Origin of the sequence: Rossellomorea vietnamensis NBRC 101237, assembly GCF_001591825.1 — a bacterium.
GTDB lineage: Bacteria > Bacillota > Bacilli > Bacillales > Bacillaceae_B > Rossellomorea > Rossellomorea vietnamensis.
Map to the genome: position 1 here is coordinate 1 of NZ_BCVQ01000002.1, position 115,343 is coordinate 115,343.

Below are 115,343 nucleotides of genomic sequence, written 5' to 3' on the forward strand. Positions count from 1 at the left end.
GCTTCTTCCCATCGTATTCAGAAGCACAATATTTAAAAAAGCATTTAAAAACAAAAATGTTATTTTACTAGTTTAAGATTCCCCCATTTTGACCACACTGTTTACCAAGGGGGAGAGGACATGAAAACAAAACACACAGTACTATTGTATATCTTGATTCTATCATTAGGAACGATTCTAAGTTTATATATACCGAAGCAGGAAATGGCGGCACAGGAAACGATGGTGATTCCGGATGAGGCGATTCGCCTGCGGATCCTCGCCAATAGCGATCTGGATGGGGATCAGAACGTAAAGAGACTTGTCCGGGATGAAGTCAACAAAGAGATTACGAACTGGGTATCGAATCTGACTTCACAGGATGAGGCGAAAGCAGTCATCAAGGAAGGCTTGCCGCAGCTTCAGAAAATTGCGGAGGACGTCGTCGCCGCAGAAGGAATGGATCAATCAGTGAAAGTGGAGTTTGGGAAAGTCGACTTTCCTACGAAACTATATGGTCAGTACCTTTATCCGGCTGGTGAGTACGAAGCGGTATTGATCACACTTGGTAAAGGGGAAGGAGCGAACTGGTGGTGCGTCCTTTATCCGCCACTATGCTTTCTGGATTTCTCTACTGGAAATGCCGTAAGAAGCACAGGCTTTGAAACGAAAGTGGAGGCTAGCGGGAATGAAGTGACGGAAGTAGCTCCCGAAGATGCAACTCAGGTGAGTGAAGATGACTCGGAAGATGACATGATTGCCTATAAGCAAGTCGAAGTGGAAGCAGTAGAAGCCGGTGTAATCGATGAAGCTGTAAAAGAGGAAGTAAAGGCACCGGCTAATAAAGAAGAGGAAGCTTCCGTAGAAAAAGAAGAACCGGTCTTTGTGGAAGATTCCGAAGAGGAAGAAGTAGAGGTTCGCTTCTTCGTGGTAGATTTATTCAAAGGGTTATTCAATTAAGAAAGCTGCATCCCGTGTGGATGGAGCTTTTTTCTTGGCAAAAAATCTATCTTTCTAGCATTCCTTGTTCTAATCTCTTCCCTCCTTCATACATTGATACTAGAGGATGATAGAAAAGGGAGGATGAAAGGATGTTGAAAGTGATCCGCCAGGCAACGAATGAGGACATTCATGAAGTCGTGGCCTTCTTGACGAAAGCAGGATTGAGCACGGAAGGCATTAAACATAGCATTGATTGTTTTTTAGTAGTGGAGGATGAGGAAAACCGCTTGATCGGGACACTTGGAATCGAGGTGCAGGGGAAGATCGGCCTTCTTCGATCACTTGTAGTCACTTCTTCATTTGAAAGTGAAGAGTTATTTGCTCTCTTTCAGGAGATTTTAAAGCTTGCGAAAGAAAAGGATCTGAAGCGTCTCTATTTGATTTCCAATCGGAAAGCATCCCTCGCGTTCTTTGACCTGCTGGGTTTTCAACAAGAAGCTGATCCTGTTGTGGATGAGCTGGAGAACTTCATTCATGCGAAAAAGTTATCCACTGTGGATAACTGTATCACCATGAAATTGGATTTATAGATTTTTCGACAAGGATTTTATCGGGAAATTCAGGACTGGACCATTCTTATAAAAATGGTTCAGTTTTTTTCGTTTGCAATTCGACAAAATGCGAGAAAGCGGTAACTATTTCTTTTTTCAGAATTATTCACACCATCCACAGGTTTATCCACAATTTTCAACAAGTTATACGCAGTTTGTGGATAATACTTGAGAATTCAAGGTGTTTCTTTTATACTTTCAAAAGTATAGGAACTTGTAAATTCAGTATTTGTAGATAAAAATCAATCAGATATAGCTTAGTAACATAAAGGTGGATGACATAGATGATGAAACATTGGATTGTGGAAAGTGATGTGGATAAAAACAAAAGTTATCCACAAATTGTGGATGCGGCGAAGGTTCTTCAACAGGATGAGGTAGTGGCGTTCCCGACAGAGACAGTTTATGGACTGGGGGCGAATGCCACATCGGATACTGCGGTGGAAAAAATCTTCAAAGCGAAGGGCAGGCCGTCGGATAATCCACTGATTGTCCACATATCAAATAAAGAGCAGTTAGAGGGTTTGGTCGAAGAGATCCCGGTTGATGCGTCGAAACTCATAGACGCGTATTGGCCAGGGCCCCTGACGATCATTTTTAAAAATAAGGAAAACGTCTTTTCCGAAAGGGTGACGGCTGGACTCGATACTGTAGGGATCCGGATGCCGGACCATCCCGTGGCGCTATCCATTATCGAGGCAACGGGACTGCCGATTGCCGCTCCGAGTGCGAATCGTTCGGGTAAACCGAGTCCGACAACGGCTCAGCATGTGATCGATGACCTGGATGGCCGGATCGCCGGAGTGGTGGACGGCGGCGAAACGGGAGTCGGTGTCGAGTCGACGGTCGTGGATTGTACGGGGGAATTCCCGGTCATTTTACGGCCAGGCGGTATTACGAAAGAGCAGCTGGAAGAAGTCGTCGGGAAAGTGGAAGTAGATCCTTCCTTGAAAGAAGGGAAGGGTGCCCCGAAATCGCCAGGGATGAAATACACCCACTACGCCCCGGATGCCCCTGTTTATCTTGTGGACGGAACGAAGGAAGATGTGCAGCGATTGGTCGATGAGAAAAAGGAAGAAGGGCTCAAGGTTGGGGTCCTGACGACGGAGGAACGAATGGATTGGTATCAGGCGGATCTCATCCTGTCAGCCGGACGCCGGGACGATCTGAAAACAGTCGCCCAGCATCTCTACGACACCCTGCGTGCTTTTAATAGAAGTAATGTGGATATTATTTTTGCCGAGATGTTTCCGGAAGAAGGAGTCGGGCTTGCGATCATGAACCGTCTTCAAAAAGCTGCCGGTTACCGGGTGATAAAAGGATGATTATCTCCCCCTATGATCTTTCATAGGGGTTTTTGTTTTGTATTCTAAATCCCTTTGGACGTGCATAAGTTGTTTTGTAGGCATGTCCGGAGGGGGAAAAAACAAAATGACAACAATTATCGGCGAACTGATGACCTTGATGTTAATGGCATTTGCTCTTGGGATGGATGCCTTTTCGATCGGGATAGGGATGGGTATGTTCCAGCTGAGATTAAAGCAGGTCTTTTATATAGGGTTGGTTGTCGGGGTCTTTCATGTGTGGATGCCGCTCCTCGGGATGATGACGGGGAAGTTTTTATCGGAAACGTTCGGGTCCTTTGCGGCTTACGCAGGGGGTGTCCTGCTCATCGTCCTTGGAATCCAGATGTTCATGTCGAGCTTCAAGGAGGAGGACACGACTCTCATATCGCCGGTGGGCTTTGGATTGATCCTCTTTGCGTTGAGTGTAAGTCTGGACAGTTTTTCTGTCGGATTGACCCTCGGGATCTTCGGTGCAAGGACAGCCGTCGCCCTCTTCTGTTTCGGGATCGCCGCTACCGTGTTGACGTGGGCGGGGTTATTGATCGGCCGTAAATTCCAGGGGGTGCTTGGAACGTACAGCGAGGCACTTGGGGGAAGTATCCTGTTTGCGTTTGGTGTGAAGCTACTGTTGCCGATTTGAATTGGCTGGTGAAGGTCCGTCCCTCGGGGTGGGCTTTTTTGTTTGGTTACGGGGCTGAGCCGCGCCTTTCTTTTTGTATTCTTTGTGAATGGACTATTGGGAGATTGGAAAATATTTTATAATAGGTGGTAAGGAGGATGACGTGATGAATATTTTGTTTGTTTGTACAGGGAATACTTGCCGGAGTCCTATGGCGGAGGCGGTTTTGAAGCATAAGGGAAAAGATAAGTTCGACGTGAAATCTGCCGGTGTTTTTGCCATGGACGGAAATGATGCGTCATATCAGACTAAAGAAGTGCTGAAAGAGAACGATATAATACATAGACATCAATCGAGTTCGCTCTCAAAAGAGAACCTGGATTGGGCTTCCTATATTTTCACGATGACATCGAATCATAAGCGGGCGATTGTGGATCAGTATCCACATGTGGCGGACAAGGTTTTTACATTGAAGGAGTTTGTCCTTGAAGACCCATCTGACGTGGATGTATCGGATCCGTATGGAGGAAGCGTAGACATCTATAGACATACATACAGGGAATTGAATTCATTGATCGAGGAGTTAATGAAAAAGCTTGGCTAGAGACAGGGAGAGAGAAAGATGGGGAAAGTGAAGAGCTACAAGTCGGGTCTTAGAAAGAAATTGGTCTTCTTTATCACGCTTCTGGCGTTGGTGACGTATACCACAAGTGCCTTTTTTATTTATGTAATCAAACCTGCTTTTGCGCCGGATATGAATGAGCTGTGGTTCACGATCATGACCCTTGGCATGGGTGTATTCTGGTCGGCGGTTCTGGCCTTTTTTGCAGCGGGCTTCATCGTCAAACCGCTGCAGCGCTTGGAACAGGTTGCATTGAAAGCTGCTGAAGGGGACATCGCAATCGAAGTAGATGTACCGAAATCCGATGACGAAATCCGTTCACTGGCACTGGCGTTCAACCGCATGCTGCATAATTTACGTGACATGGTCTCAAGCATCGATGACAATTTTAACAAAACCAATACGAATGTCATCGAACTTTCCAAAGCATCGGAAATCGCTTCTACACAGGCATATTCGATTTCCAAAACGATCAGCGAAATTTCAGCGGGTGCCGAAAGCTCGGCGACGGCGATTCAAACGACGGCTGAATCCGTGGAGGATGTCATCCGGATCGCCCGGGAAGTACAGGATCATTCGAAATCATCCGAGCATATGTCGAAAAACATGGTGACGGAGCTTCAGGGAAGTAAAGAAGTGATCCATTCCCTCGTCGAAGGCATCAGCCGGCTGGCAAAAGGGAATGAAGATTCGTTGGACGCCGTGCGCCGACTTGAAGACAATGCGAAAAAAGTGGAGCAGATCATCCAATTGGTCGGGGACATCGCGAACCAGACCAATCTTCTTGCCTTGAATGCTTCCATAGAAGCGGCGCGTGCCGGGGAGCATGGGAAAGGATTCGCAGTGGTCGCAGAGGAAGTCCGGAAACTGGCCGATGAAAGCGGAAAAGCGGTTCAAGGCATTTCGGAACTGATCAAAAATATCCAGACGGAAGTCGGGAACGTTGTTGGACAAATCACGACCCAGGTCGATTCTGCCAACACAGAAGCTCAAAAAGGAACGCAGACGAATGAAATGATTGAAACCATGACGACAACCATTCATGAAGTGGCAGACGCCGTCCAGAACATCTCGGTCCTCGTCGATCAGCAGATGGACAGCATCCAGCTCACTTCCCAGCAATCCCAGGAAGTAGCCGCCATCGCAGAAGAAACATCAGCGGGGGCCATGGAAGTATCGGCTTCCACGAAAGAGCAAGCGGTCGTCATGAATGACGTCGAGAAGCTGGCCCTCAACCTGAAAGAACAGGCAGAAGCACTGAAAAGCACGATTACACGTTTTCATTTGTGAAAAATGAGCGGGTGTGAGGGACGGACCTCACACCCGTTTTTTCATGCTGAAAAGCTTTATATAATGAAGAGGATGTGGCAAAATAAACGTATCAAAGGTTATGGGGAGTGGGAGAAGATGAAAATTGCGATTGCGTCGGATCACGGCGGAGTAAATATTAGAGAAGAAATCAAGTCATTAATGGAAGAAATGGGTCTTGAATATGAGGATTTCGGCTGTGAGTGTGGCACATCCGTCGACTATCCTGACTACGCAGTTCCCGTTGCGGAAAAAGTGGCAAGCGGTGAATTCGACCGCGGGATTCTGATCTGCGGGACGGGAATCGGCATGAGCATCTCTGCCAATAAAGTAAAGGGGATCCGCTGCGCCCTTGTACATGATGTGTTCAGTGCAAAAGCGACCCGCGAACATAATGACAGCAATATGCTGGCCATGGGTGAGCGCGTCATCGGTCCGGGGCTGGCACGTGAAATCGCCAAAACGTGGCTTGGAACCGAATTCGAAGGCGGCCGCCATGCAAATAGAGTCGGAAAGATCACGGCATACGAAGACAAACAATAAGGAGTGGGTTTCATGGAAATCGCTCAATTGAAAGATGAACTGCAAACGATACTGCGTGATTTCAGCAGTCAGGTTCCGCTAAAAAAAGGACAAGTCTTTGTCGTCGGCTGCTCCACCTCTGAAGTGATGGGGGAGCGGATCGGAACGTCGGGAACCATTGAAGTCGCGGAAATGATTTATGACGAGCTGAAGGGATGGGCGGATTCTACAGGGGTTTCCCTGGCATTTCAATGCTGCGAGCATTTAAATCGTGCCCTTGTCCTTGAAAGGGAAGTAGCGGAAAAGAGGGGACTAGATGAAGTCACCGTCGTCCCTGTGCGAAAAGCAGGAGGAGCCATGGCCACGAAAGCCTATCATTCCTTCGACGACCCGGTTATGGTCGAGCACATCAAAGCCGACGCCGGCATCGACATCGGGGACACCTTCATCGGCATGCACCTGAAACACGTTGCCGTCCCGATCCGGGTATCACAAAAAAGCCTCGGCGAAGCCCACGTCACCCTCGCAAAAACCAGACCAAAACTCATCGGCGGAACCAGGGCCGCTTACGAATAACAGCATGGGAGAAGGTTCGTTCCTCTTGTTTGAGGGACGGACCTTTATTTTGGATTGATTTTTAAACGGGGTGTCAAACCCGAACGACTAATGGGGACAAGGGGAGAGATGATACTCTTGTCAGTGAATCTGAGTGTGGGCGCATGTAAGTTAATGGAGCAGGCGGATTCTTTGGGAGTTGCAAATTCAGTCATAACGCTATTTAAAGGTGATCGGTATGCGGTAGGAATTTGTTTGTGAACAGTGTCACATGAGGTCCGTCCCTCGAAAGGGTCTCTAAACACGAACGTTACGTTTTGACTATAGGTTTTTATTTCGCCTTTTGGTGAATCGTGTTAGAATGGGATTGAATGAATCAACGGGGCGCCGCAAGTTGGGCCTATGAATTAAAGGGGGATATGTATGAGTAAGATTGCCAAGCAAGATCCGGAAATTTATGCAGCGATTCAAGATGAATTAGAGCGTCAACGAACAAAGATCGAGTTAATTGCATCTGAAAACTTTGTCAGTGAAGCCGTTATGGAAGCACAAGGCTCCGTTCTGACAAATAAGTATGCAGAGGGGTACCCAGGTCGTCGCTATTATGGTGGCTGTGAGCATGTGGACGTAGCCGAAAATCTGGCCCGCGACCGTGCGAAAGAACTTTTTGGAGCGGAACACGTCAACGTTCAGCCTCACTCAGGAGCACAAGCCAATATGGCAGTCTACTTCACCATCCTTGAACAGGGCGACACGGTTCTTGGAATGAACTTATCTCATGGGGGACATCTGACTCACGGAAGTGCGGTCAACTTCAGCGGTATTCAATATAATTTCGTAGAGTATGGTGTGGATGAAGAAAAGCACCTGATCAATTATGAAGATGTTAGACAAAAAGCGTTAGAGCATAAGCCTAAGCTGATCGTAGCGGGAGCAAGTGCGTATCCAAGAGCGATCGATTTCGCGAAATTCCGTGAAATCGCTGACGAAGTGGGAGCTTACCTGATGGTGGATATGGCTCACATCGCCGGACTGGTAGCGGCTGGTCTTCACCAGAACCCGGTTCCGTATGCAGATTTCGTGACGACAACGACTCACAAAACATTGCGCGGACCACGCGGCGGTATGATCCTTTGTAAAGAAGAGTTTGCGAAGAAGATAGACAAGTCTATTTTCCCTGGCATCCAGGGCGGACCGCTTATGCACGTCATCTCTGCTAAAGCCGTGGCTTTCGGTGAAGCACTGCAGGATTCTTTTAAAGAATATGCACAGAACATCATCGACAATGCGAAGCGCTTAGGCGAAGGTCTGGTGAAGGAAGGAATCGATCTAGTGTCAGGCGGTTCTGACAATCACCTATTACTGATCGACACTCGTTCACTTGGGTTGACTGGTAAAGTCGCGGAGAAGGTTCTTGATGAAATCGGAATTACCGTCAACAAAAACACGATTCCATTCGATCCGGAAAGCCCATTCGTTACAAGCGGTGTCCGTATCGGTACGGCAGCTGTGACGTCCAGAGGATTCGGTTTAGATGATATGGACGAAATTGCTTCCATCATGGCGTTGACTCTTAAGAATCATGAAGATGAAGCGAAATTGGAAGAAGCACGCAAGCGTGTGTTGGATTTAACAAGCAAGTTTGAATTATATCCTGAGAGATAATAGATGTTGGCCTCTTCATTAGGGATGGATGTTCCTGGTGGGGAGGTTTTTTGATGGGTATAGAAATGGATTATTCCATAATTTGTTAAAATACGCAAATACATAGTGAAATGACGCAATTAACGAAAAAACGACGCAATAAAGATAAAAATGACGCAATCATAAGGGAAAACGACGCAATTACCTCAGTCCCAAGCCTCCTGGTCCCCACTCACCAAGTCAAAATAAGCAAAAATCTCTTCCCGGGAATCAATTCCAACCCGAATCTTCTCAATTCTAACGATTCCATTACACTTCCCATCTCATGTTGCTCTTAAATTGTCTTTTATGTACAATAGTCTGAGGTGTAAATGAAGTGGACAAACCATTTTTACATAAAACTGAATTAAAAGGAGAGAGTCGTATGGGCAAAGTATATGTATTTGATCATCCGTTGATCCAACACAAATTGACGTTTATCCGTGATAAAGAAACAGGAACAAAGGAATTCCGTGAGCTTGTTGACGAAGTTGCCACACTGATGGCATTTGAAATCACACGTGATCTGCCACTGGAGGATATCGACGTTGAAACGCCGGTAAGCAATGCGAAAGCGAAAACCCTTGCTGGGAAAAAATTAGGGATCGTTCCTATCTTGCGTGCCGGTCTTGGAATGGTCGATGGAATCCTTAAATTGATCCCGGCTGCAAAAGTGGGACATGTCGGGTTATACCGTGACCCTGAGACTCTTAAGCCGATCGAATATTACGTGAAGCTTCCAAGTGATGTGGAAGAGCGTGACTTCATCCTGGTTGACCCGATGCTTGCAACAGGCGGATCTGCTGTTGAAGCGATCAACTCATTGAAAAAGCGCGGTGCTGTAAGCATCAAGTTCATGTGCCTGGTTGCTTGTCCTGAAGGCGTCGACGCTATCAAGGAAGCACACCCTGATGTAGATATCTTCATCGCCGCTCTTGATGAAAAGCTGAATGAAAAAGGCTACATCGTTCCTGGACTTGGGGACGCGGGAGATCGTTTGTACGGAACGAAATAAGAAAGGCAGGGCGAAAAAATGACAAATCCAATCAAGGTAATGACGATTTTTGGAACAAGGCCGGAAGCCATCAAGATGGCTCCTCTTGTCCTGGAATTAAAAAAATATCCGGAAAGCTTTGAAACGATTGTGACAGTAACAGCTCAGCACCGTGAAATGCTGGATCAGGTGTTGAATATTTTTGATATCACGCCTGATTATGACCTGAACATCATGAAAGATCGTCAAACACTCATCGATGTAACAACACGCGGACTGGAAGGTCTCGATAAAATCATGAAAGAAGCAAAGCCGGATATTGTTCTGGTACATGGTGATACAACAACAACATTCGTTGCAAGTCTTGCCGCTTTCTATAATCAGATCTCTGTGGGCCATGTCGAAGCCGGCCTTAGAACATGGAATAAATATTCACCGTTCCCTGAGGAAATGAACCGTCAGCTGACAGGTGTCATGGCTGATCTTCATTTTGCTCCAACGGAAAAATCATACCAGAATCTTTTGAATGAAAATAAGAAAGAAGAGGGAATTTTTATTACGGGGAACACAGCGATTGATGCGTTAAAAACGACCGTAAAAGATGAGTATCATCATGAGGTTCTCGAGAAGGTTGGAGATGACCGTTTAGTTCTGTTGACGGCTCATCGCCGTGAAAATCTTGGTCAACCGATGCGCAACATGTTCCGTGCCATCAAGCGCTTAGTGGAAGAGCACGATGATATCCAGGTTGTCTATCCGGTCCACTTGAATCCGGCCGTTCGTGAAGTGGCGGATGAAGTACTTGGAGACGACAAGCGGATTCATCTGATCGAGCCACTTGATGTGATCGATTTCCATAACTTCGCCTCCCGTGCCCATCTGATTCTGACAGATTCAGGCGGTGTTCAGGAAGAAGCACCTTCGTTAGGCGTGCCGGTCCTTGTCCTTCGTGACACAACCGAGCGTCCTGAAGGGATTGAAGCCGGAACATTGAAGCTTGCAGGGAATGAAGAAGAAAACATCTACAAGCTTGCAAAAGAATTACTGACAGATCCGGAAGCACACGGGAAAATGTCTAAAGCGACAAACCCATACGGAGACGGACAGGCATCCTACCGAATTACCCAAGCGATCCGCTATCATTTCGGCCACCTGGATGAACGTCCCAAATCCTTCGACCCAAACGAATAAAATAATGAAAAGGTCCGTCCCTCTTAGAATTCACTGAGGGACGGACCTCTCTTTATAAACAGAATCATTTTGAAACCAAATGGAAGTATTTACATTAAATTCAAGGGTTACTCAGCAAGGGAATCTTCTATATAATGGAGGGGCATGTGAAGTGGGGGAACTATAAATTTATTAATATATTTCTAAGTTGTGCGTGAGGGGTGGGCAGTCGGATAGGCTTTTCGACATGTCCAGCTCCGGCGGGTAAGTCCCTCGAGGTCATAAGCTAAAATGACCAAAAAGGCAAAGAACGCCTTTCTGGTCGACTCGTCTTATGCTTGTCGCCCCAGAACGAGCCCCCTACGCTTTTCGCGATGTCCAGCTCCGGCGGCTAGTCCCTCGAGGTCATAAGCTAAATGGACAAAAAAAGCAAAGAACGCCTTTCCAGTCCATTCATCTTATGCTTGTCGGGCCTGACCAACCCGCCTCCGCTTTTCTAATTGTGTTGAAAATGTGAACAATCTGGGAACACGTGGATAGGTTGTGAACTTTTTAACTTGAACGCATTGACATAGATTAAGCCCTATTGTATGCTTACAAAGGATGTAAAATGATAAGGTTTTCACAATGCGTAAACCCTTATGCAATCGGTTTTACATCATGTCTGAAATGCTTGCCTCATGTTCAAATTCCGTTTGAATGGGAGAGGTTGAAATGGGTCAAAAAAACGAAAGCCCATATAAAGCGATGGCGATTTATTCTGCCATTTTAGCACAGCTTGTCGGGTCTATCTTAGTCGGGATTTTCCTGGGGAGATGGATTGATCAGCAGGCTGATTCAGCACCACTCTTTTTAATCATCGGATTGCTCCTCGGCCTTGCCGCAGGGATTTATGCGATGCTTCGAACAGTACGACATTTCTTCTTAGGAGAATAATAAGATATGCCGGAACTCCATCAAATGTTTAATAGACAGCGGAAATACATAATTTATGTGCTTTCTATTTACGTCCTGGGCTGGGGATTCACCACCCACAAATCAGTATTCTTAGGGTTAATTTTAGGGACATTACTAAGTCTTTATATGCACTGGGGCATGACCAAGCGGGTCTCGAAGTTCGGGGACGCAGTGGTAGCCGGGAAAAAAGTGAGATCACTAGGAACCACTTCCCGTATGGCCGCAGCCGCCCTTGGAGTCATCATTGCCACACGATTTCCAGAAACATTTCATCTCCTAAGTCTTATTATTGGATTAATGACGACCTATATTGTCATTATGATAGATTATTTTTTCAGCAGCTTCAAAACTAATAAATAGCGGGGAAGAGAGGTGAAGTATTTTGAATCATGGAGCACCTACAGCCCATTTCCTGGGTTTGACTTTTAACCTTGCGAACGTTTTGATGATCACGGTCGCAACGGCCATAGTGTTTATTATTGCCCTCTTATCTACACGTCGCTTAGCCCTGAAACCGACCGGAATGCAGAATTTTTTCGAGTGGGTGATGGACTTCGTCAAGGGGATCATTAAGAGCAACATGGACTGGAAGACGGGTGGCCGTTTTCATATCTTAGGTCTCACGATTATCATGTATATTTTTGTGTCGAATATGCTGGGTCTGCCATTCTCTGTCGTATATGACGGCGAATTATGGTGGAAATCACCTACAGCCGATCCTGCCATCACGATGACCCTGGCGGTTATGGTCGTGGTACTATCCCATTTCTACGGAATCAGATTGAAGGGGTTTGGCGAATATGGGAAAGACTTTTTCAAACCTATGTGGTGGTTATTCCCGCTAAAAATCATTGAAGAGTTTGCAAATACTCTTACATTGGGTCTTCGACTTTACGGTAACATCTATGCCGGTGAAATCCTGCTTGCACTACTTGCGGGTCTTGCCGTTAACGGTGGTATCGGCGGAACGATCGGAGCAATCGCACCAATGCTTGCTTGGCAAGGATTCTCGGTGTTTGTCGGATCGATCCAGGCGTTCATTTTCTGTATGTTAACAATGGTTTATATGGCTCACAAAGTAAGCCACGACCATTAATATATACCTGTTCATTACGGTGGACAAACATATATGTAAAAAATATTTTTCTTATACATTAAAGGAGGAACTTTAGAATGAGTCTTATCGCAGCAGCAATTGCAGTTGGTTTAGCAGCACTAGGAGCAGGTATTGGTAACGGTCTTATCGTAGGTCGTACAGTAGAAGGAATCGCACGTCAACCGGAATTACGTGGTACTTTACAAACAACAATGTTCATCGGTATCGCACTAGTTGAGGCACTTCCTATCATCGGCGTAGTTATCGCTTTCATCGCACTAGGAAGCTAATAAAACGGACAGGTTGAATGGCGAAGTTCGTCTTGACGATAATCTTCGCCATTCCTATGTACTAGAGAATAGATTCTTTGCAAGAACGGTTCATTTATAAAAAATACGATCCAATCGATTCTTGAAGGGAGTGAATCGAGTATGTTAACTAACGCATTCGTTATAGGTGAGGCAGCAGGTCACGGCGGCCTTAACACGGGGGATATCGTCTTTCAGCTGATCATGTTCCTGGTTCTTATGGCGCTACTTAAGAAATTCGCCTGGGGTCCACTAATGGGAATCATGCAGCAGCGTGAAGACCACATCGCCGGTGAGATCACGGCAGCCGAAAAGAGCCGCACTGAGGCAAACAATATTTTAGAAGAGCAAAAGAAACTTCTGAAAGAAGCCCGTCTTGAAGCTCAAACGATGATTGAAAACTCTAAGAAACAAGGTTCTGAACAACGTGAAGAGATTATCGCAACTGCTCGTCAAGAGGCAGAGAGATTGAAAGAATCTGCAAAACGCGAAATCGAAACGCAAAAAGAACAAGCTGTTGCAGCACTACAGAAACAGGTTGCATCTTTATCAGTACTTATTGCTTCTAAGGTCATTGAGAAAGAACTTTCTGCCGATGATCAACAGAAGTTAATTAACGATTATATTCAAGAGGTAGGGGAAGAGCGATGAGCTACTCTACAGTTGCAAAACGCTATGCGTTAGCTCTTTTCGAGATTGCCCAGGATCATAATCAGCTTGAAGGAATCGAAGAAGAGCTGCGTACAGTGAGAGCGGTTTTCCTTGAGAACACCGAATTAACGGTTCTTTTTGAAAATCCTAAGCTTACGTTAGATAAGAAGAAGTCATTGATTCAGGAAGCATTTTCCACAGCTTCCCCGTATGTTCTGAACACATTGATGCTGATGACGGACCGTCACCGTACGGGCGAGATCACAAGCATGGTTGAGGCATTCATTGAATTGACAAACGAAGCACGCGGGATTGCAGATGCAACAGTGTACTCTGTACGTCCTTTGACAGAAGATGAGCAAACAGCATTGTCGTCTTCTTTTGCTAAAAAAGTCGGAAAACAATCATTAAGAATTACCAATGTGACAGACGAAAATTTACTGGGCGGCATCAAGGTCCAAATCGGGACCCGCATCTATGATGGTAGCCTGCAAGGTAAGTTGACTCGTCTTGAGCGTGAACTAATTCGTTAACTTTCGTATAAATGAGGGGTGAAATTCATGAGCATCAAGGCGGAAGAAATCAGCGCGCTGATAAAAAAGCAAATTGAAAACTATCAGTCTGAGATGAAAGTAAGCGACGTAGGTACAGTTATCCAAATCGGTGACGGTATCGCTCGTGCTCATGGCCTCGACAATGTCATGGCTGGAGAGCTTGTTGAATTTTCTAACGGTGTCATGGGTATGGCACAGAACTTAGAAGAAAACAACGTTGGTATCATCATTCTCGGACCATATACTGACATTCGTGAAGGCGATGAGGTTCGTCGTACTGGACGTATCATGGAAGTACCAGTAGGACAAGAACTAGTTGGTCGTGTAGTAAACTCACTTGGACAACCAGTTGATGGATTGGGTCCAATCGCAACAACGAAAACACGTCCGATTGAAAGTGGAGCACCTGGTGTTATGGATCGTAAATCCGTACACGAGCCGCTTCAAACGGGTATCAAAGCGATCGATGCGTTAGTTCCAATCGGTCGTGGACAACGTGAATTGATCATCGGTGACCGTCAAACAGGTAAAACATCTGTTGCCATCGATGCGATCCTTAACCAAAAAGACCAGGACATGGTATGTATCTACGTTGCCATCGGTCAAAAAGAATCAACTGTACGTAACGCGGTAGAAACATTGCGTAAGCACGGTGCCCTTGATTACACAATCGTTGTAACGGCATCAGCTGCTTCACCGGCTCCGATGCTATTCTTAGCACCATACGCTGGTATCACAATGGCGGAAGAATTCATGCACAGTGGCAAGCACGTTCTTGTTGTGTATGATGATCTTTCCAAGCAGGCTTCTGCTTACCGTGAGCTTTCCCTATTACTACGTCGTCCTCCAGGCCGTGAAGCATTCCCTGGTGACGTATTCTACTTGCACTCTCGTTTACTTGAGCGTGCGGCGAAATTGAGTGATGCTAAAGGTGGCGGTTCCATCACAGCATTACCATTCGTTGAAACACAAGCAGGAGATATCTCCGCTTATATCCCGACAAACGTTATCTCCATCACGGACGGACAGATTTTCTTACAATCTGACCTATTCTTCTCCGGTGTACGTCCGGCGATCAATGCGGGTCTTTCCGTATCACGTGTTGGTGGATCTGCACAAATCAAAGCAATGAAGAAGGTTTCCGGTACGCTTCGTCTTGACTTAGCCGCTTACCGTGAGCTTGAAGCATTCGCTCAGTTCGGATCAGATCTTGATAAAGCGACTCAGGCGAAACTGAATCGTGGAGCCCGTACTGTAGAAGTACTGAAGCAGGATCTTAACAAACCACTTAAAGTTGAAAAACAAGTCATGATCTTCTATGCACTGATTAAAGGTCATTTAGACGATATTCCAGTTGTAGATATCCGTCGTTTCGAGTCTGAACTTCTAAGCTGGTTAGATCACAACCATACTGAACTGTTAGACCATATTCGTACGACGAAAGGTCTTCCTGAAGATGATGCAATGAAAACCGCGATCAACGAATTCAAGAAGACATTCATCAAGTCTGAATAAGGGTTGCCGTCTGACGGCAATGACCATAGTGGAGTAGGGCTAAAACAGCCCCGCTCCCTATGTCTGACAATATGTAAAGGGTGGTGAGAACCAGTGGCATCGTTACGCGATATACAAACTCGTATTACTTCTACCAAAAAGACAAGTCAAATCACCAAAGCAATGGAAATGGTATCGGCTTCTAAATTGAATCGTGCGGAGACGAATGCTAAGTCATTCGTGCCTTACATGAATAAAATTCAAGAAGTGGTGACATCCGTTGCAGCGGGCAGTCAAGGTGTGAGGAATCCGATGCTAGTCTCCCGCCCCGTTAAAAGAACCGGGTATCTGGTCATTACATCAGACCGTGGTTTGGCGGGGGCATATAACAGCAGTGTAATCCGTGCTGTTAGCAATCGAATTAAAGAAAGTCACAGTTCGAATGATGAATTTGCCATTATTGCTCTGGGCCGTGTCGGTGCTGATTTCTTCCGTAAAAAAGGCTTTAATGTCCTTGAGTCGGTAACGGGTCTTCCGGATCAACCGAATTTCGCAGACATTAAAGATATCGCAAACAAAGCGGTGGGTATGTTCTCTGCCGAGGCATACGATGAACTGTATATGTTCTACAACCACTATGTAAGTGCGATCCAACAGGATGTTACGGAGAAAAAAGTGTTACCGTTAACGGATCTGACTCCTTCAGGAAAGCTTGCTTCATATGAATTCGAGCCTTCTGCAGAGGAAATCCTTGAGGTATTGCTTCCTCAATACGCTGAAAGCCTGATTTTCGGGGCTCTCCTTGACGGTAAAGCAAGTGAGCACGCCGCCCGTATGACAGCGATGAGAAATGCAACCGATAATGCAAAAGAAATCATCAGTGACCTTACACTATCATTTAACCGTGCGCGTCAAGCAGCGATCACTCAGGAAATCACGGAGATCGTCGGCGGGGCTGCGGCACTCGAATAGAACTCTGACGGTTTTTTAGGACCGTTTATACTTTATAAAGTTTTTGTCAAAAGCTAGTTAGGAGGGAAAGAGATGAACAAAGGACACGTTCTTCAAGTAATGGGTCCAGTTGTTGATGTCAAGTTCGCCAGCGGCCAACTTCCTGATATCTACAACTCTTTAAAGGTCCAAATTGCAGATAGAGCTGAACTTACATTAGAGGTTGCCCTTCACCTAGGTGATGATTCTGTACGTACGATCGCAATGGCATCTACGGATGGTTTACAACGTGGAGCCGAAGTACTCGATACAGGAGCACCAATCTCTGTACCAGTAGGGGATGTAACGTTAGGTCGTGTATTCAACGTTCTGGGTGAATCAATCGATTTAGACGAGCCTCTAGCAGCAGGTATCCGTCGTGATCCGATTCACAGACAGGCACCTACATTCGATCAACTTTCTACAGAAGTTGAGATTCTTGAAACAGGTATCAAAGTAGTAGACTTACTTGCTCCATACATCAAGGGTGGTAAGATCGGTCTATTCGGTGGTGCCGGTGTTGGTAAAACCGTATTAATCCAGGAGCTTATCAATAACATCGCTCAAGAGCACGGTGGTATCTCTGTATTCGCCGGTGTTGGAGAGCGTACGCGTGAAGGAAATGACCTTTACCACGAGATGAGCGATTCTGGGGTTATCAAGAAAACAGCGATGGTATTCGGACAAATGAACGAACCGCCTGGTGCACGTATGCGTGTTGCTTTGACGGGTCTGACAATGGCAGAATACTTCCGTGATGAGCAAGGTCAAGACGTACTTCTGTTCATCGATAACATCTTCCGTTTCACGCAAGCAGGTTCAGAGGTTTCGGCACTACTTGGCCGTATGCCATCTGCCGTTGGTTACCAGCCGACACTTGCGACTGAAATGGGTCAACTGCAAGAGCGTATCACGTCAACAAACGTAGGTTCTGTAACATCGATCCAAGCGATCTATGTACCTGCCGATGACTACACGGATCCGGCTCCTGCAACTACTTTCGCTCACCTTGATGCAACAACGAACCTTGAGCGTAAGCTTTCTGAAATGGGTATCTACCCTGCGGTAGATCCATTGGCATCGACTTCCCGTGCTCTTTCTCCAGAGATCGTTGGAGAAGAACACTACAATGTTGCACGTAACGTTCAACAAACGTTACAGCGCTATAAAGAACTTCAAGATATCATCGCGATCCTTGGTATGGATGAGCTTTCTGATGATGATAAGCTGACAGTACAACGCGCACGCCGCGTACAGTTCTTCTTATCTCAAAACTTCCACGTTGCAGAACAGTTCACAGGCCAAAAAGGTTCTTACGTAGAAGTAAAGGACACAGTTAAAGGCTTCGTTGATATTCTTGCAGGTAAATACGACCACATTCCAGAAGATGCATTCCGTCTTGTAGGTCCGATCGAGGACGTACTGGCTGCAGCTAAAGAAATGGGCGTAGAGGTATAATTAGGGACCAGGAGGGAAGAAAATGAAGACATTAAAAGTCAATATTGTCACTCCCGATGGCCCAGTGTACGATTCAGAAGTGGAAATGGTGAGCACGAAAGCTCAAAGCGGTGAGCTTGGAATCTTACCTGGACACATTCCGATGGTTGCTCCACTACAAATCGGTGCGGTTCGCCTGAAAAAAGGTGGCAACACTGAGCTTGTAGCTGTCAGTGGCGGATTCTTAGAAGTACGTCCTGAACAGGTGACAATTCTAGCACAGTCTGCTGAAACAGCAGAAGCTATCGATGTACAACGCGCGAAAGAAGCAAAAGGCCGTGCTGAAGACCGGATGCAGGCACAACAGGACGACGTAGACTTCCGTCGTGCCGAACTCGCTCTGAAGCGTGCCATGAACAGAATTAACGTTTCCGAACGTAATTTCTAATAAAGAAGAAACCACCTTTCTCATCGAAAGGTGGTTTTTTTTATGGTAAATGAACGGTCTGGATATGCTGCATATTCAAGTAGGTCGATTCTCCCTTTGCCGTGATCAATTCCATGATATTATCCGACACTTTCTCGATCTTGCCGATCATTTCTTCCTGGACTCCCAGGTTTAGTACGACGAGGTGCCCGCTCAATTTTTCAAGTTGAACCTCGAAGCTTCTGGCAAGTGTGATGGAGTTAGACGGGTTGACAGGCAGATTTTCCTTACTCAAGCGGTAGGGAGAAAGATTGGTGGAATAGGGAATCAGCCATTTTAAATGCTGCAGGGAGATGTACATTGTTTTGTAAACGGGGGAATAGAAGGCAAAGTAATTGTTCATGATCCCAGTTATATAGCCATGTATCGACTGATTGCCCGTTGTGTAGATTTCAAGGAAGACCCCCTTGGCCGTTGTCAGGATCTTTCGCAGGGATAATTGATCTTCCTGTTCGAGTTGTGGACTTACAGACGGTTCATCGATCCCGATGGAGTCTTTCGATACAACCGCCATATTTTTTATATGAGAAGTGGAAATATAGATATAATCGTCGCCGTTATAGACAATCATGACCTCGCTGCCCACCTCGATCAAATATCCATTAATGGTTTTTTTGCCGGTCAGTTCAATCATGACCGCTTCACCGGTAAAGGCAGAATAAACATTCTTCATAAGCATTGATACTCCTTCCTAGTTTAAAATAACCACTCTATCCAAAGGTACAAACTGTATAATCCGACTAAAAGGCTGATAGGAACGATGAATATGGTCACCCTCAAATAGCGGCTCCAGGAAATTTTGATTCCATGGGTCTTTAAGATGAACATCCAGATCAATGTGGCGAGTGTACCCACTGGTGTTAACAATGCGCCAATGTCACTACCGAGCACATTGGCCAGATAAGCAATCTGTAAAATGTGGGGGTCCAGTCCCATTTCCGTAATGGATAATGTGCCAATCATCACCGCCGGCAGATTGTTAAACAGATTGGAGATCACGGTAAGGAAGATCCCCATCATGATACTGGCATTGAAAGGCTGTCCGACAATATGATCCCTGAATTGATCAACGATGAAGTCGCTTAACCCGACATTTTTCATTCCATACACAAGCACGTACATATTAAAGGCGAATAACAGAACATGCCACGGCGTCCTTCGGATAATATCCACGACACCCATCCTTGTCCGGGTGTACCTGAGGAAGATCAGGATGACGGCCCCGACCATACCGATGATTTCAAGTGGGATGCCAAAAGGGGTCAGGGCGAAAAAAGCGGCCCGTGTGAGGACGACAATCAACAAACAATACTTGATCAGGGTAAAATCGATTTCTTTCTTCTCCTCATTCGTGGAAAGCGGGTGGGAGTAAGAGTAAGCTTGGGCATCTTTTTTCCAATTGATTGAGACATCCAGGATTTTTTTCGGGATTGATTTACGGAAGTAGAGGTAGAGAAGATAGGCAATGACGAGGATGGCGATCATGGATGGCACGAACATCATCTGAACGTAGTCCTGCAAGGTGAGACCGACAATTTTCAGTGCTATAAGATTGGAAATATTACTGACGGCAATCGGTGCACTGGCTGCAGTGGCAATGAGGGCACCTGATAGCAGGTAAGGGATTTTCTGATGGTTCTTGAGCTTCAATAGGGAAGTCATATGGATGATGATCGGAGTGGTGATGAGGATACTCCCATCGTTATTGAAGAACATGGTCATCATAAAACATAATAACATCACATAGATATACAGCCTGAGCCCCGAACCCCTCGACCTGTTGACGATATTCACGGCGACGACCCGGAAGAAACCGATACTTTCAAGGACGATGGACATCATGATCGTCGATAAGATCGTAAGAGCCGCCCCGCTCACAATATCGACGATGGTAAACACATCGCTGAAGGGGACGATCCCGATAAGCAGGACGATAGCCGCCCCGATGGACGTGGGGATGGTTTCGTTGATCCCGAACGGTCTCCATAACATGACAATGATGGTAAGGGAAAAAATGGTCGTCATAATCCAAAACATATTATCGGGCATGTGATTTCGCCTCTTTTATAATAGAAGAAGGCGAAGCATCTAAATGCTCAAATAGTGGATGTTTGTCCACCTTCGAAATAGCGGGTTTAATAAATAGCAGATGAAAGATACTTCCTAAAAGTACAAAATAGATGATCAAAAACATGATCATTCCTCCTTTCAAATCGCAATCCTTTATGAATCATCCCAGCATCTTCTTAAACTGCAACCTGTCAATCATGGAGGATGCTGAGATTTTTCATGCATATCATAAGCCTGTTCATTCGTTATGACCAACTTTTATTCAGGATTCTGCCGTCTTTACTTGGAGGTTGATTGTTTGGAGGAAGAGGATTTTGCCCCTTCAAGTTCATCGTAATAGAAAGCAGGCTGTTGTTTTTTCTTTGTGTTTTTAGTAGAGGATTTAGTGGAAGATTGGTTTTTAGAACTTTGCTGGGATGATTTCTGGTTTGAGCTGCTCTTGTTGGACGATTCCTGATTCTTTGAAGAGTCCTGTTTTTGTGAGGAATTATCTTTACTGGATGAGCTGCTGCTGGAAGATTTTTCTTGATTTTCCGAAGTGGTTTTCTTCGTCCCATCATAAATGTTCAGCACCGAAGCATGCTTCAGGTACACCCGGTCTTTCCCCTGTGTCAACACGATATGATCTTCTTCCACGGCTGAAAGGATCCCTGAGTAGGAAGCTTTGCCGGATCCATTGATCGTCACCCAGCTGAGTAAGCTCTGGGACAGTACATCGGACATTTTTTCACCCTTCAGGTGATCATCCGTGACAGGCAGCGCTTCTACATCCTTGGAGTTCTTCGTTACTGCCTGGATTTGTGAAATTGGATAATACAATGTTTCGTTTTCACTGGAGTAGACAGTCAGATAATCCGTACTGACCTCCGCCAATTGACCTGACAGCTTTGTTCCGTCATTTAGAACAATATTGATCTGGTAACCTGTTAACCCTTTTAATGAATCGTTGAAATTACTCATTCAATTATTCTCCTTTCCTTCTAGAGAAAATTACTTCTCTTCTTCCGTTTTCTCTGCTTTTTTGGCCTTCACGCCGTAGCTGATGCTTTTCACATGGAATGCAGCCAGGCGGACAACCTCTTCATTCAATACAAGCGTTACGAACTCATCATTCGAATTCTCAAGAATCCCCTCAAGCTTCTCGGGGCCACCGCGGTTGATGCTCACCCATTGATATTTCAAGCTTGTGAGTAAAGCCCCAAACGTGTCTTCCTTCATAAACTCCATACCTTCTTCAGACAGCTCCTCCACATTAAACGGCAAACCGGATTTAATGTTCTGGGAGATGCTCTTAACATGGGATGTATTGTAGTAAATCACACCATCTTTCTCTGTTAAAAGGGCAAAATGATCGTCCCCTCCATATAGAAGCTTTCCGGTACGTGACTCAGGGCCGCCGCGATTCACCTTGACAATCTTCCCGACTAGCGAAGACATTAATTCTTTATTCATACCTGTTCCCTCCAGTTGTATATAAACATTTTCACTTTATGTATATGTGTCATGCCGTGACGACGTACTATTACAGACGCCCTTTTTGGTGGACTAGTTGCCGTTGGAGGCAAAATGGGCGGGGGATTGAGGTGAGGCGGAAGCATAATTGTAATTATGAGAAAGTGGTTGATTGATTTCCGCTGCAGGTGCTCGCTTTCCGCGGGGCGTGAGTTGAGCCTCCTCAGGCTTCGCCTTCCGGGGTCTCAACTTTCCCGCATTTCCCGCAGGAGTCGAGCACCTTCCGCTTCAATCAACTACTAAGCATGATTTGTAATTGGTCCAATCCCTGTCCTTTTTAACTGTCAATATATAAAGAGCGATTGACTACCATCGCCATCCATCATTCAACGATTGACAGACCTGGCTGAGAAACTGCCCCCATAAATCCATTATAAAAACAAATCTTCGAAAAATAGGCTCTGATTTAGGTGGGACAACCCAAACGCGAGGCGGTTCCTGAACGTAGAATGTAGGAAAGGACAAAAGGAGGATGGAAAAATGAGTTCAAAAAAAGGACAAGGAAAAGGAAAAGGTCAGCAGCAGTGCCAAAGCTATGGAGAATATCAGTGGATGATCGGTGATATGGGACAGCCCGAAGCCAAAGGCGGCAAAGATAAGCAAAAGGGCCAGGGAAAACAGGCAAAATGCGGCTGCCAGGGATACTACTACGAATGCATGCAACAAGGCCAAACAGGCAAAAAGAAAAAGAAATAAAACCTCCAGCCAAACACCTCTGCGGCACACATTACAACCTTATGAGATACGCCCTCTAATAAACAAAACCACCCATTACAATCCTCTGTAATGGGTGGTTTTGTTGAGGGACGGACCTCTTCAAAAAATTTGCAAAATACATAGGTAATTACTGAATAATGTGCTAAAATGGTCTATGTGTGTCGAATTTGATTATTTGAGGGAGTGAGAAGAGTGGTGGAAAGCTTTGGTCAACAGGCACTTGTCAGCATGCTTGTGCATTTATTTGTATTCGGGATCACGTTTTGGGCTTTGCAAGCCATTCAGCTGGACAAGCTCCTGAAGAAGAATCGGGTCGCACAAGGGAGACTATTGTATGTCCTACTAACGGTCGCAATCGGGTCAGCCGTCAGCCGTTTTTTACTGGACTATTACTTATGGTCTCAGAGCTTACCGGTTTTCTTTGAATAAGTAGAGGTTCTGACAAAAAATAGGTCTTCCTGCATGTTTTCAAGGGACACTGTTTTGAGTAAGATTAATTTTGTGTTCGTCCCTTTGTGAAAAAGTTTCAAAGTGAAACCCTTTTCACGGGACTGGCTTGAAAGCCTCAATAATTGTAAAAAGATGACGACAATTTTCAAGTATGTTCTCCCCCTATTCGGACAGACTTTAGGTAAGGGGAGGAATGAAAAATGAGTCGGTATTTTTACATTATTTTAATCTTTTTGGTTGGATTAGGTTTTCTTCCTGTCATTAATGGGAACAACACTATCGAAGCCAAACATTTATTAGACATTGAAAAGCTTGATCAAGCCATTGTTCATTCTCAAGGTCAGATAACTGAATGGTCTCTATATGCAAGAGAAAACAAAAAAAGCTTCACGAATAAAGGGTTTGCCAAATATAGTACTACTATGCAGGAAACATTTTCTGATTTTAACTGGGAGACAGAAAAATCGGCTGAAGGAGTAGTGGTTGTGGGACAACGTCAGACGTCTCACGGGGAAGAAACCATTAAACTCCAGCACACCCCCACAAACGGGCATTCGGTTTCGTACATTATGTATGAAATGCGCGGAAATCAGAAAGCGTTGGGAGAAAAGACGAAGCAGTATATTAAGTCCGAATTCATCCCAAATATGGAAATCATTTTTACTTCTAAACCTATGATTTTCTCTTGTATAAAAGGCGAATTCAATGATAAGCTTGAGAAAGTTTTGTCGAATCAGGCTGTCGAACTAATGTCGAAATTAGACGCAAAAGAACTGGAATCACTTAAAGAAGAAGACTTTTATTCCATTTCAGCTTACTCGGAACAAATGTCACGGACTATTCCAACAAAAAATGATGATATGAATATACAACTAGGTCTACGGAAAAGCGGAATGGGCGCTAAGACAACCTTTGTGATTGGCACACCCATCCTAATTATTGAATATTAATATAGAGAAATTGGACGCGGAGGGGAATACTCTTGGAAAAAATTATCGTCCGCGGCGGTCAGCGTTTAAGCGGTACAGTGCAAGTTGAAGGAGCAAAGAATGCCGTTTTACCAGTCATCGCTGCTACATTATTAGCAAGTGAAGGAAAAAGTGTCATTAAAAATGTACCACCACTCTCCGATGTATATACGATTAATGAAGTATTACGTCATTTAAATACAGATGTAGAGTTCAACCATGGTGAAGTCATCGTGAATGCATCAAGAGAGTTGTTTGTAGAAGCACCGTTTGAATATGTGCGTAAAATGCGTGCATCCGTTCTTGTAATGGGTTCACTCTTAGGCCGTACGGGTAAAGCGCGTGTCGCTCTTCCTGGTGGCTGTGCGATTGGATCAAGACCGATTGACCAACACTTAAAGGGCTTTGAAGCAATGGGAGCCAAAGTGAAGGTAGGAAATGGTTTCATCGAAGCTGAAGTAGACGGAAGATTGAAGGGTGCCAAGGTTTATCTGGACTTCCCAAGCGTTGGGGCAACAGAAAACATCATGATGGCAGCGGTTCTTGCAGAAGGAACGACCATCTTAGAGAACGTGGCAAAAGAGCCTGAAATCGTCGACTTAGCGAACTTCCTGAACAAAATGGGAGGAAGCGTGGTAGGTGCAGGAACCGGCACGATCCGTATCGAAGGTGTAGACCGTCTTTACGGTGTCGAGCACAGCATCATCCCTGACCGTATTGAAGCAGGAACCTTCATGGTGGCTGCTGCGATCACTCAAGGGGATGTCCTTGTAAAAGGCGCGATTCCTGAACATTTATCTTCGTTAGTGGCGAAGATGGAAGAGATGGGCGTTACGATCATCGATGAAGAAGAAGGGCTTCGCGTCATCGGACCGGAGAAACTGAAATCCGTCGATATCAAAACGATGCCACATCCAGGTTTCCCGACAGATATGCAATCCCAAATGATGGCCTTGCTTCTGGCAGCTGACGGTACCAGCGTCATCACGGAAACCGTATTTGAAAATCGTTTCATGCATGCGGAAGAATTCCGTCGCATGGGAGCAGACATCAAGATCGAAGGACGCTCTGTCATCATGAACGGACCAACACCTCTTCAAGGGGCAGAAGTGGCTGCAACGGATCTTCGTGCTGCAGCAGCACTTTCCATCGCTGGTCTAGTGGCAGACGGTTATACCCGCGTAACAGAACTGAAGCATTTAGATCGTGGATATGTGAACTTCCATCAGAAGCTTGCAGGCCTCGGAGCCGATATCGAGCGTGTGAAGGAAGTCGAAGAAACACCTGTTTCTGAAGACATGATCAAGGATGCGTAAATAGATAGGTGGAGAAGGTGAGCTCTTTTTGGAGGGCTTGCCTTTTTTGTTTGGTGTTTTTGGTGTGGGAGGAGCGACGAGTGGCGGTGGACAGTTGGTATTTGGTAAAAAAAGTATTTTGTCTGGATAAATGATCGTTTCGGCTGGATTATGTTCAAAATTGGCCGGTTTTATTAGGAAAGTGGCTGGATTTTACCGGGAAACGGCTCTATTTCAAAAGAAAACGGCTGGATTCGGAAATTGAGAGACCAAGATCCGGGTGTCAATCAGTATATATTTTCAAAAACCCCACACTTATTTTTAAAAATCCCATTTTATTATCAAATCCACCACATTTATTTTCAAAAACCAAAGTCCCCTGCACGATATTATTACTCTCCCAATTCACAATCATAATTGCTTGTCCACTACCATACATATGAAAGAGAGTGGAGAAGTGTGCTAGGACATTCTCCTATTTAATCTTTCATTGGAGGCCGCGAACATGAAGCAGTTGAAACCCGTAGTGATCATCTTCTCAATCTTTATCAGCATCATCTTTCTTGTACCCACTCTGCTGGTACTCCCATTTTCATCAGACAAGGACACGGCAAACCTGGACGAAAAGCTGAAAAACACACCCTCCGTTGAAGAATTGGCAGACTCAGTCGAGGTGGCGGTGTATCGATCCAGCCAGGATCTCATCGAGAAGCTTCCCCTTGAGCAGTATGTCGTAGGGGTAGTGGCGGGTGAAATGCCGGCGGATTTTGAAAAGGAAGCATTGAAGGCACAGGCTCTTGCAGCAAGGACCTATATGGTGAATCAGCTTATGTCAGATGATCCTTCTGTGCCGAAGGGAGCCGATGTGACGGATACGGTCTCCCATCAGGTGTATAAAAACCAAAAGGAACTGGCCACCCTATGGGGATCCGACTATGACTGGAAAATCAAGAAGATTTCAGAAGCGGTCCTTGAAACCAAAGGGAAAGTGCTCACATATGATGATAAGCCGATTACGGCCGCCTTCTTCTCGACAAGCAACGGCTATACGGAAAACTCAGAAGCATATTGGACAGATGATATTCCGTATTTACGGAGTGTGGAGAGTCCGTGGGATAAAGCATCTCCTAAATTTGAAGATCAAAAGATCATCCCGATCAATGAATTTAAACAGAAACTAGGTGTCACCCTCCCTAAGGACGGGTCGGTGGGAACGATCACATCAAGGACCGAAGGCAAAAGGGTGGCGAAGGTAGAAATCAATGGGAAAGAATTCACCGGGCGGGAGATCAGGGACAAATTAGGCCTGAGATCGTCGGACTTCACCTGGTACCTGAAGGATGACCACATCGTCATTGCCACAAAAGGATTCGGCCATGGAGTCGGTATGAGCCAGTATGGGGCCAATGGGATGGCGAAGGAAGGCAAGAATTATAAAGATATTGTGACCCATTACTATAAAGACGTCAAAATAACAGAATCCAGCAAACTCCTGCAGAAGGTGACGGCACAAAGATAAGAAAAAGGATGGGGTATGGTCATGATGACCGTACTCAATCCTTTTTTACATAAGCTTCAAACCTCTTCATCGCCTTCGTCAATCTGTGATCCGGATTCCGGAAATACGTGCGGTTCACGATCCAGAACAGAACAGTGACCCCGATCAGATCCTTGGCGGCATCAATCATCGTGGAAGACCGGTACGGAACGAAGGATTGATGGATCTCATCTATGAATCCATAAAAAATAGCGATCAGTGCAACAGTGAAATTCAATGTGAACCGAAGCTTTCCGTGTGTGAGCAGGGCGACGACAAACAATGCATATAAAATCCCGAACTCGACCAAGTGGAGAGATTCCTTGATGAACCGGTCCATCCCATCATCAGGGAACCGCAGCACGGCATCATCGGGATTGCTCGACATGATCCAAATCAGGATCATATAAAGAAAAGGCGCAGCCGTGAGCATATATTTAAGTAACTTCTTCATATAGGATCCGTCCTTTCAGTTTATAGTATTGTACCATGGGGGACCGGGATTTCGTTATCATCACTCCATAGTTTCGAAGTTTGCCACATTTTTTTGAGAAAAATTCAACAACCATACATAATCCTCCCCACTTTGTCGAAACCTAAGAAATTAAAATTTTTTCACCAATGTGTATATATTTTCTGAATTCTGTTCAGAATGATTGCTGAGGTGATGAAAATGAGAGAGGAAGAAAAGAAACAACCTTCTCAAAACTTTTTGAAAAGACGTTGGGCATACCCAGCAATCTATTTAGCAAGTGCAGCAATCATTATCACGGGGATTCTGTGGTACCAGGCAGGAAATGATGTAAACGAGAAAGCCAAGGATTACAGCTATGATGGAGTTCCTACTGACAATGAGTTCAACCAGCCTGCAGAAGAAGTCAATCGTTCATTGGAAAACTTTGTAATGCCTGTTTCAAGCCCTGAAGACACAGTGATCGAAAAACAATACTACGACACTGAAGCTTCAGCTGAAGAACAGGAAGCTGCCCTAGTCGTGTATGGAAACATGTACTACCCGAACCAAGGAGTCGACATCTCGAAAGATGGGAAAGAATTCGATGTGCTGGCTGCCATGAGCGGTACAGTCACAAAGGTTCAGGAAGATTCCTTACTTGGCAACACGATTGAAATCGAGCACAGCAAAGGCATCGTGACTCGCTATCAATCAGTGAAAGATTTTGAAGTCGCGGTTGGAGATGTAGTCGATCAAGGACAAGCCATTGCGAAAGCAGGAAAGAGCTTATTCAATGAAGAAGCCGGTGTTCACGTACACTTTGAAATCCGTAAAGCGGATGTAGCCGTGAATCCAATGGAATACTTCAATAAGTCTCTTGCCACTCTTCAAGAAGCACAGCTTGAAGACAAGAAAGTTTCAGGTGAACAGCCGGATGCAGCAGCTGCAGAAGAAAATGCCGTAGAAGACCAAGCTAGCGAAAACAAAGCTACTGAGGACAAAGCTACTGAAGAAAAAGACGCAGCTGAAGAAAAGCAGGACCAGGCCAAGCCGAAACAAGAAAGCAAAGACAGCGCTGACGTAAAAGAAGAAGAGTAACACCTATAAATGAAGACTGACCGGAGAATACCGGTCAGTCTTTTTGCTTGTCCAAAAAAATTTCCTTGGAAATTCGACAGGGAGGAAGGTTTACTGGTAAAGCATTTCCATTATCATTCTACCGTTTAATATCCATATCTTTTGAAATATCCTTATTTTAGAAAAATGACTGGTGAACCTGTGTCGCACAGTTGTCGTTTTTTCTTTATTGACCAGGCTTTTTCCAGTAAAGATAATGATGGCATGAATAAAATTTCAGAAAATTAAGTCTTTATAAAGAGGGAGGTGAAACGTTGATCTACTTCATGCTATTTTTACTCATCACAGGAGGATGCATCATCCTTGCCCTGAGGAAGAAACGGGCATTCTTTCTGACCATACCTTTCGTGTCTTTATTCATTTATTTTATTGTGCAGATTGCCATTGTCCCGGTGCCGTTTTTTGAAACAGTGAAATTTATTTTCAGTTTAAAATAATGAGCTTGAAAAGGGGTTACGTACATGAAGAAGATTGATAGAGCGAAAGCCGATCAGTATTTTAAAGAAAAAAATCGATACATGGCCTTGTACTTAGTCATCTGGCTCCTTTCCTCCTTCGGTGTTGTACTGTTTGCCGAAAGCTTCTCCACCTTCACCATCAACGGGTTTCCGTTCCATTATTTCATGGGCGCACAAGGATCGATCATCATTTTCATTGTATTGCTTTACGTGAATGCGAAGGTGAGTGACGGGATCGATAAGAAATATGGACTGGATGAAAGCCGGAATGAGCAGATCAGCTACGGAAAAACGCTGGATCATTAATACAAATAGAGAAGAAACAGGGGGAAAGAATGAATGGATACTCAGTTTATCGTATCGACGTCTATTATTCTGTTGACGTTTGCATTGTATATCGGAATTGCGGTTTATAACAAAGCGAAGGCGACATCGGACTTTTATGTAGCCGGCCGTGGGGTGCCGCCGATCTTCAACGGGATGGCAATCGGGGCAGACTGGATGAGTGCGGCATCATTCATCGGACTGGCCGGTACCGTCATGATCCTAGGGTATGACGGCCTTGCCTATATCATGGGGTGGACAGGGGGATATTTATTATTGACCTTCCTCCTCGCACCACAGCTCAGGAAGTATGGACGGTATACGGTGCCGGAATTCATCGGGGACCGGTATAACAGTCACACGGCCCGGGTCATTGCCGCGATCTGTACGATTATCATCAGTTTCACGTACTCGATCGGTCAGCTGTCGGGGTCGGGTGTGGTCATCGGACGTTTATTCGAAATCGATGCCAAGGTCGGTACGATGATTGGTGTCGTCCTCATTGCCTTTTACGCTGCGTTCGGCGGCATGAAGGGGATCACGTGGACCCAGGTGGCTCAGTATATCGTGTTGATCATAGCGTACTTGATCCCGGTCATCTTCATGTCCCTGCAAATCACGGGGAACCCTGCCCCTTGGATATCGTACGGTGAGCTGGTCGGGAAGATCGGTGAACTCGACCGGGAGCTCGGTGTGTCGGAATACTTCGCTCCTTTTACAAACGGGACGAAGTGGCAGTTCATGGCCCTCATGTTCACGCTGATGGCCGGTACCGCCGGACTTCCCCATGTCATCGTCCGGTTCTATACCGTTTCCACGATGAAGGCGGCGCGATGGTCAGGTGCATGGGCACTCCTTTTCATCGGGCTTCTATATCTATCAGCTCCAGCTTATGCGGCATTCTCCCGTTTTATTTTGATGACAAAAGTAGCCGGAAGCAAAATCAGCGATCTGCCTGCCTGGACGGCCTCATGGGTGGATACGGGGAAACTGCAGGTGGCCGATGCGAATGGGGACGGAATTCTTCAATGGAAGGAAATCATCATTTCGAATGATATCGTGGTCATGGCGACACCGGAGATCGCGAACCTTGGCGTATTCGTCATCGGGCTCGTGGCAGCAGGTGCCATGGCAGCTGCATTATCGACGGCAGGCGGATTGATGATCGCCATTTCATCATCTTTTGCACATGATATTTACTACCGGGTATTCAAGCCGAACGCGACAGAGCGGAATCGCCTGGCGGTGGCACGCTGGTCGATTGTGGTGGCTACTGTCCTCGCCGGAGTGGTGGCGTTGAATCCTCCAGGAGTCATCACCCAGATCGTCGCCTGGGCCTTTGCCCTGGCGTCAGGGACGTTCTTCCCTGCCCTCTTACTTGGCGTCTGGTGGAAGCGCTCCAATGCCCAGGGAGTGATTGCAGGAATGCTTGTGGGGCTAGCGGTGACCCTCACCTACATCTTCCTGGCACGATCAGGCGTGACCCTGTTCGGGATCATTGATACAGGAGCGGGTGTGTTCGGGGCAGCCTCAGCGGCCATTGCCAATATCGTCGTGTCCCTCATGACGAAAGCTCCTTCACAGAAGATCCAGGAAGAAGTAATGGATCTTCGTTATCCGGAGCAGATGACCTTTAAGGACGGGGAAGTCTGGGTGGATGATGAGGTCGATTTTAAAGCATGATGGATGGAAGCCGTACCATGGGGAAATCCCGGTACGGCTTTTTCCTGAGCACATAGAAAATCAGACATTTTCTCAGATTCATCGACTCATTTCTCAGGAAATAGTGAGGGAAGGGGAACCGATACAGATGATGTCGAATGATATTGGACGGTTCGCCACGTCACGTATTTTCCTTCGCTTATCCATGAGAAGGTCCGTCCCTCACAGTCATTTTTTCAGAAAATTCAAGCAAAACCTTGTCCTTATTGTGTTTTTTGTGCATATATGTGGGCACAAGCTAATAAAATGAAACAAACCTATCAAAACAGAGAGTGTTTGAGGTGAGGAATCGTCATTATACCATTGGTCATTAGCTGAATAAGTTGTTTATACGTTGTAACATCAGGAAGCTGCCGTCCTAAATAAGGCTTTCTGCCGCTTGCCCATGTGCAAGGGGTCTGTACTATTTCATTGATGCGAAAGCGAGTCTCATTTCACACTTCTCACATCCAATTTAGGGAGGTCGAGTGGTGTGCACGATTACATCAAAGAGAGAACAATCAAGATTGGTAAGTATATCGTGGAGACGAAAAAAACTGTTCGTGTAATTGCGAAGGAGTTTGGCGTGTCCAAAAGTACTGTCCATAAAGATTTAACAGAACGACTGCCAGAAATCAATCCGGATCTCGCAAATGAAGTCAAAACCATACTTGATTACCATAAATCAATCCGGCATCTACGAGGTGGAGAGGCAACCAAGCAAAAGTACAAAAAAGAAGAGCTCCACAGCTAACCAAAATACGCCAAGCCCCAGAATGATGGGTTGTGCTTGGTGTGTTTTTGCGTTTTGGGGGAGGATGTATGACTTTGCCTGCTGAATATTGGATGAAGTTTAGCTGTTAAAATCTGTACGGAATTAGACTGCTGATTATTCCCGTTTTTTTAGCAGGAGAATAATGAGGAGCGTTTAGCAGGTGAATATCACTTGAAGTTCAGCTGCTGATTTCACGGCAAAAATTCACCTGTCAAAAAACAAGCAAAAATCAGCAGCTGAAATTCCGTACATATTCAACAGCTGAACCACCCAAAAATCCCCCACCAACCATCAATCCTTAACACTCCTGTAACATAACCCTCCAAAACACCTACCTTTTTCCAAAATAATAACAATAACAATACATTTTTTTGACAAAGAACATCGCCATTCGACATATTTATGGTAAAATAGTTAATTAGGTGAAAGTTTTACCTTAACGTTTTTGCGTAATGACATTAAGATGAAAATCATAGATGATATGCACTATTGAAATTGTAAAAGTAGAAGGGAGAAACACAAGATGTTCGCGAAAGATATTGGGATTGACCTTGGTACGGCTAATGTATTAATTCATGTTAAAGGAAAAGGGATTGTCTTGAATGAGCCATCGGTCGTGGCACTGGATAAGAATACGGGTAAGGTGCTGGCAGTTGGTGAGGAAGCGCGCCGCATGGTCGGACGTACTCCTGGTAATATTGTGGCGACACGCCCGCTGAAAGACGGAGTCATCGCAGACTTTGATGTGACGGAAGCCATGCTGAAGCACTTCATCAATAAATTGAATGTAAAAGGATTCCTTTCGAAGCCTCGCATTTTGATCTGCTGCCCTACGAACATCACGAGTGTTGAGCAGAAGGCAATCAGGGAAGCGGCTGAAAAGAGCGGCGGGAAGAAGATTTATCTGGAAGAAGAGCCTAAAGTGGCGGCGATCGGTGCCGGCATGGATATCTTCAATCCGACTGGAAACATGGTCGTTGACATCGGTGGAGGAACGACGGATGTAGCGGTTCTTTCCATGGGTGACATCGTGACTAGTCAGTCCATCAAGATGGCCGGGGATAAATTTGACCACGAAATTCTGAATTATATTAAAAAAGAGTACAAGCTTCTGATCGGGGAGCGTACGGCTGAAGATATCAAGGTGAATATCGGGACAGTATTCTCTGAAACACTTGACGAAGATCGCAGGGAAATGAGCATCCGTGGCCGCGATATGGTATCAGGACTTCCACGTACGATCACCGTGACATCCAAGGAAATCGAAGGGGCTCTTCGTGAGTCTGTGGCAGTCATCGTACAGGCTGCGAAAAATGTCCTTGAGAAGACGCCTCCTGAATTGTCAGCGGACATCATTGACCGCGGGGTTATTTTAACCGGTGGGGGAGCTCTTCTTCACGGAATGGACACCCTTCTTGCCGAAGAATTGAAGGTACCGGTATTGATTGCGGAGAACCCGATGGATTGCGTAGCCGTCGGAACGGGATTGATGCTTGAGAATATCGATAAGATTTCCAGAAGAAGAATCGGCTAAAACCACTGCGCCATCGATCCGATATAACGGTTAAGAGGTGAATGTAGATGTTTCGAGGATTTTATACAGTAGCATCCGGCATGCTTTCTCAGCAGCGGAAGACCGAGATGCTGACAAACAATATGTCGAATGCCAATACACCGGGATATAAAGCGGATCAGGCTTCGATGCGGGCATTTCCAGAGATGCTGATGGATCGGATGGATTCCACATCGATCCCGACTGAAAAAAAGCTGTCGCTTCCTTTTAATCAAAGAGTGGGAGCGCTTAATACAGGTGTGTATATGCAGGAAACGATTCCTTCCTTTGTGCAGGGTGACCTTCAGGAAACGGGTCGCGGCTTGGATGTGGCGCTTCTGGATGGTTCCATGCCTGTCGATGAAGAGACGGGGGTCCGTGGATCGGTGTTCCTGACGGTGGAAGGAGCGGACGGCGCACCACGCTATACGCGAAACGGAAATTTGACAGTGAACGGAAATGGCTTTCTTACGACGAACAGCGGTTTTTATATGCTGGATGAAAATGGTGACCGGATTCAACTGGAAAGCGATCAGTTCACGGTTGGTGAAAACGGCCAGATTGTCGTAGATGGGAACGCCGTTGCTACGCTTGGAGTGGGTTATTCGGATAACCCGAACCTGCTGGTCAAGCAAGGAGATGGGCTGTTGGCAACAGAAGGCAACGTCGCTCTAGCTGATGCCTATGATGAGCCCAATGTTTCCTTTGCCACCAAGCAGGGCTTTCTGGAGCGGTCCAATGTGGATGCCTCCCGTACGATGATTGACATGATGTCGGCGTACCGGGCATTCGAAGCCAATCAGAAAGTGCTTCAGGCGTATGACCGGAGCATGGAAAAGGCAGCCAACGAAATCGGCCGGGTCAACGGATAGCAAGTATTGTAAATGAATTTCGTCACTGAATACCTTATAATAGGGGAGAACGTGTCATGAATCGGACGATGATTACAGCAACCAACACATTAGGCCAATTGCAGAAACAAATGGATATGATTGGTCACAATCTTTCGAACGCAGATACAAACGGGTACAAGCGCCGGGATGCAACGTTCTCCGAAATGCTTGTGCAGCAGGTGAAAAATCAGAGCGTAGATAAGTTTGAAACAGGCAGGCTCACCCCTCTGGGAGTCCGGGAAGGGAACGGTGCCAAGCTTTCACAGGCGCAGCTGATAATGAATCAGGGGTCATTGAAAACTACTGGCCGTTCGTTGGACTTTGCTTTGACCAGCGATCGTCAGTTCTTCAAGGTGCTGTCTCAAGATGAGGACTCGAGTGCCGTACGCTACACGAGGGACGGAGCATTCTCCGCGAGTCCTGTCGGGAACGGGGAAATGATGCTCGTGAACGGAAGTGGGCTGCCGGTACTCGATGAGAATGATAACTATATTACGTTTTCTGAGGACGCGGCTGCTTTTGAATTGGGCGACAATGGTGTATTGACCGTCAGGGACTCCCGCGGCGGGGAAGAACGCTTTAACCTGGGCGTTGTGACCGTTAAGAAATCTCAATTTCTTCAGCAGTATGGCGGAAACTTGTTAGGCTTTGCAGGCAACCTAGATCAACTGGGCGTCATGGAAGATGAAGTCGTGACCAACGTAACCGGTGGAGCAAGAACGGATATTTCCATGGTTCAGAGTTCATTAGAAGGTTCGAACGTGGATATCAGCAAAGAAATGACGGACATGCTGAATGTCCAACGATCATATCAATTCCAGGCGCGATCGATCTCCCTTGCAGATCAAATGATGGGCCTTGTAAATGGGATACGCTAAAAGGAGTTAAATGCTATGAGTGAAAAAGAGCTACTGCAAGAAAAAGTGACAAGAGAATCAGTGAAAACAGAAAAAAAGGCAAAGCAAAAGGACGAAACCAAGCCATCACGCTGGGTGCGTGTTCGCATGCTTCCCATCTGGCTCAGAATCCTTCTGTTCATCCTTCTTCTTGCAGGAAGCCTCGTCCTCGGTGCCGTCATCGGCTTCGCAGGCATCGGCAACGGCAACGCCGCCGACGTTTTCAAAGTAGAAACCTGGCAGCATATTATTGATATCGTAGTGAAGAAATAACTTGGAGGGACGGACCTCGAAATCGTTAGCTTTTGCGGCAGTGAACCTTGATATAACAGGGTTTCGTTGCGGATGGAGCTTGTGATTCGAGGTCCGTCCCTCCCATCCTGTTGCTATTCCAACCCTGATTTCTGTACAATAAGGTGTACATACATATTGGTAGGAGGAATTATACATGCTTGATATTAATGAGATTAAAGAGATTATTCCCCATCGTTATCCGTTTTTGCTGGTGGACCGGATTTTAGAGGTGGAGGAAGGCAAGAAGGCAATCGGGATCAAGAATGTGACGGCGAATGAGGAGTTTTTCAATGGTCACTTTCCTGATTACCCTGTCATGCCGGGTGTGCTAATCGTCGAGGCGTTGGCTCAGGTAGGGGCCGTGGCGATGCTGAAGGTGGAAGATAACCGCGGGCGTCTGGCGTTCTTCACGGGTATCGACAAATGTCGTTTTAAGCGTCAGGTGAAGCCTGGAGATCAGCTGCGACTTGAAGTGGAGATGATCCGCTTTAAAGGACCGATCGGTAAAGGTAAAGGTGTGGCGACCGTTGATGGAGAAGTTGCTTGTGAGTTAGAGATGATGTTTGCTCTTGGTGATAAACAGTAGAGATCTCATACAGAAAACCGGGTTTGGTGTGATTGATTTCACGTCAAACCCGGTTTTTTTAACTCGAAAATGTTTCCATATGCAAGTTAATTCATTTTCCGGGAAAGCTAACAAAAGACCAACGTAACGGTCTTACATTAACCAACATCGAAAGGAGCCATACATCATGAGCAAAAAGTTACTATCGGTCCTTGGTGGATCTGCACTTGCCGCTTTCCTTCTTGTAGGATGTAACGCCAACCAGGAGCCTCCTCCGGAAGACGAAGCACCAGTGGAAGAAAACGACAACATGGATGAGAATAACGACATGAACGACAACGGGGATATGAATGAAGAGAACTACCCTGAGTCAGAAGACAAGAACAAGCAAGGCGATAAAGATGCAGCGAAGGATAACAACACTCCAGAAGAAGACGCTGTAGAAGATGATATCGATATGAAGGATAAGGATAATAAGGACGAGTAAGGTTAGAAGGCAGAGGCGACATATTGTTGTCTCTGCCTTATTTCTAATATTTGCAGTGTCTTACGCATTACTGTAAAATGATAATAGTATAATATTTTGGGTTTATTACCATATTTTTCAGACTCCATATTCTACATAACAGTAATTTCTTATGTTATAGTAAAAATAAAATTATGTATAAGAAACTGGTTAGGGGGGTACTTTACTTACATGTTGAAAAACTTATCATCGGGTACAAAAATAAGTATTACCCGTTCAATAAAAACCTCATTTGAACAATACATGTCTTCGATCCAATGGAAAGAAGACAAATTTGATATACAGAATTTCATCGTAGCTTGGCGAATATACATAAATGAACACGCTTCATGGTATAAAAATCTTGATAAAGAAATAAAAAATAATGAACAATTTCATGAAGAGTTGGCTGTGAAAATCAATGAAACGATTGCAAAAGTTCTTTCTGAGGAACCATCGGCTCAACAGATTGCCAAGCTTGAAGAGCTGCAAGAAAAGTCAGGCACTGACATTGATTATGCTTGTAAGCTAGAAGCTAAGTACTTGATTGATAAATTAGAGACAAATGACTAAATTGACTATCGAACTGATCACATTTGAATTCTAAAAAAGTGTTCCCCTTCTACCAGGAATGGGGTTTTTTAGTATATTCTTTTCGCCTCAAGAATGTATCGCTGAGTTGAACTCCCATAAATATTAAAAGGATAACAAGTAGAAAGTGTAAGAATTTCTTGAGGATTGGTTTGTCTGATAACAGTGGTATCATGTTCTTCCACAATATATGAGTTGAAGATTTCATAGGAGTAGGTCCCCGAAGGCATTTTGATGGAAAGGAGGTCTCCTGATTTGAGATCCCCAATGTTTCTAAAGACGGTATCTCTGTGACCAGCCAAAAATATTTGGTCGTTTTCTTGTGGAAGTGCTGTAGTTGAATAATGGCCGACGCCTTTCTTCAGTTCTTTCCCATCTGTTCCTTCGATTATAGGTAACTCTCTTTCTAACCTCGGAATGGATAATATCCCAATAACATCCCCTTTTTTTAAATGGTATTCAATCGGCACACGTGAAGGTTTCGTGACGGGATGAGTTTGATTAGAAGGTGACCCTAAAATAGATGTCTTTGCTATATCCATTGCTCTACTTTCTTCTCTCGCATTGTTATTTATCTGATAGAGTGAGTAAAATATACAAGTCAAACCCGCCACCAAAATAAGCATGCCCCCTACCAAAAAATAACGTTTATTCATTGAGGTTCCTCCTTTTATATTGAACAAAAGAAAGAAAATCGATAAATTCTTCTTTTGTTAAGCCCTGGGAAATCGCTTTATTAAGGGGTTCGATCCACTCCTCGTCTAAATATACTTTATTATTATCCGTTGATAGGATGCTTTCTAGTGAAGTGTCTAATGTAAGTGCAATTTTTTTTAGGATATCAATAGATGGATTCTTTTGGATACCTCTTTCTATGGAACTGATATAAGATTTTGATACAGTGGAGTATTGAGAAAGTTCGTTTATTGTATACCCTTTTTCTTCCCTTAAAATTTTAATTTTATCACCCACCATGTCTCTTGATCTCCTTTACTATTCATTATATAGAACAAAATGTTTTTTATAAAGTAAGGAAATGATTGTTTTTTGAAGGTAATAAGAGGAAAATAGAAACTTTGTATTGTTTTACCGGGAATTTAGATGTATTTAAAGATTTCCATTTTATTATTAAGGACATATAATGAATACAGTTGTTCTTTAATAAGAACAAGTAGGGTGATGGTCTTAACAATTGTTGAGTTTAGGGGATGAAAAAGAGATGAAGCGAAAAAAAGCCGTCATTATATTCTTATTCCTATTTTTAATCTCAAGCATGGCGGATAAAACTTATGCAGATGAGATAGACCTTATTTTAATTCCAAATGAGAAGTATTTGTTTAAGATTTCTAATATGAAGCCTGGGGATTGGGCAGAAAGAAGTTTGAAGATTAAGAATGGAGGAAAAGAAGATTTCCATTATTCGATTAAAGTCAATAACAAGCAATCCAATAAAAAGCTTTTTAACGAGTTAGAATTGAAGGTATACGAAAGAAACAACTCAAAAAAGATTTTTGATGATAAATTGAAAAATTTCGGTGATTTCCAGCCGAAAGAATTAAAAAGTGAAAATACGGACACCCTCCAATTTCAGGTGAAAATGCCATATGAGTTAGGTAATGATTTTCAAAACACCTCAGCGTATTTTGAATTAATGATTGTAGTAGCATCTCCGGATGGAAACACACTACCTAATGACCCCAACAATACAAACAATAACCCAGTATCAAATGACCCTCTTACACCAGTGAACTCAAACGTTAAGAATAATCCGGCAATACCTGCAGAGTCTCAAGGTTCCAAGCTCCCGAATACCTCAACTAATCTTTACTTTTTGTTAATGCTTGGCTCACTTTTTACAACAGTGGGTGTCACCATCATCTATATAAATAAACGTCTATCAGGCAAAAAAGATTAATGAATATATGAAGGGGTGATGAAATGTATAAAAAAGTTTGTACGCGTTGTGCAAGACCTTCTTATAGCAGTACAGAAACAGGTGAATGGGTGTGTCCAACATGTAAGTATGATTTATCCAATCAACCATTTTATAATGCTAGTAATTACCAAAATATTAATGGGAAAGTCCTGCCTCTTAAGAAAAAGATAGAAGTCTATAAAAATAGTATAATTTCATAGCTTTTTCGACACAATCAACCATAAATTTTTTCTAATAATATGAGCAAAGCGCACCGGTTGTTATATTATGGAATAACATGTAGTATAATAGTATAAATTAAGTTGTCAGAATAGACAAAAAACAACACGAACCCGGAATATTTAATAGTATAATCGAATTAGTTCGAAGGGAAGAGTCAGATAAAGGCAAACTTATTGAAAGATAAGGACGCAAAGTCACAGATCTAAGGTTTGAAAACAGGCATATCTTCATAAACATCTTGAATATAATGAACAGAAATAATGATGAAGAAGGTGTGGTTAGTTGAAAACTATGATGGCTGGATTGCCTGGAATACATACATGTATTTTGGGAGGGTATTTATATTGACAAATCGTGAACTGGATCTCGAATGGATGGAACTCATTAAACAAGCACTGGACGCCGGAATTTCTAAAAATGAAATCAGGGAATTTCTTCATAATCGCCCTCAGGGAGCAGAATCGGAGTACAAAGTGATTTAAGATAAATAAAGTCTTGCGAACTCTTCGCAAGACTTTATTTATTGTCTAATTTCCATTTATTAAATTCAATGAACTCACGGAACTGTTCCTTGGTGATTCCTGAATCCATTGCTTCTTCTGCAATCTTCATCCACTCGTGATCAATGTTTTGATCCTCGGGCTGATCGTATAGGAGAGCATCCATGGGAATTCCTAAAGCCGCGGATACTTTCTCAAGAAACTGAATGGAAGGGTTTTGTTGAAGGTTACGTTCGATCGAACTCAAATAAGACTTCGCTACGCCTGCTTTTTCGGCGAGCTCCGTCATGGACATCCTTTTTTCTTGTCTGTATTTCTTAACTCTCTCTCCAATCATTATGGACACCTACCTAAAGACTTCATGTTTGAAGTCACAATATTAAATATAATTATATCATAAATATTTCGACAAGAAATTACATATTTTCGTATAATTAAACGCTCGGCTTTGCTGTTGCCGGGATCCTTGGCTTAGACACCATCTTCTCACGGAATTCACGAACCAGTTCATCCCCGGAATACCCTTTTTGCACCAGGTCATCAAGAAGGATCTCCGCATACTCATTCCGCTGTTTCTTCAATTTTCCTTCAAACATGATGCTGATATGTTCATCCATTTCCTTAATGCAACGGATGGATGTCATGAAGGCAGCGGGGTCATTGGCTGCATGAGAAATCACGACCTGTATTTCCAAATCGTCCTCACTTTGCTGGGCCTTTTGAAAAAATTCGATGTATTCATTCGACATATATGTTTCGACAAGCCATGTTTTCTGACCGTCTTCTTTGTTGATGATCAGACCGTCCACAAGCTCAAAGTCATGCAGTTCCTCGTCCTCCACTACTTGAAGGGAAATCACTTTAAAGGTTTTCATGAACGAACATCTCCCATTTAAAGGTTTTACCAAATTATATCATAGGGGGATTTGTTTTCCCTAATACATTTGCCGATGAAAAAAATGACGAAAGATGCAATTTTGTGTTTTTCAGCATGATTTTGATAAAAAAGGGGAAAATCTCCCTAGGCGAATTTCGAAAATTCAAGCCGTTTTTGCCCCGAATTTCGGAAATTCACGATTTTACAAAAGTTGCAGTTCGGAGGTAAGATGATTACACCTTAACAGAAAGGAGGAAATGAACCCAAGTGATCAACCAAGTGACCCTGGTGGGAAGGCTGACGAAAGATCCGGAAGCGAGAAAAACGCTGGAAGGAAAATCAGTACTTAGCGTGACGATTGCCGTGAACCGGCCATATAAAAACCAGCAAGGTCAGATCGATTCCGACTTTGTACTCTGTACGATATGGAACCGTGCCGCGGAAAATACGGAGAAATACTGCAGGAAGGGTTCCGTCGTCGGGGTGACGGGACGCATCCAAACGCGATACTTCGAAAATGATCAAGGAAAGCGCACCTATATCACAGAAGTCGTCGCTGAAAACATTCGGTTCCTGGACAGTAAGCAGGCGTCCCCGGTGACACCTGAACCAAGCAAGAAGGAACCGATCGAGTTGCCGTTCTAATATTTTCGCGAGGGAGATGGAGTTGTGGCCACACTGCAAGAACTTGAACAAAGAGTCGATCGACTGGAAAAAATGACGGAAGACCTCATTAAAAAAGTAGCAAGAGTCAATGTCGAAAACTTCTACTTATCTCAACGGGTAACCGCCCTTGAACAAGGATACGAATATCCGAACCCGGTTTTAAAAACCTCATCTTGATCTTTTAATAACCCTCAACCAGATTTCTTTCCATAAGTAGCAATCCAACCAACCTATAAGCAATGTCTCAAAGTCCAATGGTCACCCGCAAGATGCCCCAGGTTTGCCTCATTAAACATAAACATGTGTAGCGGTAAGTGAAAGTGAATGATTCCCCTTTTTGTCTTCATATTGAGCCGGTTTCCTTGAGGGGAGGCTGGTGTTTTTTTTGTTTGCGGAATAAATCGTTTTGTAATTATATTTGGAAAAAAGAAGAGGTGGTAGCGCTTTAAATTTAGTTTTCTACAGGTTTTGGCGTGAGATGAGAAAGTTTTGAGAGAAACCAGGAGGCTAGGAGAGGGAATCCCTTAGTTGAACCTCTTTTAGGCATTTATTTTATAAGAAAATTAAGCTTTGTGAATGTGGATTGGTTCGCTATGAAATTAATTGCGTCTTTTTTTTGAGTGATCGCGTCATTTTCAAATTAATTGCGTCGTTTCGAAGGTAATTGCGTCATTATTTCATTTATTGCGTATTTTTCCAAATTAAACCATTTTGTAGTGGGTAACCACTAAAAAAACCCCTTTCCCACAAAAGGAAAGAGGCTCATCAATATTATTCCAACACCAACAACGATTCCAGATCCTGATCCGACAATTCCGTCACCCACTGGTCGCTGCGGATGATTTCATCGTTCAGGGCCTGCTTTTTCATGAGCATGGCATCGATTTTTTCTTCGAGGGTGCCTGATGACACGAGCTTGTGCACGTGGACGAAACGTTTCTGGCCGATCCGGTAGGCACGGTCGGTGGCCTGGTTTTCGACGGCCGGGTTCCACCAGCGGTCGTAGTGGACGACGTGGTTGGCAGCGGTCAGGTTCAGGCCGGTACCGCCGGCTTTCAGTGACAGAAGGAAGACAGGGAATTTACCGTTCTGGAATTTCTCCACGAGTTCATCCCGTTTTCCTTTGGCCATGCTTCCGTTCAGGAATGGGACATCCACATCAAATTCTTCTTTCATCACGTCCTGGATCATTTCCCCCATCGAGATATACTGGGTGAAAATCAGGCAGGCTTCACCGGATTCGAGGGCGGTTTCCACGATGTCCTTCAGCTTCTGCATTTTTTCAGAGCGTGAGAGGATCGATTTCGGATCCGGTTCCTTTAAATAAAGAGCCGGGTGGTTACAAAGCTGCTTAAGCTGGTTGAGCATTTGCAGGATCAATCCTTTGCGCTCAAATCCGCTCAGTGTTTCGATTTTAGCAAGGGTGTCTTTCACGAGCTGCTCATACAGGGCGGCCTGCTCGGCAGTCAGGTGACAATATTCTTTCTGCTCGAGCTTTTCAGGCAGATTCAATTCGACTTCAGGGTCTTTCTTTGTTCGACGCAGTAAGAATGGCTTGATTTTGGCCTGAAGCTCTTTGACTTTTTCTTCGTTCTCATCTTTTTCGATGGGAGCGATGTAATTTTTCTGGTACTGGGTGAACCCACCGAGATAGCCGTGGTTGAGGAAATCAAAGATCGACCACAGTTCCGACAGACGATTCTCCATCGGGGTCCCGGTGAGGGCAATATGATGCCTGCCGCTCAGCTTGCGGATCGCACGGGACTGTTTCGTATTGGCGTTCTTGATATTCTGGGCTTCATCAAGGGAAATCGATGTCCATTCCACGAGTGATAGCTCGTCATAATCGATATGGGACAAACCGTAAGAGGTGAGCACCACATCGACGTCCTTGATGGCAGCCGCAAAACCTTCACCCTTCGCACGGGTCGGCCCGTAATGTAGGTGAACCTTCAAGGCCGGTGCGAACTTCTCCAACTCACGCTGCCAGTTTCCGAGAACGGAGGTAGGGGCAACGATCAGGGAAGGGGTTTCCGGTTTTTCGGTTTCCTTTACATGCTGCAGATAGGTGATCAGCTGCACGGTTTTTCCCAGTCCCATGTCATCGGCAAGACAGGCGCCAAAGCCGAACTTCCGTAAAAAGAGCATCCAGCTCATCCCCAGCTGCTGGTAGGGGCGGAGTTCGCCGACAAAGGTATCAGGCGTTTCCGTAAGCGGAATCGACGACACATTCGTCAGCTGATGAACCATTTTTTTCATGGAACGGTTGAGCTCGAGCTGAATCCTGGCGTACTTGTAAGGGTCATGCTCATCGTCTTCTGGATCCACGTCCGACTCATCGTCGTCACGGGGTACAAGCTCCTGTTCGAGCATATCCTGGATTGAGATGCCTTCCTGCTTGGCTTTCGTCATCATCTGTTGAATCCGGCGAATCATGGCAGGATCGAGCTTCATCCACTGACCGCGGATTTTGACCAACCGGCGCTGATCGTCGACGAGCTGATTGAAATCATCCTCAGAAAGATTGAAACCGTTCATGGAGAGGCGCCAGTCGAAATCAAGCATGGCATTCAGTCCAACAAAGGATTTACGATAGCTCGTATCCGTGTTTTTCAACTTTGCTTTCACGAGAACCTGGGCATCCTTCATCGCTTCCCACCAGGATGGCAGGAGGATCTCGATGTCGAGATCAATCAGTTTCTCACTGAGCACGGATAAGAAATCCCAGGCGTCATGCTCACCGAGAGCCGTCCGGAGGGAGCCATCCGTGTCACGGAGGATCGGCAGCATCTTCATCCAGCGTTCCTGTTCTTCGGACACATCCGGGAGGTGTTTTTTCCAGGAGGGAGGGACCGTGTCTTCAGCAAGGGATATGATCCGGTTCTGTTTCTTGCGGTCCCGTAAAATCGTTTCAAGTTCCCAGGATTCATCCTCATCAAGGGGTTCCGTGATCCGGAGCCCGATGGAAAACGGCAGCTCCTCATCAGCCCCTGCGATCCAGTCACTCCATCGTCTCTCATCAAAGTACGCATCCAGCTCTTCAGACGTCAGCGTACTCTCTTTCAGCTTCTGGATCCGCTTCATCGCACTCGACCCACCCGACGCCATCGCCTCATTCAACGCACCCTGAAACCAGGATTCCGTTAAATGTTTGAGGGACGGACCTCCATGGGGAAGCTCTTCATCCCAGAATTCGTCGTTGAAGTTCGACCATACTTCATCGGGGATGTGAAACTGCAGTCCTTTTTCCTGCCATTCTTCAAAGCGCGGCAGCCAGCGTCCGGCTTCGACGGCCTCATAGATGACTGGGGCAATCGCAATGCATGCCTGACCGGTTTCATCCCAGTCCCATTGGATCATGCCGCTGAAGTGCTCGCCGGCAAGAAGGGTCAGGAACTGCCACTTGGAGACAGGAATTCCGCCATCCGTTTCCTCAAGGAGGGTCCCGTAGTAGCTTTCTTCATGCCAAAGAAACAGCTGCCCCTTCCAGTCTTTCGGGGGAAGGAGTTCGCCTTCGTCGTTTTCCGCAGTGATGAAGAAACGGTCTTCATATTCAGTTGTATGGACATTGATTTTCACGGAAGACAGTTTAAGCATCGATTAACTTACCCTTTCTGCACTCTTCTTGGAACGCGCGCAAACGCTTATATTTCTCCAGGATATAGGTGAGATACACATCCCACTTATCGGTTTTCTTCGTTTTTTTATAAATCGTTCGGATTTTCTTCATATAACGGACCGCAAGCTTGTAGCTGTCGCGGTTCTTCTGGTCGATCGCTGTGATGACGCCGGCGTAATAGATGGGCAGGGCAAGCTCGGGTGCTTCCTTCGTCACGTCACGGAGACCCATGCCTTCCATCTCGCCAATGCTGTAGTTCATATATTTCTGCAACTCGACCCATTCACGGTAAGCCTTCGCCGTGATGAGATATTCGTTGTATGAGAAAAAGCTGTACGGAAGCATGGAGAGGAGTAGCTCGTTCACTAGCGTGCTGTCCTTTTCCATCAGCCAATCCATCGGCAAAATCCGTACGAACCAGCGGACGAACCGGGTCGCTTCATAATAATCAAGGGTCTCGAGATGATCCGGCATCCTCGAGAGGATATTCCGGACCAGGAAGAAGCCGACTTCGTACCGCTTCCCGACGAAGAATTTACGGAGCCAGAACTCACTGTAAGCCACAAGTTCTGTTCCGAGTTCATCCACAACTTCACTAGCTTTATTCAAATCCTCGAGGAGGAGATATTGATGAAGGAGTGCGACATTGAAGAAGGTCGGATCCTGCTTATCTTGCTCTTCCAATCGGGTCACTTCTTCCCGGCGCCATGATTTCTGTTTGAACAAGTAGTACCATAGGAAGCGGTACACTTCGGCCTTCATCATCGTACTGTTCTCTCTGGAATCGCTCATCTCGATCGTCTGCTTTTTCAAAAAAGCAATATACGGATCGAAGCTGAACGGCATGGCATGGATCGACAGCTTCTCCACGGCATCTTCCATTTCGCCTAGGAGGAAATCATACATGCTGTACTGCTCACGGCTCAGCTCGACATTCCGTTTTTGTAGAAAAAGGTCGATTTCAATCGAGAGATAAAAGGTCGCAAACAGCTGATAAAGAGGCTTCCATTCCCGTTCAAACGGAGCTTCCTTCATAAATCGCTTCGTGATATTCTGCACGAGGACGTCCATTAAATAGGGCTGCCTTTCAAGTAACTCCAGGTCTTCCTTTTTGAGAAGGGAGTCAAAGAACTGCCACCATTCCTCCGGCGTGTTCCCGCGTGTTTTCCGTTCGGTCAATAGATCGCTTGCCTTCTTTAAGGCACCGTGCTTTTTCATTAAATCATCCAGTGATTGTGCTTCCGGAGTGGCAGGCTGTGACTGACTCCGCCAATTCTGGATCCACTCACTGACCCGTCCCACTTTGTTATAGAGCATAAAAAAGGTCGCCATTTGATGCCGGCACCATTTATCCTGCGGACATGAGCACTTGCTTAACAAGGGGAACAATAAGTTCAGCTCCAAGGTCACAGGTGTCACATCCTGCACCTCCGCCGACACTTCATCATCCCGGACCTTCACGTTCGAAACCAGATTCTGACGGAACAAAAGAAGGCCCTTCGATACGACATTCTTGCTCTCGTCCTGATTCGGGTCCAGCTCACCCTGTATCGACTGACTCATGGGAAGCAACTTATCCTTCAACTCCTGAATACGAATCGACATCAACCAACCTCTCCAATCTATAAAATCGCATTCTTTTATTATAACGCAAAAGGAGGGGGAAAAGGAACATGGGGTGGAGGAAGTGGTGGGGAGAGGGTGTGGGGTTTGTCGAATGGTGTGGGTGAGAGGTGTTTTGGCGGTGGGTTTGGTGCCTGGCACGGTGGTGGAAGAGAGGGTTTTGGTGGGGGAAGATCCCCCATTAAAACCGTCCCCCCCCCACTCTACTCCTCCACATGCACATAAAACGTCTCCCCATCATACACATTCAAGCTCTTCAACCCCACTTTTTCATCATTTCTCCAATAAAAATCCTTATTTTCCGGAAAGCGGAGCACCTCGTCGTCACGCTCCGCCACCATCATAGGGTTTATAGAGGTCCGTCCCTCAACCGTTACCTCATACCCCAAATCACGATAGTATTTCATCCCATCCACATACCAGGAGGTGAAAGGTCCCGTCCTCAATGAAAATCCCATGTAATCAGAAATCACCCGTGGGATGTCGGTGTTTTCGATCAGTCCAACCGGCTTTCCTGGTCCATACGAGTATAAAAAGACGTCTTCACCGGTATGGCCGTGGGTGGTGAAGCCGAGATTTGCCCGCTCCGCCATCAGTTTCACCATTTCATTTTCAAGATCGTCCATGCTCTTTGCAGCTTCCATCCTGCCAAACTCCTTCCCCCTCAGGTCACCCAACCCATAGCTTGCAAGGACCTCTTTTAAATTCGATTGATCCTTTTTCAACTGGGAGGTGGCCCCCTTGACGGTAAGCCTGGCTTTCTTCAAAGGTTTGATGAATTGATCGGCAGGCAGACTTTTATAATCCCCGTTCGTCCCATGGTTCCCAAGTGTCAGTCCGCTATTTCCATGATCGGTCACGGCAACGACCATGGTGTTCCCGTCCTTACGGGCAAAATTAAGGGCTTCACTGACGGCATCGTCATAGCTCAATACCTCACTGATCATCCCGACTGGATCGTTCTTATGAGCGGCCCAGTCCACCTTGCTGCCTTCGACCATGAGAAAGAAGCCCTTTCCCCCTTGAGAAAGCCGGTCAATGGCTGCACGGGTCATCTCTGCAAGGGAAGGCTCATCGGGATTCAGATGAGGACGGTCCAGTTCATAAGAGATATCTTCATCAGCGAACACGCCCCATAGCTTTGGAGAGGTCGTCCCTCTTAGAAGTCCGTCCCTCTTCCGAACCAACGTATAGCCTGAAGAATGGATTTCTTTAAAGAGGTTTTCCCCGTCTTCTCGGCTGACCTGCTTTGTTTTCAGCATGCCGTCATCGTCTTTGGTGGGCTCCTTGGTTTGAGGCTTTAGCCATGCTCCGCCTCCGCCCAGTACGACATCCAACCCTTGGTAGACCTGTTGTTCACCGATATCCCCGAATTCATCCCGGTTCAAAACATGGGACGTGAATGCAGCGGGGGTGGCGTGCTGGATAGGGGAGGTGGAGACGATGCCGGTCCTGTAACCGGACAGCTTGGCGCCTTCAAGGACGGTCAGGACGGGCCGTCTGTCAGGGTTCATCCCTATATAATCGGCTTTCGTCTTCACACCTGTCGCCATGGCGGAACCTGCTGCAGCGGAATCGGTGATGGCGGACTGGGCGGAATAGGTCCGGACGCCGCCTCTCAGAATCGTATCGAGCTTGAGGTCGGTCCCTCGATACCAGCGGGACAGGGTGAGGATGTCGGAGTTGGTGCCGTCCATGATCATGAGGATGACGTTTTTGTGGGGTGGGGTGGCGGCGGTTGTGGAGGAGGCGGGCAGGGTGAGGGTTAAGAGTGATAGGAGGATGATTAGCTGTTTGATTGTTTTCATGGTGGATTCGGGCTCCTTTTCATTTAGTGTGGGTATAGTATTTGTTGGTGGGGGAGGAGTATGTATAGGAAAGGGGCTTTTCGCGATCTTTTTATCTGTTGTACAATGAAAATAAAAAGGTTTGTGGAAAGACGTGTTGAAAAAGAATGGTATCTTTATTTTTTCACTGATGGTGGTTGTAACCATTTTGGTGGTTTCGCATACTTCCTTTGAAGCTGTAGCATTACTGGGGGGAGTGTTCGTCATCTTTATGATTCCTACCTTAAGAGGGATAATAGTTAAAGACAACTTCCGTAAAGTTAAAGTGGCTATTTATACCTCTATCTGTTTTACCATTGGATTATTCATTTTTTATTTTTTCGTGTCTCTTTTTAGAGGGGATGCTTATATGGTTGAGGGTGATTATTTACTATCTTTGATAGTGGTGCTTTTACTTGGTCTGCTCGGTAACTTTGTGTATGGTTTGCCTGCTTCATTGGTTGCGGAGGTCATTTCCATGAAGGTTTTGAGAAATCGTATTTGGGTGTCTGGACTTATACATATTGGATTTGGAGCGTTGACCTATTTTATTTATCCTGGAATCTCATTGCCCGCAGTGTGCTGTTCGGTCATATTCTTTCTGTGGGATGAAAGGATAAGAATAGATAATGGAAGTTAAAAAAACCAAGAATGCAGAGGCATTCTTGGTTTTTTTCATTTTATTTCCGTTCCAAAATCCCCAACAACAAATTCTCAAGTATCGTCGGACGATCGAATTTCTTCAAATCCCTGAGTTTCACCTTATCCCAATCAAGGGCTGTGATGAAAGGGACACCTTTTTGTAGTGCCGGGATGTCATCAGGATAGAGGATATAGTATTCCCCTGCTTTCACACCTGATTTGATTTGCTGCTGTCCGTTGACGGCGAGTCCGGTTTCCACTTTCCGTTTTTCAACGTTGCCTTTTGACGTTAAAATCCAAATATATTTGTAATCGCCATCTTTTTCAACGGCCGTCACCGGGACCACGAATGCACCTTTGACTTCATCCGTGATGATGGAGAGGAAGACATGGTGTCCTGGAAGCAGTTCGTTTTCTGTGTCCTGTAGTTTGACCTCTACAGGGTATAGGCTTTCGGTTTGGATGTGCGGATCGTTTTTAGGCAAGGTTGCTACCCGGGTAACGATTCCTTTTTGGGTCTTTTTCTCAACATCCGATTGAACGGTTGCGCTCATATTTTCATCGACTTTGACGATTTCTTTTTCCGTCAGGTCAGTTGTGACGATGGTGGACTGTGATGCGATCGTGATCAATGGATTGTCGATGGCATGGGAAAGGTCCTTGATCGTTCCGTCCACGCTGCTTTGGACGGTCAGGGTCGTTTCGTATGATTCAATATCTGAAATCTGGCGTTCGAGATTGTCGATTTGGCTTTCCAGGCGATCGATTTCCAGTTCTTTCGCGGCAATCTCTTTTTTTAGATCATATTCTGATTGAAGGGCGCTGGCGTCGATGGGAATTTCTTTGTCATCGGTTGACCCTGATGGAAGGGATGATTCCAGTCGCTTCAGGTCGGAAATATTATCTTCGATGCTATCGATTTCGTCTTCAAGCTGATCAGCTTCTGATTCCAGTACGCTCTTTTGCTGAGATTGATCGGTTACTTCGTATTCATAGAGGGGAGTTCCCGATTTGATCTGATCCCCTTCCTTGACGAGGAATTTTTTGAAGGAACCGAATTCATCGTTAAAATAGATGTAGTTTTCTTCTTCGGAAGCGACGACTCCTGCTTTCGGCATTTCTTTTGCAAGAGCACCTTTATTGACGGGTTCCCATTCAGCGACGCGGACTTCCCGGTCGACTTTACTGTCCGCTTTTTCAATGAGGTATGTATTGGCACCTATAAAAAGGAGCGACACAGTGAGGGAGGTATAAAAAATGCTTCGTTTGTTCATGAATGTTCACAGCCTTTAAATAGTTAGATTAGAGTGGATAAATCAAGGAATGCCAGAAATGCAGTAGCAGTCCAGAATAGTAGATTTGTTAACAGAATCACGAGCCAGATGAGCCAGTTTTTTTGCTGGGTGAGTCTCTTGACACCTTTGTATTGAATATAGAAAACCCATATCTTAAATAGGGAGAAACAGCCCAGGAAATAGATGACCCATGGTTTAGCGGTTATGTATTGAGCGATGACTCCGAGTGATAGAGGCGATGAGAACCAATCAAGTGAAAGGAAAATGGATAAAGGAATGTACGTTAGTCTTTCAATTAGTAAAACGATAAGAACTAAGCTTTGCGTGATGACAAGCTTCCGGTATTCCCCTTCGTCTGAAATGGTCCAGAAAATCAGGGCCGGTACGAACAAGACGACTGCGGCATATAATATACCTGAAATGATTCTTCCTAATAGGAACAAGAACTTTTCCATCTCGAATGTGAAGGGTGAAAGTTTCGTCAGTTCCTTTGATAGAGGGTCCATTCCGATTCCAAAGGAAGATATGAGGCCAAAGACAAGGGCAGACAATAGGAAAACAAGGAATATCTTTTGTTTATATCCTTTTAATACTTCCGTTTCTTTCAATTGATAAAAGAAGTAGGATGGTTGTCTTAATCCCCGGATGAGTTTAACTTCTTTATGCATAAATGGTTGCCTCCAACTAGTTTAGATTACTTCTCTTATTCTATCGAAAAACCCCGAAACTTTCCATAAATTGTAGAATGAAAGTTAATAAAATTAAAAAAGCGCCTCAGGACGCTTTTACATGTTATACGTTAAAAATGTTGTGCCCGCTATAAGCGCGACAGTAAAAACAAATAAGCCTATGTACATCCACATTTTTCGAGCTTTCTTTTTTATTACTATTTCTTCGGGTGTCAAAAACGACAAAACAATCCCTCCTTGGTTTGGTAGCTGGCTGGCATGTAATAGCCCCTGTAGCTTTGCGTCATCACCTTTCGATGATTTTGCCACTTTTCAAGACCATACCACTATTATATCGACAATAGATGCGAGGAGTTAAATAGGCCTAAAGTATGTTTTTGAGAGTATTCTAAAAAAAATTTATCTTTCAACAAGTGACTTTTTCTGGTAATATAGCATAAAATTGATGTTTGAAATGCCGTCTAATAGTGTAATAAAGTGATATAAACTGTTTAATGATGTAGGAGGTTGTCATTTTGAAAAGAAATGTGAACGACGATCAGCATATTCTGAACGTTATCCAAAAGGCGTTCGACAAAGGTCAACAAGGAAACATGGACACAAACACTATGATCCACTGGCTGAAACAAGAACTCCAGTCAGGATACAACATAGATACAAACCAAAAAGCGCTCTAGACCCCGAAACCCGGGAATCTAGGCGCTTTTTTTGATTGAGGAAAGAACCTCAACAGTTAGAGGGACGGACCTCACTTTTATGAGGAGATGGGAACAGAAATCCCGGTATAACAGGTTTTATGTTGCGGATAGTGAGGTCCGTCCCTCTCGGGGAGTTCTACCAGCCCTTCATCGTCTGATAGAAGTGATTGACGTGTGCGATGAATTTTTCTTTACGCTTGTCTGTGAAGTAGGAGAGGGATGACAGGGTTCGCTTGAATTTTGGATGCTCTCCGAGGGTTTTTAAAATTTCCTTTGTTTCTTCGTCTTCGAAGGTTTCTCTCAGGATCATGGGGTCGTGGCTCTGTCCAAGGCTGTCGCTTTCCTCCCCGTACATTATCCGGTTCATTTCATGGGTCGGGATTTTATAGACTTCCTTAAAGGTAAGCAGCATTTTGTAGGGGATGTCCCTTGCACCAGTTTCATAGTTTGATAGTGCGCCCTGGCTGATATTCAGGCGAAGGGCAGCTTCTCTCTGGGTAAGTTCTAATACATCATTGCGATAATGCTGTAACTCTACATGTAAATCCATTGTTTTCACCGACTATCCCTTTTTTCTTCAAGATAAAGGTTTTACGGGCAGGCATTAGGATATTACACATTTTGAAATCGTTATTTTGATTACGATTCAAGATAATTTGGAAAAGGTATACAAATTTACAGGAAATCGTATTAAAATGTAAATATAATTGTAATTTTGTCGAATTGGGGGAAAAGGTGGAGATAGAATGGGGGAACAGCAAAAAGAGAGAGTAGACAGTTTTTCAACGAGGGGAGAAAAGAAAGTCATCACATGGATCCAGATGAAACCGGAGTCGAATCTGGTATTCAGCACGAAGCATCATGGAAAAAAGCGAGTCATCTACTACACACATAGAAGCATTACCAATCTTGATTACGATAGAAGAGAGAGATAGAGGGGGGAACGGACCTCACTACCCGTTTCATTTACAGAGACTTGTGAATGAATAGAGGTCCGTCCCTCAATAAAAAAGAGGATTTTAGGCATTTGTGTCGAATAGGTAATGTGTAAGATGATGTGAAGTAAGAAAAGGAGTGTTGTTATGGTTCGAACGCCTCGGAATTGGAGTCCGGGAACGACGTATCATGTGACGGCGAGGGGGAACAGGAAGCAGGAGCTGTTTCATGATGATGAAGATCGCAAGAAGTATATTACGTATTTGCAGGAAACGAAAGAAAAGTACCCATTTACCATCCACGCCTACTGTTTGATGTCCAACCACATTCATCTGCTGATTGAAACCCACGATGTTCCACTGGAGAGAATCATCCGTATCCTTCACACCCGCTACGCCGTTTATTTCAACAAGAAATATGATTATGTCGGGCATGTGTTCCAGGGGCGATATGGATCCACTAAGATCGATACCCCAGCGTATTTTATTAAAGCGAGCAGGTATATCCACCACAATCCGGTTGAAGCGAAACTCACCATCCATCCCGAGACATACCCCTGGAGCAGTTATCCTTTCTACATCCATTCCATTGATAAGCCCTTACTTTCCAAGGAACGCACCCTCAATTATTTTCCGGCACCACAAATCAGTCGATATAAGGAATATGTGGAAAAGGGTCCCCAAAAAGAAGAACTCCAGAAAAAACAATTAAAAAGTGAAAAAAATAAAATATTTTTGGAAAAATATAGAGGGTTTTGGATACTGGTGTCGAAATTCATAGTCAGTAGGACAAAATTCCTATTTCAAGGAGGAGGAAAGTATGAGAAAAGAATTTCTTTTAATATTCGAGGATTTTCACGTTTCCAAGAGAATCGTCAAGAAATCAAAAAAGCATTTAATCGTTTTTCAGGGGCAGCATTATTACAATAAGTTGGTCGTGGTGAACCGTCCACCGGGATTTTCTCATGCCCTTGAGAGCATCATGTACTCGGACAAAATCCTCGAAACAGTCGGGTTCACGACATTGTTTGCCGTTCCGGTCGATCGGAGCCACTCCATCCCGTTCAAATTTGTCCGGATAGGCGACAACACACCAAAGGATTGCAAGATTGTACTCGAAAAACGCGAGGGAGCGGAGCAATTGAATATCCTGCCCCTATACCCTGTAGACGGCCCAATTACCAGCGAGGACAAACAGGATATCCTATCCTACTTAAGCCTGAAGTCCGATGACGGAACCGTCACCTACCTTATGAACAATCCCCAAGTATTCAAAGGAAAAGGTAAAAAACAAGAAGAGTAAAGGAGGAGTGAGGCGAACCTGAACAGGTACGTCTTTTTTTGAGGGACGGACCTCCACCAGCTCTCCTGCCATTATCCTTCAAAAACCCTTTACCACGCTACCAAACTACCTCTCTAAGTTTCTAAAATCACCGTTTTTTTCGTTGACCTCTTAAGAATCAGACCATACAATAATAGTAGTTATTAGTATTTTTAGAATTTTCACGTAAGGTGCGAATGCCACTTGAATAAGACAGATCATACTCGTATCGGAAAGAACGCCATGCTCCTTCTCCTGTTAGACAGAGAAGAGGAAGAGTGGAACCGTCATTTTAATGAGCTGAATTGGAGTTACTGCACCGGTAAGATCGGATCGATGGACAGCCAGAAAATCGTGGCCGCGATAGAAACAGCGGCGAAGCGGAGTGACCTGGTCCGGGAAGATCTGTACCGGGAGATGCATGCTTTGTATCACGCGATTATGGAAGCACTGACAGGGGTCACACGCGGTCAGACCCAATTGGGCGAGATCCTGCGGACGGTGGGCCTGCGCTTCTCCGTTGTGAGAGGGACTCCGTATGAAAGTGAAGAGGAAGGCGAATGGATTGCCGTCGCGTTATATGGGACGATTGGTGCGCCCATTAAGGGGTTGGAGCACGAAACAATCGGACTTGGAATCAATCATATTTAAATAATGAGAGCCTAGAGATATTAGTTAGAAGGAGGCTCGACCAAGGGCAGAAGTCTGTCTTTGGTCGAGCCTCCTTTTTGTGTGGACGCAGGAACTTACGAAGGGGTCCGTCCCGCAGCAGGTTAGAGCATTAAAGCAAAAACACCAGTAATAACGGTAAAGACAGTGGGAACGAACCGAAAATAGGTGAATTTCAGAGGTCCGTCCCTAAAAAATAGAAGGAGTGAACCAACATGGTGGAGTTGACAGGTTGTAGTTTGAGTTTGGATGAGGCGAAGAGGGTGATTTATGGGAAGGAGCAGGTGGAGCTTTCGCCGCTTAGTATGGAGCGTGTGCGGAAGAGTCGCGAGGCGGTTGAGAAGATTGTGAAGGAGAAGCGTGTGGTGTACGGGATCAACACGGGCTTTGGGAAGTTCAGTGATGTGCTGATCGATGCGGATGACGTGGAGGAGCTGCAGCTGAACCTGATTCATTCCCATGCGTGTGGAGTGGGGGATCCATTCCCTGAGAACGTTTCACGTTCGATGCTCCTGTTGAGATGCAACGCTTTGTTAAAAGGGTACTCTGGGGTGAGACCGGTAATTGTTGAGCGTCTGGCTGAGTTCCTGAACAAGGGAATCCATCCGGTGGTCCCGCAGCAGGGGTCACTTGGAGCGAGCGGGGACTTAGCACCTCTTTCCCACTTAGCGTTGGCGCTGATGGGGGAGGGAGAGGTCCATTATCAGGGTGAAGTCCATCAGACTCTCACTGTCCTCTCAAAAGAAAACATCTTCCCGATTCAGCTTCAAGCGAAAGAAGGATTAGCACTTATCAACGGAACCCAGGCAATGACAGCTATGGGCGTCATCGGTTACCTGGAAGCGGAGGAACTCGCTTTCCAAAGTGAAATGATCGCCAGTCTGACCATGGAAGGTTTAAGAGGAATCATGGATGCCTTCGACGAAGATATTCATTTGGTAAGGGGATATCCTCAGCAGGTGGCAACGGCTCAAAGAATCCGGGACTACCTCGAAGACAGCAAGCTTACAACGAAGCAGGGAGAACTCCGGGTACAGGATGCCTATTCGTTAAGATGCATCCCTCAGGTTCACGGAGCCTCCTGGCAGGCACTTGACTATGTAAAAGAAAAACTCGAAATCGAAATGAACGCGGCAACGGATAACCCGCTCATTTTCGATGACGGGGAAAAGGTCATCTCAGGAGGGAACTTCCACGGGCAGCCGATCGCGTTTGCCATGGACTTCATGAAAATCGCCATCGCAGAACTTGCCAACATTTCAGAGCGACGGATCGAACGACTTGTGAACCCGCAGTTAAATGACCTGCCACCATTCCTGAGTCCGCAACCAGGACTGCAATCAGGTGCCATGATCATGCAATACTGCGCGGCATCACTCGTATCGGAAAATAAAACACTGGCCCATCCGGCGAGCGTCGACTCAATCCCATCATCGGCTAACCAGGAAGACCACGTCAGCATGGGAACGATCGGATCACGTCACGCTTACCAGATCCTGCAGAACACAAGAAGAGTCCTCGCCGTCGAACTCATCTGCAACCTGCAGGCAGCAGAACACAGAGGGACGGACCTCATGGCAAGCAAGACAAGACAATTTTACGAAGCAGCGAGAAAGGTCATTCCTTCCATCACGAAGGACCGGATCTTCTCGAAAGATATAGAAAAAGCCAACGAGTGGCTGCAGCAAACAACACTAAGCACACTGATCAAACCAACCAAAACAAAGGAGGAAACGACAAATGGTTAAAGCAGACAAACGAATCGTACAAGTGAAAAGAGGGACGGACCTCGAATGTAAAGGATGGGAGCAGGAAGCGGTTCTTCGCATGCTCTACAATAACCTTGATCCAGAAGTAGCGGAAATTCCGGAAGAGCTTGTCGTATACGGCGGAATCGGGAAAGCGGCCCGTAACTGGGAGTCTTTCGATGCCATCGTCCATACGCTCAGAAACCTGGAGAACGATGAAACCATGCTCGTTCAATCCGGAAAACCGGTTGGTGTGTTCAAAACTCATAAAGCAGCTCCAAGGGTACTGCTATCGAACTCAGTCCTCGTACCAAAATGGGCAAACTGGGAGCACTTCCACGAGCTTGATCAAAAAGGACTCATGATGTACGGCCAAATGACGGCGGGAAGCTGGATTTATATTGGAACACAAGGAATCCTGCAAGGGACGTACGAAACGTTCGCGGCACTGGCGAAGAAACATTTTAACAACTCTCTTAAAGGAACGATCACCCTTACAGCCGGATTAGGCGGAATGGGCGGGGCGCAGCCACTGGCCGTTACGATGAACGGTGGAGTCGTGATTGCTGTCGACGTGGACGCAGAGCGTATCCAGAAGCGCCTCGACACGAAATACTGCGACGTCAAAACCGATTCCATCGAAGAAGCATTGATGATGGCGTATGAAGCTCGTGACCAGGGCAAGGCACTTTCCATCGCTCTACTTGGAAACGCAGCAGAGATTCATCATGAGCTGCTCAAGCGTGATGTCAAAATCGATATCGTAACCGACCAGACATCAGCTCACGATCCACTAAACGGCTATGTTCCAGAAGGATACACACTCGAAGCCGCTGCAGAGCTTCGCAAGCAGGACCCGAAAACTTACACAGCACTATCACAAAAAAGTATGGCCAAACACGTGGAAGCGATGCTCGAGTTCCAACACCGTGGCTCCATCGTATTTGACTACGGCAACAACATCCGTCAAGTAGCGAAGGATGAAGGGGTCGACAATGCCTTTGATTTCCCTGGATTCGTCCCGGCATACATCCGTCCATTATTCTGTGAAGGAAAAGGACCATTCCGCTGGGCGGCACTATCAGGTGACCCGGAGGACATCTACAGAACAGATCGTCTGATCAAAGAGCTCTTCCCGGAAAATGAAGCACTGAATCGCTGGATCGATATGGCCCAGGAGCAAGTGGCATTCCAAGGCCTTCCTTCCCGTATTTGCTGGCTTGGCTACGGTGAGCGTGTGAAGATGGGTCTTGCCATCAATGAATTGGTGAAGAACGGAGAGCTGAAAGCACCAGTCGTCATCGGCCGTGACCATCTGGACTGCGGATCCGTCGCTTCACCGAACCGTGAAACGGAAAGTATGAAGGACGGCAGTGACGCAGTGGGTGACTGGGCAATCCTGAACGCCCTCATCAACACCGCGGCAGGCGGCTCGTGGATCTCCTTCCACCACGGCGGCGGAGTAGGAATGGGCTACTCATTACACGCCGGAATGGTTGTTGTAGCAGACGGGACGGACCTTGCCAAGGAACGCCTGGAACGCGTACTGACTACTGACCCTGGAATGGGCGTCATCCGCCACGTCGACGCAGGCTATGATATCGCAGAAAAAACAGCCGAAAAACACAACATCCACATCCCAATGAACAAAGGAGGAGAATAAGATGACAACTACACAATTCGACACCATCATCGACAACATCGGCCAGCTCCTGACGATGGATCATGGGGACGGACCTCTGAAAGGGGAAGAGATGAGCAAGCTTCCCGTTCTCGAGAATTCAGCCATTGCCATCAAGGACGGCCTTGTCGCCTGGATCGGTACACACGAAGAGGCAAAATCTCTCAAAGCAACGGAACGAATCGATGCAGAAGGGAAGCTCGTCTCACCCGGTCTAGTAGACCCGCACACCCATCTGGTCTTCGGCGGCTCCCGTGAACACGAAATGGCCCTCAAGCAGCAGGGTGTTCCATACTTAGAAATCCTGAAGCGGGGAGGCGGCATTCTATCTACAGTAGGTGCCACCCGCGAAGCATCGGAAGAGGAGCTTCTAACGAAGGCCCGTTTCCACTTAAACAGGATGATTTCATATGGAGTCACAACGGTAGAAGCGAAGAGCGGATACGGTCTTGACCGCCAGACAGAACTGAAACAATTAAAAGTAGCAAAACAACTAAACGAAACACACCCGGCAGATATCGTCTCCACATTCCTGGGAGCACACGCTATCCCACCGGAATTCAAAGGACGCTCCGATGAATTTTTAGAAGAAATGCTGGACCTATTAAATGACATCGAAAAAGAACAGCTCGCCGAATTCGTCGACATCTTCTGCGAAACAGGTGTATTCACCGTTGAACAATCACGAGAATTCTTAACCAAAGCAAAAGAAAAAGGTTTCTCCGTCAAAATCCACGCCGACGAAATCGATCCACTCGGCGGAACGGAAATGGCAACGGAAATCGGGGCCACAAGCGGAGACCACTTAGTCGGGGCATCGGACAAAGGCATCAAGGCACTGGGAGCAACCGACACGATCGCCGTCCTTCTCCCAGGTACGTCCTTCTATCTGAACAAAGGCAAGTTCGCCAACGCAAGAGGCATGCTGGAAGCGGGAGCGGCAGTCGCCCTGTCAACAGACTTCAACCCGGGAAGTTCACCGACGGAGAACCTGCAGTTCATCATGAACCTGGCATCCCTGCAATTGAAAATGACACCGGAAGAAATCTGGAACGCCGTCACCGTCAACTCAGCCTACGCCATCAACAGGGGAGATTCGGCAGGAAAGCTGATCCCTGGCCGTAAAGCCGATATCGTCCTATGGGATGTTCCGAACTATCACTACATCCCGTATCACTACGGGGTCAACCATACCAACACCGTCATGAAAGACGGATGTATCATTTACCGCAAGGAGAAGCTTCATGAGCATATTTCAACACATTAAGCCCGCAGGAAAAGCACAGTTCAAGGACCGCTACACAACAAAAGCAGCGGAACTCCTGATACCTTGGGTAGAGGGAAAGAAAGGGGACATCGCCATCATCGGCGCCCCCCTCTCCAAACCTTCCATCTCCCACTCAGGAGCAAGCTTCGCACCCGACGCCATCAGACGGTGCCTGAACTCGTTCACAACCTATAATATCGAAAGAGGGACGGACCTCGCCGACGACAACAAAACCATCATCGACTTTGGCGACATCATCATGCACCCGACGTCCATCGAAGAGTCGCATCAGCGAATCTATGAATCAACGAAAGTAGCAGTGAGCACAAACGCGGCACCGTTCACCATCATCCTTGGCGGCGACCATTCCATCACTACGTCAACAGTCAAAGCCATCAAGGAAACGAAGGGGACGGTTGGCATCATCCAATTCGATGCCCATCACGACCTGAGGAACACGGAGGACGGAGGACCGACCAACGGTACGCCTTTCAGGAGATTACTAGAAGGTGGCCACATCCAAGGAGAGCATCTCATTCAAATCGGCATCCGCAACTATGCCAATGCGAAAGCCTATCATGATTACGCCATCGAGCAGGGTGTAACGGTATATACGATGAAGGACGTCAGACCACAAAACATAACAAAACTCATCCAAGAATCCCTGGCTCAACTCGAATCCAAAGTCGACACCATCTACCTCTCCGTCGACATGGACGTCCTCGACCAGGCATTTGCCCCAGGTTGCCCGGCGATCGGACCAGGGGGGATGCATCCGGATACGCTCACGGAGGCGGTCCAAACCGCACTCCATCATCCTAAGGTCCACACCATGGATATTGTGGAAATTGATCCTACTCTGGATATCAGAGATATGACGAGCCGAGTCGCAAGTCTGCTTCTTTTATCAACCCTTCAAAATAAATGACTGAATGAAAGCCCGGAGTTTATGGATTCCGGGCTTTTTTGAGTTTGATGGTGACGATAGTCTTCATTTATTAATAAAAGTTTACGACAAATTCTATTAATTTATCATTATCTTGTAAAAGTATATTTATACATGTGAATAGAGATAACTCACGATTCATATATTTTTTAATAATATCCTACAATAGGTTTTTTGATTGAGATCACCTTAAGAGTAGGTCTTGAGAGGCTGTTAAATGTCAAATTACGACAAAAATATCAAACAAATTACCGATAATAAATATACAAACTATGAAAATTGTGGTAGATTTCTAAATATTAAGATTTATTTTATGTGATCTTAATAGTAATAAAACAAACAGGAGGGAATACATTGGTCAAAAAGAGTTTTGCAATACTATTAATTTTATTGCTGACCCTATCAAATGGAGCATTTGCGGCACTTGGCCCAAAACAGCAAAAACCTAGTACATCAGGTCCTAAACCGATCTCAGAACAAGGTTTAGACTATGACGCTAAAGATAAAGTGCGTGTCATAGTAGAATTGGATGGGGAATCAGGCATTGAGTATGCTAACAAAAAACAAACAAGATACAAAGATTTAGAGGAATCGACTAAATCTAAACTTCAAAGTAAAGCGTTAGATGCTCAAGATACGATTAAAGGTCAAATGAATAAAGCAAAGGTAGACGCTAAATACCTGAATAGCTTTACAACAGTTATTAATGGGTTTAGTGCCGAAGTAGAATTCGGAAAAATCAAATTAATTGAAGGGTTATCAGATGTTCAAAGCGTACATATTGTAAACGAATATAAACGTCCAACTGAACAGCCTGAAATGATTTACAGTAAAGAACTTGTTCAAGCACAGGAAGCTTGGAGAGATTACGGTTTTAAAGGACAAGGAATGGTTGTTGGTGTCATCGACACAGGAATTGATTCCAGTCACCGTGATATGGTTCTTTCAGATGACACTGAAGTGAAACTTACTGAGGATGATGTGAAAGCTTCAGTTGCTGAAAATGATCTGCCAGGTAAGTTTTATACTGAGAAAGTTCCGTATGGCTACAACTATATGGATCAAAATACCGAAATCCGTGACCTTGGTGCAGGAGCATCCATGCACGGTATGCACGTTTCCGGTACCGTCGGAGCCAATGGCGATGAAGAGAATGGCGGGATCAAAGGGGTAGCTCCTGAAGCACAGCTCCTTGCACTGAAAGTATTCGGTAATGACCCTGAAATGCCATCAACATGGAGTGATATCTATGTAAAAGCCATTGATGATGCCATTCTTTTAGGCGCAGATGTTCTGAACATGAGTTTAGGCTCAACAGCATCTTTCGTATTACCGGATGATCCTGAGCAAAAAGCAGTATCCCGTGCGGTTGAAAATGGCGTCTTAATGTCCATTTCAGCTGGTAATTCCGCTCATTTTGGTAATGGATTCTACAACCCAATGGCGTCAAACCCTGATATCGGGGTAGCCGGTTCACCTGGAATTTCCAGCGAGTCATTACAAGTAGCTTCATTAGAAAACTCGAAAATCAACGTTGAGGGAATGAAGGTCTATTTCGATGACGAGCTTTATGGAACAGTAGGATATCAAAAGCAGGAAACACCAAACTTCTTAGACTTATTTAAAGATGAGAAAAAAGAAGTTGTATATGTAGGTACTGGTGAAGACTCCTTCTATGAAGGAAAAGATGTAGAAGGGAAAATCGTGTTTGTAGTAAGAACAGGAGGTTTCTTCTACGCTAAAATCGAAGAAGCAGCCATCAGACACGGTGCAGCGGGAGTCATTGTAAGGGGCGCAACAGGTCATGGAGACTATGTCAATATGGCCCTTGAAGCAAAAACGATCCCGATGATTTCTTTAAGCGTATCTTCTGGAAATGAACTAGAAGCACAAGTAAAAGCAGGCAAGAAAATGGAAGTAGTGTTCGACGGTTCTAAAGTAGCGGCCCTAAACCCTGCTGCGGACACAATGTCAACATTCACTTCATGGGGTGTAACACCGAACCTTGATTTCAAACCGGAAATAACAGCCCCAGGTGGAAAAATCTACTCCACATTAAACGATGACCAATATGGAATGATGAGCGGAACATCCATGGCTGCTCCTCACGTGGCCGGCGGTGCCGCATTGGTTCTTCAACGTGTGGATAAAGAATTTAAATTAGAAGGTGCAGCTCGCGTTAACATGGCGAAGAATATCATGATGAATACTTCTGAGCCAGTGATGGATAAGAGCTTGGTGAACAATGCCCTTGGATGGGAAAATCCATACTCCCCACGCCGTCAGGGTGCGGGTGTGATGCAGCTTCACTCTGCATTGGCTACACCGATTGTCGTAACGGATTCTGAAAGTGGGATCGCAAAGGTTGCTCTTAAAGAAGTGGACAACAATGTGAATTTTACTGTAGACGTAGAAAATTTCACGGATGAAGCAGTATCTTATGATGTATCTGCAAATGTACAAACGGACTTTGCAAATGAAGGATTCTTGGGATATGCTCCAGATGCACTTGAAGCACAAGAAATTCAAAACGCAAAAGTTACCATTACATCAAAAGATGAAGAAATCGATACTCTCGAAATACCAGCTAATTCAACAGTGAAAGTAAATGTGGCAATTGATCTTTCTGAAGCGAAAGTATATGGTGATGATATCGAATCCCTTGTCGACATTAACTCAGTCTTCAAAAACGGCTACTTCGTAGAAGGCTTCCTAACTCTATCCAGCGAAGGGGAACATGCGGCATCAATCCCTTACGTAGGATTTAACGGAGATTGGACAGAAGCTCCAATACTGGATGCGCCTCTTACAGATGAAGCGAATACATTCTACGGAATGACGGGACTTGCAGCTAATCTCCCAGAAGGATTGGATTTCCTTGGATTCAATCAATTTGCAGGTGAAGAAGGCAAGTACAATCAAGATCTTGCAGCGTTCTCTCCAAACGGAGACGGAGTGGCGGACTCAACTATACCGATTCTATCCTTCCTGAGAAATGCAAAGAAAGTCGAATACAATGTACTGGACAAAGATGGAAATCATTTACGTACACTACGTACCGAAAACCATGTACGTAAAAATTACTACGACGGAACACCAAACACACAATACACCATCAAATCAGCAAGCAGCTGGGATGGTAAGGTGAAAGATGCGTTAGTAGAAGAAGGCGACTACTACTACGAAGTAAAAGCCAAGCTTGACTTCCCAGGCGCAGAATGGCAGTCATTTAAGTTCCCTGTAAAAGTGGACGTAACAGCTCCAACGTTCAAAGTGGAATATAACAAAGCAACAAATGCCCTATCATTATCAGACATCAAGGATAAAGGTGTCGGAGTTGCTTACCTGGATGTACAGGTGAATGGTGAGTCTGAAAAAGCACTTGCCGGTGACTCAACAGCCTATTCTTTATCAACGGCTGCGAAAGACATCGATTTCGTTGATGTAGTGGCAGTGGACTATGCTGGTAACATGACAACGATTCGTGTTCCTGGTGTAGGCGATTCAACAATCCCTGATATCCACTGGATGACTCCTGAAGCACTTGGCGTGGTGGATACACTTGAGCCTGTCGTAACAGGTTATGTAACGGATAAAACAGGCATTAAAGAATTAGTGATTGACGGAAAGAAAGTAGAAGTTAAATGGAATGAAGAAAAGAAACGCTTTGAATTTGAAACGAAGTTATCGTTTGATTCAGACGGAGTGAAGATGGTCGATGTTTCCGTAGTCGATGGAAACGGCAATAAGATCGAATTCCAACGCAGATTCTTCGTGGATTCATCTGCACCAACTCTGGAAGTATCAAATGCACCGGCTTCTGTTGGAAGTTCAACAGATGAAGTCGATGTAAAAGTGAAAGTGAAAGATAATTTCGATGAAATCCGTCTTTACCAAGATGGAAGCGAAGTGTTCTACAATGAAATGGTAGAACCTTATGTAATGGAAGGCTACGAAAAAACGGTAGACCTCAAGCTTAAGTTGGTTGAAGGTGATAATAAATTCACGTTCAAAGCAACGGACCTTGCTGGTCATGAAGTAACGAAACAGATCACGATCAAGAAACAGGGTACAGTAATCACTGATCCGCAATTGCCTACTGATCCACCACCAAGTGGAGACGAGAATACAGTAGACAATAGTGTCGTAACAGAAGCAATCAAAGCGGCTGATTCAAAAGTAGAGCTTAATCTTGATCAAGGTTCGGCTGAGAAAGTAACGGCTGTCCTGAACAAAGATGCAGTCAAAGCTCTTGCTGACACAAACAAGGCGACTGTTCTTAACACGAAAGCCGGAAAAATCGAGCTTCCATCTAAGGTGTTAGGAGATCTCTACAAAGCTTCTAAAGATGGAGTGAAAGTATCTATTAATCAAGTAGATACAAAAGATGTTCCTAAAGAAGATTCAGTGACATTAAAATCTGAAGTGTATGATTTCAATATCTCTGTCATTGACGGAACTGATGAAATGAATGTGAAAACGTTCGCTGAGCCGGTTACAGTTGAACTATCCGTTAAAGGAAAAACGTTCGATGATAAGCGCAAAGCAGCGGCGTTCTATCTGAATGAAGAAACAAACAAATGGGAGTATGTCGGAGGTAAAGTGGCTGGAGACAACTTCGTCTTCCAAACGGGTCATTTCTCTACGTACGCTGTAATGGAAAGTGACAAAACGTTCAAAGATATTCAGAAGCACTGGGCACAGGACGAAATTGAGGTTCTTGCTTCCCGTATGATCACGAGTGGTAAGACGGAAGATACGTTTGCTCCTCAGCAGAAGCTGACACGTGCAGAGTTTGCGGTTCTTCTATCAAGATCGTTAAACCTTCCAATGACGTCATACGAAGGAATCTTTAAAGATGTGAAGGAAAGCAAAGCATGGGCGTATGCTGGTATTGAAGCAGCATATCGCGCAGGAATTGTAAAAGGAACTTTAGATGGTTCTTACAATCCGGATGCTGAAATCAACCGTCAGGAAATGGCGACGATGATTGTCCGCGCTGTGAAGTATCAAGACGAATCACTTGTGAAGGGTCTTGAATCCGATAGTAAGTTTAAAGATGATAGCTCAATCAGTGCATTTGCTAAAGAATCTGTTTACCAGGCAAATGAACTGGGAATCATCAAAGGACGTGCAGACCACAGCTTTGATCCGAAGGCTGATACAACACGTGCCGAAACAGCGGTTATGCTTTACAGAATGCTTAACGTGTTAGACGAAATGTAAGCATCACTGATAAAACCCGAAGCAGAATCTAACAGATCTGTTTCGGGTTCTTTTTTACCTAGGAAAGAGAATCCAACTATATTGCAAGTGATTAAATATTTAAAAATCATCTCCTCTAATCATGCCCCGTATTCAAGCCTTCTTTTTTACTAGCACCTTATAGACGTTCTGATTACCTACATCAATTACCACGACTTTAATATGAAAAATAGAGATAAAAGGAGGGGGATACCATGAAATACGCAAAACAACTACTAGCGATTATTGCTATGTTCATATTATTAGTTAGTTGTACCCATGACGATGGGCAATATGAACTGATAGCCAGTGAAAAGAGTTTACCAGCTGACTTTTATGAAATCGCATTTGTAAGAAAGGAAGTTCCCTTTTTTTATTATGGAGTTACAAAAGCTGAGAATCAGTCACAATACGAGAAGTCTTGGGACTTTTACAGACTAGAGAAGAAGAGGCCATCTGAAAATTTTAATGAAAAGAATGTGTTTTTTATTGGACTGGAAGAGTCAGGGAGTTGTCCGATTGAATTAGTTGATATTACAGTGAACTCAAAAAATGAAGCAATGACAATCGAGTTGAATGACTCAGGGGGAGCTTGTACAGCGGATGCGACACCAAGAACATCTGTGATAGAGATAGATAAAGATATTTCGAAGGACTTAAAGAATGCCATAATGGTCGAAGAAGATCTAGAAACAACGATTCCTATTGATTATTATAACGCTTTAAAGAATGATTAATTACCAGTGTGGATTACGTACGGATGTTCATATGAGTTGTAGTATCTGGATATACTTCTTGGCATGGGAGTAAAAAGTAGAAACCCCTTTGAACTCTTTACGGTGAGGAAGGGTACTCTCTTTTTCGTGGTAAAGTCGTTCAGGGATGAATGAAGATGTCACTGATGCTCTTTCAAAAATATAAAAATGCAGATTCTGAAAAGACTCTACACTTTTAAAGAATATTTAATTCACAGCCAGCTCTAATGAAGAATCATCAAAGATCTCAGTGATTCCGATAACCTATCAGAAAAAGTAAAGAAGGAATTTCGGTCTAGTACGCAATAAGTACCATCTAGTCATGACGTTTGCTTATGATTCCCTCACCTTAAACGGGATAAAAAATTTTAGCACTGTTGAAGCAGAGGGTACCAAGCGATAAATTAGGTAATGAAACCAAGGTCCGTCCCTCCAAACGAAAAACTCCACTTTATGAAGTGGAGTTTTTCGTTTTATGAGAGGAGCATTACATGCTATCTTGTTTGTTTAATTCGTACCCGGCGTGTGTTTCTTTCATGCCGATGACTTTAAGGAAGTGCTGGAGTTTTTTCATGCAGGTTTCTCCGAGATCTCCCGCGATTTCGAACCGATCAATAACCGCACATTTTTCGAAACTAGCAGTTGTAGCCTGTTGGGACTTTCGATACGTTACGCTGTTGTCTAAGGCGTAGGTTGAAACCATAGCTTCCCCGATCTTACAATCTCCTTTGGAAAACTCGAACTGAAATACAATCGACAAATCTACATCTGAATATAGAGGATTTACTTTCATGCTTATGCTTTTCATCATGAAGCCCCCTTTCTGTTATTGTACTTTTATCCTATCAGAAATTGTAAAAGGAGGTATTTCGGTCTAGTAAGCAATATGTTCAATATTAGATTAAATTGGGACCGTTTTATGCTGTTTTCCCGTTTTTATATAACTCTAGGAATATTCCTATAAGAATAAATAACAATGAATAAAAATACATTCATTCCGGAGTATATAAGTCGATACTGCCGTTTTAATGATGAGAATATGTATAAAAAAGCCCCGATTCAGAATCGGGGCTTCTCTCTTTAAAGAGTCTTATTTCTTCAAAAACATATAAATCGTCTTCGCTGCCTGAGCACGGTTTGCTTGCTGCTTAGGGGCAAATGTACCATTTTTATAACCGTTCATGAATTCTAATTCCATTGCAGCCAATACGTCATCTTTGAAGGTAGGAGAGATTTTCTTCCCATCTTTATAGGTGTTTTTCACAGATGGTTTGAATTCTTTCCCGGTCTTCGTATTATAAGCACGAACGAGCATCGCAGCCATTTGTTCTCTTGTGATTTGGCTGTGAGGAGCGAAGGTAGTGCTGTTGATACCCGTAGTGATTCCTGCTTCGTAAGCTGCGTTAATGTCATCAGTCAGTACACCGGCAACGTCTTTGAAGTGATTCTTACCTGAAGATTCCAGGTCCAATGTCCGTGCCAGTAAAGAAACGAATTCTCCACGCGTGATATTTCCTTCCGGTTCAAAAGTGGTATCGGTCTTCCCTTTGACGATTCCTTGTTCAACCAGGCTCATGATGTAGTCTTTAGCCCAATGATCATTTTTCACATCTTTGAAATTCTTGCCTGGAGTCGGAGTGTCGCTTTCTTTAAACTTGATGGAGTACTTACCAAAACCACTGTCCTGTTTACCTAGGAATTTGTACGTGCTTGAGTCCTTGATGTAATCCTGAGCTTTCACAGATGTTTCAAATACAACATTGGCATTCCCATTCACTGGGGCAAATGACCAGTTGCCATCAGCCTGAGGATCGATGGTCTTTTTCTCCATAATGTAGTCGATGATCACGTTACGGTTTTCATCTGGTGATTTGACGATGATTTCGGAGTTCTTTACTCCCGGGAATTTTCCGCTTGCACGATAGTTGTTCGTGGCAACGATGAACTTTTGATCCGGATCGATGGCTTTCCCATTGAATTCAAGATTCTTGATGCGGCTGGAATCTTTATTCACCAATACACCTTCAGCATCATATTTGGAAGGTTCTGTGACATCGATTTCATATGTCACTCCATCAATGATGTCAAAGTTATAGGAACGGTAGTCGCCATTCACAAGGTTTTGTTCTTCAGATGAAGAAGGATCGATTTGATTGAACTGACCGGCAGACATCTCTAACCATTCTTTCACGTCAGCACCGGTCAATAGCACGGCTTGAAGCGTGTTTGGATAGAGGTATAAGTCAGAAACGTTCTTAATGGCGATTTGACCGGCAGGGATGTCAGTGTAATAGTCAGGGTTCGCACGTGTCCCGGCTTTGAACGGAGCTCCTGCAGATAGGACAGGAATACCGTCATATTCGGTCCCTTTGATATACTTCTCGACATACCATTTCTGTGCATTTGTCACGATTTGTACGGATGGATCATCGCTTACAAGGGCGAAATAACTGTTGATTGGTGCAGTAGTTTCACCGACGGCACTGCGAACCCATTCAATCGTTGCGTCGTGCTCTGCTTTCACGGCATCAAGGATGGCCTGGTCTGCTTCAACAGCTGGTGTTCCGTCTTCTTTCAAGATGGAGCGGGTGGAAGCTTGGGTATTCGTTACACTCCATTTACCATCTTTCAGTTCAAGTTCAAGGTCAACCAGTCCGAGATGATCTCCCCATGAACCAGGCATAACGGACCCAACACCGTTGATGGTTCCTTTTTTCACGTCTACCCCTTCAATTCCGCTATACGAATCAGAAGGGAAAACCCCATGAGAATGACCGAACAGGATCGCGTTGATTCCCTCGACTTTAGAAAGGTCATACGTTGCGTTTTCTTCCATACCTTCCTGTGTCACGTTACCGATACCGGAGTGAGGAATCGCGACGATGACGTCAGCCCCTTCAGCCTTCATTTGCGGAACGAATTTGTTGGCTGTTTCGATGATATCTTTCGCGATGACTTTCCCTTCAAGATTCCCTTTATCCCACTGCATGATCTGTGGAGGAACGAATCCGATGACTCCGACTTTAATGTCGTGCTTTTCACCGTCTTCATCAACGACAGTCCGATCAAGGATCTCATATGGTTTGAAGTAGTTTTTGTCATTGTCTGGATTGCCATCTTGATCATCTTTGTACACATTGGCATTCACGTATGGGAAGTTAGAGCCTTTTAAAGATGTACCGAGGAAATCAAGACCATAGTTGAATTCATGGTTCCCGACGTTACCGGCATCATAGTTTAATAGATTCATTGCTTTGTAAACTGGGTGTGTTTCCCCATCTTGAAGGGGATCTTCTTTCGCTACGTAATCACCAAGCGGATTTCCCTGGATCAGATCTCCGTTGTCAAATAATAACGAGTTCTTAGATTCAGCGCGGGCCTGTTTAATCAGGGTAGCCGTTTTGGCAAGTCCATATTTATCTGTCGCTGTATCCTGATAGTAATCATAGTTGACGAGGTTCGTGTGGATGTCGGTTGTTTCGAGTATGCGAAGCTTAACGATGTCTTTGTCCATGACTTCTGCGTATGTAATGGATGGTGTGACCTGAGGAACAATTAAACCTAAAGCGAGAGCTGCACCAGCTAGTGTTTTCTTTTTCAAAAAAAATCTCCCCTTAATTGTGTTGTGTCAAACAGATTAATAATAGCATAGGAAGAATAATTAAAATAGTAAAAAAATAATAAAAATAGTTAATTATTATCATTTTTTTGTAAACGCTTGCGGAATATTGTTTTATATCAAAAAACCCCGCAGAATATGCGGGGCTTATTAACACGTTTACTTGGGAACGATCAGACCTTTGTTTTTAGCAAACGTCTCCATATCTTCCAATAGAGAATACTCCAAATTATTATCATTTGCATACTGAGTATTCAAATGGTCTTTGAGCTGGGACTTCGCATCAGCAGAAGATACCTTCAACGTGTAGCTGCTGTATTCGGATTCCCAGAAAGTAACAGTGGTTTGAAGGATTTCGTCTTTTACTGAAGCGTTGGAGTCCATCCAGAAAGAACCGTCCAGGAAGTACAGATATTCATAGTTCAGACGGACCATCAATTCATCCAGGAATTGACCCAGATTGTGGTTTTCGGTTGTCCCGTCGAAATTGATGAGTTGGACAGTTGTATCGTCAATCACTTTGACAGATTCCAGATTTTCAAGAGTGACGGTGTTGAAGGCAAGGACATTTAATGAGTTCTCAAAGTACTTATCTTCATCGATGGTGAAATTGTAGATCCATTTTGCGGCAGCGGCACGGTCTGCGGTTTGAGTCGGCATGAAGTAATTCTTGTTTCCTTCAGCGAATCCGATCTGTTCGGCAAATGCGACATGCGTATAAGCGAATTGAGAAATTTTATCTTCATCTTCAAAGTCAGACCAAAGGTTTGCGAGATGTGCGTAATCCTCCATCCCCATGGCACGGATGAACATGACGACCATTTCCTGGCGGGTGATCGGGTTATCGGCTCCGAAGAAGTCCGGACGAATCCCTTTCGTGATGCCGAAATCCACAAGAGCACCTACATAACGGTCTGCCCAGTCTTTGACATCTTTAAATTCTGAAGCGGATTCAGGTCTTTCCGGAAGTTCAAGGGCAAGTGCAAGCATCTTGGCGAATTGTGCCCGTGTGACTTTCTCCTGTGGACGGTAGGTCCCATCATTATAACCGCTGATAATGTTCTTGGATGAAAGTGCTTCTATATATGGCTTGGCATACGTACCGCCAATATCTGTGAAAGAAGCAGCAAATGCAGTGAGGTTAGTGGAAGCAAGTAAAATCAATGCAACGAATAACGAAATAAATCCTTTTTTCAATTTCTTATCCTCCGATAAATAAAATAGTTACCAGAATAATATATAACAAGTGTTACAATAGTGTAATAGGAATATTACAGTGTAAAGTTGGTAAATTCATGAAAAAAGGCATTTCCTTTAGAGGAAATGCCTTGTGTAAGTGAAATTGTATGAATTTGAATGATTTTTTGGTAACTTAGTAAAGAGTAGGCAGCTCAGCAGATGTCGGAGCAACCCCTGCAGCACTTGTAGAACCGACTCCAGCAAAGCTAAGAACAAGGATAGAAGCTGTTAAAAATGCAAAAATACGTTTTTTCATAGGACTTTCCTCCTTTTTCAAAAGTGTGAAAATTCGGTATCATATAAGCATACACCAATTGTTAACTATATTAAACCATAAATTCAAAGTCATTAAAAACTCATTCAGAGGTCTTTTAACCTAGTTAAACCCCATTTTATAGCCAATTTACATACTTTCCTATTTAAATTATAACTCTAGGAATATTTTTAGGAGTGAAACTATTGGACTTTTCAGCAATCGGGAAAAAAATAAGGGAATTGCGTAAAAATATCGGGTTATCACAAGAAGATGTAGCAGAAGGCATTTGTACGCAGGCCCAGATCAGTAAAATTGAAAAAGGGATTGTCTATCCTTACGCATCGACCCTTTATCAGATATCACAGAAGCTGGGAGTGGACGTCAACTACTTCTTTGATATTGGCATGACACCGAGACTCGATTATATACAGGAAGTGGAAAACCAGTTAAAGGTTTTACGTAGAAGCCTACAATATGAAGAAATGATGGATATTATCCGAATGGAAGTTGGGAATCCTCTCTTTTCCCATAATAAGAAAAACCTTCAACTATTACTATGGCATAAAGGGATTTACCAAAACGAGGTTCAAAGTGACCATATTAAAGCGTCAGAAACGCTTGAAGAAGCCATTAAACTGACTCAAATTTCGAATAAAGTGTGGTCTGAGAGAGAACTTGAAATCCTGATGACGATGGGAGCCTTTTATATAAATGATGATATTCATAAGGCTCTCGATATATTTAAAGAGGTGAAGGTCCACATCGAAGCTGTACCTCATCTGATTGATTTAACCATTATCACTAGGCTCTATTACCATATTGCAAGAGTACTGACGAGATTACAGAGGTTAGATGAATCCATTGAGTATTGTAAACGGGGAATCAATTGGTGCATTCAGAAGGACAATATGTTCGCACTGGGGGAACTTCACTACCATATTGGCTACAATTATGAGCTTAAAGGGGAACTCGACCTAACCAGGGACTATCTGAACAAGGCACTGATTGTATTCGAACTTCAAAAAGACGATAAATACGTCCAATTACTAAGGAACAAAATCAATGATCTGACCACCAAGGGGACGGAAACAGAGTAACGGGATAAAGAGACAGGTCCCGCCGCTAAGGAGGAGTGACCACATGGATTACACAGCCATCGGTAAGAAAATCGTCCAGATGCGAAAAGCCCTCGGTTTCACTCAAAAAGATCTTGCGAAAGGAATCTGTACGCAGGCCCTGATCAGTCGGATTGAAAAAGGGGACATTTATCCCAACGCCTCCACGCTTTATGAAATAGCGAATAAACTGGGTGTGAATCTGAATTACTTCCTGGAAGTGGGATCTACTCCGAGAATTGATTACATTGAAGAAGTGGAGAACCAGCTGACCCGTTTGAGAAAAGCCATGGAGTATGAAGAGATGATGGAGATTGTGAGGGTGGAAGAGAAGAACCCCCTCTTTCATACAAATCCTTCTCACCTTCAGCTTCTTTATTGGCATAAGGGCATTTACGAAAAGGAAGTTGAAAATCAAGGAGAGAAATCGTTTGCTACCTTAATACATGCGTTGAATATAACAGGAAATGACAAGAAGGCATTATCGGAAAGGGAGATGGAGATCATCCTATCCATGGGGGTCATCAAGTTCTCACTGCAGCAGTATGAAGAAGCGTTGACTCTTTATGATCGTGTGGCCCTTCGCCTGAAGACCCATCCCCATTTAAACGATATCCGGATCCAAACGAAGCTGCTTTATAACATCGCCCGGGTGCATACTCGTTTAAGGAATGACGAGGAGTCCTTGAGATACTGTAATGAAGGGATCAAGTGGTGCCTTGAAAATGAAAATATGTATCTGCTTGGAGAATTTCATTATCAAAAGGGGTATATCCTTGAACTTCAACATGACATTCCCGGTGCCATCAGCTACTTTAAAAAGTCCAGACTCATCTTCGAACTGCTGGAAGATCAGAAATACCTTCCCCTTATTTCTCAAAGAATCGAGCAATTGGAGGCGAGGGTGAATGGGCAGGACCATCGTTCAACTTAACAAATAGGCCGAGGAACGGAATCTCAGGCCAGCTTAACCTCCCCAATCTCTTCTAATCAAAAACTTTCCAATTTTTGGTTGTTTAACAGACATTACTAGTGTAATAGAATTGTTACAAAAGATACTCTTTCGAAATATTGAAAGGGTATTTTTTATTGTTAGGAGGGAGAGAGAAAGATGAAAAGAATAATCGCTTCATTCGTAACCGTGATGATGGTTGCGGGATTACTCACACCATTTTCCGCTTCGGCGAAATCATTTTCAGACGTTCCGACTACGCACACGTTCTTTGATGAAATTACGTATTTGTCAGACCAGGAAATCATCAATGGGTTTAATGAAGGAACATTTGCTCCAAGTAAACCGGTAACAAGGGCTGCAGCTGCAGCGATGATTGGAAGGGCCATTGGATTAGATGGCGAGCAACGGGCCACTACATTCGAGGATGTGGGTCAATCCAACTTTGCTTCTGGCTATATCCAATCGGCTGTGGAAGCGAAGGTCATTTCCGGGTATACGGACGGTACATATAAGCCCGGTAAAGTCGTCACGCGCGGAGAGATGGCAATCTTCCTTGCGAGAGCCTTCGATTTAACCGTCAAAGCGGAGACCTCATTTCGTGACGTATCTCCAAGCATGGCCGCTTCGGATTCTATCCTGAAAATCCTGGCAGAAGGCATAACAGGCGGATACACAGATGGTACATACAGGCCAAATCAGGATGTGACACGGGACCAATTCTCAGCATTCTTAGCAAGAGCACTGGATGACCGTTTTAAGCAAGATAAACCTAATACCCATGACCCTTTTTCAGCTCATTTTATTGATGTCGGTCAAGGGGACTCCACACTATTGACGCTTACTAACGGGAAAACAATATTAATCGATGGGGGTCGTCAATCAGCCGGTGAAAAGGTGGTGTCTTACCTTAAACAAGCTGGGGTAGACTCCATTGATTTAGTGGTAGCGACACATCCTGACGCTGATCATATAGGTGGTTTATTAGATGTATTAAAAGATATACCAGTGAAGAAAGTACTGGATAGCGGTAAAGCTCATACATCTCATACCTATTTAGACTATCTGAATCTGGTGGATCAAAAGAACATTCCTTTTGAAGTGGCAAAAACAGGTCAATCCATTGATTTGGATTCGAATGTACAGATAAAGGTGCTTCATGCAGATGAAAACGCAAGCGATAATAATGATGCGTCCATTGTATTACGAGCAACAAATGGATGTTCCAGTGTCCTGTTGACAGCGGATGCTGGCCATGGGATCGAGGATGAAATGATCCGTAACGCCGATGTACAATCAACCGTACTCAGAACAGGCCATCACGGTAGTGACACCAGTACATCTAAATCATTTGTAGAGGCGGTCAACCCGTCAGCAGCCATTCTTTCATACGGCGAAAATTCATACGGACACCCTGATCCAAAAGTACTTCAGAGCTTAAAGGATGCCGGATCAGAGATATACTCAACCTATGAAATGGGAGATATCGTAGCGAATTTCAATGGTTGTGAGGTAACGGTCGATGATCGTTCTTATAATGGGGATGGAAATGGAGTTTCGGAACCTGCCCCTGCAAATGTAATGATTTCAAGTGTCGATGTTGATGCTGAAGTCGTGACCATTAAGAATAATGGAAAAGAGGATGTGGATATGACCGGTTGGAAGTTAGTAAGTGAAGAAGGCAATCAATCCTTTGACTTCCCGAACGGCTTTGTTTTGAAAGCGGGTCGTACAGTTCATGTAACGTCCGGTAAATATGCAGCCCATAATCCTCCCGTATATTTGAAGTGGACAGGAAGCTATATCTGGAATAATGAAGGAGACTCCTCCGTTATATACAATGCTAAGGGAGTGAAAGTAAGTGGCCACTAAATGGTATACGTTAGACCGTTTTGAAGGGGAAAAAGCCGTCCTTCTGCTAAGATCCAATGAACAGGAAGAAAAGGTAGTAGACAAAGAGAAAGTCATGCCTTCCAGAGAAGGGGACATATTAGAAGTTACCCTCTCTAAAGATGAAGAGATAGTTTCATTTAAAGTATTGGAAAAAGAAACGGAAGAAGCAAAGAAAAAGGCAAATGACCTTTTGAGGAATCTGCGAAATAAGTAAGGGATAAGCAGGAATGTGTTTGGAGATTTCGCAATAAATCCGTATTATAATGAAATCGATGTTGAAAACGCTTCAATATTGGTTTATATTTCCATACGCTTTATCGTTTCAATCGTTTTCATAGTATTATAGAATGATGACAATGACACATACTTGTATTTTATGGAAAAAGTAAAAGGAGGAGAAACAATGAAGAAATTAGTATCATCTTTTCTAGCCGTCCTAATGGTTGCGGGATTACTCACCCCATTTTCCGCTTTTGCGAAATCATTTTCAGACGTTCCGACGACTCACACGTTCTTTGAAGAAATTACGTACTTGTCAGACCAGGAAATCATTAATGGATTCAGTGACGGAACATTTGCTCCAAGTAAGCCGGTAACACGGGCTGCGGCTGCAGCGATGATCGGAAGAGCCATTGGATTGGATGGGGAACAACGGGCCACTAGATTCGAGGATGTGGGTCAATCCAACTTTGCTTCTGGCTATATCCAATCGGCTGTGGAAGCGAAAATCATTTCCGGGTATACGGATGGGACGTTTAAGCCGAGTAAAGTCGTCACGCGTGGAGAAATGGCGATCTTCCTTGCGCGAGCCTTCGATTTAACTGTCAAAGCGGAGACCTCATTTCATGACGTATCTCCAAGCATGGCCGCTTCGGATTCTATCCTGAAAATCCTGGCAGAAGGCATAACAGGTGGATACACGGATGGTACATACAGGCCAAATCAGGATGTGACACGGGATCAATTCTCGGCATTCTTAGCAAGAGCACTGGATGACCGTTTCAAGCAAGATCCGGTACCAATACCGGGGAATTTAACGATTACTAGTGTTAATTTAGATAAAGAAGTGGTAACAATCAAGAACAACGGATCGAACGATGTGAACATGACCGGATGGAAGCTGGTAAGTGTAGAAGGGAATCAAACGTATGACTTCCCGGCCAACTTTGTATTAAGATCGGGTACTACAGTACAAGTAACAACAGGAAATAACGCAGTTCATAACCCGCCTGCTTATTTGAAGTGGACCAACGCCTACATCTGGAACAACGAAGGAGACACGGCGGAACTATACGACGCGTCGGGTAAAATGATTCATAGACTACCATAATAGAAGAGGGACGGACCTTTAAAAGGTCCGTCCCTTTCTGTAGCTGAGACGCAGGAACCTGTCCCTCTGTCCCAAAGCTTTACTTATGCTTCAAACGCAGGGTATGAAGCGGAGAGCCCTTATCAAAGTAAGAAGCATACAGCTCCATTCCATCTAAGCGATAAAGCTGAGTCCAGTATCCATCCAGTTCACTGATTCCTTCCCAATCTGGAGTGCCGACGATTTTTTTGAAGGCAGGAGCAGTGACGGAGTCATCTTCGTTCATAAAATCAATCGTGACGATCTTCTTGGTCAGATCTGTATCACTTTCGGAATAATAGGTGCATTGGCCATATGTTCTTCCATAGCCGCCCCCTAGATAACCTTCGGAGTCCGGTTCTGTTCCGTAGTAATCCATCACATCCTGTGCCGTACTTCCATTAAGGGACATCGGGCAGCTTGTCATGATTTTATGGGATGCCAATTCCGTCACGTAGCCGTTGATCGGCTTTTGGTTCTCAGCTGTATTCGGAATATAAGTTACCGGTATGGTGATTGGGTCTCCTTTAAGGCCAGCCGTGATTTCCCCAACACCTAAACCTCGTGATGCGTAATATGAACCGTAATCAATTGACCTTAAAACACCGCCGGCATACTTAAAGCTTGGCTTATCGCCTTCAGTCGACGTAATGATTCTAATAGGCTGCAGGGGATTCGCATGAATCACCTCACCGTTCAAATGAGAAGTTAGTGTCAGGTTGTTATCTTTATCCACTGCCAGCTTAATTTCAACCGCCTTCACATCTTCCACTGGCTGTTTAAACGAATCCTCTACCCCTCTCGCAAGGAAGGCACTAAACTCGCCACGCGTAATTGTTTTATAAGGGTAAAAGTGATAATCCGAGAACCCTTTCGCAATTCCGTTGTCATACACGTTCTGTATCGCTTCAAACGAAGCCATCGTCGGAGCCGTATCCTGGAAGACAGCCTCTGTGTCAGTCGTCAAATCAAAGGCACGTGAGATGAAGATCGCCATCTCGCCCCTTGTGACTAATTGATTCGGACGGAAAGTCCCGTCATTGTATCCATTAATAATTCCTTCTTCAACGGCTGATGCGATATAACCCGAAGCAAAGCTCTGCTCAGGCACATCCTTAAATGATGAATCCCTCTTTGTGCCGTCCAATCCAAGTGCCCGTCCTATCATGGCACTTGCTGCAGCGCGTGTAACGCCCTCGGTAGGACGGAACGTATCGTCCTCGTAACCGAAGATGATCTCTTCCCCGTGAAGAAACATAATTTCTTCATAAAACGATGTGTACTCCTTCACGTCCTTGAATGTCGTTTCTTCTGCGAAGGCACCGGATGAGAAACCGGTCAGTGCGAGCAGTGTCGTAATGAATACCATTAAACTCTTTTTTGGTAGATTACCCATGAATTCCCTCCTAAACTTTGATAATACAAGTATAGTATGTTTTTAGAAATTAGTGGAATGATAACTCACAATAATGGCAATTTTTATATAATCAGGATGAATTACCTAATTGTATAAAAAATTGTTCATTTCATATAAATCAATCCTTAGTTCATTTGAGTAGTTACAATTTTTTTTGGATTATCCGAATATGCCTAAAAGAATAATTCAGGCTAAAGTCTTTAGAATTAGCCAGAAATCAATACAAAATATTAAAAATATAAAGAAAATTTAAAAATTGTGGTTTTTTCACTCTAAATAGGCTTGATGTACTATATATACCAAGGGTTAGAACGATGTCGAAATACCAATTATTATTACATTTAATAACAATTTTAGAAATATTTGGTTGATAATATAAGGATTTAGAACTATCATAAAAGGTGCATATAGTAATTAATATATGTAAAAATCAAAAGGAGGAGATCATGATGGCTGATAACACAAAAAAGTTAGATGTACAAGTAACTGAAAGTGGAGAAGTAGTTCCTTACGTAGATGGGAGTAGTACGAGTGGCTGTGCTGGTTGTTGCTCAACTACACAAGGTTGTGCGCCAGATATCATCTGGAAATATTGCTCTGAGTAATAGCTTTAATTAACAAAGTAGTAGGAGAATTGTACTGATTCTCCTCTACTTTATTTTATTTATTATTCTATTGAGATAGGAGAAAATAAAATGGAATTAAATGGACATAAATGGAAGCCTATACTAAATGGGATGAGCTATATACTAGATGAAGGTAATACTTTGACCATTTTTAATGGGGAAAAACATTACGACTTTAATGGTGCTTCAGTTGAAGATATAACAATGGTGGTGGGGGAAGTAAATGGGATCCATACAATTGAGGAAATAGCTGAAATTACCTCCTTACCAGAGAATTATATTTTTGAAATCTTAGAATTGTTGAATAGTAAAGGGATTATTAGGTTTGACAATCTTATAAACAATATTGAATTAAATGACGATGAAAATATTCAACTACAAAACTTATTGAGTGCTTTTTCACATAGTAAAGGAACATCCATTGAAATAATTAACTCGCTTATTAAAAAAAGAGTGAATTTATCAGGAAATAAAAAATTGACAAAATACCTAAAAGAAAGTTTATCCAAAAAATTCTTAATTGATGAAACTCCTTCTTCTGATACCAATTTAATCGTGGGAATAGAGTATGGTGAAAATGTGGACTTCTTCAAAGAAAAATCAACTCGAGCAAAAGGGTTAAACATCCCATTTTTAAAAATAGTTGTGACTAATTCTAATGTCACGATCGGCCCTCTATTTATACCTGGTGAGACTGCTTGTTATAGTTGCTATCTGACGAGATTATATACCAACATGTCGAATCCCAAGAAAGAATTATTATTGCGAGAAAGGTTTTATGAAAGTAGAGAAAATCTACAAGATTTGCAGATGGTATGGGGAGGGATATCTACCTCTGTTTCTTTAACTACAACCTTTATAACCAAATATTTTTCAAATAAATATCCTTGTGAAATTGTTAACCAAGAGTATTCATTTTCTTTCGAATCTATGGAAAGTACCTTTTCAACATTACTGAGAGTTCCAGGTTGCCCTGTTTGTGAGAAAAACAAAGTATATGCAACGTCAAAGAAGGATACAACGGAGGCATATGTATGAATTTAGAAAAGGTTAAACAAGAGATTGTTAACCCGAAAATTGGGTTGATTCAAGGGTTAAAAGAGGGACTGGATATTCACCTTCCTGTACCTATGCACCTTTACACAACTTATAGGAAATCCTTAATAGATGATAAATTCAATGAAGTTATTAAAGGAGATTTAGATGGGTTAGGTTATGACTTTGAATCAAGAGAAATTGCCCAAATCAAGGCAATAGGGGAATGCTTGGAAAGATACTGCGCCAGTTACTCTGATGAAAAAATGTTTATTAAAGGGAGTTATCATACATTAAAGGACGAGTATAAAGTGGTAGATCCTTGCTCGTTTACAAGACCTTTTCCTGAACAATATTTAGAAGTATATGGAGAACGGTATGAGATTACAAAGGATTCTGAAATGTATTGGGTGGAGAGTGTTGACGAGTTAACTGGGTTGAACACATTAGTTCCTGTGACAGCGGTTTATTTCAATTTAGGACCTAATCATTATAGTAATCATATAAGAGAAAGTATATCTACAGGGTTGGCTGCTGGAAATTCTAAAACAATGGCGAAAGAAGGGGCAATACTAGAGTGCATTGAGAGAGACGCAATTATGATTATGTGGTTGAACAAGATTTCTGCACCTGTAATTGACATTAGTAGTATTGAAGATGATTTCTTAAAAGACAAAGTAAAGTCATTAGAAGAAATAGGTTTTTCCACATACTTTTTAGATATTACCACTGATATTGAAGTACCTACTTATTTTGTTGTTATCAAGAATAATTATGAAAAAGTTCCATTCGTACAAGTTGGGGCAAAATCTCACTTTGATAGGTTCACTGCTTTAAGAGGTGCATTTTTAGAAGCAGCTGTAGGGATTAACCTTTTTACTCGTCCATTTAAAAGGGAGTTCGTTGATATTACAGATATAAAAAAAATCAACAGTATTCACGATCATATTTACTATTATGGTTTAGGTGGCGGGCAAGAAAAGTTGCAATTCTTATTCGATGGCCCGCAAAAGACCTTCACACCGGAAACAAAAGTTCATAATATTGAGGAGTTAAAAGCCATACTTAAAGAAAAAAACTTAAATTTATATACCGTGGATGTTACGACTGAAGATGTGGAGGAACAAGGAATTCATGTGGTGAGGGCTGTCATGCCAGAATTAGCGTTTTTGGAGACTTGGCTTCCAATGCTAAATTGTAAAAGACTTACTTCAGTACCCTTAAATCTGGGATATATATTACCAGAAAGCTTTAATAAAGATCCACATCCATTCCCATAAAGATTGTGAAAGGAGAGTTACCTATGAATACATCCCTAGAATTTGATTTGAATTCGAGAAAACAAAAAGTGTCCTTATTCAAGACTCCACCCAATAGTTATAAAAAAGAGATTCCGAATATTAAACATTATGCAATAAAGGAGATCCCATTAAGAGTAAATAGAAATCGTATGAATTCCAGTTTACAAGACCTTTTGTTGAACAGAAAGTCCTCAGTAGAGTTAGAAGTCCGTTCACGAATTAACTTTGAAGGTTTGTCGAATATTTTATTTTATTCCTATGGGTTTATTGATAATCATCGGAAGGTAGTTCCTTCAGGAGGAGGAATGCACTCTATAAGAGCATATATTTTTATATTTAATGTGGAAGAATTGGAACCTGGATTGTACTATTTCAATAGTTTTCACAATACCCTTGAATTATTGAAACTTGGTGATTTTAGAGGGAATATAGAACAAGCTTATTATCAGAAATCTTATATTACAGAATGTTCTTTCCTCATCGTACACGTTGGCAGTTTTGAAGAACAGTATAACAAATACGGGGATAAAGGTTATAAACTAATGCAAATGGATATGGGACACATTTCGCAAAATATTTACCTAACTTCCACTGCAAACGAAATTTCCTGCCGAGCATTGTTTGGTTACTATGAAGACGAAATGAACTGTTTGTTGGAAATTTCGAATAAGTATGAATCAGCACTTTTGACACACGCATTTGGAATTGAAAAAAAAGACTCGTTCGAAATGTTTGGTATAGATAAAAATTTAGTCTATAAGGATCGAGAATAAAAATATGCAGTCTAATATGGCTTTTTTGTTTTCATTGTATAAAAGACAAACTCCTACCATTCTTCTATTTACTCTTACGACTTCCATCATGTTGTTTACTACAATTGGTATACCTTTAGTAATCAAATATATTATTGATTCTGTGTCAGAAGGCAATTATCTTGAATTTTTCCAAGAGAGCATGGATATCATTATAATAGGTATTTTAGTATATATATCCTTAATTTATTTAAATATATTCTTGGAAAATTCACTTTCCGTTAAGAGTAATTTGTATTTAAGAAGAGAAGTTAATCAAGTGATAAGAAAATCTAAATATACTAGTTTAATTAGTCAAAAATCGAATATTATACAACTGATTACAAATGATATACCAGTTTGTCAGGGGATTTTTAATAGTGTTCTTTTAAATTTAATGTTAGAGATTATCATTTTTATTACTACATTTTTTATTCTACTATCACTAAATGTGAAGTTTACACTTATTTTAGTCTGTTTTCTTCCAGTCTATTTCTTTATTTATAGATATTATAATAGAAAAATCAAGAATAATAGTTCGATCAGTTTGGACCTTAGAGATGATCTGACTAGCGTAAGTCAAAGAATTCAGAATAACCTTATGGTCTATAAAACATCGAATAATGAAAATCCTCTTTATGGAGAATACTCCATGTCAGTTAATAACATATCTAAGAATCAGAAAAGCAGGGGAGGAATAGTAGCGGGATTAAGTGTTGTTACCACTTTGCTATTTTTATTAATTAGTCTTTTCATTTTATATTTTGGCCTATTAGACGTTGAGAATGGAAGACTATCCTATGGAGAATTTGTTGCATGTATATTGTATATTTTCCGCTTTTTTACACCTCTTAGAAGAATCTCAGATTATTTTGTGAAATTAAAGGTAAGTCTTCTATCAGTTGAACGAGTAAAAGCTTTTTTGAATAACGAGCTGGAAGTAAGTCAAGTAGGGCAACAAACAGTTTTCTCGGCAGAATCAAAACAAGACATTTCGTTAGATGACTCACGGGTATATATCGAAAATGCAGAAATTATTAAGGGCATCACAGGTAGTATAAGAAGAGGAAACATTAACATCTTGAAAGGTGAAAATGCTATAGGGAAAACGACGTTGGTATTGTCATTACTCAAACTATACCAATCAGAAAATATTTTCATGGACAATATTAATATTAACTCCCTTCCCAATAAAGACCTAAGAGAAAGTATAGGGGTAGTCTTCCAAACACCAGAATTTCTAAGTACTACAGTAAAAGAAGAATTGGATCATTATCGGAAGTATTTTGCGATAAAAGAGTCCTCTGAAAAACTGAAAGAAATAGTAGAAGAGGCAACAAGAACTTTATTAAAACAACTTCCACTAAACTCTGAAATTCAAGCCCTATCCGGAGGGAAGAAACAGTTGTTATCTATCGTTTGTCAACTCAATAAACTTCCCAATATATTAATCTTAGATGAAGCAATGGCTAATTTAGATAGTAATACGAAGAATAGGGTTATTAAAGTTTTAATTCAGTTACAAAGTTATATGAACATCATCGTCATTGAACATAATATCCAGGGATTAGAAGGAAATGTTTTGAATTTAAGCAGTGGAGTTAATAGTTCTAGAAAATTGGAGGTAGTAACATGAGTTATATTATAGATAATTATCCATCTTATAAAGGGCTACATTGTACTTCAACCATACTGCAGGAACTTAGTAATTTTTACGGGAATAACTTATCTGAAGCTATGTGTTTTGGATTGGGGAGTGGCCTTAGTTTTAGTTATTTTTCATATACTGACAGGTTTCCCAGGTTAATTCATACTAGAACGCCTATGTTAGAGAAAAACTTCTTAGATAATGTGGGATATAAGGATTTCAGATGGAATTATAGAGAAAACATTGATTTGAACCAAATGATAGAGAATATAAATAAGGATATACCTATTATTGCCATTACAGAAACCAGTCAGCTAGGTTTCCATTATGGTGATAAAGTTAACATTGCTTCACACACCATAAGTATCATAGGATATGATCTTTCTACACAAGAATTTTACATTAGTGATTATATCAATAATGGAGTGATTCCAATCAAGATGAAAAACTTTATAAGAGCAGCAGGTGTTGCGAAAATGCCTTTTACAGAAAAAAATATTTGGGCACCAATTACTCCATTTTCTGTGGATCTGCATGAATCGATCAACAGTGCCATTTTTTATAATTCTAAGCATATGTTGCAGGAGATTAATCCCAATTGTGGAATTAGTGGAATAAGGAAGTTATCTGAGGAAATTTTATATTGGCCAGGATTACCTGAATGGGAAGGTTGTTGTTTAGGAACATATCTCATCCTTGAAAAAGTGGGATCTGGTGGGGGAGGTTTCAGAAATTTATATTATAGATTTTTGAAAGAGGTTGAAGAAAGAATACCTGAATATAAATCGGTGAACGCTTCTGAAACAATGAATGAATTATACAATTTGTATAAACAAATAGCTAAAATATTTTTTAGATGTGGGCGTAGTAAAGACTCGAAATATTTGTTGGAAATAAAAGAACTTCTAGAAGAATTATATGAAGTTGAAAAGAATTTCTGGACAAAAATCAAGATGGTGTCGGGACAGTTACAACAACAATTAATCTGACAAAATTGAAAGGATTAAACATGAAAAAAATCTCTGATTTTTCGAAGCAACTCCTACAGTTTTTGGGCATCATAATATGCAGCATTTTGATTTTTGCAACCATTAAACCCTCATTCTTCACATGGTATAATTCTAGTTTAATTGCTTCAATTATGATATTTCTTTCTCTTTATCTTTTTTATCATTTGAGAAAGTATCTAAGAAAAAGTTTGGTTATCAAACCCTTTAAATCCGTTGATACATATGTATACATTCTTTTGAGTTTCCTTATTTTGTTTTTCACTACCATTTATCTATATGATATGCCTTTAAAATCTACCTTTGAATTACTAACGAGCACTTCAAGAAAGTATTTCCTGGCAACTCCTGGCCAAATCGCTCTATTTATCATAGGGACAGGAATACTGGCACCAATTTGGGAAGAGATGTTTTTTAAGGGGCTTTTATTAAGAAAGCTCATGGAAAAAACCAATTCCTTTATCGCTTTATTTGTGGTGATATTTATTTTTCCGGTAGTTCATATTAGTGGATTATACGACAATTTCACAAAAGACTTATTTATGATTTTTTTGGCAGGTACACTAACCTCATTGCTGTATTTGAAAACGAAGTCTGTATTTCCATCTATCATCCTCCATGTTATATGGAATTTGTTCTTTATCTTTTATTGGAATTATATCTAAGCTGGGAGAGTCAGACATGTTTATCATAGCATTCTTTAATATCTTTTTTGGAATTTTCGTCATCGTACTAACGTCCAAATTGTGGGAGAAGTTAGAATCGTGGTTCTATATTAAGCTTTCTGGAAAATTAAAGAAGCATACGTTATTTTTATTTTTAACACTGGTTATCTTTCTGATACTAAATTCTGTTATAGTAACGATTGAGTTCGTATTCCATTATAGTTTTATAAATACTATGTTTGTGGCAAGCTTTATTTTAATGACGATTAACTTTTTCTCCCCATTTTACTCCAGCCATATGCTAAATGAAGAAAGAGTGTTTATGAAATATGCTATCAAGATTTCTTCTGATAAACCTTTTACAATCTTTTCAATTACCATCACTCCTTTTTTTATTGCTTCTTTGGGTATATTCCTGGTCACGGCAATTTTAACCGTGAGGCTCTATTATTAGGGGTATCGAAATTACTTATCTGTGGACTTTATATCTTTTTGGAGGAACAAAAGCAGGACCTGAAGGAGGTATTACCCTACCCTTCAGGTCCTGCTTTTGTTAAACGGCTATTTTGAAACAAAATACCTTATTAGGTAACCGGCCCACAAATCATGTCCCTTCTCACTAGGAACATCCTTTGACTCCGCCAGATACTCCTGCAATGCCTCGTCATCGCTAGCTGGCCATGCAGACCAGTGATCCAGATAGGTCAGGCTGCTTTCTTCTGCGAACGCTTTAAGTTCATCGACCTGCTTGGGGTAGAATACCGCTCCGTATAAAGGTGTCCCCGGCTGGAGGATGAGGGTGACCTCTTTGTTCGCTTCCTGTAGATCCGAAAGGAAACTATTGATGCTGTAAGCCGTATCCTCTGCAGATACTCCGACCGTATTATCCTTTAATGTGAAAGGCTCCCAGAGGACGAGGTCCGGCTTATAGGAAACGACCTCTTCAGAAGTAGCGCTATACATAAACTCGGTGGAGGTTTCGTCTGTTTGGAATAGGTTTACGTCAATGTGATCTCCGTATGTTTGTGTAAGCTCCTGCTTAAGCAGATCACTCCAGCCACCTGCAGCAGCACCAAGGGCGGGTGAACCGACGATGGCTACCTTGTATGGCTCGTTAGACTTGACGGCCTCTAGAAACTGCTTACGTGCCTTCTCCGGCCAGTTGCCGGTCAGTTCTTCATAGGAAGGTTCGGAACCCTTTTCTGTTTCAGTTACTGGGGAAATGGTTTCGGTATCACTCACCTTCGTATCGACAGGGCCTTCAGCTGCCATTTTTGTCCGCTCCTGCCAGTAGATATTTCCGAGAATCAGAAAAGCGATGGTGAGGATTGCTAATAAAAATAGAGATGCGTTCTTCATCAATGTGAGCCTCCGTATATATACCCATCTAAGTAATTATTACCAGTTTTGGTATGGGGGTATTCACTGAATGGGATGTATAGTTTAATAGAGTAAAGCATATTTTTACAAGTATATTAAAATTATGACAATAACTCACAGAAAAAACAACAGGATATGATATAATGATAGATATTTTTGCCCTTAGGAGGAAATTATGGAAGAAACAATAAGCTTGCGCGAATTGATGGATACATTAAAGAAACGAATGCAGTTGATCATACTCATTACCCTGACAGCCATCTTAGTAAGCGGAGGGGTCAGCTATTTTCTATTAACCCCTGTTTACCAATCTTCGACACAGCTGTTAGTCAATCAGGCAAAGTCTGATCAGCCTGTCTTGAATCAAGGTGAAATCCAAGCGAATCTGCAATTGATGAAAACGTATAACGTCATTATTAAAAGTCCTACCATTCTGGATCAAGTCATTAAAGGTTTAGATCTTGACATGACGACCTCTCAATTAAATGAAAAAATTACCGTCGGCAGTGAGGCAGATTCACAGGTCATCAATCTATCAGTACAGGACACAGATCCTGAGAAAGCAGCAGAAATAGCCAACAAAACAGCTTCTGTCTTTCAGAAAGAAATCCCGAATATCATGAATGTCGACAACGTCAGTATCCTGGCAAAGGCTGAAGTGGGAGAAAAACAATCACCAATCAAGCCTAAGCCCCTTTTGAACATCGCAATCGCTACGGTAGTAGGGTTGATGATCGGTGTCGGACTTGCGTTCTTGCTCGAATTCCTGGACAACACGATCAAAACGGAACAGGAAGTCGAGAAGCTGTTGGGCGTACCGGTTCTTGGTTCAATCACCCGGATAGACGATCAGCATGAAAAGAAATCGAGCCGGATGGACCGGAAATCAAGCGTAAGAGGTGAGACCATTGGCTAAGAAAATGAAGCAGATGAACAATCAACGGAAACTGATTACGAAAACACAACCCAAGTCTCCAATTTCCGAGCAGTATAAGACGATCCGGACCAATATCAACTTCTCATCGGTCGATCAGGAGATTCGATCCCTGATGGTGTCATCAGCCGGTCCAGGTGAAGGGAAATCGACGACAGCAGCCAATCTTGCCGTGGTGTTTGCACAAGAAGGCAAGAAGGTCCTTCTGGTAGATGCAGATATGCGTAAACCAACTGCTCATTATACATTCGGATTGAATAATACATTCGGGCTAACCAATGTGTTGACACGCCAAAAAGAGCTAACAGAAGTCACAAATACGACAGATGTACCCGATATGGACGTACTGACATGCGGACCGATCCCTCCGAATCCAGCTGAACTGCTCAGTTCGAGAGCCATGGTTCACTTCCTGGAAGAAGCGTATAAGCATTACAGCATGGTCATCTTTGATACCCCGCCGATCCTGGCTGTATCCGATGGACAGGTGCTGGCGAATCAATGTGATGGATCGATTCTCGTGGTCAGCTCGGGTACCACTGAAATTGAAGGAGCACAGAAGGCGAAAGAAACCTTGGATTCTGCCAAAGCTAAGCTTCTAGGTGTCGTGCTGAACAATCGTGAAATCAAAGATACGAGCTATTATTACTATTATGGAAAAAAATAGAATCAATTCGACAAATTACACCCCTTTACATCTATACCCATTAGCGTAAAATGGAAGTTGGAGTAAAAATAAGTCGAAATACCTATTAAAGGAGGAGTCAACATGATCGATATACACAGCCACATTTTGCCCGGTGTTGACGACGGAGCGAAAACAGTCGAAGACAGCATCGATATGGCGAAACAAGCCGTATCAGAAGGCATCCATACCATCATCGCGACTCCTCATCATATGAACGGAAAGTACGACAATGTAAAGTCGGACATCCTTCCACTTGTGACCAATCTGAATGAAACGTTAAAACAGGAAAGCATCCATCTCCAGGTCCTCCCTGGCCAGGAATGCCGCATCTATGGAGAAATTCTAGAAGACTACCAAAAGGGAGAGATCCTTCCTCTTAATCAGTCCTCAAACTATGTATTCATTGAGTTTCCTTCGAATTCCGTACCGAGATATGCTGAGAAGCTCCTCTATGATATCCAGGTAGAAGGCCTGACACCCGTCATTGTCCATCCGGAACGTAATGCAGAACTGATCGAACGACCGGACAAGCTCTACAAGCTGGTCAAAAACGGTGCCGTGACTCAGCTGACAGCCTCCAGTCTTAACGGCTACTTCGGCAAAAACATCCAGAAGTTTTCACAACAGATGATCGAAGCCAACCTGACACACTTCATCGCATCAGATGCCCATAATATCCATAACCGCTCTTTCAAAATGGAAGAAGCGATGGACAATATAGAGAAAAAGTACGGAATAGATATGGTCTATTACTTTACTGAAAATGCCGAGATGTTAGTCGATGGGAAATCAATCTATAAAGAGATACCTGAGATGATCAAAAAGAAGAAGTTCCTTGGAATCTTTTAAAAGAGAATCAAGATACAGGTAATCCTAAGAAGCTATTGTCGTTGGTAAATGGGAATGAAGTTATACACACAGACCACAGTAGAATTTTGGGAATGTCTCCTCACCATTATCGATGGAGGCACTCGGTCACGCCGTGGGGGAGGGAAACTTCGCCTTAGACGCTCGTCGTCAGTGGTGGGATGTGAGGGTGGGTTAGATGCCCATATTATAATTTTATTAAAATACAGAAAAGAACGCCGATGAAAACGCTTTATCGTATTTGTGTGTTGTAGAGATAAGGAGATTTACACTTCATGAGAAACTTCAAGAAATTCCCCAAGAGTATACAAAAGGCGGTCCGCTATATTTATCAGGATGCCCCGTATGAGCATCTTCAGGAAATTCAATCTCTCGTCAATCAGGCGATTGAGAAGAGACGAAAAGAATCTAAGAAAATATAAATTCCTAAGGAAAGGATATACGAGTATATGTTTCCCTTAGGTATTTATTTTTGTCGAAATTAGACATGACAAGAGTTGTAGAGTATTTACTATTAAAAAGGAGGAACCGAAATGAGCTATTCAAAAAGAGTATCGATGCTGATGCTGCTGGATTCAATCATTGTGTTAACTGCTATTTATATTGGCTATTATACCCTCAATCCGTACTTCAGTATTTATACCCTTCCGACCCTTATTGTAAGCTCCATTGCATTACTGGTCAGTCACCATGTATTTGCATTCATTTATCGCCTATATCATAAAGCATGGGAACATGCGAGTGTCGGAGAAATGCTGGCGGTTGTAAGGGCCGTTACGTTTTCCATTATCCTCACTGGAGTCATCCAATACGTCGTAAACGGCAATGTCTATGTCCGTGTCCTCGGCATCACCTGGATGCTTCATGTCATCCTGATCGGGGGATCTCGGTTCTCCTGGAGAATGTACAGAGACTACTACATAAAGACAAAGCAGGAAAAGAAACGCGCCCTCATCATCGGGGCCGGAGCAGCAGGTTCCATGCTGGTACGTCAATTCATGAAGAATCATGATGCAGAGATTCTGCCAGTAGGGTTCGTCGACGACGATCCGAAGAAACAAAGACTTCAAATCTATGGTGTCACCGTAGTGGGAAGAACGAAAGATATACCGAAGCTTGTGGAGAAATTGAACGTAGAAACCATCATCATTGCGATTCCATCCATGAGTAAGTCAGAAATCCAGAAAGTCTATCAGGAATGCAGCAAGACCAATGCCAAGACGCAGATCATGCCTATGCTTGAAGACATTGTGTCAGGTAAGGTATCTGTCAATCAATTCCGTGACGTACAGGTAGAAGACTTGCTTGGAAGAGACCCCGTAGAACTTGATACGAAATCGATTTCGGAAAAATTGACGGGGAAAACGATCCTCGTGACGGGGGCAGGAGGATCGATCGGATCTGAAATCTGCCGTCAGGTTAGTAAGTTCAAACCGAAGAAGCTTCTATTATTGGGACATGGAGAGAATTCCATATACGGTATCGATATGTTCCTTCGGAATAAATATAAAACTGAATTTGAAATTGTCCCAATCATCGCCGACGTACAGGACCGTTCCCGTATCTTTGAAGTGATGGAGACTCACATGCCGGATGTTGTGTATCACGCTGCGGCGCATAAGCATGTGCCACTGATGGAATACAATCCGAAAGAAGCGGTGAAGAACAATGTCATCGGGACCAAGAACGTAGCGGAAGCCGCCGATACCTTTGGCGTCAAAACATTTGTCCTTGTTTCCACGGATAAAGCAGTGAACCCGACGAACGTGATGGGTTCGACAAAAAGAATTGCTGAAATGGTCATTCAGAATCTGGACAAACACAGCCAGACGAACTTCGTGGCCGTCCGTTTCGGTAACGTACTCGGCAGTCGTGGAAGTGTCATTCCATTATTTAAACAACAGATTCAGGCAGGTGGGCCGGTGACGGTCACTCATCCTGATATGACGCGCTACTTCATGACCATACCGGAAGCTTCACGACTGGTTATGCAGGCGGGTGCATTGGCGCGTGGCGGAGAGATCTTTGTCCTTGATATGGGTGAGCCGGTGAAGATCGTGGACCTTGCGAAGAATTTGATTAACCTATCTGGTTATACAATAGAAGAAATCGGAATTAAGTTTGCGGGGATTCGACCTGGTGAGAAGATGTATGAGGAACTGCTTGGTGAGAATGAAGTCCATAATGAAGCGATTTTTCCTAAGATTTTTATTGGAAAGACGGTGGATTTTGAATATGAAAGGGTTTCAAATTTGATTGAGAATCATACGGAGTTCGATCCTCAATATTTGGCTAACTACGTGTTGGAGTTAGCGAATAAGAAAGAGAGAGTATTGGTACACAATGCAAACTAAGGGGTGGACGGGATGCAAAGAGTGAGAAAAGCGATTATTCCGGCAGCGGGACTAGGAACTCGATTCCTTCCGGCGACGAAAGCACAGCCGAAGGAAATGTTGCCGATTGTGGACAAGCCTACGATTCAATATATTATTGAAGAGGCTGTGGCTTCCGGGATTGAGGATATTATTATTGTGACGGGTCGCGGGAAGAGAGCGATTGAGGATCATTTTGATAAGTCGTATGAGTTGGAGGAGACTCTGGCGAAGAAAGAAAAGTACGACATCCTTGAAGAAGTTCAGGGGATTTCGAAGTTGGCTAATATTCATTATATTCGTCAAAAGGAGCCTCTTGGATTAGGGCATGCGATTTCTTGTGCGAGTAGGTTTATTGGGGATGAGCCGTTTGCCGTACTCCTTGGTGATGATATCGTACACTCTCCTGAAAAGCCGTGCTTGAAGCAGCTAATTGATGTTTACGAGCGTTATAACTCTTCCGTTATTGGTGTTCAAGAAGTGCCTAAACAGGAAGTAACAAAATATGGTGTCATCTCTATTAATAATCATGAGATGGACAATGGTGTCTTCCACATAAATGATTTAGTTGAGAAGCCAAAGGTTGAAGATGCGCCATCTAATTATGCCATTATGGGACGTTATGTATTGCGGCCTGAGATCTTTGAGATTTTGGAAAAGCAAACACCTGGAGCGGGGAATGAGATTCAGCTGACAGATGCGATTAAGAAGTTGAATGAGTTGCAGATGGTTGTTGGGTATGAGTTTGATGGTGTGCGGCATGATGTTGGGGATAAGTTTGGGTTTATTAGGGCTACTTTGGAGTTTGCATTGGAGCGGGAGGATTTGAGACCTCAGGTGATGGAGTATTTGGAGAGGTTGGTTGTTGGGGAGAGGGTTGAGGGGTGAGTTTTACTCTCTCTCCTCTACTTGAATAGTTGTCCATTGGGTTTAGGTAAAAAAGAGTTTGCCCTTTTGTGGCAATAATTTAAGCGAGGTTTCTTCTTTGTTAAGACAGCATTGGTGATTGGATCAGTGTTGGGAGTGAAGAGTTTTTGAAGAACTTAAGGCTTGTCAGGGACCAGAGAGGTTTTACTCTTGTGGAAATATTGGCTGTGATTGTAATCCTGGGAATCGTTTTTTCGATTGCTGTGATTTCTTTGGGTGGTACTAAGGAGAGAGCTGAAGCGGATGTTTGTGCTGCTAATCGGTTGGAGTTGGCGAAGCAGTATGGGGGTCATTTGGCTTTGAAGGGTGTTGAGCATAGTGATGTTGTGTTTCATGCATTCTTAAGGGAGTTTGGTTCTGAATTGTGTCCGGTTGGTGGAGTGATTGATTATATGGATGGGTATGTTGAGTGTAGTGTGCATGGTGAGGAAGTTGATGAGGAAGAGGATTCTGGAGATGATGGTGGGGTTCCTTATTTGTGAGGGACCTTTTTGCATGTTTTACTGGAATGAATAGTGGATGGGAACTGAGTACCGAGCTTAGATAACAAGGTGAAAGTCTTGTGGGATAATGGTTTGAGGAGCTTTTAGTGAGAATTATAGAGTGATTTAATGGTATATATAATAGTAAGAAACTCGGTAAATGGTGCTAGAAAGGTAAATATCTATTTCGTATTTGTTAGGTAGATTGAATAGATATTACGAGGTGCGTATCAGATATAGATAACAATTTTAGTGGTTTAGAAGTTGTTTGGAGTCTTAGTTTGGAAGATTCTAAGTAAGTCCTAATCTACTAAATTTTAAAACAAAACTTGTGATAAGGAGTTTTAATATGAAAACTGCATTAATTAAAAATGTTGAGGTTGAATCTTTTAAGACCGAAGAAATTAAGGGCTATAACGGTATATATAATAAATATATAAAAAGAATATTTGATGTTGTATTAGCATTTATATTCTTAATAATTTTACTTCCGATTTATTTAATAGTATCCCTATTTATAATAGTCGAATCTGGTTTTCCTATTCTTTATAAAGCTGATCGAGGCGGATATAATGGGAAGAACTTCAAAATCTATAAGTTTCGTACAATGGTCAAGGATGCTGATAAGATTGGTGGAGGTACAACAGCATTAAATGACGCTAGGATTACAAAGGTGGGGAACTTTCTACGGAAAACAAAACTGGATGAAATTACTCAACTTTTTAACATTATTAAAGGGGAAATGAGTTTCATTGGTCCACGTCCTGAATTAGTGAGATATACTTCTCAATACAGTGGGAATGAAAAATTTATATTAAAGGTTAGGCCAGGAATAACAGATTATAGTTCAATAGAGTTTATTAATCTTGATGAAATAGTTGGCGGAGATAATGCTGATGAGATCTATGAAAAGTTTGTTCTAAAAAAGAAGAATCAACTACGTATTAAATATGCTGCAACAGTATCCATGAAGACAGATGTCTATCTGTTTTTTAACACAGTATGGAGAGTCGTTCAAAAAGCATTTAAACACATTGCAAATAAATAGGAGAGTGTTCTATGGAATATATTACTTTGAAAAATTCAGATTTAAGAGTTTCAAGGCTATGTATGGGTGGATGTCCTATGGGTGGTCATGGATGGGGAGATGTATCGGAGAATAATTTGGTCAATGCGGTTCATACTGCAATAGATAAAGGCGTAAATTTTTTTGATACTGCTGATACTTATGGGCTTGGTAAATCGGAAGAGGTACTGGGTAGAGCGATTAAAGATAACAGAGATAAAGTAGTGGTTGCTACTAAATTCGGTGTGCGTGTTGAAAGTGGTAAGACGTTTTATGACAACAGTCCAGATTGGATAGAAAAAGCAGTTAAAGGCAGCTTGAAAAGATTAGGAACTGACTACATTGACCTATATCAAATCCATTACAGGGACAATAAAACAAATATTAATGATGTCATCTATAAGTTAGAGGATTTAAAAAACAAGGGGTACATTCGTTATTATGGATTGTCAAATATACATCAAGAAGATAAAACTGAGCTTAACTCGCATATTGGGAAATTTGTTAGTTTTCAAGATGAATATAGTTTAGCTTGTAGAAAGAACGAAGGGGACTTACTTAATCTATCAAATGAACTCGAACTGACTCCATTAACGTGGGGAAGTCTAGGCCAAGGGATATTAACGGGAAAGTATGATAGTAATGTAAAATTTGATTCTGACGATAGACGTTCAAGAGACATTTATATAAATTTCCATGGTGAAAAACTCAAGAAAAACTTGGAAATAGTTAGTGTGATGAGAAAAATTTCAGAGCAAACAGGAAAATCAATACCTTCAATTGCTTTACGCTTTATTCTTGATCATATACCTAATTCAGCTGTATTGGCTGGTATAAAAAACCCTAACCAGCTATTATCCAACCTCGAAGCAATGGAGTGGAATTTATCATCAGAACAAATTAATGAACTATTACTAATATCAGAAGATAAGGAGGTCGCAAAATGAATAGCTTACAACTAGCCTGGAAAATTAGACGACATGGAATTGAAATGACTCATATTTCAAAAGGATCACATATAGGAGCAATTTTATCTGTAACAGATATTATTGCAGTACTTTATAACGATATTGCTAACATAGATCCACAAAATCCTAAAATGCCAGAAAGAGATAGAATTATTCTTAGTAAAGGCCATGCAGGTGCGGCAATATATGCTGCGCTAGCAGAAAAAGGCTTTTTTGATGTTGAGGAATTAAAAACACACTATGCTGATGGTAGTAGACTGTCTGGCCATGTTTCTCATAAAGGGATTCCAGGTGTAGAGTTTTCGACGGGTTCTCTTGGGCATGGGTTGTCAGTAGCAGCAGGTATGGCATATGGAGCAAAAAAAGACCAAAAGAATCATAATGTATTTGTTATTTTAGGTGATGGGGAATGCGATGAAGGATCTGTTTGGGAAGCTGCATTAATGGCGAATCATTATAGACTAAACAATTTAGTTGCAGTTATAGATCATAATAAAATGCAAAGCTTAGATTTTTGCGAAAATACAATCGAGCTTTCACCTTTTGCGGATAAATGGAAAGCGTTTGGTTGGAATGTTATTGATATAGATGGTCATAGCCATGATGAAATAAGAGACGCATATAATCAGGCTATCTCCTCAGAAAACAAGCCTACTGTAATTATTGCTAATACCATAAAAGGAAAAGGAATTTCATTTATGGAAAACAATATACTTTGGCATTATCGATTCCCGCATGAAGGGGAAGAATATGATTCGGCTGTTGCTGAATTAAAGGAGCAAATGCCTGAGGGGATCTCAGATATGTATGAATCGGAGGCGCAAAAAATATGAGGGATACGTTTGTAAAAACTTTAATTGATATAGCAAAGAATGATAAAAATGTACACCTTATTACTGGTGACCTAGGGTTTGGAGTTCTGAAGCCATTTTGGGAACAATTACCTGAACAATTTACAAATGCAGGAATAGCGGAACAAAATATGACAAGCTTTGCTGCAGGGATGGCATTAGAAGGAAAAACTGTATTCACTTATTCTATTGGGAATTTTCCTACTTTAAGAGCTATCGAACAAATAAGAAATGACTGTGCCTATCATAATGCTAATGTCAAAATTGTGTGTGTAGGTGGAGGATTTGTTTACGGCTCACTTGGTATGAGCCACCATGCTACTGAAGATTTAGCAATTATGAGAGCATTGCCGGATGTCACGGTTCTTGCACCGGGAGATTTAGTAGAAGCAGAATATGCCACTAGAGCAATCTATGAACACCAAGGTACTTGTTATTTAAGGCTTGGAAGAGGTGGAGAAAAGCGTATTCATGATAATATAGATGATTTTCAAATTGGAAAGGCAATTAAGATAAATGATGGAGAAAATATCGCGATATTTTCAACAGGAGCTATTTTTGATGAAGCAATGGAAGCAAGTGAAATTCTAAATGAAAATGGGATAAAGCCTGCATTATATACATTTCCGACTGTTAAGCCAATAGATAGGGAAACAATTGAAGAATGTGCTAAATATTATGATCTTATTGTTACTGTTGAGGAGCATAATATTATTGGCGGTTTTGGAAGTGCAGTTTCAGAAGTTTTAGCTGAATTAGTTGGGACTAAGGCAAGAGTGTTAAAGGTAGGGCTGAATGATAAATATTCAAGTATTGTAGGGTCTCAGAAGTATTTGAGGGATATGTATGGGATGAGTGCCAGAGAAATTGTAGAAAGAGTGTTAAATGAAATTAAGTGAAGGGATATGTGATGTAGGGGTGAAACATCCTTTTGAGAATGAGCTAGTATCCGTTATTACTCCAGTATATAATTCAGGGAAATATATTACTAAGACACTAGATTCAGTATTAAATCAGACATATGAACAGATTGAAATAATATTAGTAGACGATTGTTCAACTGATAATTCACAGGAACTAATAAGGGATTATTTATCAAAACATGAAAATATTAGATACCATCGATTAGAGGAAAATTCGGGGGCTGCGGTTGCTAGAAATAAAGCAATAGATTTAGCTAAAGGTAGGTTTGTTGCTTTTTTAGATAGTGATGATCTATGGTATCCGAAAAAAATAGAAAAGCAACTAGAATTAATGGAACAAAAGAATGCAGCTATTTGTTATACGGCAATAGAGATGATTGATGAGAACGATAATTTAATTAAGGATAAAAGAAATGTTATAGAAATGGTTAATTATAAATTTCTATTAAAAAACACTATGATTGCAACATCAACTGTAGTAGTAGATCGTAATTTAACTGGAGCTTTTAAAATGCCATTAATCAGGTCAGGGCAAGACTATGCTACATGGTTGTTATTAATGCGTAATGGAACAAATGCTTATGGAATAAACGAAGTATTTGTTAAGTACAGAAAAAGTAACAATTCACTATCTTCAAATAAAGTTAAGAATATTAAAAAGGTATGGAAGATACAGACCAAGAATGAGGGTATTAACCCCGTTAGTGCAAGTTATTATTCAATTTGCTATGCGTTAAATGCTTTTAAGAAACATTATTTATGATCATTCATTAAATTAATTATTCTATTGAATTTGTAAAGTTTAATAGAGGTTGAATTATAGGGAGTTAATACTATGACAGAACTTAGATTTGTATTTGTAATAGTTGTTTATCGCAATACGAGCGATATTGAGGAACTACTTTTAAGTATCAAAAGTCATAAAATAAATGCAGAAGTAGTGATTGTAAACAATTATTACGATAATGACAGTCTTCTAAGATGTTCAGAAATAGCATCGAAATACGAAGGACACTTTATTAACATTGAAAATAAGGGCTATGGTTATGGTAATAATAGGGGTATTGAATACTCTAATAAAAATCTTAAATATGACTATTTGATTATTTCAAATCCAGATGTAATTATAAAACAATTTGATACCACTTATCTTTCCAACCAAAAGGATTATGTAATAGGTCCATTGATTAAAACAATTTCAGGGAAAAATCAGAATCCATATTGGTTTGTGGACAATCCTATAGCAGAATGGTTCATTTTTAAAGGCTACAAATATAAATCTAGATTAATTCTTTATTCAGGGATAGCAATTAATAAATTTATCCGTGAAGCATTTTTATTGATTTTTAAACTTAGAAAAAAGCGGTACACAAATGTTTTTGCTTTGCATGGGAGTTTTGTTATTTTTTCAAAAAATGTATTAACCAAGATAGGCCTACCTTATGATGAAGATATGTTTCTATTTGCTGAAGAAGCACATCTTGCTCATTTATTAAAAAGAAATAATATGAAATCTGTTCTCACAAAGGATATAGAAGTTCTTCACAAGGAAGATGGGTCAATGTCCTTAGCAAATCTTAATTTAAGTAGTGAATTGAAAAAATCTGTAATTACCTACTATACGAAATTACGTAAAAAAAATATCTAATTTGAAAGGTTAGGATCTTGCCTTGAAAGTATCAGTTGCACTTTGCACATATAACGGTGAAAGATATATTGAGGAGCAAATAACAAGTATTTTAAATCAGAGTATAAAACCCGATGAAATTGTAATTTGTGATGATAATTCAACAGACAGGACAATTCAATTAGCAAAAGGTATACTTGTAAATTCAACGATTGAATTTACAATCGAGGTTAATAATACTAATAAGGGTGTTATTAAAAACTTCCAAAAAGCAATTGAGTTGACAAAAGGTGATATTATCTTTTTGAGTGATCAAGATGATATATGGAATACCAAGAAGATTGAATTAATTAAAAGTGAATTTGAAAAAGACAAAACTTGTATGTTGACTTTTACAGATGCATATTTAGTAAATAGTAAAAGAGAAAAGCTTGGGGTTAACTTGTGGGATACTTTAGAATTCTCAGATCAAATGTTAAAAAATAGTAATCTACTAGATATCCTTTTAAATAGATGCATAGTTACTGGTGCAACTATGGCTATTAAACGTGAGTTATTCAATAATGTTAAACCATTTCAAGATTCTTGGATTCACGATGGTTGGTTGGCGATAAATGCCCCTTTGTATGGAACAGTTAAAGCTATAAAGATACCATTAATTGAATATAGACAACATGATAATAATGTAATTGGCGCAACAAAAGTGAATTATTTTGAAAGGGTAAAAAAATATTTCGAGAATATTAGTATTTTAGATAATGTGAGAAATACTCGATATAATAGATATAAAACATTTTATGATTTTAACTCAGAGAAGTTGGATAATGAAATGAAAAGTGATATTAGCAAATGTATTGCATTTTGGGATAATATGAGGAAAATGAGTAATGTTCATTTTCTTAAAGGATTAGTAATTATAGTGACAAATACTTTTCGTGGAAATTATAAAAGGTATTATACCGGGCTAAGAGGTGCAATCAGGGATGTTGTTTATTTATTTACAAGGAAGGTTGTGAAATAAATGTTAACAACATTAATAATTCTTATTTTAATATTAACTATTTTGGGTCTTACTTTTGTAGAAAAAAGAAAATATAAGACATTTCTATCTCCCTTCATTTTATTCTCAGTACCGTACCTAGTACTCATATTATATCAAGTTATAGTTACTAATATCTATAATTGGGAACCTGTTTCAGTAGTTTTTCTAATATATATTTTTCTGTATTTAGTTACATTCTATTTCGTTGGTACATTTTCTATTCACTTTTTCGAAGCATTTTATAAAAAGTACTCGATAAAAACTCAAATAAAATACGATAATTCCCTCCAATCTACAAGAACTAAAAATAAAGTAATTGAGATAATTAGTATAGTAGTGGCTGCTTATCTCATAATCTTTTTTATATTTCAAATGAGGGGTCTTCCAAATACCGGGATGGTAGTTCAAGAAGAATTCCAGAGCACATATTCTTCAGGATTTAACTTTTATCTTCGCCTCATCTGTATGATTGGTAGTGTTTATTTTTGGGGATTAGCCAATAAAAATAATAAAAGGTTTTTGTTATTAGGTTTCTTGTGTTTTATTCCTAACCTTTTAACTTTTGTAAAAGGTATAACATTTATTTTAATTTTGGGAGGAATTCTTGCTAATCTGTTTATATATAATAAAAAGGTTAAACCCAAAAATATACTATCTATTGTAGGTTCGGCCATAGCAGTGTTTTTTTTAATATATCTTATTGAAATAGGTGTATGGGATACTGAAAAGTTATTTGTAAAAGAAACTTATGAAAATATTTTTGGAAAACTAAATGTTTACCTAATTTCGGGAGTGCAATCATTTAATGTAAATGTTATTGGAAATCATAGTTTTCAAGGAATTCCCAATCCAGTATATGCTCCAGTGTTAAATATATTTTCAAAACTCGGCATAGTTGACAGGGTTGATTCTATTAATAATATATGGGTTAATGTTGGTTATATACCTAATTACGGAAACGTAAACGTAAATACAAATACGTTTATAGGGACACTAGTTTTATATTGTGGACCAATAATTGGTTTGTTTATTAATTCTTTAGTTTCAATAATAATTTATTACCTTTTCTATAGAACTATAAAAACAAGAAAGACAATTCAAATCGTCAGATACGCATTAATCGTGACAGGATTAGCACTGTCCTGGTTTGAATATTTTTATATGCATACATTTTGGTTTTATTTAATTGGCTTCTTTTTAATTTTTGAGTTGATTAATAAACTTAGAATTACACGATCTAAGTCTAGTGACTATTTAAAAAAATATAGTTCAGAACAGTCTTTGAGGAATTTTCAATGAGAAAAGCAGCAATACTGTTTATGTTGTTTACAATTCTATCTAAAATATTTGGTTTTGCTAGGGAAATTGTACTTGCATATTTCTTTGGTGCATCTAATGTTAGTGATGCCTATATAATTTCGAGTACAATACCAGTGATTATTTTTGGTGTAATTGGTGCTGGTGTTTCTACCGCATTTATTCCTTTGTACACTAGAATTAAGAATCTGCATGGAGATAGAGAAGGTATAAAATTTACTAATAATATTATTAATATATTTTTAATAATCACATCTATAATATTTATACTAAGCGAAATTTTCACCTCTGAATTAATAAATATATTTGCATCGGGATTTGTTGGAGAAACATTACATTTAACAGTTACTTTTACAAGAATTAGTTTAATTGGAATATACTTTTCGTGCTTAATATATATTTTAACTGGTTTCCTTCAAGTAAATAACCAATATAGTATAACTGTCCTAGTAGGCTTACCACTTAATTTAATAATTATTATTTCGATTATATTAAGTGCAAATACCAATGTATTAATTTTGGCAATTGGATCAGTCTTGGCAATTGCGGTACAATTATTTATCTTGTTAAGATTTGCATATAAAAAGGGATTTCAGTATGAATTTAGGATAAATATTAGAGACGTTAACGTAAAAGAAATGATCAATATTGCAATTCCTGTAATTATTGGTGTGTCAATGGATCAAATTAATGCTTTAATAGATAGAACTTTAGCGTCCCAAATAGTAATAGGGGGAGTTTCGGCACTAAATTATGCAAACAAACTTAATGGGTTTGTTCAAGGAATCTTTGTGTTATCTATAATAACAGTCTTATTTCCAAAGATATCAAAACTGGCAATAGAAAGAAAAGTCAATGACCTAAAAAAGTCAGTTTCTAATGCACTGGTATCGATTCAGTTACTAGTGCTTCCTATAGTTGCAATGCTTGTTGTTTTCACTAAACCAATTATTAGTCTGCTATTTGGTAGGGGTTCTTTTGATGAGCAAGCAATAACTTTAACATCAGATGCCTTATTTTATTATTCCTTTGGTATATTAGCGATAGGTCTTAGAGAGGTTTTAGCAAGAGTATTTTTATCTTTAAAAGATTCGAAAACACCCATGATAAACTCCTCAATTGCGATGTTATTAAATATTGTATTAAATTTAATTCTTTCAAAGTTCATGGGGATAGGTGGCTTGGCATTAGCAACTAGTATTTCGGCATTTTTTGCTACTTTTCTAATGTTTATTACCCTTCGAAGAAAAATTGGATCGTTTAATTTAAAAACGGTTATTTTTTCTTTTATAAAGATTTTAATTGCTACCTTTATAATGGCAATTATTTCTGTGCTTTGTTTTCAAAAAATATCGATACTTTGGTCTCAAAACCTTTCTCTTGTTATCTCTATAATAATTGGAGTAGTTAGTTATATTACTATTATTTACTTTATGAAAATAGATATTGTAAGTGAATTATTTCACTCTATAAGGACTAAGAAAAAGGGTTAACCGCATATAAACTATAAATGCATTGAATATGTAATTCCTATGGTATCTGAGTTTCTGTGTTTGAAATTCCAAAATAGATAACTTGATATTATATATATTTAGTAATAAAACGAAATTAGGTATACGGAGGTCATGTAATGAAAGGAATTATTTTAGCAGGAGGTAGCGGTACTCGCCTCTACCCATTAACAATGGTAACAAGCAAACAATTATTACCAGTATATGATAAGCCAATGATTTACTATCCACTATCAACTTTAATGCTTGCAGGCATCCAGGATATATTAATTATTTCAACACCTGAAGACACACCACGATTTGAGGCTTTACTCGGGAATGGGTCACAATTTGGTATAAATCTTGAGTATAAAGTGCAGCCGAGCCCTGATGGATTAGCTCAGGCTTTTTTAATTGGTGAAGAATTTATTGGTGCTGATTCCGTTGCTATGGTATTAGGTGACAACATCTATTACGGAAGTGGTATGAGGAAAATACTTCAACGTGCAGCAAATAAAGAAAATGGTGCTACCGTTTTTGGGTATCATGTACAAGACCCTCAACGTTTTGGGGTTGTCGAGTTTGATGAGAATGGAAAGGTAATAAGCGTGGAAGAAAAACCAGAAATTCCCAAATCTAATTATGCTATTACTGGTTTGTATTTTTATGATAACCGTGTGGTTGACATTGCAAAAAATGTAAAACCATCTGCACGAGGTGAACTCGAAATCACCTCTATAAATGAAGCGTATTTAAAACTAGGAGATTTGGATGTGGAATTATTAGGCAGAGGGTTTACTTGGTTAGATACTGGAACACATCAAAGCTTAGTTGAGGCAACAAATTTTGTTAAAACAGTTGAAGAGCATCAAGGGATTAAGATTGCTGCTCCAGAAGAAGTTGCATTTATTAATGGCTGGATTACAAAGGAACAGTTATGGGATTGTGGTGAAAAACTTAGCAAAACAGGATATGGTCAATATTTAATGAAAGTTGCAAATGGAGAAATAAAATATTAAGAATCGAAAGAAGTGAAAGAATGATGAAACTTACAAAAACTAATCTAGATGGTGTCGTTATAGTTGAGCCAAACGTATTTGGTGACCATCGTGGCTGGTTTATGGAGACATATAATGAGGCAAATTTGTTAAAAGCTGGAATAAATATTAAATTTGTTCAAGATAATCAATCATTTTCAGCGGCTAAGGGTACTTTAAGAGGATTACATTACCAACTTGATCCAAAAGCCCAAACGAAATTGGTACGTTGTACTAGGGGGGCAATTTATGATGTTGCTGTAGATATTCGAAAAGGTAGCCCTACTTATGGACAGTGGTTTGGGATTGAATTGACAGAACAAAATAAAAAGCAATTATTAATTCCAAAAGGATTTGCTCACGGGTTTATGACCTTAACTGAAAATGTAGAAGTGCAATATAAAGTGGATGAGCTTTATGCTCCAGAATGCGATCGTGGCATTATTTGGGATGATCCTACAATTGGAATCAAATGGCCTATGGATATAGACCCTATACTATCAGGAAAAGATGAAAAGGCACCGACATTAAATAATGCTGAGAATAACTTCAGTTATGGGGAGTAGTTATATGAAAGTGTTAGTAACTGGATATACTGGTCAGTTAGGTTACGATGTCGTACAAAGTGGTTTGAAAATTGGATTGAACATGGTGGGAATAGGCTCCAAGGATTTAGATATTACGAACGAAGCTGCAGTTACTCATTACGTTAAAGAAATGAATCCTGATGCAATTATTCACTGTGCTGCCTATACAGCAGTTGATAAAGCAGAGGATGATAAAAGTAAATGCTGGGATATAAATGTTGAAGGAACAAAGCACTTAGCTAAAGCAGCAAGAGATATAGATGCAAAGTTTTTATATATAAGTACTGATTATGTGTTTAACGGAGAAGGAGAATCACCATTCCGAGAAACGGATAAAACAAATCCTATTGGATATTATGGATTGACAAAATATGAAGGTGAAAAAGTAGTAAAACAACTGTTAGATCGCTGTTTTATCGTACGTATTTCATGGGTTTTTGGTATAAATGGAAATAACTTTGTTAAAACAATGCTTAAATTAGCAGAAACACGAAATGAATTAAATGTTGTAGGCGACCAAGTGGGTTCCCCTACTTATACATTCGATTTAGCTCGATTAATTATTGAAATGATCCAAACTGAAAAATATGGAGTTTATCATGCTTCAAACGAAGGTTTTTGTAGTTGGGCAGAGTTTGCTCAAGAAATATTCAGACAAGCTAATGCAGATGTGATAGTTAATTCAATTTCTACTGAAGAGTATCCAACTCGTGCCGTTCGTCCAAAAAATTCACGGATGTCAAAGCAAAAGCTGATCGAAAATGGCTTTCGTCCCTTACCAAAATGGCAAGATGCACTAGAACATTATTTAAATGAAATAAAACAAGAGGTGAAATAAATGTCCAGAAAGAAGATTCTCGTAACAGGTGGTGCAGGTTTTATTGGTGGTAATTTTGTTCAATATATGGTGGACAAGTATCCTCAATATGACATATATAATTTAGATTTATTAACTTATGCAGGGGATTTAACAAAGCATAAACATATTGAAACAAAAGACAATTATTACTTTGTAAAAGCGGATATTGCTGAACGTGAAACAATAATGGCTCTGTTTGAAAAAGAGAAGTTTGAATATGTTGTCCATTTTGCTGCAGAGAGTCATGTTGATCGTTCCATTACTGACCCAGGGATCTTCGTTCAAACAAATGTACTTGGTACGCAAATTTTGTTAGATGCGGCAAGAGCAGTTGAAGTAACAAAATTTGTACATGTCTCGACAGATGAAGTGTATGGTGAGTTAGATTTTGATCCAAGTACATTTTTCACAGAAGAAACACCATTACAGCCCAACAGTCCGTATAGTGCAAGCAAAGCATCATCTGATTTACTAGTTAGGGCATACCACGAAACATATGGATTACCAGTCAGCATTACTCGTTGTTCTAATAATTATGGACCGTATCACTTCCCGGAAAAATTAATTCCATTAACAATTTCTCGTGTCTTAAACGAACAAAAGGTACCAGTGTATGGCGATGGGAAAAACATCCGTGATTGGTTACATGTGAATGACCATTGTGCTGCGATTAATTTAGTTATGCATGAAGGGGTAAACGGAGAAGTATATAATGTTGGTGGTCATAATGAGAAAACAAATTTAGAGGTTGTTAAGACGATTATTAAAACGCTAGGTAAATCTGAAGAGTTAATAGAGTTCGTTAAGGATCGTTTAGGACATGATAAGCGTTATGCAATCGATCCTACTAAGTTAGAAAACTTAGGATGGAAACCGACTTACACTTTTGAAACTGGAATTGCTCAAACTATTCAATGGTACCTTGATAACACAGAATGGTGGGAGCAAATTATTAGTGGAGATTATCAGAAATATTTTGACAAGCAATATACCGTAAATAAATAGAGGTCATAATCTAAATATGGCTTAGGTAAGAGGTATCGAAACTTTGGAAGAGGTAATGTTCATATGAAAATTACGATCGCTGGAACGGGCTATGTAGGATTATCTAATGCAATATTACTTGCCCAACATAATGAAGTAATAGCCCTTGATATTATCCAGGAAAAAGTGGATATGATTAATAACAAAAGGTCTCCGATAATAGATAATGAGATTGAAGAATTCCTAGCAACAAAAGAATTAAACTTAACTGCGACAACGGACAATTATAAAGCATATAAAGATGCTGAATATGTAATTATTTCTACACCTACCAACTATGATCCGGAAAGAAATTATTTCAATACAAGGACTGTAGAAGCAGTTATTGCCAACGTTTTATCTATAAATCCAGATGCTGTTATGGTTATAAAATCGACCGTTCCGGTGGGTTATACAGAAGCAGTTCGAGAAAAGTTTGAGACTGAGAATATTATCTTTTCACCAGAATTCTTAAGAGAAGGTAAAGCATTGTATGATAACTTGTACCCTTCAAGAATTGTTGTTGGTGAACAGTCTGAAAGGGCAAAGATTTTTGCAGAGTTATTAGTTGAAAGTGCTCTAAAAGAAAATATAGATGTGTTGTTTACTAATTCAACAGAAGCAGAAGCTATTAAACTATTCGCAAATACTTATTTAGCAATGAGAGTAGCTTTCTTTAATGAGCTTGACTCCTATGCAGAAGTAAGAGGATTGGACACTAAGCAGATTATTGATGGAGTTGGATTAGATCCAAGGATAGGCACACATTATAATAATCCTTCATTTGGATACGGTGGGTACTGCCTTCCTAAAGATACAAAGCAACTACTAGCTAATTATGAAGATGTTCCAAATAATATCATGGCAGCAATAGTAGATGCCAACCGAACAAGGAAAGATCATGTTGCGGAGATGATAATTAGCAGAAAGCCTAAAGTTGTGGGGATTTACCGTCTGACTATGAAAATGGATTCTGATAATTTTAGGCAGTCAGCTATTCAAGGTGTGATGAAGCGTCTGAAAGCTAAGGGCATTGAGGTAGTTGTGTATGAGCCAGCACTTCAAGATAACACATTCTATAATTCTAGAGTGATTAATGACTTCGAAGAATTTAAGAGAGCATCAGATGTTATTGTTGCGAATCGATTATCAGATGATTTACGTGAAGTAGAGGATAAGGTATATACTAGGGATTTATTTAGTAGGGACTAGATAAAATTAAATTACCCGTTGGGCATAAAGCTCGGCGGGTATATTTGTTTTGTTGAATTATTATGTAAATAGGGGTGGAAATTGGGTCACTCCCCCCATATGCCTCCCACAAATATAGTAATAACTTAGGAAGAAGTGGCTCACTTTTGAAGTGATCGCTCTGGCTCAAATCAAAATTGACAAATACAATGATCAGGGAGCCTTTTATATGGGCTACCGTTTTTGTACTACACACTTTTAGGAGGAACAGGAGAAGCACCTTTGTCCCATTAATGATGAGAATTGGATGTTTAGATTTGAATTATTGAAAAAACCAGAAGATATACTTTCTAATTAAATAATAGGTTGAACTAGCAAAAGCCTAGAATCTAATCGAGAAAAACTGTCAAGTTTACTCGACTCTTCACATCCAATACATATTTAATCTAAAATGATAAAAACTACCAACTTCTTTGAGAGAAAATATCTGTTCTTAATTTTGAAATAGGTTTTACTAAATAATTTCCTGTGTTAAGATCTGTCCCGTAGATTAAATCAATCATTTCATTTTTATTAAATAGATTTCCATATTTATCTATGTACTCGTCAATTTGACTGTCATTAAACATGATGGCTTTTAATAGTATATCTTGTGCATCCTTAGTGTGAAAAGAATATTTATCATTTAATCTCAGTACATCAATATTTCTTTCAATTCTTTTATCGAGGGACTTTAGATTGATTTCTAGAAATTCAGGATCAAAAATCCCTTGTGCTGCCTTTAGTTTATATTCAAACTTTATCATGTTTTCAACACCATTTTCGTAGGGAGATACAGAAATGCCATTATTATGTTTTATATGATTACAACTATAACAAGCGGGAATAAGGTTATAAAAAGATAAAGCTAAGAAAGGATATTTGTCTTTCGGGAAAAAGTGATCGAATTGACAAGTTCGACGATGGCCTTTACTTCCATATGTAATGGAATTGATATAGTTACGATTACAATAGGGACAAGTATTTACCCCCAGTGTTTTGGCTAATTCTAATGAATTATAGTGGTTACTCCCTAGGTAGCTATCTTTAGGAGAAAAATTGTTTTTATAAACCCGTACCAACTTTTCTATGAAATCAGGATACTTTTTTTGTTTGTATTTATTCTTAATCTTTCTCATTGTTGGAACATCTGCTAGTAAAACAGTTTTAAAGCTAATGTTAAAATGGCTTTTCTTAAACCAATTATCAATTTCGTTATAATAATTTATTCCTCTGTATTCTTTATCCAGGTGTTCTTTAACTGCCTCGTAATGTTTATGGGCTATGGAGTCTAAATCCTTATTTTTGATTGATATCATTTTCTTCTTTTTTTCAACTCCTTTAATTTTTCTTCGTAAATTAATATCTCTTGCTCTATCGGATTTTCTATAAGTGGTATAAACATGTCAAGTAATTTTTTTCTTAATACCGGTTCGCCTATAAGTTTAATGATTTGGAGAGTTTCGTTTATCTCCTGCTCATCCAACTGACGACCACTATTAAGTTTCTTAATAACTCTTTTATCAATGATTTCAGAAGCGAATTCACCAATAGTTGACTTTAAGAAAAATTTATTAAATAGAAGTTTGTGGATATTATTGGCGAAGGTTTCCTCTCCATTTTTTTTAATAATGATGTCCCCATTGTGGTAATCCAAAGGAATAACATTATTACTGGGTAAGTCTGATGATAAGAAAGGCGAGTGTGTGGATAATATGATCTGATAGCGTTGATTCTTGTTCAGGGTTAGCTCATCTATAAAGTGAAATAACTCATTCATGAGCCTCCTGCACCATTCAGGATGCATAAAAGAATCCGGTTCATCTAATAAAATGATCATGTCCCCGCTATCAGCTTGTGTAGAATAAATGGATGTAAAAAGATTTAAAAATGTTTCTTCCCCTGCACTCAGATGACCAGTGGATATATTTAATTTAAAGTCATCTATAAAATTAGGATTAAGTGTATCTAACCATTGAAGAAATGAAGAGAACGGTTTGTTTTCTACAAACATGGGTATTTCTATTCCTTTCATAGTGAAATATTCTTCATTTAATGTAATGAGTTTAGATATATAATGGTTGAATTCTTCTAAGAAATTCGAAGAAAGACTAAGCTTCTTTCCTACATCAAGCTCTACAAATTGCTCCTTGAAAAGTTCCACTAATGACCTCAAAATTTCTTCACCAGACAAGCTTGTATCTATGTTTTTCACCTTATGTCCCAAGAGAGAATGGCCGCTATTCTCCTTAGTATTCGTTTGCCCATAGCTCTTATTTTCATTGGATGCCCTTGTAATATATAAGATCAATACTTTTAATACATATCCAATTAAGTAGGTATATTTAATTCCTATCCTTTTTATCATGTTGGGATTCTGTAGGAAATCTACAATTTCCCTCAGTTCCTTAAATACTTTTGTAAATCCAAGGTTATCTTGTATGGAAAACATAGTTTTCTCGATATTATTAAATAGTTTATTACTCTCTCCTTCCCTCTTTTTTAGATAATTAATAAGTGAATATTTATGGTAGTAACCAATTCGGTTGATATTAACGATTTTTCTAGACACCAAAATATCACTCGGTTGCTCATGATCCATTGCACTAGAATAAAACGTGTTTTTTAAGTAGATGATGGAGTTTCCGGATGCCTCTTTTGGTCGATTCGCTAATAGAATATTCCCTTTTACAGTATTTTTAAATAAACAGGATCGATAAATATCACCATGCTGAATACTTGTTTCAAATTTTCCTATTAAGTTTATTTTTTTCATTAATGCTTCGCTATTTCCTTCTATATAGTATGTATCAGCTTCAACATGATAGATCATAAAATATGAAGATTTTCGTTCATCTTCGTCATCTACGCTTTTTCTATTCATGGATAGTAGGTCCAGAATTCTCGTTTTACCTGTCCCATTCTTTCCTATCAACAAAGAAACATCAGATATATAATCGGGAAGAATTACAACACATTTAGGCTGTTTTGTAATTAGTAAGTGTATCTTCCCATTAACAACTTCGGTAGTCACATCGTGCGTACTAGATAAATTTAGTTCTAAGTTCTTTATTCCTCTGAAATTTTGAATATAACAATATATTAACTTCATTCTGTTTCAACCTTTCTAACATTTGTAATTAAGGGGCAGTAAGCGATTGTTCCATAGTACTATATTATCAATATATTGGTAAAAATTGTACGGAATTATAGAATATGAATTATTGGAAGTGAGCTTGATGACAAAGCGAGGGGAGAGATCACTGGCTTTTTGTTCTTTAAAGGGATCTTTCTTACTTAGAAACTATTTTATAAATATTTCTCTTCCCAGGGTGTCCTATTTCACTCCCACTCCCTATATAAACCATGAATAGACCAGAAGGGTGGAAGAGAAGATGAAATCAGGATGTCAGGTAGCGGATCAAATCGGGGAAATGGAAATCGTGGGGAATATCGTTCCTCATCTATGGTACAAAAACATTACCTTTTCAAGCGGGAAAGCCCATTTTGTGGCGATCACGTTACTCGCGGATATCGTGTATTGGTACAGGCCGACAATGATCAGAGATGACAGCGGGATGATCGTTGGGGCCAGGACGAAATTCAAGGGGGATATGCTTCAGAAGAGTTATCAGGCATTCTCGGATACATATGGATTTACGAAACGTCAGGTGAAGGATGCCATTGATTTTCTGGTGGAGCATCATTTGCTGATTCGGGAGTTCAGGACGATTTCGTCTTCCAGCTTGATTTTAAACAATGTAATGTATGTGCAGCCGGTCGCTGGGAATGTGAAACGGGTGATGGAGGAACGGTGTAACGTGTCAGACATCGTTTCTATTTGCCCACCTGATACGCCGGAACGTACCACGTCATCCCTTTCGACGGATGGCCTATCACCTCAAGCGGAGGGGGCTCCTCGGGTGGAAGAGGGGACGTATACAGAGAGTACTTCTAAGAGTTCTTCAGAAAAGAATGAACAACAACAAAGCGCAGCCGAGTGTCCGGTGTCCTTTTTCAAAGACAATGGATTCGGCCGGATTGGGACGTATATCCAGGAGAAAATCAAAAGCTGGTGTGACAGTCTTTCTGAAAGCCTTGTGGTGGAAGCGATGAAGCGGGCGGTCGAGCAGGGGAAGCAGTACTGGAGCTATTGTGAAGCGATCCTGGTGAAGTGGGATCAGTTGAAGGTTCGGGATGTGGAGGATGCGAGGACGAGAGAGTTTCAGGGAAGGTTTGAGAAGCACTCTAAGCGAAACGTGCGCAGCGGGACGAGGAAGTCGGTTCGAACGGAAATGCTGCCGGATTGGTTCACGAGTGAATCAGATGACGTTCTTGAGATTGCCGACGAAGAGTTTGAAGCGGAGAAAGCCCAACTGATGGAAGAGTTGAAAGTGTATCGTGAGCGCGGGGCCGTCATGTGAAATGAAAATAAATGAAAAAAGTTTTTTTGATGGTGTCCTCCTGAACCGGATTTCTGTATATAAAGGGTGAAGGGGGAGATGAACATGGATCAAACAGTTTGGATAAAGGATGAAATGGTGGATCATGAGGTGTATCGAAACCCGGCGGACTTGCGGGTGTATGTGTGGCTTCTGCTTCGTGCAGGACAAGATGGAACGTATATTCACGAAAATAGCAGGATGTTACATGACATGAGTGAGTCGCTTTGGTATTACAATGGGAAGAAGCTGGACTGGTATTCGCGGGAATGGATCAGGGATTGTCTCGTTAGGTTGGAGGGGTATGGATTGATTCGGAATATTGAGGATGGGGTTGTGGTGACGTATAGGGATGGGGAGGGGCCGCCGGGGAGTTAGACAAACGTTTGGTTGGAAGTCAGAGGGACGGGTCGCTAAGCTGCAAGCATATGGTGAGCAACGGACCATTGCTGTCAGTGTAAGCGGTAGTAGAAGAAAAGAACGGTTTCATGGTATTGAATAGGATAGGACTCATGACCATTATCTTTTAGTCATGAGTCCGCCTGTTTTAATCATTATAAAACTAGTGAGGGTTGGAACCTAAGCTAGCTTAGAATCACCAGCTCCATCATACTCATTGTCATCATACAATTCCTTCGACTCTTCCATATAGTCCTTCTCGCTCATATACTCGCTCCCCCAACCGGAAATTGCCGAGAATATAATCACTGCTACCATGGCGATACAGTAAACGACAAATGGAGCAACTCCGACAGGAGTAAACGTTGGATAGGCACTTTTATCAACCATGTCGCCTATAAAGGCAAATGGAATAAGGACGGCAACGCTATAAGGGAGAAAACCAATGATGGAAGTAGAGCAGGCATCTAGTAAGTTTCCTCGTCGCCATGGGGCAATCCTAAATTTATGGCCCAGTCTGCGTACAAAACTCCCTAACATCACCATGGTCGGCGTACCAGCAGTAGTCAGACAATTAATCAGTAAGGCTAAACATACAATGGTGATTTCAGCCCGCTTGGGAGTAGTAGCGAAGGACTCTGATTTCACCATGAGCCAGTCGATGAAACCGCCTTTTTGAAGGGTCCCGATCATCCCCATTAAGAAAATCGTAAAGACGGCGACACCAACCATGCCGAAGATTCCATCGATGATGATACCACCCGCAGTGAATTCTGCTCGGTTAATAAGTAAAATATCGTTAAATTGGATGAGACCTGAAATGAGTGCAACAATGATTCCAATGGAAGTTGAATAAAGAAGAGCGGTCACTAAATCTTTTCCTTTTATCATCATAAATAGCAGCAATAGTGGAACGGATAACATGATAAGGCCTAACGGATTTAATTCATCAGGTAATTGAACTGTCGTGCTTTCATTCGCTTTTACCATAGCCATTATAATATAGAATCCAATCGTAATGGCTCCTGCGGCAATCGCATAGCGGATCCTGCTTTTAACGACTTTATCAATGGTGGTTCCTTGAGAATAGGCTGACACGATGGTTGTATCTGATATCGGTGCCAGGTTGTCACCGACAAAGGAACCTCCAATGATCGCCCCTACAATCAATAATGGATCAGCTCCGAGCATATAACCAACCGGAAATAGAATGGGGCTGGCAGCGATTAGAGTCCCAACGGCTGTCCCTGTCGACATACTCATGAATGCAGAGATGAGAAACGTGATGAGAGGGAACCAGGCAACGGTAATCCCCATCGTAAGGAATCCCCAAACCAATCCTTCAATAAGTCCGGAAGCACTCAGGAGCTTACCCATAATCCCCGCCAAGAACCATGCCAATAACATTATGGCGAGCATATTCGAACTGATTCCATGAATAAGAGAGTCAATGTACAATTTCTTATTTTTTGCTAATAGTAACCCTAGTAATATACCAAGCAAGATCATCGGCCAAAAGGCTTCCGGCAATGCAGCACCGGTGAACCCCAGCCAAAGAATCCCTACAAACATTGCCGCGAATGGTACTAGTAAAACAGGAACTCCACCATAGAATTGTAAGGTCTCTTCTCTTTTCATTTCCCTCTTCCCCCTTAAGTTAGTTAACCTTTAAATCAGCGTGTACTTCTGCTAAAGCATAAATGGCATTTTTCACTTCAGTAGCTGAGTTGTAAAAGTGAGGAGCGATTCGGATCACGTCATTACGGGCGGATACAATATGTCCCAGTTCCTTCATTCGTTTTTCAGCCTGCCCTGCATTTGGGATGAATAAGGCTGTATTTGATCCTTTCCTTGAAACATCAAGTGGACTTTTTATGGATAAACCAGATTCGTTAGCCGCCTGAATGGCTACTTCCGATAAGGAATGTAGATACGTTTCCACTTCATTCATGTTTAATTGCAGAAGGATAGTTAATGCGGCCTTTGCGGCAAACCCGTTAATCATGGGGAATGTCCCGGAATCGAATCTTCTGGCCCCATCAGCATACGTGCTATTTCGAATATCGAATGCAAAAGGATTTTGCTGCCCAAACCATCCGGTAATGGAAGGGGTTATTGCCTCTGCTAACTCTTTCCGGATATATAAGAACGCGATCCCTGGTATTCCTAACATATATTTCTGTAATCCTGTAGAAAGCATATCGATATCCATGGCTTTGACATCGATAGGAGTTTGTCCGGCGGATTGATAAGCATCTACAAATAGTAGACTCCCATTGTCATGTATGATTTTAGATAATTCAGATAAATCCTGCTTAAATCCGTTATAATAAGAAATATGTGAAGTGGACACGAGGAGAGTTTGATTTGAAATCGCCTTTTCGTAATCTTGTAAGGAGATGGTTCCATCTGCTTTTGCACCTAAATAATTGATTTGGTAACGCTCCTGATGAGATAGCCAGACATGACCAACGGTTGGAAAGTCGAAATCCGTTACGAGCACCTCGTTTCGATTGGCTTGCGGTTTCAGGCTCGCCGCAATGGCTGAAACGGCGTGTGAAACAGAAGAAACAATTGCAATCTCACAAGGCTCCGCATTGATGAGTTGTGCAAATTGACTTCTCGCTTCTTCACAGGCAGTCATCCACATATCCCAGTCCATCCCACTTTGTTCCCATGAGTTCATATACTCGGTCACAGAAGCTTTCACCTCTTGGTGCAGAGCACTTTGAGAACAACTGGATAGTTGACTGTACTGTCGCAAAATCGGAAATTCCTTTCGATACGCTTCATAAAGAGTAGACATGTTGAGATACATCCTTTCAGAGAGAATAGGGGGATTCATTATGGAATTACTTGTCGAAAGTCTTTCACCGTGGTTGGAAAAGCTTCCGTTTGATTGGCAGGACATCGAACCGTTTGGCCAAAGAATGGATTGTGAGAAGCATCATGTCATTTTTAGACAGGAAGAAAAAGCTGATGCCATATACATAGTGAAGAAAGGAAGAGTACGATTATTCTTGACATCAGAGGATGGGAGAGAAAAGGCCCTGACAATCATTGGACAAAATGGCTTACTGGGCGAATGTGGAATCTCTTCTTCAGAAAACTACCTTACTGGCGCCATCACAGCAGCGCCTTCCACCATTTTGAAATATCCCATCCGTCAATTTGAAGAAATGCTTCTAGAGGATAAGAAGAAAATGAAACAATGGATGGAACTGACCAATTTAAAAATGAATATTCTAACCAAATCATCGCTCCAGCTGTCATTTGGTCCCTCACGTAGAAGAATCATTGAATCCTTACTACATTTGGCACTCACATTCGGACGGCAGGATGGTGAGAAGAGCTATATCATTTCCATCACATTTACACACCAGGAGCTGGCAGACCTGGTAGGTACAACGAGAGTAACGGTAGTAAACACCTTAAATAAGCTTATAGACGAGGGCTTCCTTCTGAAGAAAGAAAAGTACTATGAAATTCCTGACATCTATTCGTTGGCAAACCATTCAAAAATCCCTTAATGTCAGTATAGTTTCGAAATGGATGAGAAGCAGTAAAGTATTTTACATTATTAGAATATTTAGATATTTTTTGTTTCAGTGATACACTGGGGAGATTTTTTTGCTTGAGAAGGTTGCCGGTTAGCTAAACAAACGTTTGGTTAGAGTAAATATGCAATCATTTAAAGGAATATATCAAGAGCCGAGTGAATTGACATCCACCGGCTCTTGAT

At 41.9% G+C, this 115,343-nt stretch carries 115 protein-coding genes and 2 riboswitches; of the genes, 89 read left to right on the forward strand and 26 right to left on the reverse strand.

Translation table 11 applies throughout. The annotated features are described in order from the left end of the window. Positions 1 to 120: 120 nt before the first annotated feature. From spoIIR to BVI01S_RS01255, 21 genes are all read left to right on the forward strand, one after another. A complete protein-coding gene (spoIIR, locus tag BVI01S_RS01155; protein WP_034765128.1) occupies positions 121 to 939 on the forward strand; it encodes a stage II sporulation protein R in 819 nt (272 codons plus the stop codon). A gap of 131 nt (positions 940 to 1,070) precedes the next feature. After that, positions 1,071 to 1,511: a GNAT family N-acetyltransferase gene (locus BVI01S_RS01160; protein WP_034765130.1), complete on the forward strand. Its 441-nt coding sequence runs from the start codon at positions 1,071 to 1,073 to the stop codon at positions 1,509 to 1,511. A gap of 305 nt (positions 1,512 to 1,816) precedes the next feature. Further along, a complete protein-coding gene (locus BVI01S_RS01165) occupies positions 1,817 to 2,857 on the forward strand; it encodes an L-threonylcarbamoyladenylate synthase (protein ID WP_061808904.1) in 1,041 nt (346 codons plus the stop codon). A gap of 106 nt (positions 2,858 to 2,963) precedes the next feature. Next, positions 2,964 to 3,518 carry a manganese efflux pump MntP gene (locus tag BVI01S_RS01170; RefSeq protein WP_034765135.1) on the forward strand — a complete coding sequence of 185 codons (555 nt, stop codon included), beginning with the start codon at positions 2,964 to 2,966 and terminating at the stop codon, positions 3,516 to 3,518. 145 nt (positions 3,519 to 3,663) lie between these two features. Continuing rightward, the gene (locus BVI01S_RS01175; RefSeq protein WP_061808905.1) at positions 3,664 to 4,101 is read left to right on the forward strand and encodes a low molecular weight protein arginine phosphatase; all 438 of its coding nucleotides are present in this window, start codon (positions 3,664 to 3,666) and stop codon (positions 4,099 to 4,101) included. Positions 4,102 to 4,119: 18 nt separating this feature from the next. Continuing rightward, on the forward strand, positions 4,120 to 5,409 hold the full coding sequence (locus tag BVI01S_RS01180; RefSeq protein ID WP_034765141.1) for a methyl-accepting chemotaxis protein: 1,290 nt from the start codon (positions 4,120 to 4,122) through the stop codon (positions 5,407 to 5,409). 117 nt (positions 5,410 to 5,526) lie between these two features. Then, the gene (gene rpiB, locus BVI01S_RS01185; RefSeq protein WP_034765248.1) at positions 5,527 to 5,970 is read left to right on the forward strand and encodes a ribose 5-phosphate isomerase B; all 444 of its coding nucleotides are present in this window, start codon (positions 5,527 to 5,529) and stop codon (positions 5,968 to 5,970) included. Positions 5,971 to 5,982: 12 nt separating this feature from the next. Beyond that, the gene (locus tag BVI01S_RS01190; RefSeq protein ID WP_061808906.1) at positions 5,983 to 6,525 is read left to right on the forward strand and encodes a TIGR01440 family protein; all 543 of its coding nucleotides are present in this window, start codon (positions 5,983 to 5,985) and stop codon (positions 6,523 to 6,525) included. 402 nt (positions 6,526 to 6,927) lie between these two features. Then, positions 6,928 to 8,169, forward strand: coding sequence for a serine hydroxymethyltransferase (gene glyA, locus BVI01S_RS01195; protein ID WP_061808907.1), 1,242 nt, complete (start codon positions 6,928 to 6,930; stop codon positions 8,167 to 8,169). Between the two features lie 403 nt (positions 8,170 to 8,572). Then, positions 8,573 to 9,202, forward strand: a complete 630-nt coding sequence (gene upp, locus BVI01S_RS01200; RefSeq protein ID WP_034765147.1) for a uracil phosphoribosyltransferase — start codon at positions 8,573 to 8,575, stop codon at positions 9,200 to 9,202. A gap of 18 nt (positions 9,203 to 9,220) precedes the next feature. Next, positions 9,221 to 10,372: a non-hydrolyzing UDP-N-acetylglucosamine 2-epimerase gene (gene wecB, locus BVI01S_RS01205; protein WP_061808908.1), complete on the forward strand. Its 1,152-nt coding sequence runs from the start codon at positions 9,221 to 9,223 to the stop codon at positions 10,370 to 10,372. A gap of 693 nt (positions 10,373 to 11,065) precedes the next feature. Beyond that, positions 11,066 to 11,287, forward strand: a complete 222-nt coding sequence (locus tag BVI01S_RS01210; RefSeq protein ID WP_060672866.1) for an AtpZ/AtpI family protein — start codon at positions 11,066 to 11,068, stop codon at positions 11,285 to 11,287. 6 nt (positions 11,288 to 11,293) lie between these two features. Beyond that, the gene (locus tag BVI01S_RS01215; RefSeq protein ID WP_061808909.1) at positions 11,294 to 11,668 is read left to right on the forward strand and encodes an ATP synthase subunit I; all 375 of its coding nucleotides are present in this window, start codon (positions 11,294 to 11,296) and stop codon (positions 11,666 to 11,668) included. Positions 11,669 to 11,690: 22 nt separating this feature from the next. Then, positions 11,691 to 12,404 carry a F0F1 ATP synthase subunit A gene (atpB, locus tag BVI01S_RS01220; protein WP_034765155.1) on the forward strand — a complete coding sequence of 238 codons (714 nt, stop codon included), beginning with the start codon at positions 11,691 to 11,693 and terminating at the stop codon, positions 12,402 to 12,404. Between the two features lie 77 nt (positions 12,405 to 12,481). Beyond that, positions 12,482 to 12,694, forward strand: coding sequence for a F0F1 ATP synthase subunit C (gene atpE / locus BVI01S_RS01225; protein WP_032086923.1), 213 nt, complete (start codon positions 12,482 to 12,484; stop codon positions 12,692 to 12,694). Positions 12,695 to 12,835: 141 nt separating this feature from the next. Beyond that, positions 12,836 to 13,363 (forward strand): F0F1 ATP synthase subunit B, encoded by a 528-nt coding sequence (gene atpF / locus BVI01S_RS01230; RefSeq protein WP_034765158.1) that lies wholly within the window; start codon positions 12,836 to 12,838, stop codon positions 13,361 to 13,363. Then, positions 13,360 to 13,896, forward strand: a complete 537-nt coding sequence (locus tag BVI01S_RS01235) for a F0F1 ATP synthase subunit delta (protein ID WP_061808910.1) — start codon at positions 13,360 to 13,362, stop codon at positions 13,894 to 13,896. Before atpF ends, BVI01S_RS01235 begins: the two co-directional genes overlap by 4 nt. A gap of 27 nt (positions 13,897 to 13,923) precedes the next feature. After that, positions 13,924 to 15,432, forward strand: coding sequence for a F0F1 ATP synthase subunit alpha (atpA, locus tag BVI01S_RS01240; RefSeq protein ID WP_034765162.1), 1,509 nt, complete (start codon positions 13,924 to 13,926; stop codon positions 15,430 to 15,432). Between the two features lie 93 nt (positions 15,433 to 15,525). Then, positions 15,526 to 16,383, forward strand: a complete 858-nt coding sequence (locus tag BVI01S_RS01245; protein ID WP_034765164.1) for a F0F1 ATP synthase subunit gamma — start codon at positions 15,526 to 15,528, stop codon at positions 16,381 to 16,383. Positions 16,384 to 16,455: 72 nt separating this feature from the next. Continuing rightward, positions 16,456 to 17,859 carry a F0F1 ATP synthase subunit beta gene (gene atpD / locus BVI01S_RS01250; protein ID WP_034765166.1) on the forward strand — a complete coding sequence of 468 codons (1,404 nt, stop codon included), beginning with the start codon at positions 16,456 to 16,458 and terminating at the stop codon, positions 17,857 to 17,859. A 22-nt stretch (positions 17,860 to 17,881) separates the two neighbouring features. After that, on the forward strand, positions 17,882 to 18,286 hold the full coding sequence (locus tag BVI01S_RS01255) for a F0F1 ATP synthase subunit epsilon (RefSeq protein WP_034765168.1): 405 nt from the start codon (positions 17,882 to 17,884) through the stop codon (positions 18,284 to 18,286). A 40-nt stretch (positions 18,287 to 18,326) separates the two neighbouring features. Here the strand turns inward: BVI01S_RS01255 and BVI01S_RS01260 are convergent, their stop codons facing one another. From BVI01S_RS01260 to BVI01S_RS01275, 5 genes are all read right to left on the reverse strand, one after another. Continuing rightward, positions 18,327 to 18,998: a YwrJ family protein gene (locus BVI01S_RS01260; protein ID WP_061809045.1), complete on the reverse strand. Its 672-nt coding sequence runs from the start codon at positions 18,996 to 18,998 to the stop codon at positions 18,327 to 18,329. A 23-nt stretch (positions 18,999 to 19,021) separates the two neighbouring features. Further along, positions 19,022 to 20,374, reverse strand: coding sequence for an arsenic transporter (locus tag BVI01S_RS01265; RefSeq protein ID WP_061808911.1), 1,353 nt, complete (start codon positions 20,372 to 20,374; stop codon positions 19,022 to 19,024). Continuing rightward, positions 20,364 to 20,519 carry a hypothetical protein gene (locus BVI01S_RS22395; RefSeq protein ID WP_156030193.1) on the reverse strand — a complete coding sequence of 52 codons (156 nt, stop codon included), beginning with the start codon at positions 20,517 to 20,519 and terminating at the stop codon, positions 20,364 to 20,366. The genes BVI01S_RS01265 and BVI01S_RS22395 overlap by 11 nt, the downstream gene beginning before the upstream one ends. A gap of 155 nt (positions 20,520 to 20,674) precedes the next feature. Continuing rightward, a complete protein-coding gene (locus BVI01S_RS01270; protein WP_061808912.1) occupies positions 20,675 to 21,355 on the reverse strand; it encodes a hypothetical protein in 681 nt (226 codons plus the stop codon). A 30-nt stretch (positions 21,356 to 21,385) separates the two neighbouring features. Next, positions 21,386 to 21,847 carry a hypothetical protein gene (locus tag BVI01S_RS01275; protein ID WP_061808913.1) on the reverse strand — a complete coding sequence of 154 codons (462 nt, stop codon included), beginning with the start codon at positions 21,845 to 21,847 and terminating at the stop codon, positions 21,386 to 21,388. Between the two features lie 540 nt (positions 21,848 to 22,387). Here BVI01S_RS01275 and BVI01S_RS01280 point away from each other — a divergent pair. The 5 genes from BVI01S_RS01280 to spoIID all read left to right on the forward strand — a co-directional run bounded on the left by BVI01S_RS01280 (position 22,388) and on the right by spoIID (position 26,856). Further along, positions 22,388 to 22,603, forward strand: a complete 216-nt coding sequence (locus BVI01S_RS01280; RefSeq protein ID WP_034765173.1) for a hypothetical protein — start codon at positions 22,388 to 22,390, stop codon at positions 22,601 to 22,603. 213 nt (positions 22,604 to 22,816) lie between these two features. Further along, entirely contained in the window at positions 22,817 to 23,053 is a 237-nt protein-coding gene (locus tag BVI01S_RS01285; protein WP_034765174.1) for a DUF1146 family protein, read from the forward strand. A gap of 221 nt (positions 23,054 to 23,274) precedes the next feature. Beyond that, positions 23,275 to 24,024, forward strand: coding sequence for a YwmB family TATA-box binding protein (locus tag BVI01S_RS01295; protein ID WP_061808915.1), 750 nt, complete (start codon positions 23,275 to 23,277; stop codon positions 24,022 to 24,024). A gap of 32 nt (positions 24,025 to 24,056) precedes the next feature. Then, the gene (gene murA, locus BVI01S_RS01300; RefSeq protein WP_061808916.1) at positions 24,057 to 25,358 is read left to right on the forward strand and encodes a UDP-N-acetylglucosamine 1-carboxyvinyltransferase; all 1,302 of its coding nucleotides are present in this window, start codon (positions 24,057 to 24,059) and stop codon (positions 25,356 to 25,358) included. A 484-nt stretch (positions 25,359 to 25,842) separates the two neighbouring features. Continuing rightward, positions 25,843 to 26,856, forward strand: a complete 1,014-nt coding sequence (gene spoIID, locus BVI01S_RS01305) for a stage II sporulation protein D (protein ID WP_061808917.1) — start codon at positions 25,843 to 25,845, stop codon at positions 26,854 to 26,856. Positions 26,857 to 26,890: 34 nt separating this feature from the next. Here spoIID and BVI01S_RS01310 read toward each other — a convergent pair whose 3' ends face one another. Next, positions 26,891 to 27,328, reverse strand: a complete 438-nt coding sequence (locus tag BVI01S_RS01310) for a VanZ family protein (RefSeq protein WP_061808918.1) — start codon at positions 27,326 to 27,328, stop codon at positions 26,891 to 26,893. A 219-nt stretch (positions 27,329 to 27,547) separates the two neighbouring features. Here BVI01S_RS01310 and spoIIQ point away from each other — a divergent pair, with 219 nt between their 5' ends. The 12 genes from spoIIQ (at position 27,548) to BVI01S_RS01375 (ending at position 37,001) form a co-directional block, all read left to right on the forward strand. Further along, a complete protein-coding gene (spoIIQ, locus tag BVI01S_RS01315) occupies positions 27,548 to 28,426 on the forward strand; it encodes a stage II sporulation protein SpoIIQ (protein WP_061808919.1) in 879 nt (292 codons plus the stop codon). A 293-nt stretch (positions 28,427 to 28,719) separates the two neighbouring features. Continuing rightward, entirely contained in the window at positions 28,720 to 28,902 is a 183-nt protein-coding gene (locus BVI01S_RS01320) for a hypothetical protein (protein WP_061808920.1), read from the forward strand. 24 nt (positions 28,903 to 28,926) lie between these two features. After that, complete coding sequence (locus BVI01S_RS01325) at positions 28,927 to 29,229, forward strand: DUF4212 domain-containing protein (RefSeq protein WP_061808921.1); 303 nt, start codon at positions 28,927 to 28,929, stop codon at positions 29,227 to 29,229. A 33-nt stretch (positions 29,230 to 29,262) separates the two neighbouring features. Next, positions 29,263 to 30,930 carry a sodium:solute symporter family protein gene (locus BVI01S_RS01330; RefSeq protein ID WP_061808922.1) on the forward strand — a complete coding sequence of 556 codons (1,668 nt, stop codon included), beginning with the start codon at positions 29,263 to 29,265 and terminating at the stop codon, positions 30,928 to 30,930. 511 nt (positions 30,931 to 31,441) lie between these two features. Next, positions 31,442 to 31,702 (forward strand): sporulation transcriptional regulator SpoIIID, encoded by a 261-nt coding sequence (gene spoIIID, locus BVI01S_RS01340; RefSeq protein ID WP_034765200.1) that lies wholly within the window; start codon positions 31,442 to 31,444, stop codon positions 31,700 to 31,702. A gap of 544 nt (positions 31,703 to 32,246) precedes the next feature. Then, on the forward strand, positions 32,247 to 33,257 hold the full coding sequence (locus BVI01S_RS01345; RefSeq protein WP_034765201.1) for a rod shape-determining protein: 1,011 nt from the start codon (positions 32,247 to 32,249) through the stop codon (positions 33,255 to 33,257). Positions 33,258 to 33,304: 47 nt separating this feature from the next. Further along, positions 33,305 to 34,147 carry a flagellar hook-basal body protein gene (locus BVI01S_RS01350; RefSeq protein ID WP_061808924.1) on the forward strand — a complete coding sequence of 281 codons (843 nt, stop codon included), beginning with the start codon at positions 33,305 to 33,307 and terminating at the stop codon, positions 34,145 to 34,147. 56 nt (positions 34,148 to 34,203) lie between these two features. Further along, positions 34,204 to 35,046 carry a flagellar hook-basal body protein gene (locus BVI01S_RS01355; protein WP_061808925.1) on the forward strand — a complete coding sequence of 281 codons (843 nt, stop codon included), beginning with the start codon at positions 34,204 to 34,206 and terminating at the stop codon, positions 35,044 to 35,046. Positions 35,047 to 35,061: 15 nt separating this feature from the next. Further along, positions 35,062 to 35,337, forward strand: a complete 276-nt coding sequence (locus tag BVI01S_RS01360; protein WP_061808926.1) for a DNA-directed RNA polymerase subunit beta — start codon at positions 35,062 to 35,064, stop codon at positions 35,335 to 35,337. Positions 35,338 to 35,512: 175 nt separating this feature from the next. Continuing rightward, a complete protein-coding gene (gene fabZ, locus BVI01S_RS01365; RefSeq protein WP_061808927.1) occupies positions 35,513 to 35,944 on the forward strand; it encodes a 3-hydroxyacyl-ACP dehydratase FabZ in 432 nt (143 codons plus the stop codon). Positions 35,945 to 36,110: 166 nt separating this feature from the next. Beyond that, positions 36,111 to 36,410 (forward strand): hypothetical protein, encoded by a 300-nt coding sequence (locus BVI01S_RS01370; RefSeq protein ID WP_034765207.1) that lies wholly within the window; start codon positions 36,111 to 36,113, stop codon positions 36,408 to 36,410. A 210-nt stretch (positions 36,411 to 36,620) separates the two neighbouring features. Then, the gene (locus BVI01S_RS01375; protein ID WP_061808928.1) at positions 36,621 to 37,001 is read left to right on the forward strand and encodes a hypothetical protein; all 381 of its coding nucleotides are present in this window, start codon (positions 36,621 to 36,623) and stop codon (positions 36,999 to 37,001) included. Between the two features lie 68 nt (positions 37,002 to 37,069). Here the strand turns inward: BVI01S_RS01375 and srtD are convergent, their stop codons facing one another. Continuing rightward, entirely contained in the window at positions 37,070 to 37,675 is a 606-nt protein-coding gene (gene srtD, locus BVI01S_RS01380) for a class D sortase, LPxTATN-specific (protein WP_061808929.1), read from the reverse strand. Next, complete coding sequence (locus BVI01S_RS01385; protein ID WP_061808930.1) at positions 37,668 to 37,994, reverse strand: helix-turn-helix domain-containing protein; 327 nt, start codon at positions 37,992 to 37,994, stop codon at positions 37,668 to 37,670. Before BVI01S_RS01385 ends, srtD begins: the two co-directional genes overlap by 8 nt. 244 nt (positions 37,995 to 38,238) lie before the next feature. Here BVI01S_RS01385 and BVI01S_RS01390 point away from each other — a divergent pair, with 244 nt between their 5' ends. Both BVI01S_RS01390 and BVI01S_RS21975 read left to right on the forward strand, forming a co-directional pair. Further along, a complete protein-coding gene (locus tag BVI01S_RS01390; RefSeq protein WP_061808931.1) occupies positions 38,239 to 38,934 on the forward strand; it encodes a hypothetical protein in 696 nt (231 codons plus the stop codon). A 396-nt stretch (positions 38,935 to 39,330) separates the two neighbouring features. Next, a riboswitch (cyclic di-GMP riboswitch) is annotated at positions 39,331 to 39,488 on the forward strand. Between the two features lie 33 nt (positions 39,489 to 39,521). Beyond that, on the forward strand, positions 39,522 to 39,659 hold the full coding sequence (locus BVI01S_RS21975; RefSeq protein WP_244886825.1) for an anti-repressor SinI family protein: 138 nt from the start codon (positions 39,522 to 39,524) through the stop codon (positions 39,657 to 39,659). A gap of 34 nt (positions 39,660 to 39,693) precedes the next feature. Here BVI01S_RS21975 and BVI01S_RS01395 read toward each other — a convergent pair whose 3' ends face one another. Next, positions 39,694 to 40,014, reverse strand: a complete 321-nt coding sequence (locus tag BVI01S_RS01395; RefSeq protein WP_060672839.1) for a helix-turn-helix domain-containing protein — start codon at positions 40,012 to 40,014, stop codon at positions 39,694 to 39,696. Positions 40,015 to 40,111: 97 nt separating this feature from the next. Continuing rightward, entirely contained in the window at positions 40,112 to 40,552 is a 441-nt protein-coding gene (locus BVI01S_RS01400) for a YwpF-like family protein (protein ID WP_061808932.1), read from the reverse strand. 269 nt (positions 40,553 to 40,821) lie between these two features. Here BVI01S_RS01400 and BVI01S_RS01405 point away from each other — a divergent pair, with 269 nt between their 5' ends. Continuing rightward, positions 40,822 to 41,199: a single-stranded DNA-binding protein gene (locus tag BVI01S_RS01405; protein WP_034765212.1), complete on the forward strand. Its 378-nt coding sequence runs from the start codon at positions 40,822 to 40,824 to the stop codon at positions 41,197 to 41,199. Between the two features lie 24 nt (positions 41,200 to 41,223). Beyond that, a complete protein-coding gene (locus BVI01S_RS22400) occupies positions 41,224 to 41,397 on the forward strand; it encodes a hypothetical protein (protein WP_156477277.1) in 174 nt (57 codons plus the stop codon). A 594-nt stretch (positions 41,398 to 41,991) separates the two neighbouring features. On the opposite strand, the gene BVI01S_RS01410 is transcribed toward BVI01S_RS22400, so the two are convergent. The 3 genes from BVI01S_RS01410 to BVI01S_RS01420 all read right to left on the reverse strand — a co-directional run bounded on the left by BVI01S_RS01410 (position 41,992) and on the right by BVI01S_RS01420 (position 48,270). Then, positions 41,992 to 44,817: a DEAD/DEAH box helicase gene (locus BVI01S_RS01410; RefSeq protein WP_061808933.1), complete on the reverse strand. Its 2,826-nt coding sequence runs from the start codon at positions 44,815 to 44,817 to the stop codon at positions 41,992 to 41,994. Then, on the reverse strand, positions 44,810 to 46,444 hold the full coding sequence (locus BVI01S_RS01415) for a hypothetical protein (protein WP_061808934.1): 1,635 nt from the start codon (positions 46,442 to 46,444) through the stop codon (positions 44,810 to 44,812). The genes BVI01S_RS01410 and BVI01S_RS01415 overlap by 8 nt, the downstream gene beginning before the upstream one ends. A gap of 221 nt (positions 46,445 to 46,665) precedes the next feature. Further along, positions 46,666 to 48,270, reverse strand: coding sequence for an alkaline phosphatase (locus BVI01S_RS01420; RefSeq protein WP_061808935.1), 1,605 nt, complete (start codon positions 48,268 to 48,270; stop codon positions 46,666 to 46,668). Between the two features lie 136 nt (positions 48,271 to 48,406). Here BVI01S_RS01420 and BVI01S_RS22695 point away from each other — a divergent pair, with 136 nt between their 5' ends. Beyond that, positions 48,407 to 48,928: a hypothetical protein gene (locus BVI01S_RS22695; RefSeq protein WP_061808936.1), complete on the forward strand. Its 522-nt coding sequence runs from the start codon at positions 48,407 to 48,409 to the stop codon at positions 48,926 to 48,928. A gap of 40 nt (positions 48,929 to 48,968) precedes the next feature. On the opposite strand, the gene BVI01S_RS01430 is transcribed toward BVI01S_RS22695, so the two are convergent. Together BVI01S_RS01430 and BVI01S_RS01435 are read right to left on the reverse strand one after the other, a co-directional pair. Next, on the reverse strand, positions 48,969 to 50,204 hold the full coding sequence (locus BVI01S_RS01430; RefSeq protein ID WP_061808937.1) for an efflux RND transporter periplasmic adaptor subunit: 1,236 nt from the start codon (positions 50,202 to 50,204) through the stop codon (positions 48,969 to 48,971). A gap of 23 nt (positions 50,205 to 50,227) precedes the next feature. Next, positions 50,228 to 50,893 (reverse strand): hypothetical protein, encoded by a 666-nt coding sequence (locus BVI01S_RS01435; protein ID WP_061808938.1) that lies wholly within the window; start codon positions 50,891 to 50,893, stop codon positions 50,228 to 50,230. A gap of 262 nt (positions 50,894 to 51,155) precedes the next feature. Then, positions 51,156 to 51,231, reverse strand: a riboswitch (cyclic di-GMP riboswitch). A 198-nt stretch (positions 51,232 to 51,429) separates the two neighbouring features. Here BVI01S_RS01435 and BVI01S_RS22410 point away from each other — a divergent pair. Beyond that, positions 51,430 to 51,591 carry a YwzD family small protein gene (locus BVI01S_RS22410; RefSeq protein WP_156477280.1) on the forward strand — a complete coding sequence of 54 codons (162 nt, stop codon included), beginning with the start codon at positions 51,430 to 51,432 and terminating at the stop codon, positions 51,589 to 51,591. 157 nt (positions 51,592 to 51,748) lie between these two features. Here BVI01S_RS22410 and BVI01S_RS01440 read toward each other — a convergent pair whose 3' ends face one another. Further along, positions 51,749 to 52,162 carry a helix-turn-helix domain-containing protein gene (locus BVI01S_RS01440; protein WP_244886831.1) on the reverse strand — a complete coding sequence of 138 codons (414 nt, stop codon included), beginning with the start codon at positions 52,160 to 52,162 and terminating at the stop codon, positions 51,749 to 51,751. Positions 52,163 to 52,358: 196 nt separating this feature from the next. Here BVI01S_RS01440 and BVI01S_RS01445 point away from each other — a divergent pair, with 196 nt between their 5' ends. The 10 genes from BVI01S_RS01445 to BVI01S_RS01490 all read left to right on the forward strand — a co-directional run bounded on the left by BVI01S_RS01445 (position 52,359) and on the right by BVI01S_RS01490 (position 66,160). Then, entirely contained in the window at positions 52,359 to 52,547 is a 189-nt protein-coding gene (locus BVI01S_RS01445; protein ID WP_061808940.1) for a hypothetical protein, read from the forward strand. 147 nt (positions 52,548 to 52,694) lie between these two features. After that, complete coding sequence (locus tag BVI01S_RS01450) at positions 52,695 to 53,477, forward strand: transposase (protein ID WP_244886827.1); 783 nt, start codon at positions 52,695 to 52,697, stop codon at positions 53,475 to 53,477. 10 nt (positions 53,478 to 53,487) lie between these two features. Beyond that, complete coding sequence (locus tag BVI01S_RS01455; RefSeq protein ID WP_156477281.1) at positions 53,488 to 53,850, forward strand: hypothetical protein; 363 nt, start codon at positions 53,488 to 53,490, stop codon at positions 53,848 to 53,850. Between the two features lie 222 nt (positions 53,851 to 54,072). Further along, entirely contained in the window at positions 54,073 to 54,519 is a 447-nt protein-coding gene (hutP, locus tag BVI01S_RS01460) for a histidine utilization transcription antiterminator HutP (protein WP_079534321.1), read from the forward strand. Positions 54,520 to 54,752: 233 nt separating this feature from the next. Next, complete coding sequence (hutH, locus tag BVI01S_RS01465) at positions 54,753 to 56,285, forward strand: histidine ammonia-lyase (protein WP_061808942.1); 1,533 nt, start codon at positions 54,753 to 54,755, stop codon at positions 56,283 to 56,285. Then, positions 56,278 to 57,948: a urocanate hydratase gene (gene hutU, locus BVI01S_RS01470; RefSeq protein ID WP_061808943.1), complete on the forward strand. Its 1,671-nt coding sequence runs from the start codon at positions 56,278 to 56,280 to the stop codon at positions 57,946 to 57,948. Before hutH ends, hutU begins: the two co-directional genes overlap by 8 nt. A gap of 1 nt (position 57,949) precedes the next feature. Then, entirely contained in the window at positions 57,950 to 59,233 is a 1,284-nt protein-coding gene (gene hutI, locus BVI01S_RS01475) for an imidazolonepropionase (protein ID WP_082804614.1), read from the forward strand. Continuing rightward, on the forward strand, positions 59,211 to 60,161 hold the full coding sequence (gene hutG, locus BVI01S_RS01480) for a formimidoylglutamase (protein ID WP_061808944.1): 951 nt from the start codon (positions 59,211 to 59,213) through the stop codon (positions 60,159 to 60,161). The genes hutI and hutG overlap by 23 nt, the downstream gene beginning before the upstream one ends. A 372-nt stretch (positions 60,162 to 60,533) precedes the next feature. Then, positions 60,534 to 65,405, forward strand: a complete 4,872-nt coding sequence (locus tag BVI01S_RS01485; protein WP_061808945.1) for a S8 family serine peptidase — start codon at positions 60,534 to 60,536, stop codon at positions 65,403 to 65,405. Between the two features lie 233 nt (positions 65,406 to 65,638). Further along, positions 65,639 to 66,160: a hypothetical protein gene (locus BVI01S_RS01490; protein WP_061808946.1), complete on the forward strand. Its 522-nt coding sequence runs from the start codon at positions 65,639 to 65,641 to the stop codon at positions 66,158 to 66,160. Positions 66,161 to 66,665: 505 nt separating this feature from the next. Here BVI01S_RS01490 and BVI01S_RS01495 read toward each other — a convergent pair. From BVI01S_RS01495 to BVI01S_RS23035, 4 genes are all read right to left on the reverse strand, one after another. Then, complete coding sequence (locus BVI01S_RS01495) at positions 66,666 to 66,989, reverse strand: hypothetical protein (protein ID WP_156477282.1); 324 nt, start codon at positions 66,987 to 66,989, stop codon at positions 66,666 to 66,668. A 279-nt stretch (positions 66,990 to 67,268) separates the two neighbouring features. Further along, positions 67,269 to 69,779: a bifunctional 2',3'-cyclic-nucleotide 2'-phosphodiesterase/3'-nucleotidase gene (locus BVI01S_RS01500; RefSeq protein WP_061808948.1), complete on the reverse strand. Its 2,511-nt coding sequence runs from the start codon at positions 69,777 to 69,779 to the stop codon at positions 67,269 to 67,271. Positions 69,780 to 69,956: 177 nt separating this feature from the next. Next, positions 69,957 to 70,994, reverse strand: a complete 1,038-nt coding sequence (locus BVI01S_RS01505) for an S-layer homology domain-containing protein (RefSeq protein WP_061808949.1) — start codon at positions 70,992 to 70,994, stop codon at positions 69,957 to 69,959. 175 nt (positions 70,995 to 71,169) lie between these two features. Further along, positions 71,170 to 71,292: a hypothetical protein gene (locus tag BVI01S_RS23035; protein WP_280512975.1), complete on the reverse strand. Its 123-nt coding sequence runs from the start codon at positions 71,290 to 71,292 to the stop codon at positions 71,170 to 71,172. A 203-nt stretch (positions 71,293 to 71,495) separates the two neighbouring features. Between BVI01S_RS23035 and BVI01S_RS01510 the strand changes: the two genes are divergently transcribed. From BVI01S_RS01510 to BVI01S_RS01530, 5 genes are all read left to right on the forward strand, one after another. Then, a complete protein-coding gene (locus tag BVI01S_RS01510; protein WP_061808950.1) occupies positions 71,496 to 72,389 on the forward strand; it encodes a helix-turn-helix domain-containing protein in 894 nt (297 codons plus the stop codon). A gap of 43 nt (positions 72,390 to 72,432) precedes the next feature. Then, positions 72,433 to 73,341, forward strand: coding sequence for a helix-turn-helix domain-containing protein (locus BVI01S_RS01515; RefSeq protein ID WP_061808951.1), 909 nt, complete (start codon positions 72,433 to 72,435; stop codon positions 73,339 to 73,341). Positions 73,342 to 73,518: 177 nt separating this feature from the next. After that, positions 73,519 to 75,231 (forward strand): S-layer homology domain-containing protein, encoded by a 1,713-nt coding sequence (locus tag BVI01S_RS01520; RefSeq protein ID WP_061808952.1) that lies wholly within the window; start codon positions 73,519 to 73,521, stop codon positions 75,229 to 75,231. Further along, positions 75,221 to 75,466 carry a DUF3006 family protein gene (locus BVI01S_RS01525; RefSeq protein ID WP_061808953.1) on the forward strand — a complete coding sequence of 82 codons (246 nt, stop codon included), beginning with the start codon at positions 75,221 to 75,223 and terminating at the stop codon, positions 75,464 to 75,466. The genes BVI01S_RS01520 and BVI01S_RS01525 overlap by 11 nt, the downstream gene beginning before the upstream one ends. Before the next feature lie 189 nt (positions 75,467 to 75,655). Further along, the gene (locus BVI01S_RS01530; RefSeq protein WP_061808954.1) at positions 75,656 to 76,582 is read left to right on the forward strand and encodes an S-layer homology domain-containing protein; all 927 of its coding nucleotides are present in this window, start codon (positions 75,656 to 75,658) and stop codon (positions 76,580 to 76,582) included. A 79-nt stretch (positions 76,583 to 76,661) separates the two neighbouring features. Here BVI01S_RS01530 and BVI01S_RS01535 read toward each other — a convergent pair whose 3' ends face one another. After that, on the reverse strand, positions 76,662 to 77,996 hold the full coding sequence (locus BVI01S_RS01535; RefSeq protein ID WP_061808955.1) for an S-layer homology domain-containing protein: 1,335 nt from the start codon (positions 77,994 to 77,996) through the stop codon (positions 76,662 to 76,664). Positions 77,997 to 78,712: 716 nt separating this feature from the next. Here BVI01S_RS01535 and BVI01S_RS01540 point away from each other — a divergent pair. From BVI01S_RS01540 to BVI01S_RS23205, 6 genes are all read left to right on the forward strand, one after another. After that, positions 78,713 to 79,681 (forward strand): TOMM precursor leader peptide-binding protein, encoded by a 969-nt coding sequence (locus BVI01S_RS01540; RefSeq protein ID WP_061808956.1) that lies wholly within the window; start codon positions 78,713 to 78,715, stop codon positions 79,679 to 79,681. Further along, positions 79,678 to 80,958, forward strand: a complete 1,281-nt coding sequence (locus tag BVI01S_RS01545; RefSeq protein ID WP_061808957.1) for a YcaO-like family protein — start codon at positions 79,678 to 79,680, stop codon at positions 80,956 to 80,958. Before BVI01S_RS01540 ends, BVI01S_RS01545 begins: the two co-directional genes overlap by 4 nt. Positions 80,959 to 80,981: 23 nt before the next feature. Then, positions 80,982 to 81,752 (forward strand): SagB/ThcOx family dehydrogenase, encoded by a 771-nt coding sequence (locus tag BVI01S_RS01550; protein ID WP_061808958.1) that lies wholly within the window; start codon positions 80,982 to 80,984, stop codon positions 81,750 to 81,752. Between the two features lie 4 nt (positions 81,753 to 81,756). After that, positions 81,757 to 83,406 (forward strand): ATP-binding cassette domain-containing protein, encoded by a 1,650-nt coding sequence (locus tag BVI01S_RS01555; protein ID WP_061808959.1) that lies wholly within the window; start codon positions 81,757 to 81,759, stop codon positions 83,404 to 83,406. Further along, a complete protein-coding gene (locus tag BVI01S_RS21980; protein ID WP_082804616.1) occupies positions 83,403 to 84,407 on the forward strand; it encodes a BtrH N-terminal domain-containing protein in 1,005 nt (334 codons plus the stop codon). Before BVI01S_RS01555 ends, BVI01S_RS21980 begins: the two co-directional genes overlap by 4 nt. Positions 84,408 to 84,709: 302 nt before the next feature. Then, on the forward strand, positions 84,710 to 85,090 hold the full coding sequence (locus BVI01S_RS23205) for a CPBP family intramembrane glutamic endopeptidase (RefSeq protein ID WP_369690869.1): 381 nt from the start codon (positions 84,710 to 84,712) through the stop codon (positions 85,088 to 85,090). Between the two features lie 561 nt (positions 85,091 to 85,651). Here BVI01S_RS23205 and BVI01S_RS01575 read toward each other — a convergent pair. Beyond that, positions 85,652 to 86,449 carry an SGNH/GDSL hydrolase family protein gene (locus tag BVI01S_RS01575; RefSeq protein WP_061808962.1) on the reverse strand — a complete coding sequence of 266 codons (798 nt, stop codon included), beginning with the start codon at positions 86,447 to 86,449 and terminating at the stop codon, positions 85,652 to 85,654. A 196-nt stretch (positions 86,450 to 86,645) separates the two neighbouring features. On the opposite strand from BVI01S_RS01575, the gene BVI01S_RS01580 reads away from it, so the two are divergent. From BVI01S_RS01580 to BVI01S_RS01675, 21 genes are all read left to right on the forward strand, one after another. Continuing rightward, positions 86,646 to 87,386, forward strand: coding sequence for a YveK family protein (locus BVI01S_RS01580; RefSeq protein ID WP_061808963.1), 741 nt, complete (start codon positions 86,646 to 86,648; stop codon positions 87,384 to 87,386). Positions 87,387 to 87,399: 13 nt separating this feature from the next. Further along, entirely contained in the window at positions 87,400 to 88,071 is a 672-nt protein-coding gene (locus BVI01S_RS01585; RefSeq protein WP_082804633.1) for a CpsD/CapB family tyrosine-protein kinase, read from the forward strand. Between the two features lie 102 nt (positions 88,072 to 88,173). Then, positions 88,174 to 88,941, forward strand: a complete 768-nt coding sequence (locus tag BVI01S_RS01590) for a tyrosine-protein phosphatase (protein ID WP_061808964.1) — start codon at positions 88,174 to 88,176, stop codon at positions 88,939 to 88,941. A 293-nt stretch (positions 88,942 to 89,234) separates the two neighbouring features. Continuing rightward, positions 89,235 to 89,381, forward strand: coding sequence for a hypothetical protein (locus BVI01S_RS22700; RefSeq protein WP_167562089.1), 147 nt, complete (start codon positions 89,235 to 89,237; stop codon positions 89,379 to 89,381). Between the two features lie 111 nt (positions 89,382 to 89,492). Then, positions 89,493 to 91,313 (forward strand): polysaccharide biosynthesis protein, encoded by a 1,821-nt coding sequence (locus BVI01S_RS01595; protein ID WP_061808965.1) that lies wholly within the window; start codon positions 89,493 to 89,495, stop codon positions 91,311 to 91,313. Positions 91,314 to 91,325: 12 nt separating this feature from the next. After that, entirely contained in the window at positions 91,326 to 92,219 is an 894-nt protein-coding gene (gene galU / locus BVI01S_RS01600; RefSeq protein WP_061808966.1) for a UTP--glucose-1-phosphate uridylyltransferase GalU, read from the forward strand. A 146-nt stretch (positions 92,220 to 92,365) separates the two neighbouring features. Beyond that, positions 92,366 to 92,740: a type II secretion system protein gene (locus BVI01S_RS01605; RefSeq protein WP_061808967.1), complete on the forward strand. Its 375-nt coding sequence runs from the start codon at positions 92,366 to 92,368 to the stop codon at positions 92,738 to 92,740. Between the two features lie 349 nt (positions 92,741 to 93,089). Continuing rightward, the gene (locus tag BVI01S_RS01610) at positions 93,090 to 93,788 is read left to right on the forward strand and encodes a sugar transferase (RefSeq protein ID WP_082804618.1); all 699 of its coding nucleotides are present in this window, start codon (positions 93,090 to 93,092) and stop codon (positions 93,786 to 93,788) included. An 11-nt stretch (positions 93,789 to 93,799) separates the two neighbouring features. Next, a complete protein-coding gene (locus BVI01S_RS01615) occupies positions 93,800 to 94,753 on the forward strand; it encodes an aldo/keto reductase (protein ID WP_082804619.1) in 954 nt (317 codons plus the stop codon). Continuing rightward, positions 94,750 to 95,607, forward strand: coding sequence for a transketolase (locus tag BVI01S_RS01620; protein WP_061808968.1), 858 nt, complete (start codon positions 94,750 to 94,752; stop codon positions 95,605 to 95,607). The genes BVI01S_RS01615 and BVI01S_RS01620 overlap by 4 nt, the downstream gene beginning before the upstream one ends. Then, positions 95,604 to 96,524: a transketolase family protein gene (locus tag BVI01S_RS01625; RefSeq protein ID WP_061808969.1), complete on the forward strand. Its 921-nt coding sequence runs from the start codon at positions 95,604 to 95,606 to the stop codon at positions 96,522 to 96,524. The genes BVI01S_RS01620 and BVI01S_RS01625 overlap by 4 nt, the downstream gene beginning before the upstream one ends. Beyond that, a complete protein-coding gene (locus BVI01S_RS01630; RefSeq protein WP_061808970.1) occupies positions 96,511 to 97,311 on the forward strand; it encodes a glycosyltransferase family 2 protein in 801 nt (266 codons plus the stop codon). Before BVI01S_RS01625 ends, BVI01S_RS01630 begins: the two co-directional genes overlap by 14 nt. A gap of 72 nt (positions 97,312 to 97,383) precedes the next feature. Continuing rightward, complete coding sequence (locus BVI01S_RS01635; RefSeq protein ID WP_061808971.1) at positions 97,384 to 98,196, forward strand: glycosyltransferase family 2 protein; 813 nt, start codon at positions 97,384 to 97,386, stop codon at positions 98,194 to 98,196. Positions 98,197 to 98,218: 22 nt separating this feature from the next. Then, positions 98,219 to 99,196: a glycosyltransferase family 2 protein gene (locus BVI01S_RS01640; RefSeq protein WP_061808972.1), complete on the forward strand. Its 978-nt coding sequence runs from the start codon at positions 98,219 to 98,221 to the stop codon at positions 99,194 to 99,196. Continuing rightward, positions 99,197 to 100,516, forward strand: a complete 1,320-nt coding sequence (locus BVI01S_RS01645) for an O-antigen polymerase (RefSeq protein ID WP_061808973.1) — start codon at positions 99,197 to 99,199, stop codon at positions 100,514 to 100,516. After that, positions 100,513 to 102,027 carry a murein biosynthesis integral membrane protein MurJ gene (gene murJ, locus BVI01S_RS01650; RefSeq protein ID WP_061808974.1) on the forward strand — a complete coding sequence of 505 codons (1,515 nt, stop codon included), beginning with the start codon at positions 100,513 to 100,515 and terminating at the stop codon, positions 102,025 to 102,027. Before BVI01S_RS01645 ends, murJ begins: the two co-directional genes overlap by 4 nt. A 137-nt stretch (positions 102,028 to 102,164) precedes the next feature. Next, complete coding sequence (gene rfbA, locus BVI01S_RS01655; protein WP_061808975.1) at positions 102,165 to 103,043, forward strand: glucose-1-phosphate thymidylyltransferase RfbA; 879 nt, start codon at positions 102,165 to 102,167, stop codon at positions 103,041 to 103,043. A 23-nt stretch (positions 103,044 to 103,066) separates the two neighbouring features. After that, the gene (rfbC, locus tag BVI01S_RS01660) at positions 103,067 to 103,627 is read left to right on the forward strand and encodes a dTDP-4-dehydrorhamnose 3,5-epimerase (RefSeq protein ID WP_061809052.1); all 561 of its coding nucleotides are present in this window, start codon (positions 103,067 to 103,069) and stop codon (positions 103,625 to 103,627) included. A 4-nt stretch (positions 103,628 to 103,631) separates the two neighbouring features. After that, positions 103,632 to 104,486, forward strand: coding sequence for a dTDP-4-dehydrorhamnose reductase (gene rfbD / locus BVI01S_RS01665; RefSeq protein WP_061808976.1), 855 nt, complete (start codon positions 103,632 to 103,634; stop codon positions 104,484 to 104,486). Then, a complete protein-coding gene (gene rfbB, locus BVI01S_RS01670; RefSeq protein ID WP_061808977.1) occupies positions 104,487 to 105,512 on the forward strand; it encodes a dTDP-glucose 4,6-dehydratase in 1,026 nt (341 codons plus the stop codon). It abuts the gene before it with no gap. Between the two features lie 63 nt (positions 105,513 to 105,575). Beyond that, positions 105,576 to 106,742, forward strand: a complete 1,167-nt coding sequence (locus BVI01S_RS01675; RefSeq protein WP_061808978.1) for a nucleotide sugar dehydrogenase — start codon at positions 105,576 to 105,578, stop codon at positions 106,740 to 106,742. Between the two features lie 440 nt (positions 106,743 to 107,182). On the opposite strand, the gene BVI01S_RS01680 is transcribed toward BVI01S_RS01675, so the two are convergent. After that, positions 107,183 to 108,079, reverse strand: coding sequence for an HNH endonuclease (locus tag BVI01S_RS01680; RefSeq protein WP_061808979.1), 897 nt, complete (start codon positions 108,077 to 108,079; stop codon positions 107,183 to 107,185). Continuing rightward, positions 108,076 to 109,872, reverse strand: coding sequence for an AAA family ATPase (locus BVI01S_RS01685; RefSeq protein ID WP_061808980.1), 1,797 nt, complete (start codon positions 109,870 to 109,872; stop codon positions 108,076 to 108,078). Before BVI01S_RS01685 ends, BVI01S_RS01680 begins: the two co-directional genes overlap by 4 nt. Positions 109,873 to 110,155: 283 nt before the next feature. Between BVI01S_RS01685 and BVI01S_RS01690 the strand changes: the two genes are divergently transcribed. After that, on the forward strand, positions 110,156 to 111,184 hold the full coding sequence (locus BVI01S_RS01690) for a DnaD domain-containing protein (protein WP_061808981.1): 1,029 nt from the start codon (positions 110,156 to 110,158) through the stop codon (positions 111,182 to 111,184). Between the two features lie 84 nt (positions 111,185 to 111,268). Then, the gene (locus BVI01S_RS01695; RefSeq protein WP_061808982.1) at positions 111,269 to 111,580 is read left to right on the forward strand and encodes a hypothetical protein; all 312 of its coding nucleotides are present in this window, start codon (positions 111,269 to 111,271) and stop codon (positions 111,578 to 111,580) included. 201 nt (positions 111,581 to 111,781) lie between these two features. Here BVI01S_RS01695 and BVI01S_RS01700 read toward each other — a convergent pair whose 3' ends face one another. Continuing rightward, complete coding sequence (locus tag BVI01S_RS01700) at positions 111,782 to 113,239, reverse strand: Na+/H+ antiporter NhaC family protein (protein WP_061808983.1); 1,458 nt, start codon at positions 113,237 to 113,239, stop codon at positions 111,782 to 111,784. 19 nt (positions 113,240 to 113,258) lie between these two features. Continuing rightward, complete coding sequence (locus BVI01S_RS01705) at positions 113,259 to 114,407, reverse strand: aminotransferase class V-fold PLP-dependent enzyme (RefSeq protein WP_061808984.1); 1,149 nt, start codon at positions 114,405 to 114,407, stop codon at positions 113,259 to 113,261. A gap of 40 nt (positions 114,408 to 114,447) precedes the next feature. Here BVI01S_RS01705 and BVI01S_RS01710 point away from each other — a divergent pair, with 40 nt between their 5' ends. Continuing rightward, positions 114,448 to 115,131 carry a Crp/Fnr family transcriptional regulator gene (locus BVI01S_RS01710; RefSeq protein ID WP_061808985.1) on the forward strand — a complete coding sequence of 228 codons (684 nt, stop codon included), beginning with the start codon at positions 114,448 to 114,450 and terminating at the stop codon, positions 115,129 to 115,131. The last annotated feature ends 212 nt before the right edge of the window (positions 115,132 to 115,343 follow it).

What these genes read in the sequence shown, in the direction of transcription:
- spoIIR (WP_034765128.1), top strand. Translation starts at nt 121, where the DNA reads ATGAAAACAAAACACACAGTACTATTGTATATCTTGATTCTATCATTA.
- BVI01S_RS01160 (WP_034765130.1), top strand. Translation starts at nt 1,071, where the DNA reads ATGTTGAAAGTGATCCGCCAGGCAACGAATGAGGACATTCATGAAGTC.
- BVI01S_RS01165 (WP_061808904.1), top strand. Translation starts at nt 1,817, where the DNA reads ATGATGAAACATTGGATTGTGGAAAGTGATGTGGATAAAAACAAAAGT.
- BVI01S_RS01170 (WP_034765135.1), top strand. Translation starts at nt 2,964, where the DNA reads ATGACAACAATTATCGGCGAACTGATGACCTTGATGTTAATGGCATTT.
- BVI01S_RS01175 (WP_061808905.1), top strand. Translation starts at nt 3,664, where the DNA reads ATGAATATTTTGTTTGTTTGTACAGGGAATACTTGCCGGAGTCCTATG.
- BVI01S_RS01180 (WP_034765141.1), top strand. Translation starts at nt 4,120, where the DNA reads ATGGGGAAAGTGAAGAGCTACAAGTCGGGTCTTAGAAAGAAATTGGTC.
- rpiB (WP_034765248.1), top strand. Translation starts at nt 5,527, where the DNA reads ATGAAAATTGCGATTGCGTCGGATCACGGCGGAGTAAATATTAGAGAA.
- BVI01S_RS01190 (WP_061808906.1), top strand. Translation starts at nt 5,983, where the DNA reads ATGGAAATCGCTCAATTGAAAGATGAACTGCAAACGATACTGCGTGAT.
- glyA (WP_061808907.1), top strand. Translation starts at nt 6,928, where the DNA reads ATGAGTAAGATTGCCAAGCAAGATCCGGAAATTTATGCAGCGATTCAA.
- upp (WP_034765147.1), top strand. Translation starts at nt 8,573, where the DNA reads ATGGGCAAAGTATATGTATTTGATCATCCGTTGATCCAACACAAATTG.
- wecB (WP_061808908.1), top strand. Translation starts at nt 9,221, where the DNA reads ATGACAAATCCAATCAAGGTAATGACGATTTTTGGAACAAGGCCGGAA.
- BVI01S_RS01210 (WP_060672866.1), top strand. Translation starts at nt 11,066, where the DNA reads ATGGGTCAAAAAAACGAAAGCCCATATAAAGCGATGGCGATTTATTCT.
- BVI01S_RS01215 (WP_061808909.1), top strand. Translation starts at nt 11,294, where the DNA reads ATGCCGGAACTCCATCAAATGTTTAATAGACAGCGGAAATACATAATT.
- atpE (WP_032086923.1), top strand. Translation starts at nt 12,482, where the DNA reads ATGAGTCTTATCGCAGCAGCAATTGCAGTTGGTTTAGCAGCACTAGGA.
- atpF (WP_034765158.1), top strand. Translation starts at nt 12,836, where the DNA reads ATGTTAACTAACGCATTCGTTATAGGTGAGGCAGCAGGTCACGGCGGC.
- BVI01S_RS01235 (WP_061808910.1), top strand. Translation starts at nt 13,360, where the DNA reads ATGAGCTACTCTACAGTTGCAAAACGCTATGCGTTAGCTCTTTTCGAG.
- atpA (WP_034765162.1), top strand. Translation starts at nt 13,924, where the DNA reads ATGAGCATCAAGGCGGAAGAAATCAGCGCGCTGATAAAAAAGCAAATT.
- atpD (WP_034765166.1), top strand. Translation starts at nt 16,456, where the DNA reads ATGAACAAAGGACACGTTCTTCAAGTAATGGGTCCAGTTGTTGATGTC.
- BVI01S_RS01255 (WP_034765168.1), top strand. Translation starts at nt 17,882, where the DNA reads ATGAAGACATTAAAAGTCAATATTGTCACTCCCGATGGCCCAGTGTAC.
- BVI01S_RS01260 (WP_061809045.1), bottom strand. Translation starts at nt 18,998, where the DNA reads ATGAAGAATGTTTATTCTGCCTTTACCGGTGAAGCGGTCATGATTGAA.
- BVI01S_RS01265 (WP_061808911.1), bottom strand. Translation starts at nt 20,374, where the DNA reads ATGCCCGATAATATGTTTTGGATTATGACGACCATTTTTTCCCTTACC.
- BVI01S_RS22395 (WP_156030193.1), bottom strand. Translation starts at nt 20,519, where the DNA reads ATGTTTTTGATCATCTATTTTGTACTTTTAGGAAGTATCTTTCATCTG.
- BVI01S_RS01270 (WP_061808912.1), bottom strand. Translation starts at nt 21,355, where the DNA reads ATGAGTAATTTCAACGATTCATTAAAAGGGTTAACAGGTTACCAGATC.
- BVI01S_RS01275 (WP_061808913.1), bottom strand. Translation starts at nt 21,847, where the DNA reads ATGAATAAAGAATTAATGTCTTCGCTAGTCGGGAAGATTGTCAAGGTG.
- BVI01S_RS01280 (WP_034765173.1), top strand. Translation starts at nt 22,388, where the DNA reads ATGAGTTCAAAAAAAGGACAAGGAAAAGGAAAAGGTCAGCAGCAGTGC.
- BVI01S_RS01295 (WP_061808915.1), top strand. Translation starts at nt 23,275, where the DNA reads ATGAGTCGGTATTTTTACATTATTTTAATCTTTTTGGTTGGATTAGGT.
- spoIID (WP_061808917.1), top strand. Translation starts at nt 25,843, where the DNA reads ATGAAGCAGTTGAAACCCGTAGTGATCATCTTCTCAATCTTTATCAGC.
- BVI01S_RS01310 (WP_061808918.1), bottom strand. Translation starts at nt 27,328, where the DNA reads ATGAAGAAGTTACTTAAATATATGCTCACGGCTGCGCCTTTTCTTTAT.
- spoIIQ (WP_061808919.1), top strand. Translation starts at nt 27,548, where the DNA reads ATGAGAGAGGAAGAAAAGAAACAACCTTCTCAAAACTTTTTGAAAAGA.
- BVI01S_RS01325 (WP_061808921.1), top strand. Translation starts at nt 28,927, where the DNA reads ATGAAGAAGATTGATAGAGCGAAAGCCGATCAGTATTTTAAAGAAAAA.
- BVI01S_RS01330 (WP_061808922.1), top strand. Translation starts at nt 29,263, where the DNA reads ATGGATACTCAGTTTATCGTATCGACGTCTATTATTCTGTTGACGTTT.
- BVI01S_RS01345 (WP_034765201.1), top strand. Translation starts at nt 32,247, where the DNA reads ATGTTCGCGAAAGATATTGGGATTGACCTTGGTACGGCTAATGTATTA.
- BVI01S_RS01350 (WP_061808924.1), top strand. Translation starts at nt 33,305, where the DNA reads ATGTTTCGAGGATTTTATACAGTAGCATCCGGCATGCTTTCTCAGCAG.
- BVI01S_RS01355 (WP_061808925.1), top strand. Translation starts at nt 34,204, where the DNA reads ATGAATCGGACGATGATTACAGCAACCAACACATTAGGCCAATTGCAG.
- BVI01S_RS01360 (WP_061808926.1), top strand. Translation starts at nt 35,062, where the DNA reads ATGAGTGAAAAAGAGCTACTGCAAGAAAAAGTGACAAGAGAATCAGTG.
- fabZ (WP_061808927.1), top strand. Translation starts at nt 35,513, where the DNA reads ATGCTTGATATTAATGAGATTAAAGAGATTATTCCCCATCGTTATCCG.
- BVI01S_RS01370 (WP_034765207.1), top strand. Translation starts at nt 36,111, where the DNA reads ATGAGCAAAAAGTTACTATCGGTCCTTGGTGGATCTGCACTTGCCGCT.
- BVI01S_RS01375 (WP_061808928.1), top strand. Translation starts at nt 36,621, where the DNA reads ATGTTGAAAAACTTATCATCGGGTACAAAAATAAGTATTACCCGTTCA.
- srtD (WP_061808929.1), bottom strand. Translation starts at nt 37,675, where the DNA reads ATGAATAAACGTTATTTTTTGGTAGGGGGCATGCTTATTTTGGTGGCG.
- BVI01S_RS01385 (WP_061808930.1), bottom strand. Translation starts at nt 37,994, where the DNA reads ATGGTGGGTGATAAAATTAAAATTTTAAGGGAAGAAAAAGGGTATACA.
- BVI01S_RS01390 (WP_061808931.1), top strand. Translation starts at nt 38,239, where the DNA reads ATGAAGCGAAAAAAAGCCGTCATTATATTCTTATTCCTATTTTTAATC.
- BVI01S_RS01395 (WP_060672839.1), bottom strand. Translation starts at nt 40,014, where the DNA reads ATGATTGGAGAGAGAGTTAAGAAATACAGACAAGAAAAAAGGATGTCC.
- BVI01S_RS01400 (WP_061808932.1), bottom strand. Translation starts at nt 40,552, where the DNA reads ATGAAAACCTTTAAAGTGATTTCCCTTCAAGTAGTGGAGGACGAGGAA.
- BVI01S_RS01410 (WP_061808933.1), bottom strand. Translation starts at nt 44,817, where the DNA reads ATGCTTAAACTGTCTTCCGTGAAAATCAATGTCCATACAACTGAATAT.
- BVI01S_RS01415 (WP_061808934.1), bottom strand. Translation starts at nt 46,444, where the DNA reads ATGTCGATTCGTATTCAGGAGTTGAAGGATAAGTTGCTTCCCATGAGT.
- BVI01S_RS01420 (WP_061808935.1), bottom strand. Translation starts at nt 48,270, where the DNA reads ATGAAAACAATCAAACAGCTAATCATCCTCCTATCACTCTTAACCCTC.
- BVI01S_RS01430 (WP_061808937.1), bottom strand. Translation starts at nt 50,204, where the DNA reads ATGAACAAACGAAGCATTTTTTATACCTCCCTCACTGTGTCGCTCCTT.
- BVI01S_RS01435 (WP_061808938.1), bottom strand. Translation starts at nt 50,893, where the DNA reads ATGCATAAAGAAGTTAAACTCATCCGGGGATTAAGACAACCATCCTAC.
- BVI01S_RS01440 (WP_244886831.1), bottom strand. Translation starts at nt 52,162, where the DNA reads ATGGATTTACATGTAGAGTTACAGCATTATCGCAATGATGTATTAGAA.
- BVI01S_RS01445 (WP_061808940.1), top strand. Translation starts at nt 52,359, where the DNA reads ATGGGGGAACAGCAAAAAGAGAGAGTAGACAGTTTTTCAACGAGGGGA.
- BVI01S_RS01450 (WP_244886827.1), top strand. Translation starts at nt 52,695, where the DNA reads ATGGTTCGAACGCCTCGGAATTGGAGTCCGGGAACGACGTATCATGTG.
- hutH (WP_061808942.1), top strand. Translation starts at nt 54,753, where the DNA reads ATGGTGGAGTTGACAGGTTGTAGTTTGAGTTTGGATGAGGCGAAGAGG.
- hutU (WP_061808943.1), top strand. Translation starts at nt 56,278, where the DNA reads ATGGTTAAAGCAGACAAACGAATCGTACAAGTGAAAAGAGGGACGGAC.
- hutI (WP_082804614.1), top strand. Translation starts at nt 57,950, where the DNA reads ATGACAACTACACAATTCGACACCATCATCGACAACATCGGCCAGCTC.
- hutG (WP_061808944.1), top strand. Translation starts at nt 59,211, where the DNA reads ATGAGCATATTTCAACACATTAAGCCCGCAGGAAAAGCACAGTTCAAG.
- BVI01S_RS01490 (WP_061808946.1), top strand. Translation starts at nt 65,639, where the DNA reads ATGAAATACGCAAAACAACTACTAGCGATTATTGCTATGTTCATATTA.
- BVI01S_RS01495 (WP_156477282.1), bottom strand. Translation starts at nt 66,989, where the DNA reads ATGATGAAAAGCATAAGCATGAAAGTAAATCCTCTATATTCAGATGTA.
- BVI01S_RS23035 (WP_280512975.1), bottom strand. Translation starts at nt 71,292, where the DNA reads ATGAAAAAACGTATTTTTGCATTTTTAACAGCTTCTATCCTTGTTCTT.
- BVI01S_RS01515 (WP_061808951.1), top strand. Translation starts at nt 72,433, where the DNA reads ATGGATTACACAGCCATCGGTAAGAAAATCGTCCAGATGCGAAAAGCC.
- BVI01S_RS01520 (WP_061808952.1), top strand. Translation starts at nt 73,519, where the DNA reads ATGAAAAGAATAATCGCTTCATTCGTAACCGTGATGATGGTTGCGGGA.
- BVI01S_RS01530 (WP_061808954.1), top strand. Translation starts at nt 75,656, where the DNA reads ATGAAGAAATTAGTATCATCTTTTCTAGCCGTCCTAATGGTTGCGGGA.
- BVI01S_RS01535 (WP_061808955.1), bottom strand. Translation starts at nt 77,996, where the DNA reads ATGGGTAATCTACCAAAAAAGAGTTTAATGGTATTCATTACGACACTG.
- BVI01S_RS01540 (WP_061808956.1), top strand. Translation starts at nt 78,713, where the DNA reads ATGGAATTAAATGGACATAAATGGAAGCCTATACTAAATGGGATGAGC.
- BVI01S_RS01545 (WP_061808957.1), top strand. Translation starts at nt 79,678, where the DNA reads ATGAATTTAGAAAAGGTTAAACAAGAGATTGTTAACCCGAAAATTGGG.
- BVI01S_RS01550 (WP_061808958.1), top strand. Translation starts at nt 80,982, where the DNA reads ATGAATACATCCCTAGAATTTGATTTGAATTCGAGAAAACAAAAAGTG.
- BVI01S_RS01555 (WP_061808959.1), top strand. Translation starts at nt 81,757, where the DNA reads ATGCAGTCTAATATGGCTTTTTTGTTTTCATTGTATAAAAGACAAACT.
- BVI01S_RS21980 (WP_082804616.1), top strand. Translation starts at nt 83,403, where the DNA reads ATGAGTTATATTATAGATAATTATCCATCTTATAAAGGGCTACATTGT.
- BVI01S_RS23205 (WP_369690869.1), top strand. Translation starts at nt 84,710, where the DNA reads ATGCCTTTAAAATCTACCTTTGAATTACTAACGAGCACTTCAAGAAAG.
- BVI01S_RS01575 (WP_061808962.1), bottom strand. Translation starts at nt 86,449, where the DNA reads ATGAAGAACGCATCTCTATTTTTATTAGCAATCCTCACCATCGCTTTT.
- BVI01S_RS01580 (WP_061808963.1), top strand. Translation starts at nt 86,646, where the DNA reads ATGGAAGAAACAATAAGCTTGCGCGAATTGATGGATACATTAAAGAAA.
- BVI01S_RS01585 (WP_082804633.1), top strand. Translation starts at nt 87,400, where the DNA reads ATGAACAATCAACGGAAACTGATTACGAAAACACAACCCAAGTCTCCA.
- BVI01S_RS01590 (WP_061808964.1), top strand. Translation starts at nt 88,174, where the DNA reads ATGATCGATATACACAGCCACATTTTGCCCGGTGTTGACGACGGAGCG.
- BVI01S_RS22700 (WP_167562089.1), top strand. Translation starts at nt 89,235, where the DNA reads ATGAGAAACTTCAAGAAATTCCCCAAGAGTATACAAAAGGCGGTCCGC.
- BVI01S_RS01595 (WP_061808965.1), top strand. Translation starts at nt 89,493, where the DNA reads ATGAGCTATTCAAAAAGAGTATCGATGCTGATGCTGCTGGATTCAATC.
- galU (WP_061808966.1), top strand. Translation starts at nt 91,326, where the DNA reads ATGCAAAGAGTGAGAAAAGCGATTATTCCGGCAGCGGGACTAGGAACT.
- BVI01S_RS01610 (WP_082804618.1), top strand. Translation starts at nt 93,090, where the DNA reads ATGAAAACTGCATTAATTAAAAATGTTGAGGTTGAATCTTTTAAGACC.
- BVI01S_RS01615 (WP_082804619.1), top strand. Translation starts at nt 93,800, where the DNA reads ATGGAATATATTACTTTGAAAAATTCAGATTTAAGAGTTTCAAGGCTA.
- BVI01S_RS01620 (WP_061808968.1), top strand. Translation starts at nt 94,750, where the DNA reads ATGAATAGCTTACAACTAGCCTGGAAAATTAGACGACATGGAATTGAA.
- BVI01S_RS01625 (WP_061808969.1), top strand. Translation starts at nt 95,604, where the DNA reads ATGAGGGATACGTTTGTAAAAACTTTAATTGATATAGCAAAGAATGAT.
- BVI01S_RS01630 (WP_061808970.1), top strand. Translation starts at nt 96,511, where the DNA reads ATGAAATTAAGTGAAGGGATATGTGATGTAGGGGTGAAACATCCTTTT.
- BVI01S_RS01635 (WP_061808971.1), top strand. Translation starts at nt 97,384, where the DNA reads ATGACAGAACTTAGATTTGTATTTGTAATAGTTGTTTATCGCAATACG.
- BVI01S_RS01645 (WP_061808973.1), top strand. Translation starts at nt 99,197, where the DNA reads ATGTTAACAACATTAATAATTCTTATTTTAATATTAACTATTTTGGGT.
- murJ (WP_061808974.1), top strand. Translation starts at nt 100,513, where the DNA reads ATGAGAAAAGCAGCAATACTGTTTATGTTGTTTACAATTCTATCTAAA.
- rfbA (WP_061808975.1), top strand. Translation starts at nt 102,165, where the DNA reads ATGAAAGGAATTATTTTAGCAGGAGGTAGCGGTACTCGCCTCTACCCA.
- rfbC (WP_061809052.1), top strand. Translation starts at nt 103,067, where the DNA reads ATGAAACTTACAAAAACTAATCTAGATGGTGTCGTTATAGTTGAGCCA.
- rfbD (WP_061808976.1), top strand. Translation starts at nt 103,632, where the DNA reads ATGAAAGTGTTAGTAACTGGATATACTGGTCAGTTAGGTTACGATGTC.
- rfbB (WP_061808977.1), top strand. Translation starts at nt 104,487, where the DNA reads ATGTCCAGAAAGAAGATTCTCGTAACAGGTGGTGCAGGTTTTATTGGT.
- BVI01S_RS01675 (WP_061808978.1), top strand. Translation starts at nt 105,576, where the DNA reads ATGAAAATTACGATCGCTGGAACGGGCTATGTAGGATTATCTAATGCA.
- BVI01S_RS01680 (WP_061808979.1), bottom strand. Translation starts at nt 108,079, where the DNA reads ATGATATCAATCAAAAATAAGGATTTAGACTCCATAGCCCATAAACAT.
- BVI01S_RS01685 (WP_061808980.1), bottom strand. Translation starts at nt 109,872, where the DNA reads ATGAAGTTAATATATTGTTATATTCAAAATTTCAGAGGAATAAAGAAC.
- BVI01S_RS01690 (WP_061808981.1), top strand. Translation starts at nt 110,156, where the DNA reads ATGAAATCAGGATGTCAGGTAGCGGATCAAATCGGGGAAATGGAAATC.
- BVI01S_RS01695 (WP_061808982.1), top strand. Translation starts at nt 111,269, where the DNA reads ATGGATCAAACAGTTTGGATAAAGGATGAAATGGTGGATCATGAGGTG.
- BVI01S_RS01700 (WP_061808983.1), bottom strand. Translation starts at nt 113,239, where the DNA reads ATGAAAAGAGAAGAGACCTTACAATTCTATGGTGGAGTTCCTGTTTTA.
- BVI01S_RS01705 (WP_061808984.1), bottom strand. Translation starts at nt 114,407, where the DNA reads ATGTCTACTCTTTATGAAGCGTATCGAAAGGAATTTCCGATTTTGCGA.
- BVI01S_RS01710 (WP_061808985.1), top strand. Translation starts at nt 114,448, where the DNA reads ATGGAATTACTTGTCGAAAGTCTTTCACCGTGGTTGGAAAAGCTTCCG.